Raw genomic sequence first — 113332 nt, 5'->3', positions numbered from 1 at the left:
TCCAACTTCCCGAGCAATATCCGTCATTGTCGCGCGTCGCTCGACGCCTTCTTTCAGACGGCGATTTGCGGGGGCGTTGCTCCGCTTCTTGTCGATTGAGTCCATGCAATCCGCCCAAACCAAGGTGCTAATATTCTTTAGCACCTATTAGTCAGAGTGTCTCCGGGTGAAAATGATGGCCGGACCAGTCGGTCAGGGTGTGGCGAAAAACTCCAGCGCAGGCCTCTGAATTTGTCTGAAAGTCTACGGGGCTTGAATGGTGACGGGCGTGCCATCGCCGGTCACCGATTCCTTGATCGCATCCCAAAGGCGCGCAAACCGCAGGCCGTTGGCGACTGTAGAGGGATTTTCCAACCGCCCGTCGCGAACGGCCTGGAAAGTCTGCATAGGCGTATCGCGGATCTCGTTTTCTTCCCGTGGCTCAGCGACGCCATTGATCGTTACCTCACGCCACGCGCCCCAGGCGTCGATGCGAATAATTGCCTTGGTGTAAAAGAGCGTAATGGCGGAGGCGCAGCCTGGGGGACCATCGCCGGCAGCATTGAAGGTGACAAGGGCGCCATTGCTGAGGCGCGCAGCGACAGCGGTGGCGAGATCGACGGCGAGGCCGCGATTATTGGCATAAGCGGAAAGGCGCTCGAACTCGGCATCAGCGAGCACGCAGACGGTATTCATCATGTGGGCGCCAGTATCGAACATGAAGCCGCCACCCGAGATGGCGGGGTTTTGTTTCCACTGGCCGGCATAGTTGGTCGCCCACCCCTCCCAGATCGATGCATTGACGCTGACGAGGTCGCCAAAATCGCCTCGGCGAGCGCGGTTCTTGGTATCGTGGACGAGAGGCGACAGGCCGCCTTGGAAAGCGATGACCACCGTGCGCCCAGTGCGCTTTTCGGCTTCTACCAATGCAAGGGCCTCCTCGACCGTTGTCACCATCGGCTTTTCGAGGAGAAGGTCAAAACCGGCTTCGATGACGGCCAGCGCATTGGCGCCGTGGAAAACGTGCGGGGTCGACACATAGACCGCATCCATCTTGCCCTGCATCGCGGCGAGCATGGTTTCTGCATTGGCGTACTCGGCCGGACGCAACGCGCCAGCAACTTCGCAGGTATCGGCAAACCGCTTGCGCGATAGCTCGCTGACTTCTGCGCTGGCGACAATTTTTACGTCGGGCATTGCGGCCCAACCCTTGGCATAGTCAGCCGCCTTCAGGCCCGCACCAATCACTCCCAAACGCAGAACCATGTCGCCAATCTCCCCTTTTGCACACGTCTATATGTGATAGACGTGTCACTCGCACGCCGAATGACGGGCTAATCCACCAATCGGCGAAATGGAGCGCGATTTTGGCTTCTGGGCTATGGTCTTAGTCGCGAACTGAACCGCTAATTGACGACCGAAGTTTTGCAATCGCCACACGCGTCTTCGACGACACCCGCAGTGATGAGATCACGGCCAAAGATGGAGGTGTCGCGAGGGACAAGGCGGACGACCGTATAGCCGCGGCGGGCCAGCTGATCGAGGAAGACAGGCAGCATATCCACGGTGCGCTGGTGGATATCGTGAAAGAGCACGATGCCACTGCCGCGCTGCTCGAGCCGGGAGAGAGTGCGCGCGGCGACGGTCGCGGGCGTATCCTTGTAATAGTCCTTGCTGTCGATATCGACGTCGAGAACGACGGCGCCGCTCTGAAGAAGGCCGGTGCGCAGAAAGCCTGTCTGGGACAGGTATGGGAAGCGGAAGAAGGGCGAGAGCTTTTGGCCGGCGCCAGCCAGCGCAGCCGAAACGGCGTCCTCGCCTTTGACGATTTCGACGATCGCTTCCTGCCGCGTGAGATCGGCAAGATTAACGTGCGCATAGGTGTGGCTGCCAACCGTATGACCTGCAATGGCGACCCGCTGCGCCAGGGTTGGATTGGCAGCGGCCGAAGAGCCGAGCATGAGGAAAGTTGCCTTGACGCCATAATCGGCCAAGGAGGCAAGGATGGCTTCGGTCTTGCCAGCGCGCGGGCCATCGTCAAAGGTCAGGACAACTTCGCCGGGCCTCAGAACGATGTCGGCGGTTGTGGCAACGGCAAGGGTCCTGCCCCCAATGTTGCGGGGTGAAAGGATCTCGGCGGGCATGGGCTGTTCCATCTTGAGGACAGCAGGCACGGCGATGGCGGAAGTCTTCACCTCGTCCACTTTCGGCGTCGCCGCAAACTGCATTTGCGAGCTCACCGGCTTGGCACAACCGCCCAGCATAAGGCCGGAAACCACAAGGCAAAGCAGAAGGCGGGAGGGCGACACGATAAACACTCGGCATCACATGGAACTAACGCCGACAATTTGCGATTATAGTTAATTTTTCGCTCGTGAGGCCTTAAGAAGAGCTTACCTTTCAATAAGTTAACTGCTTTTAAGACTTGCGGCGCGAGGGTTCCAAGGGCGCGAAAGGCTGGATCGCTCGCGAAAAATCGCTAGCGTGACGCGGACTTTTTCGGGGAATCGCCATGGATGCGGGCTCGCCAACCCTCGCGCCGACACGCAAAGATTTTTTGCAGCCGATCATGGCTGGCGCTCTTGCCGCAGTGGTCGGTTATGCAAGCACATTCACCGTCGTTTTGGCTGCTTTGACAGCCGGAGGAGCAACACCGCAACAAGCGGGGTCGGGATTGTTCTCGGTTTGCTTGGCGCTTGGCGTCCTCAACATGGTCGTCGCTTGGCGCGTGCGCGTTCCCGTCAGCTTTGCATGGACCACACCGGGAATGGCATTTTTGCTTACCGTTGGCGAACCTGTCGGTGGTTTTTCCGCAGTGGCGGGCGCGTTTCTCGTTGCGGCAGGCCTCATCGTTCTCACCGGCCTGGTCAAACCTTTGGCGCGATTGATCGCAGCTATCCCGGCGGCAATAGCCAATGCGATGCTGGCAGGCATGCTTCTTACGCTTTGCCTAGCGCCTGTCACTGCGCTTGCCGAGGCGCCGATACTGGCGGCGCCGATCCTCCTCGCCTGGATGTTGGGATTGCGCTTTGCGCGCCGCTATGCCGTGCCCATTGCCGTGTTGGTGACGGGGATCGTCTTGGCACTCACGACGCATCTTCCGCCCGGAGCGCTTGATGGCACTTGGCCAGCGCTCGTTTTTGTCATGCCCGAATTTAGCTGGGACGCGGTCGTGCGGATCGCTTTGCCGATTTATGTGGTGACGATGGCCTCGCAGAACCTGCCAGGAATCGCGGTGATGAAAGCCAACGGGTACACAATCGCGCCGGCACCGGTGTTCGTGATGACGGGCCTAGCGAGTGCCGGAACGGCTCTCTTCGGCGGGCATACGACCAATCTGGCCGCCATCACCGCGGCCATCTGCGCGGGACCAGAGGCGCATCCTGATCCGGAAAAACGCTGGCCGGCCCCAGTTGCGGCGGGGGCCACCTATATTCTCCTTGGGATGGCGGCGAGCTTGGCAGCAGCATTTATTGCGGCCTCACCGCCGCTGCTCATCCAGGCTGTTGCTGGATTGGCCTTGCTCTCTAGCCTTGCCTCGGCTTTGGCGGGCGCTCTCGATCTTGAGGAAGCGCGGCTGCCGGCCATCCTGACTTTTGTCGCTACCGCATCGGGAATCACCATCCTCGGGATCGGTGCGCCATTCTGGGGGCTCGTGGGCGGCATTGCCTTGCTGATCCTGCTGCGAAAGCGCGCGGCGTGACCAAGGTCTTCGGTATTATCCTTGCCGGCGGCAGCGGAACGCGGCTTGGTGGGGTGCGCAAGGCCGACATCCGGATCGGCGGCAAAAGGCTTATCGATCGCGCTACGGGGGTTTTCCGGGGCCGGGTGTCAGAGATCGCCGTTTCAGCGCCGGCAGACTTTGCGGGCGACGAACTAGGCGATGCGGTGCTTATTCGTGATGGGGAGCGGGAAAGACGTGGGCCGCTGGCGGGACTCACGGCGGCTGCACGTCATTTCGCAGATCGCGCTAGCCCAGACGATATCCTGGTCTTTCTGGCGGTCGATACACCTTTTGCGCCGGATGACTACGTTTATCGTCTCGCTCAGGAAGCAGAGGCGCGAGGATCTGCCTTGGCCACCTGGGGTAACGCGCTCTATCCGACAAACAGTGCCTTTCGGCTTTCACACCTGATCAGCGGTCTCGAATCTGTGGCACCGACGGCGGGACCGAAGGCGATTCTAAATCTGTTGGAGGCTCAGATGGTAGATTGGTCTGATCGGTGTTCGGAGGATCCGTTTGCCAATCTCAACACTCTTGCCGACCTTATTGCCCTGCAGCGCCGGGCTCTGCGGGACTTAGACGCGGTGGTACGGCAGTCTTCGTGACATATTTATGCACAGGCTCCGCAATAAGGACTTGGCAAACCAGATCGGTTTGGGTACACGGACCTCGCCTTCAACGCGAAGGCAACACCGAAGTGTTCCGCGATAGCTCAGTTGGTAGAGCGTTCGACTGTTAATCGAATGGTCGCTGGTTCGAGTCCAGCTCGCGGAGCCATTTCGGGTCTTTCCAAGATCCCCACAAATTCTCGATATTTTCTGGCTCACGCTCATGATGAGCTATGGCGTGCAATATCGTGCGCGAGAGTTGCCCTTGCCGCGCTAGCGCGCTAGGAGACCACCTCTCCTGGATTGTCCGACATGACCACCGCATCCAACACGCCCGCGTCCATGACCGGGCAGCAAACCACGCTGGCAATCATTCTTGCCGTCAGTGGCGCGCATCTGCTCAACGATCTTCTGCAGTTCCTCCTGCCAGCGCTCTATCCGCTGCTGAAGGAAAACTATGAGCTGAACTATCTGCAGATCGGGCTGTTGACGCTTGGCCAGCAGATTACGGCTTGCCTGCTGCAACCGCTTTTTGGCCTCCGCGGCGACCTCAAGCCCAAGCCTTATAGTCTGGCTGTCTCGCTGGTGATAGTTTCGGTCGGCATCGTTGGTCTGGCTTTTGCCAATCAGTTTATGTGGCTTTTCCTCGCAGCGGTCGTGATGGGTACCGGCTCCGCCATTTTCCATCCTGAAGCGTCGCGCGTGGCCCGTATGGCCTCGGGCGGCAAGCTCGGCTTTGCGCAATCGCTGTTTCAGGTTGGCGGCAATCTGGGTACGGCACTCGGACCGCTGGCCGCGGCCATGATTCTCATTCCCATGGGGCAGACGACGACTGCGTGGTTCCTGATTTTAGGGTGTGCCGGTGTGGCGCTGTTGACCTATGTCGGGCGCTGGTTTGTCGAGCATCAGCGGCAAGCGGCATCGCGTCCGGCCGCCGCGATCAAGAAGCCGGCTTTGTCGCGCAACAGGTTGATCGTTGCATTTGCCGTTATCGGGGCGCTGCTGCTCAGCAAATTTATTTATATCGAAGGCCTCAAAACCTATTACGCCTTTTTCCTCATGGAAAAGTTTGGTCTCTCGGCACCGGATGCCCAAATCTACCTCTTTCTCTTTTTGGGCTCTGTGGCGGCAGGCACGTTTATCGGCGGACCGATCGGGGACCGCTATGGGCGGCTTTCGGTGATCTGGGTTTCCATCCTGGGCGCCCTGCCCTTCACGCTTCTGATGCCCTATCTTGATCTCACCGGCACAGCAGTAATGAGCATCCTCACGGGGCTCGTTCTGTCCTCGGCATTCTCGGCCATGGTCGTCTATGCGCAGGAACTGGTCCCGGGCAAAGTTGGCATGATTGCGGGCTTTGTCTTCGGCTTTGCGTTCGGGATTGGCGCACTGGGAGCCGCGGCCATGGGCGCTGTCGCAGACTGGATCGGGATCATTCCGGTATTCCAGATTTGCGCCTTCCTACCCGCATTGGGTATCCTCACCATTCTTCTGCCCAAAACGGCAGAACTTCATCCCGAACAAAAGGAGAAGCTGGCATGAGCGACAAAATCGACCTCGACAACGAAAGCCAGATCACCCTCACCCGCAAGATCGGCGCGCATGTCAGCGACGTCTTCTCGGCTTGGACTGACCCGGCGCTGATCGAACAATGGCAGGTCGATGAGGCCGAATTCGACGCCTTCGAAGGCGGCCAGTATCGCTTCGTCACTTTTGGGGATGAGGACGAGGCCGATCATGAAGTGACGGGAGAGATCCTCCAATTCGTGGAGGACGAAAAGCTGGTCATGTCCTGGGTGCATCGTGATGCGGAAACAGAGGAAGAGCTGATCTTCGTCCTCGACATCACATTCCGCGCCATCGGCGACGACAATATGGAGCTGACGCTGGTCGAGCGGGGCCTTCCCCATGCCGATCCACAGACGCGCATCTTCTCGATGGAAGCATGGAGCGCGACGCTCGAGCAGCTTGCAGAGGTCATGGAAGAAGTTTTGGACTGAACCGCAGGGGCCATTGGCGCGTAGTTCGGTAAACGAGCGGGAGCGGCATTTTGGATCGATCGACTGGACTGGTCTGGCTGCGCAACGATCTCCGCATCAGCGACAATCCGGCACTTGCCGCAGCGTGCAAGGAGAGCGATGCAGTCATCGCTCTCTATATCCACGAAACCGACAAAGGCATCAGAGCGCCGGGTGGCGCGGCACGCTGGTGGCTGCATCATAGCCTCACGGTTCTCGCCAAGGATTTGGCAGAGCTCGGTATTTCGCTCATGGTGGAGAGCGGCAAGGCGGGCGATGTGCTGGCTGACGTTATCAAGAATCAGAGCGTCGGCAACGTCCACTGGAACCGGCGCTATGCGCCTGCCGAAGTAGCGATCGACAAAGAGATCAAGGAAAATCTCCGCAAAGACGAGCTGTCGGTCACCTCGCATCCCGGCAATGTGCTCATCGAGCCGTGGATGATCGAGACAGGGCAAGGCAAACCCTATTCGGTGTTTTCGCCGTTCTGGAAAACACTCCGCGACAAGCACATAGAGAAACCGCTGCAAAAGCCCCGCAGGTTGGGCGACGCGATCAAGGATGGGAATGTTGATCGCGAGTATAAGGCGCCAAAATGGTCGAAGAAATTCGATGGGGTGTGGGCGACTGGTGAAAAGGCGGCGCATGATGCGCTCGACCATTTTCTCGATCAGAACCTCGAGGACTATCCAGAGGGCCGCAATTTTCCGGCGCGCGATGTAACCTCTCGCCTCTCGCCGCATCTTCGCTTTGGCGAGATCAGTCCGCGCCAGGTTTGGCATACCGCTCTCGCCCGAACGCAGTCGCATCACGAGCTTCGTGCGCCGACAGACAAATTTCTCTCCGAACTTGCCTGGCGCGATTTCAGCTATCACCAGCTTTTTCACCGTCCAGATATTTCGTCTGCGCCGATGCAGCCGAAATATAGCCGGATGGAATGGCGCAATGATGCCAAGGCCCTGCACGCCTGGGAAAAGGGGATGACGGGGATTCCCATCGTCGATGCGGGCATGCGTGAGCTATGGCAGACTGGCTATATGCACAATCGCGTCCGTATGTTGGTCGCGTCGCTGCTTTCGAAAAACCTGCTGATCGACTGGCGCGATGGCGAGCGCTGGTTTTGGGATTGCCTCGTCGACAGCGACATGGCGAACAACCCGGCGAGCTGGCAATGGGTCGCTGGTAGTGGGCTCGATGCGGCGCCGTATTTTCGTATTTTCAATCCGGCGACGCAGGGCGAACGGTTCGATGCTGACGGAAAGTATGTCCGCGAATGGGTGCCCGAGATCAAGGCGATGCCAGACAAATGGATCCACAATCCGAGCGGCGCACCCAAGGACGTTTTAAAGGCGGCAGGCGTTGAATTGGGAACCACCTACCCCCGGGCAATCGTTGACCTCAAGGAATCGCGCGAGCGGGCTCTTGAGGCGCAAAAGAACCTCTAGAAAAACAAACCTCTTTGCGCGTGAGCGCAAGCCATGACGTTCGTCAGATGGCAGGACATCGAAAAGTCCTGCTACTTCTGATGTTTATGGCTTGTTGGAGCAATTTTGGGCTTCTACCATCGGAGCCATAGCAAGAGGACTTTCGCAAGATCATGGCCAAGCACGACGATCTCATCTCTGCCATCGGCAACACGCCCCTCATCCGTCTCAACCGGGTATCGGCGCTGACGGGATGCGATATCTGGGGCAAGGCGGAGTTCTTGAACCCGGGCCAATCGGTCAAGGATCGTGCGGCTCTCTTCATCATCCATGATCTCGTGAAATCAGGCGCCTTGAAGCCGGGTGGCACGATCGTTGAAGGCACTGCAGGCAATACGGGCATCGGCTTGACGCTGGTCGCCAATTCGCTGGGCTTCAAGTCGGTCATCGTCATTCCCGAGACGCAGAGCCAGGAAAAGAAGGACGCACTTCGGCTCTATGGCGCTCAGCTCATCGAAGTGCCGGCCAAACCCTACAAAGACCCCAACAACTACATCAAGATTTCCGGGCGCCTTGCCGAAAAGCTCAATCGCGAATTGCCGGAAGGCGCGGTCTGGGCCAATCAGTTCGACAATGTGTCCAACAAGCGGGCGCATATCGAAACGACGGGGCCCGAAATCTGGCAGCAGACCAATGGCCGAATTGATGGCTTTATCTGCGCCGTCGGGTCGGGCGGCACGCTCGCTGGCGTTGCCGAGGCGCTGCGGTCCCGTAGTGCGGACGTGAAAATTGGTCTCGCTGATCCCGAGGGGGCGGCGCTTTACGAATATTATGCCCATGGCGAACTAAAGTCGGCCGGCAATTCCATCACCGAAGGCATCGGTCAGGGGCGCATTACTGCCAATCTCGAAGGGCTCAAGATCGACCATCCGTATCAGATTTCGGATGCAGAGGCCCTGCCCTATATTTTCGACTTGATGCAGCACGAGGGGCTTTGCCTCGGCGGCTCCAGCGCCATCAACATCGCCGGCGCAGTGCGCATGGCTCGGGACCTTGGGCCGGGCAAGACGATCGTCACAATCCTTTGCGACTACGGCAATCGTTATGCGAGCAAGATATTCAATCCCGAATTCCTGGCATCGAAAAGCCTGCCAGTGCCGCCATGGCTGGTCGATCAGTCGCCGATCGACATTTCAGATGTGGTGGTGACGGAGCCGGTATGAGCAGAACGAGCGGGGCCACATGCAGTGGCCCCGGTATATTTAGTTCGCCAGACGAAAATCGAGATTGATCGGACCGGGTAGGAATTTGGTCTGCCTTTCGGTCATCGGCACGGTGTCGTCCACGACCTCGAGCGAGAATTTACGCGCCCAACACCTTCCGGTGCCCCTGAGGAAAAAACCGAAATGTATACTGGCGGCCTCTTCGGGCACATCGAAGACGATATCGCGCAGTGTCCAATCGCTTGTCCCGCGAATTGCGCCTTCGGCGTCAGGCCGCATCTGTAGATTGTCAAACCGTAGATTGCGCGCATTGTTGCCATCGATCCGCATCCAAATGGTACCGCCATCGACGGCGTCTTCGGTACGCAGTTCACCCGTAAAGCGGATGCGTTGCCCGATATAGGGCTTGGCACTGGCGCTCTGCATCATGGTGGCGTAGTCGTCAGCAGTCAGCCGACCATATTCGGGGAGATTTTCGATGAGCGCAGCGCCTGTTTTCCGGTCTAGACCAAGGCGATAAAACCGCGGCGAGCCACCAGCGCGCATCCACCCCTCAGGCATGAAGAGTTCGCTTTCGGCAATGGAATCGATCTTGGCGCTTAGAATGTTCCAATTCGCCAAATTGTATTGTTTTGCGACCATCTCAAGACAGTCGCTATGGGTTAGATACACTTCGCGCTCAGCCAAGGCTTGCCGCAGCAATTTGGCCATGAGTTTTGCATCCATGAACGTGTGCATGGTCTGATCCTCTCGGCGGGCGTCTACATAGTCAGTGCTCGCATTGCTGACGGTCTGCCCGCACAAATGGGTCAAACCAAAAGCGTCTTCGTGCATTCACCTTCCCTCAGCGGGGCGAGCGGCTGGCTGCACGAGCCCAGGATGATGGTAGCCCTTCGGCTCCCAGTGTCAACTTGGGATTGTCCCCCGGGCGCCTGCTGATAGATTGCGCTATCTCCTGTCGGAAAGGACAGCCGTGTTCGGCATCGACGATATCCTCAAAGCACTCATCGCGGACCTGCATATTCTGGCCGCGATCATGGGCGCGATCTACCTCCTCGCTTTCATCTGCGCTGTACGGGAAATTCTCAATTCCCGCACATCCCAAGGCTCTATCGCCTGGCTTCTCTCTCTGGCGCTGCTGCCCTTCCCCACCGCCTTCCTCTACATGATCTTCGGGTGGAAGTTTTTTGACGACTATGCCACCGACAGGATCAAGAATGGCCGCGCCGATCGCCCGCTGCGCGCCAAGGATCTGGCGCTAATCGACCGGGAAACGGACGCCAAATGGCCCGTTCAGGTGCAAGTTTCCGAGCTGCCATTCTTGAGAGGCAACGATGTCGAGCTGCTGATCGACGGCAAGGCCACCTTCGATTCCATCTTTGCCGGGATCGATGCCGCCGAGCATTATCTGCTGGTGCAATTTTATATCATTCGCGACGACAAGCTTGGTCAGCAGCTTGCCGAGCGGCTGATCGCCAAGGCGAAAGCGGGCGTCGAAGTCCGGCTTCTTTATGATGATATCGGCAGCACCGGCATGCCCAAGCGGTTTCGGACGCAGATGCGCGATGCTGGCGTTAAGGTTGCCGGCTTCAACCAACGGCACAAGTTTCTGCGCTTCTATGGTCCGACGCGGATCAACTATCGCAATCATCGCAAGATCGTCGTGGCCGATGGCAAGCATGCCTGGGTCGGTGGACACAATGTCGGCGTCGAATATCTCGGCGAGGACCCGAAGTTTGGCCGTTGGCGCGATACCCATGTGCGGGTCTCGGGACCCGCGGCGCTGGGGTGCGCCCTGCTGTTCCGCGAAGATTGGGAATGGGCGACCGGCGAGCGCCTGCCTGCCGCGCCGCCGAAGGAAGTCGACACCCCCGGCGATCAATCGGTGTTGGTCATGGGGAGCGGCCCGGCTGACCAATTGGAAGAATGCGCCATCGCTTATGTGGACCTGATCGGGCGCGCGCGGGAGCGGCTGTGGATCGTCAGCCCCTATTTCGTGCCCGATACCGATATCCGGACGGCGCTATTTGCAGCTCGGTTGCGCGGTGTCGATGTTCGGATCATGCTGCCGGACAATCCCGACCACATCATGGTTTGGCTTGCCAGCATTGCGCATGCCGACGCCATGGTGGAGCACGATATCTCGGTCTATCGCTATACCGACGGGTTTTTGCACCAGAAGGTTGTGGTGATGGACAACGAGATAACGACCGTCGGCAGCGTGAATTTCGATAACCGGTCCTTTGCCATTAATTTCGAGATCACTCTCTGGTTCACCGATCCGCAGGCTCTGGCAGCGGTCGACGCCATGTTGGCTGAGGATTTCAAATTGTGCCGGCAGGTGAGCCTTGCCGAAGTTTCCAGCCGATCAAAGCCACTCTATTTTGCGACCCAGGCCGCAAAACTCCTCTCGCCGCTGCTTTAGGACGACCCATGACCAGTCTGCTTTTTCGCGATGACGCCTATCTGCGCTCCACTTCGGCGAAGGTCATTGACGTCTTGCCGGATGGCGCAATTTTGCTCGACCAGACCGTATTCTACGCGACATCAGGCGGCCAGCCGGGAGACAGTGGTGCGCTGATCGCCAGTGATGGCAAACGCATTGTCATCGCCACGGCAATACATCCTGAGGGCGACAAAACCCGGATCGTGCATGTGCCGGCGGAGGGACAACCGACGCTTAGCGTTGGTGATGTGGTGACGGCCGAAATCGACTGGGATCGGCGCTATCGGTTGATGCGCATGCATACAGCGCTGCATCTGCTCTCGGTGGCCATTCCGCTGCCGGTGACGAGCGGGTCGATCGGCGAAGACAAGGGACGGCTTGATTTCGACATGCCGGAATCGCCCGAGGATGTCGCGGCAATAGAGGCAGCGGTCAACGCCATGGTCGAGGCAGACTATCCGGTGACATCGGAGTGGATTTCTGATGACGAAATGCTGGCGCGGCCGGATCTAATCAAGACCATGAAGGTGAAGCCACCCATGGGTCAGGGCCGCGTGCGGTTGGTGCAGATCGGGGATATCGACCTGCAGCCCTGTGGCGGGACGCATGTGGCGCGGACCAGCGAAATTGGACGTCTGACGATCGGCAAGATCGAAAAGAAGGGCAAGCAGAACCGGCGGATCCACCTGCACTTCGCCTAAGACGGTCGAGCGCTAACGGATCGGCGGCGCGTAGAGCAAGCCGCCGTTGCTCCAGAGGGCATTTTGGCCACGCAGCATCGCGGCGCCCGTCTGTGGACCGAAATTCTTGTCGTATATTTCGGCGTAATTGCCTTCTGCGCGGATCGCATCGCTCATGAAACTGGATTTGAGACCAAGCGCAGAACCGTAATCGCCTTCGACACCCAATAGGCGCCGGACATCGGCCGACCGTGACGCGAGGAGGGAGTCGACATTCAAGCGCGTTACGCCGACTTCTTCGGCCGTGATCAACGCGAAAATGGTCCAGCGGACGATTTCGAACCATTGATCGTCGCCGCCAGGCACTACGGGACCGAGAACTTCCTTAGAAATTCGTTCGGGTAGAATGCGATGCTGTGATGGATCGGTGAGTTCGCGGCGGATGGCCTGCAACTGACGGCCCGATGCGGAGATGACGTCGCACATATTGGCGCGATAGGCGACGATCAGATCGGCGATATCTTCGTAGATAACGTCTGTGTAGCTGGTCTGATTGGTGAAGAAAAATTCTTCGAGCGCCTGGACCGCGCTGCCATTGTCGACCACGCAGACCGTGACATTGTTGAGCTCATAGGCAGAAACAATGCTCATCGACTGGGGGACGAGAAACCCTTGGCCATCGAAGAAGCTCGGCGTGACGTAACGGGCGCCGTAGCGAAGGTCCCTGCCCGCGCTCCAGGCGCCATTACGCATCAGCACATCGACTGCGCCAGTCTGCAGCGGAGCGAAACGCGCTTCGCCGCGGAAGGCACGGAATTCAATGAGATCGGGATTGTTGAAGACCGCCGCAGCCAGCGCGCGGCAGAGATCGACGTCGAAGCCCGACCATCGTCCATCTGCGTCCTGCTGGGCAAAGCCGGCTAATGGATTGCTCGAGCCACAGACGAGAAAGCCACGCTCACGAATGGTTTCAAGCGTGTTGGCTTGCGCGGAAACGACGCCGCCCAAAAAGGCAACGGCCAGCGCGAGCACCAATGGCTTTATGCAGCGATTGAACATGCCGACCTTCTCTTGGAACTGCGGCATTGTGGCATTGCATATCCACGGGTCAAGTCACCGAGAGGGAGTGACCCGTGGATATCGCATGTGAAAGCACATTGCGATCCGCGATAGCCAAGCGCGCAGCCGCCGTTCCTAGTGCAAGATCTGGCTCAGGAAGAGCTTGGTGCGCTCATGCTGCGGGTTCGAGAAGAACGCTTCTGGCTCGTTCTGCTCTATGATCTGTCCCTGATCCATAAAAATGACGCGATTGGCCACCTGACGAGCAAAGCCCATTTCGTGGGTCACGCAGATCATGGTCATGCCGTCTTCGGCCAGGCTGATCATGACTTCGAGCACTTCCTTGACCATTTCCGGATCGAGCGCCGACGTTGGTTCGTCGAACAGCATGATCTTGGGCTGCATGCAGAGCGAGCGGGCAATCGCGACGCGCTGCTGCTGGCCGCCGGAGAGCTGGCCCGGAAACTTATTGGCTTGCTCGGGAATCTTGACGCGCTCAAGGTAATGCATGGCCGTCGCCTCGGCTTCCGCCTTGGGCGTCCCGCGCACCCAGATGGGGGCGAGGGTCAGGTTCTGCAGGATGGTCAAGTGCGGGAAAAGATTGAAGTGCTGGAACACCATGCCCACTTCGCGGCGCACTTCGTCAATGCGCTTGAGATCGGCCGTCAGCTCCGTGCCATTGACGATGATCTGCCCTTCCTGGTGCTCTTCGAGCCGGTTGATGCAGCGGATAAGAGTCGACTTACCGGAGCCTGAAGGTCCGGCAATGACGATGCGTTCGCCCTTCATAACCCGCAGGTTGATGTCACGCAGAACGTGGAAGTCGCCATACCACTTGTGCATGTTGATCACGTCGATGGCGACGTCGGTCTTGGAGACCTGCATGTGGCTGGTGTCGATCTGACGATCAACGGTCGTTTCGGAAACCTGAGACATGAAGCTACCTCTTGTAGCCAGTGTTGAGACGTCGCTCCATGTAGATGGAGTAGCGAGACATGCCGAAGCAGAACACCCAGAAGACCATGGCGGCGAAGATGTAGCCGGTCGTCGCGGTATTGCCCGATTGCCATTCGAGGGCGGTATCGTTCTTGGTCTTCACCGCTTCAAGAAGGTCCTTCATGCCCACGATGTAGACGAGGGACGTGTCCTTGAAGAGCGCGATGAAGTTGTTCACGATGCCAGGAATGACGTGCTTGAGCGCCTGGGGCAGGATGATGAACCACATCCGTTTCCAGTAGCCGAGCCCGAGGGCGGAAGCGGCTTCATACTGACCACGCGGAATGGCCTGCAGACCGCCGCGGACCACTTCGGCAACATAGGCCGAGGTGAAGAGCGTCACACCCACGATAGCGCGCAGAAATTTGTCGACCGTCATGCCCTGGGGCATGAAGAGCGGCAACATGATGGACGCCATGAACAGGATGGTGATCAGCGGAACAGCGCGGATGAGCTCGATAAAGCCCACGCACACCGTCTTAATGATCGGCATCGATGACTGCCGGCCAAGGGCGAGGATAACGCCCAGCGGAAAGGACAGGGTGATACCAATCACAGAGAGGATCAGCGTCACCAGGAGCCCGCCCCACTTCTCCGTTGGGATTTCCCGCAGCCCAAAGACACCGCCTGCGAGGAGGAAGTAGCTCACGATTGGGTAGACCGCGAGGAAAAGCACCGCGTTCGTCTTCTTGAAGGGGGCCTTGGGGATCAGGAGCGGCACGAGAAGCAGCGCGCCCAGAGCAAAGACGATGTTCGGACGCCATTGCTCGGGGATGTCATAGAAGCCGTAGATGAAGAACTCCATCTCGGAGGAGATGTAAGCCCAGCATGCGCCGGCGTTTTCCATACGACATTGCTCGACGGTGCCTTTTGGACCGACGGCATTGCCGAAAAAGAAGCCGTAGAGTGGCGGTACGATCCAGGCGAGGAAAAGCAAGCCGAGAATGGTGAGAACTGTATCGAGCGGGGTCGAAAACAGGTTTTTTTGCGCCCAGGCGATGGCACCTGTGGTGCGCACCGGAGCCGGGCGGGCCTCTACAAGGTCAGAGCGGACGAATCCAATATCTGTCATCAGATCCTCCTACCGCTCGACCAGCTTCACGCGGGCGTTGTACCAATTCATCAGCGCCGAGGTGAGGAGGGAGAACGTGAGATAAACGAGCATAACCATGGCGATACATTCGATCGCCCGGCCAGTTTGGTTGAGGGAGGTGCCACCAAATACGTTGAACAGCTCCTGGTAGCCGATGGCGGCACCCAAGGAGGAGTTCTTGGTGAGATTGAGATATTGGCTCGTCAGCGGCGGGACGATAACCCGCATGGCCTGCGGGATCACGATGAGCCGCAGCCGATCATTATCCTTGAGCCCTAGCGATTGGGCAGCTTCGGTCTGGCCATGGTTGACTGCCTGGATGCCACCACGGACCGTTTCGGCAATGAAGGCCGCGGTGTAGATCGTCAGGCCCAGGAGTAGCGCGGCGAATTCCGGTGGAATTTGCAATCCGCCCTTGAAGTTGAACCGCTCGAGGACCGGCAGTTCGAACGCGATGCTGGCGCCTGAGACCACAAAGACGATCGTCGGGATGACGATCAGAATAGCCAGCCCGACGAGAAAAACCGGGAAGCGCTGTCCCGTGGCTTCCAGGCGACGCTTGGCCCAAATGCGGAGGGCGATGACCGCCGCTATCGCGAGGGCAATACCGATCCAGGTAAAGCCGAACTGCTCATCCGGGATGGGTCGCGGCACCATGATGCCGCGCTGATTGATGAAGGCATCAAACGGCAGGGCGATCGAATTGCGCACCGCGGGCATCGCCTTGAGGACGGCGAAATACCAGAAAAACAGCTGCAGCAGCAGCGGGATGTTCCGTATCACCTCGATATAGATCGTGGCGAGGCTCGAAATGATGAAGTTGCCGCTAAGCCTTGCGATGCCGAGCGTAAAGCCGAGCATGGTTGCGAGGATGATGCCGATGAAGGCAACGAGCAGCGTATTGAGAATGCCGACGAGGAAGGCTTCCCAATAGAAGGATGCTCGGGACCAGGGCAGCAGAGAGAAACTGATGTCGAAACCGGCTGTCTTCCAGAGGAAGTCGAAGCCTGTCGTCTTGTTTTGAGCCGCGAGATTGGCGGCCGTGTTTTTCACGATCCAGAAAATGAAGCCGACCAAAACGGCGGCCACGATGAACTGGTAGATATACCCTCTGATCTTCGGGTCATTGTAAAAGCTGACGCGGGGGGCAGCGTCGTGCCCCAAGTCGCGAGTGGTCATGGATGCTGTCCCTTGGCCGCAGAAAGCCGCAAGGCGTCCATGGAGACGCCATAAGCGACAGAACAAACGATGCCGGCGCCCCAGAAGGGCGCCGGAACCAAAAGTTCAGATTAGCGGATCGGCGGAGCGTACTGGATGCCGCCGTCTTTCCAGAGGGCATTCAGGCCGCGCTCAAGACCAATCGGGGTGCTTGGGCCGACGTTGCGATCATAGGTTTCAGCATAGTTACCGACCAACTTGACGATCTGGTAGGCCCAATCCTTGGTGATGCCGAGCGGCGTGCCGAAATCGCCTTCAACACCGAGGAGACGCTTGATCGCCGGATTGTCGGAACCGAGCATTTCGTCGACATTGGCGGAGGTTACGCCAAGTTCTTCAGCTTCGAGCAGAGCGAAATAGGTCCAGCGAGCGAGATTGAACCACTGGGAATCGCCGGAGCGAACCACGGGGCCAAGCGGCTCCTTCGAGATGATTTCGGGCAGGATGATGTGGTCATCCGGATTGGCGAATTTGGACCGCTCGGCGGCAAGAGCCGAAGAGTCCGTGGTGTAGACGTCGCAACGGCCGTCTTCGTAGGCCTTCACCACTTCGTCCTGATCAACGAACACGACGGTGTTGAATTCCATCTTGTTGGCAGCGAAGTAGTCGGCAGCGTTGAGTTCGGTGGTGGTGCCGGACTCGATGCAGATAGCAGCGCCGCTCAGGTCGAGAGCGGATGCGATGCCGTCTTCCTTGCGGACCATGAAGCCCTGGCCGTCATAGAACATGGTGCCGACGAAGCTGATGCCCAGCTGGGTATCGCGGCTCATGGTCCAGGTCGTGGTGCGCGACAGCACGTCGACTTCGCCGGAGGAGAGCGCCGTGAAGCGTTCCTGGCTGGTCAGCGAGGTGTAGCGGACAGCATCGGCATCGTTGAAGATCGCAGCGGCCATGGCGCGGCAGAAGTCGACTTCGATACCGGTCCAGACATTGTTGGAATCGGGAGCGGAAAAGCCCGGCACACCGCCGGTTACGCCGCACTGGACATAGCCCTTGGCCTTCACGTCATCCAAAATAGCGGCCTGTGCGGAGACCGCCGTGAGACTCAGCATCGCTGATGCTGCAAGCGTTACGAGCTGCTTTTGCATATTATTGCCCTTTGTTTCCTGACCCTCGTGTCCCGGAGTTTCTTTACCCAATTTGCCTTGGGCGCCCCCGGCGGCACCACCGCCTTTGTGTCGCGGTTACGATGCTGTTAAGCATGCAAGCCTCTCTGGACGATAACGTCAAGGGTAGAAGCTGTTTTGGGACAGCAATTCTGTCTCTAATTTAGCCAGACGACGAATTTGATCCGATTTTGAGCACAGTGCCCGCATGAGCGACAGCAGACCTTCAAACAGTTCTTTCGAAACGATCGTGACGCATACCGGGCGCGACCCAGATAGCCAGTTTGGCTTCGTCAACACGCCGGTCTATCGCGGGTCGACGGTGCTTTTCAAAACCCTGGCGGACCTCGACGCCCAGCAACAGCGCTATCTCTACGGCCGCGCCGGCAATCCCACGACCGAGGGTGTCGAGGCGGTGGTAACTGCGCTCGAAGGCGCCTATCGCACCAAGCTCGTGCCATCGGGCCTTGCGGCAATCACCATCGCGATGCTCGCTTGCTTGAAAACCGGTGATGAAATTCTCATCACCGACAGTGCCTACGAGCCAGGCCGAAAATTTGCCGACGGGTTCCTTGAGCATATGGGAATCACGGCGCGATATTATGATCCGCGTATTGGCGCTGGCATTGCAGAGCTGATGGGGCCGAACACTAAGGCGGTTCTGGCTGAAAGCCCCGGGTCTTTGACCTTTGAGGTCCAGGACATTCCAGCGATCGCGCAAGCGGCGCACGCGCATGGCGCGCGGTTGATCGTCGACAATAGCTGGGCAAGCCCGCTGTATCACCAGCCTCTCGCGCTCGGCGCCGATATCGTCATTCATGCCGGGACGAAGATGTTTGTCGGTCATTCGGACGCGTTCGCCGGCACTATATCGACCACAGAAGCCGCCTGGGCCGATGTGGAGCGGGTCAGAACGCTCCTTGGCTTCTTTACCTCGGGCGATGATGCTTATCTGGTGTCGCGCGGCTTGAAGACGCTGGCGATCCGTATGGCGGAGCATCAGAAACGCGCGATCGAGATTGCCGCCTGGCTGGAGGAGCAGCCTGAAGTCAGCGCCGTGATCCACCCTGCCCTGCCAAGCCATCCCGATCACGCGCTTTGGAAGCGGGATTTTACGGGGGCAGGCAGCCTTTTCGCCATGGTTCTGAAGCCGGCGCCGCGAGCTGCGATCGCAGCCTTTGTCGACCATCTCGAAATCTTCTCGATGGGCTATTCATGGGGCGGCTATGAAAGCCTCTGCCTGCCTTCGAAAATCGACAAGGCACGCTCGGCAAAGCCATGGTCGGATCCGGGCAATCTTTTCCGCGTCCACATTGGCTTTGAGGCCATCGATGACCTCAAGGCAGACCTTGCGGCAGCGCTCGCTCGCTACGCCAAGGCCCGCTGAACAAGCCGCCTGAGGGCCGGAACGCCCTGGAAACGAATGCGCCCATCGGGAGCGGCTCGGAACAGCCACTTCCGCTGAGCAAAATAATTGCGGACCGCATACGTGCCGATGCAGCCGACCGCAAAGCCGGCGAGGACGTCGGTTGGGTAATGATCGCCCACGACGACGCGGGAAACACCCGTCACCACGGCAATGATCAGAACCAGACGGAAAAAGCGGGGGGCGAGAAAGCCGACGACGATGGCGGTAGCCATGGCTGTCGTCGAGTGGCCGGAGGGAAAGCTCTGGAAAGTCCAGTCATTGAAAATGTGCTGAAAATCGAAAGCGCCGAATTCATCGTAAACCGCGGGGCGGCCGCGGCCGAAAAGGCGCTTGAGGAGATTCGTCAGGAGGCCTGTGCCGCCGACAGCGGCGAAGATGAAGCCGGAAAGCAGCGCGAGCTCGAACGTGGCGAGGCGCCAGGGCGATATGCGGCGCACCAAGCGGTAGCCGATGAAACTTATAAGGAAAATCAAGCCGCTGGGAATCAGCACCCAATCGGACAATCCGAAATGAGTGACGAACTGGAACGGCGCGCGCCATTCTCCATCCCAGGCAATAGCGCTGCGCGAGAGCGAAACGTCGAAAAACAGCAGCACAAAAAGCATCAGAATGAAGACGCCCAGATAGTCGGGCCAGGTCTTGCGATTGAGGCCCAAGGGCCAGCGTTTGCTCAGGTCACTCATGGCGGCCTTTTTGTTCGGAGGATTTCCCCACGTCAATAGCGTGGATAACGCATCCATCGCTTGCCCTTTGTCGGCGAACGCGCTAACGGAATGGCGCGACGTCGGAGTGTAGCTCAGCCTGGTAGAGCACCGGTTTTGGGAACCGGGGGTCCAAAGTTCGAATCTTTGTACTCCGACCATTCGCGCATCGTGTTGAGGATACTGCATGACAGCCCGTATCTACCGCCCTTCCCGCAATGCCATGCAGTCGGGCAGGGGTAAGTCGAAGCAGTGGATCCTGGTGCACGAGCCCGCCCAGGCGCGCAAGATCGAGCCGCTGATGGGCTATACTAGCAGCTCCGATATGCAGCAGCAGATCAAGCTTTCCTTCTCGACGCTCGAAGAAGCTGAAGCCTATGCGCAGCGCAACGGCATCGAATATTCGGTGCAGCCCGCTCATGACGCAACGCCGAAGCGCGTGAGCTATCCTGACAATTTCCGCTCGGACCGGAAAACGCCCTGGACGCACTGAGCCAAGCTCTCCAATAGATTCCATGAAGCGCCGCAATCCATTGTGGCGCTTTTGTTTTATACTCGCGCTAATAATTTCGCGCTGCTATTGTTTAAGCGGTCACAGACAAACAAGAGCGGCGCATGTTTCCCCTCCTTCCTAGCGTAACTCTGGCAGCTATTCTTTTAACTTCTACTGGTGTTGCGGCGGCGCCCGCGTTGTGGAAGATTAGCGACGAAAACAGCTCGATTTGGATATTCGGTTCCATCCATGCACTGCCAACGGGCACTGACTGGCGAACAAAAAAATTCGACAGTTTATTTGAAGCTGCGGACAGAATCTATTTCGAAACCGATGTCAGCGCAGATGCGCTACCGAATACGTTTGTCTTGGCCATGACAAATGGCTTTGCAAATGACGGTCGCCTTTTGAGCGAACGCGTTGACGCTGAGGTTATGGCAGACCTGCGCTCATTGGCCGAACAGTATAGGCTTCCGATACCGACGCTGTTGGCTATGCGGCCATGGATGGCAGCTAATACTCTCGGGACTGCTGCGACAGAAGAGGCCGGATTCGTTCGAGAAAATGGTGTCGAAATGACGCTATTGCGCGAAATACCGCGCGAGCGGTGGAGTTTTTTAGAAACTATAGAGCAACAGATCAACGTTGTTGCCGGAGGCAGCGAAGCAGAACAGTTGAAAATGCTAACGGCAACACTTAGTGAAATTCCGACGCTAGGGTTGAAGATGGATAAGATGCTTGCCTCCTGGCTCGAGGGATCAGCAGACCAACTGGCGAGCCTCTTTCTGCCCGATGTTGAAGCCTATAGCGAAGCGTTTGTGGACAGAATGATCATTCAGCGAAATCGAAACTGGACTGTCCAAATTAAGTCCATGCTCGCAAGTGACGAAAATGCATTCTTAGTGGTCGGCGCTGGGCACATGGTGGGTGAGGACAGCGTCATCACCATGCTCGAGAACGCCGGGTTTAGCAGCGAACGCGTGCAATAGGGCCGCCCGGTTTAGCGGACGGCCCGAGGAATTTAGACCTCGGAGAGACGGGTCCAGCGACTGTCGTTCTGGGTGGATTTCACCGAAGCCGTGATGAACTGCATGCCTTCGACGCCATCGGCGAGCGAGGGCAAGAGATCTTCGTAAGCTGCGCCATCGCCACGGATAACGGCCGCGAACTGGCTATAGAGCGTGGCGAAGGCTTCCAGATACCCTTCAGGATGACCCGAGGGGATGCGGACATTCATCGAGGCTGCAGGCGGCAGCGAGATGGAACCGCCGCGCGTGAGCAACTGCTTGGGTTTGCCGAATTCGGTAAACCACATGTAGTTCGGATTGTCCTGGCGCCATTCGATGCCGCCCTTGTCACCATAAACGCGGAGCTGAAGGCCGTTTTCACAGCCGACGGCGACCTGGCTGGCCCAGAGCATGCCTTTTGCCCCTCCCTCAAAGCGCAGCATGATGTGCACATTATCATCAAGCTGACGACCGGGGACAAATGCAGTCAAGTCCGCTGAAACAGCTTCGGTTTTGAGGCCAGTGACAAAGCGGGCGAGGTTATAGGCGTGGGTGCCGATATCGCCGATGGCGCCGCCAGCGCCGGAGCGGGCGGGGTCGGTGCGCCAGGAGGCCTGCTTGTTGTCGTCGGTCGTGGCTTCGGTCAACCAATCCTGCGGGTACTCAGCCTGCACAACGCGGATCTTGCCGAGGGCGCCAGATGCGATGAGTTCGCGGGCCTGACGGATCAGAGGATAGCCGGTGTAGTTATGCGTCAGCAGGAATTTCGCGCCGTTTTTCGGCTTAATTTCCAAGAGCTTACGGGCATCTTCGATTGTGGCCGTGATCGGCTTGTCGCAAATGACGTGAATGCCGGCTTCAAGGAATGCCTTGGCGGGGCCGAAGTGCATGTGGTTGGGCGTGACGATCGAAACCGCCTCGATGCCGTCCGGGCGGGCGGCTTCGGCGCGGGCCATTTCTTCGTAAGAGGTGTAGATGCGATCTTCGGCAAGGCCGAGGTTTTTGCCGGATTCCCTGGCGACTTCGGGGCGCGAGGAGAGTGCGCCGGCGACCAGATCATAATCGCCATCGAGGCGGGCAGCGATGCGGTGGACGTAGCCGATGAAGGCTCCGGTGCCGCCGCCGACCATGCCGAGGCGGATACGTTTTGCGCCGTTTTCAGCCATTTTTCGTGTCTCTTCTGTTAGCAACAGGTTAACATTGAGGCGCCGCTAACGCGAATAGGTTAGCGGCGCGTGGTTTGGCTTAGCTCAGGCCCAGCATCTTGCGGTTTGCAGCCTTATCGGTGCCGCCCGAAGCGAAATCATCGAAGGCGTGTTCGGTGACGCGGATGATGTAGCTCTTGATGAGCTCGGCGCCTTCGCGCGCACCATCTTCGGGGTGCTTGATGGCGCATTCCCATTCGAGGACTGCCCAGCCCTGGAAATCGTTGGCGGCCATCTTGGCAAAGATCGCGGGGAAATCGACCTGGCCATCGCCGATCGAGCGGAAGCGCCCTGCCCGGTCGATCCAAGACTGGAAGCCGCCATAAACGCCCTGACGACCGGTCGGGTTAAACTCGGCGTCCTTTACGTGGAAGGCCTTGATGCGATCCTTGTAGATGTCGATGTAGTCGAGATAATCGAGCTGCTGCAGCACGAAGTGGCTCGGATCATAGAGCAGATTGGCACGCGGGTGGTTCTTCACGCGGTCGAGGAACATCTCGTAGGAAATGCCGTCGTGCAGGTCTTCGCCGGGGTGGATTTCATAGCAGACGTCAACGCCGGCATCGTCGAAGGCGTTGAGGATCGGAGTCCAGCGGCGGGCGAGTTCGTCGAAGGCTTCTTCGACGAGACCGGCGGGACGCTGCGGCCAGGGATAGATATAGGGCCAAGCGAGCGAGCCGGAGAACGTCGCGTGCGCGTTAAGCCCGAGGTTCTTCGAGGCCTTGGCGGCGTTGAGCATGGTCTTGACGGCCCATTCCTGACGGGCCTTCGGGTTGCCATGGACCGAGGCCGGCGCGAAGCCGTCGAAGGCTGCGTCATAGGCGGGGTGAACGGCGACGAGCTGGCCCTGGAGGTGGGTCGAGAGTTCGGTGATCTCGAGGCCGTGGCTGTTTACGGTGCCCTTGATCTCGTCGGCATAGGTCTTGGATTCAGCGGCCTTTTCGAGATCGATGAAGCTTGAGACCCAGGTCGGGATCTGGACGCCCTTGTAGCCGAGGTCGGCGGCCCATTTGCAGATATTGTCGAGCGTATCGAAAGGGGCCTTATCGCCAGCGAACTGGGCGAGAAAGATTGCCGGGCCCTTGATGGTGGTGGCCATGAAGTCTCTCCTCTTGTGGCCCCTTATTGTGCATCAACGGGGCTCGTTAGACGCTGCGGCAGCGGTTGCCGCATGAAATGCGGGCGGCGATTGCTCGCCGCCCTGACATGTTAGTTTGCAGTTTTGACCGGCATGTGGCGCCTGTCAATGAGGTACGCACATCAAGCCTTGAGCAGAGCCCGGGCTTCTTCGATGCCGAGGGCGCGGGGGCGTTCGCAGGTGGTTTGGAGGGTGAGGACCTGGCCGGTTTCGCCGGCCTTGAGGAGGCCTGTCATCACTTCAACCACATGGAGCGCGACGTCGAGGCCGCAGCGGGCGGTCTGGCCGGTCTCGTGCGAGATCATCATGTCGGCAAGGCCGGCACAGCGATAGTTGGCGCGCGGGATGGCCTTGTCGAGTTCCTGGTTCGGCTTGCCGAAAGGGTGATCCCAGGGCGCGACCGGGGTCCGCGTTCCGTCGATGCTGGCCGTGACCAGATCGCCGCCGAAGAAGTTCGGATCGGGCACGAAGATCGAACCTTCGGTGCCGTAGAGCTCGATATTGTGGTGGCCGTGAGCCGCCACGTCCCAGCTGGCGCCGATGGTGACGATAGCGCCGTTGTGGAACTCGAGCACGCCGTGGATCGTGGTCGGGGTACCGACCTTGACGAAGGTGCCCTTATAGGGGCCCTCGGCTGTGACTTCGCGCTCGGTGCGGGCCATGTTGGTGAAGGCGGAGAGGCGCTTCACGGGGCCGAGCAGATGGACGAGGTCGGTGATGTAGTATGGGCCGAGATCGAGGATCGGGCCGCCGCCGGGCTGGAAGAAGAAGTCCGGGTTCGGGTGCCAATGTTCCATGCCACGGCTCATGACGTGGGTGGTGCCGCTCATGATCTTGCCGAGCTTGCCACTGTCGATGATCTCGCGGGCCTGCTGATGCGCGCCACCGAGGAAGGTATCGGGGGCCGAACCAACCTTGAGACCGCGTTCGTCGGCAGCCTTCTTGAGGGCGAGGCCCTCTTCGACGCTGAGAACGAAGGGCTTTTCGGAATAGGCGTGCTTGCCGGCCGAGATGATGTCCGAAGACACCTTGTAGTGGGTCGCCGGGATCGTAAGGTTCACGATCACGTCGATTTCGCTGTTCTTCAGCAGCTCATCGGGCGTCTGGGCGGCGACGCCGAATTCATCGGCGCGCTTCTTGGCGGCTTCCGGGAGAATGTCAGCGACGGCACGCACTTCGAGGCCGTTAAAGAGCGGCGCAAGGCGCAGATAGGCGGCAGAGATGTTGCCGGCACCCATGATGCCGACGCCAAAGGTCTTTGCCATTTTAGACTCCGTAGCTCTTCAGGGCGGCAGCAGCATTGCGGGCGAAGCGGATGGCATCGCTTGGCTTGTCATGCTCGGCAACGAAGTAGCGCGCCTTGGTCTTGGCCTTGATCTGGTTGATGTAGTTCGGCCAATCAAGCGTGCCGGTGCCGACGTCGGCCCAGCCATCTTCGTCGGTCTTTTCGCCGGCTGGCGCGATGTCCTTGACGTGGACCGCAGTGATGCGGCTACCAAGCTTGTCGATCCAGAACAGTGGATCTTCATTGGCGCGGATGACCCAGGCGAGATCCATTTCCCACTGGGTGTCCGGGGAGGCATCGAGGATCAGTTCCATCGGGGTCTTGCCATTGGCGTCCTTGGCGAATTCCCAATGGTGGTTATGGTAGCCAAAGCCCTTGCCGGCAGCCTTGAAGGCGGCGGCAATCTTGGCGAGACCGTCGGCGAATTCGGCCCAATTGCCGGTGCCGTCCCGATAGGCTTCGGACGGGGGCGCGGGGCAATAAACCGTCTCGATGCCGACCTGATCGACGATCTTGAGCGCAGCATCGGTGTCTTCGAGCTGGCCATAGCCCATGTGTGCCGTCGGCATGGTGAGGCCGGCGTTTTTGAGGCTCTGCGCGAGAGCGGCAGGATCGGCAAACTGGCCGCCCCAACCTTCGACCTGGGTATAGCCAAGGCCGGCGAGGGTCTTGAGGGTTTCGTCCAGCGACGCTTCGTTGCGTGCGCTATAGAGCTGGTAGGAGAAGTCCATTATCGGCCTCGTCTTTTCGGTTGGATGCGGCTCCGCATGTCGATGGGGTACTCCCCGAAGCGGGTGCCTGTCGCACCGCTTCGTCAGATGCAGTGCCGCAAAAGTAAGGTGAGGATCGGGCAGACCCGAAGTGGCGCCCCGAAGGGCGCCACGAAAGCTTAGAGCCGGCTTTCCGACTGCGCGTCGAAGAGCGAACCGCGGGCGATGTCGAAACCGACAGTGACCTTATCGCCGGCATGGAGCGGAATATCGCTCGAGCAGCGGAAGGTGACCGGGATGCCGGCGACCTTCGTCCAGGCAAGGGTTTCCGAACCCATGGGCTCGACGATTTCGATTTCGGCCTGGGTCTGGAACGGCATGCCTTGGGCGGCATCGCCCAGAAGAATGTGTTCGGGACGCACGCCGAGAACGGCCTTGGTGGCAGCGCCACGCTGGGCAGCGAAATCATAGGCGCCGACCGGGATCTTGGTGCCATCGTCAGCGGTGAAGGTCGCACCATCGAGCGAGCCGTTGATGAAATTCATCGAGGGCGAGCCGATGAAGCCGGCGACGTAGAGATTGACCGGCTTGTTGTAGATGGTGTGCGGATCAGCCAACTGCTGGATGACGCCATTTTTCATGATGGCGATGCGATCGGCGAGCGTCAGAGCCTCGATCTGGTCGTGGGTCACGTAGATCATGGTGTTCTTCAAGCGCGCATGGAGGCGCTTGATTTCGACGCGCAGATCGCTGCGGAGCTTGGCGTCGAGGTTGGACAGCGGTTCGTCGAAGAGGAACACGTCCACGTCACGCACGAGGGCGCGGCCGATGGCGACGCGCTGGCGCTGGCCGCCCGACAGGTTTGCGGGCTTGCGGCCGAGAAGCGGCTGGATCTGCAGGATTTCTGCAGCGCGCGCGACGCGGCGGGCAATCTCGTCCTTGGCCATGCCGGAGACGCGGAGGCCGAAGGAGAGGTTCCGCTCGACGGTCATCTGCGGATAGAGCGCGTAGGACTGGAACACCATGCCGATGCCGCGGTCCTTGGGCTCTTCCCAGGTGACGTTCTTGCCATTGATGAAGATCTGCCCATCGGACACATCGAGGAGACCCGCGATGCAGTTGAGCAGGGTGGACTTGCCGCAACCCGAGGGGCCCAAGAGGACGATGAACTCGCCCTGGGCAATATCGAGATTGAGGCGTTCGAGAACCTTCACATTGCCGAAATTCAGCGAGAGGTCTTTGATGGAAACGCTTGGCTGCATTTCTTTTATCCCTTCACGGCGCCGGCGGCGACGCCGCGTACGAACAGCTTGCCGGACACAAAGTAGATGATCAGTGGCACGAGACCGGTCAGCACGGTGGCAGCCATGTTGACGTTATATTCGGGCGTGCCCTGGGCCGAGTTGACGATGTTGTTGAGCTGAACTGTCATTGGGTAATTTTGCGGACCGGCAAAGACGACGCCGAAGAGGAAGTCGTTCCAGATACCGGTGATCTGCAGGATGAGCGCGACGACGAAAATCGGCAGCGACATGGGGAGCATGATCTCGAAGAAAATGCGCCAGAACCCTGCCCCATCGACACGCGCTGCCTTGAACAGTTCCTGCGGCAGCGAGGCGAAGTAGTTGCGGAACAGGAGCGTCAGGATCGGCATGCCGAAGATGGTGTGGATGACGATAACGGCCTGGAGCGAGCCGAAAATCCCCATGCCGCGCGTCAGCATCACCAGCGGATAGAGCATCACCTGATAGGGGATGAACGAGCCGAAGATCAGGACGGCAAAGAAGATTTCCGAACCCTTGAAGCGCCAATTGACCAGGGCATAACCGTTTACCGCGGCGATGAAGATCGAGACGATGGTCGAGGGGATGGTGATCTTGACCGAGTTCCAGAAGCCGGGGGAGAGACCATTACAGGTGAGACCCGTGCAGGCACTGGTCCAGGCCTTGACCCAGGCATCGAAGCTCGGCGCAGACGGCAGCGCGAAGATATTGCCGAAGCGGATTTCGGGCATGGTCTTGAGCGAGGTCACGACCATGACATAGAGCGGAAAGAGGAAGTAGAGCGCGAAGAAGATCAGGGTCGTGTAGATCATGATCTTCTTGGGCGTGAAGAACGGCTTGGGGCGCGGACCGCGTGGGTCCGTGGCCGCGTTGCCGCTAGTTGCCGGCGCGGAGCCGGTCATAGTCGCGGTCTGGCTCATTTGCGCCCCTTTCCGCCAAATTCGAGATAGGCCCACGGAACCATGATGATCATGACCGTGAGGAGCATCATGGTCGCGGCAGCGAGGCCCTGGCCGATATTGCCGCCCGAGAACATGTAATTGTAGACGTATTTGGCGGGCACTTCGGACGAGATGCCCGGGCCGCCATTGGTGAGCGCGACCACAAGGTCATAAAGACGGACGATGCCCGAGCCGATGAGCACCACGGCGGTGACGAGCACGCCGCGCATCATGGGCAGAACCACCGAGATATAGGTGCGCCAGGTCGGGATGCCGTCGACGCGCGCGGCTTTCCAGATCTCTTCATCGACGCCGCGGAGACCGGCGAGCATGAGCACCATACAGAAGCCGACGCCCTGCCATAGACCGGCAATGAGCAGCGCGAAGAGCACCATGCGCGGATTGGCGATCCAGTCGAAGGTGAAATTGGTCCAGCCCAGGTTCCGCATCGTGCCCTGAAGGCCCAGAGTCGGGTTCATGATCCACTGCCAGACAAGGCCGGTGACGATGAACGAAAGCGCGAAGGGATAGAGCATGATGGTGCGGAAGGCGCTTTCGAAGCGGATCTTCTGGTCCATCAAAACGGCGAGCAGAAAGCCGAGCCCGAGGGTCAGCACCAGCGACATGGCGCCGTACATCAAGAGATTGATGACCGAGACATTCCAGCGCGAGGTGGCGAACAGGCGCTCGTACTGATCGAAGCCGACAAACTTGCCCGTCGGCAGGAGTTTGGAGTTCGTGAACGAGTAATAGATCGTCCAGATGGTGCAGCCGATGAAGACGACGAGCACCGTCGCGACCATCGGGATTGCCGCGACCTTGGCGGACAGGTTGTGAAGGAAGAATTTTTTAAAGGCGCTGGGCCGGCTGGATGATCCAGCCACCGGCGCGGATTGTACGGCAGTGTCCGCCATCAGTGTCTCTCCATACGACAGTGGTCGACCTTGTCGATTCAAGGCCGACCACCGCTTTTCAGTGATGAGAAGTTATTCTCACCGAAACGACCGACGCTTAGTCAGCGGACTCGATGATCGAAGCATAGCGTTCGATGTAGTCGTCGACAGTGATGCTGTCGTCATCGAGGAACTCGGTGTTGAGGTCCGTCATCTGCTGCTGGGTGTCTGCGGAGAGAGCAAAGTCACCCGACGGCAGCAGACCGTTCTTGAGAAGGCCGAGAGCCTTCTGCATGCACGGATTGGCCTGCGAGAGGTCGATATCCGTACGGATCGGCATGGAGCCCTTCTTCAGGTTGAAGGCGAGCTGAGCTTCTGGCGAGATGATCGTGCGCGCAAGCTGGGCCTGTGCTTCGATGACAGCCGGATCGGTGCCTTCTGGAAGAACGGGGAAGTAGAACGAGTCGCCGCCGCCGGTCAGCTGGGTGCCGAGGCCGAGAGCCGGGAGACATTCATAGTCCTTGCCGGGAACGGCGCCAGCAACCTGAAGGTCGCCCTGGAGCCAGTCGCCGTGGATGTTGCCAGCCGCGGTGCCTTCGATGAGCTGCGTGCCGACGTCGCCGAAGGACGGAACCATGGTCTCAGGCGAAACGACCTTGCGCAGAGCGTCGAGAGCTTCGGCAACCTTGCGGAATTCCGGGCTGCGAACAGCTTCGGCATCCTTGTCGCGGTTGATCTTGAGAACGAGATCGGAACCACCGATGCCCGACATCAGAACGCCCGGGATACCCGAGAACGGCCAGCCCGTGGCAAGACCGAATGGCAGGATGCCGGCTTCCTGCAGAGCAGGCCAGGAGGCGACGTATTCGTTCCAATCCTTGGGGACCGGCTGACCGATCTTTTCATAGGCCTTGGTCGAGAGCCACAGCCAATCCCACGAGTGGATATTGACGGGCAGGCAGTAGAGGCCGCCGTCGATCTTGCAAGGCTCGAGGAGCGACTGATCGACGTAGAACGAGTCGATGTTCATGTCGGCAACGACATCGGTCAGGTCGCGGATGAGGCCAGCCTGGATGAGTTCTTCGGCATCGCGGCCGGTGTTCATCTGGGTGGCGCCCATCGGGTCGCCGCCGATGATGCGGCTGATGATGACGGGGTTGGCACCGGTACCCGAGCCAGCGAGGGCCGAGTCGATCCACTTGTTGCCGGTTTCTTCTTCGAAGACGCGGGCAAATTCGGCCACGGCGGCCGCTTCACCAGCGGACGTCCACCAGTGGGTCACTTCGAGATCGGCTGCGTACGAAGACGTAGAGCCGAGCAGCGCGGTCGCCATCATGGCAACCACTGCAAATTTCTTCATAGGAATGTCCTCCCAACGAACACGAGGAGCTGTGTGCCCCCATTCATGCCACCGGCCGGCGGATCCCCGTTCCTCCAGACACCCGTTCGGCCGCATGTAATCGATTGCATAAACCAAGTGAAATAGGTTGTGCAATCGATTTCATTAGTTTCATACACGTCTTGCAGACCTGTCAAGATCGAATTAGACAGATTGCGACACTGACAGCGAGAGGGGGCGCTGCCAGCCGTGACAACAGATCGAAAAACGACGACGATTCAAGACGTTGCGCGTATAGCCAATGTCTCCACAGCAACTGTGAGCAGAGCTCTTTCCGCCCCTGACAAGGTGAGCGAGGGAACGCGTGCGCGCGTCTCGAAAGCGATCCGTGCAACCGGTTACACGCTCAATCAGGCAGGCCGGTCTTTACGCCAAAGGTCGGCGAAAACCATCCTTGTCGCCATCCCCGATATCAGAAATCCGTTTTTTTCGCTGATCCTCGACGCCATAGAGCGGGAGGCGGCTAGTCGGGGGTTCGGCGTCCTCGTCTTGAACCTTTATTTTGGCCACGAAACCATTCGCCGGCTGCAAGATTTTCTTCTCTCGAACCGTGCCGATGGGCTGTTGCTGCTCGATGGATCGGTCGACATGCACATGCTGCGCGAGCTTGCCGAACAAGCCGCGGAGATTCCGCTGGTGGTGGCCTGTGAAGAAATTCCCAATTCGGGATTTCACACGGTACTGACGGATAATGTCGAGGCGGCGGAGCGGGCAACGCAGCACCTGATCGACCTGGGACATCGCAAGATCGCGCATCTGGTGGGGCCGGATCATAACGTCGTGGCGCGCGAGCGGCTGGTGGGTTATCTCAAGGCGCTCAATCGCGCCGGCCTCCCTGCCCTGCCCGAATGGCAGCTGCGCGGCAATTTCGACATGGAAAGCGGCTTTGCAGCGTCGGCCCGGTTCCTGGGCGTCGCCGACCGGCCAAGTGCGGTCTTTGCCGCAAACGACGAAGCCGCCATCGGTTTTCTGTCGGGACTACGGAATCACGGCCTGATCTGTCCGCGGGACGTTTCGGTGGTAGGATTCGACGATCTCGGCGTTGCTGCACATTATGCCCCGCCACTAACCACGATGCGCCAACCGCGCGAAACGCTTGGCAGAATGGCCGCGGAAGCGCTGATCGATCTCGTCGAAAATCCCGGCGTCATCGCGGCGCCGCTCCGGATCGTGCTGCGCTCGGAATTGGTAGTTCGCGAGAGTACGAGCCGTGCCCCAATCCAAGTGACCGCGAAAGCCGCCGAGATCGTCGCTTCCTGATCGTGGGGCATTTCATTTTTCGCCAAATCCGCTAAAGGGAGGTTCGTGCGGTCCCGTAGCTCAGCTGGATAGAGCAGCAGCCTTCTAAGCTGAAGGTCACAGGTTCGAGTCCTGTCGGGATCGCCAGTCCATCCGCGCTGGCTTATGGGCCGCCTCTAGACGTTCAACACTATCGGAGGAGGCCGGTTTGGCTCTCTTTGCCATAAGCTTCATGCTCGAAGACGGTAGCGACTACAATGATCGCCTCGCGACCCTGGTCAAGGCGATCGAGGAAGCGGCCGATGGCGACGTCTGGTCGGAAACAGCCTCGTTTTTTCTCGTCACGTCGACGAAGAATTCGGCCAATCTCAAAGACGAAATCATGGCGTCCGTAGGCTTGCAGGATGGTGACGTGCTTCTCGTTATCAATCTGAGCAAGACCAAGGGTCACTCGACACACGGCCTTTCCAAAAAGACCTTGTTCAAGAAGCTCATCGATCAGCGCTAGCGGCAGCCCGGCTTCGCTCCATCAGGGCCTGCACCTTTTCTGTGTCTTCGCTCGACACGGGATTGTAGACGACCATCCCTAATTCGGGTCGGCCATCAACGGCAAAGGCGGAGAATTCGAGCTGCAACAGGCCCATATCCGGGTGGTGCAGACGCTTGACGCCTTCGTGGTGGGCCGCGATGTCATTGGCGATCCAGAGACGCTTGAAATCGGGGCTGGAGGCCGAAAGCTCGTCGACGAGCTGCTTGATCGCCTCGGTTGCGCCGGCGCGGGCAACGTCGGCGCGGAATGAGCCGACGACGTAGCGCGCGACGCTTTCCCAATCCTCCTGAATGGCGCGGAGACTGGATTGCCCGAACATCAGGCGCAGGATGTTGCGCTTTTCGACGGGCAGCTTGCCGTAGTCGGTGAGCACGGCCGCAGCGGCACGGTTCCAGGCCAGCACATCCCAGGTCGCGGACTTGATGAAGGCCGGGCTATGGGCCATGGCGTCGAGAACTTTTTGTAGCCTCGGCGTTACGCCTTCGATGGGTTTGTACTGGACCTCGGGAGGCCGACCGAGCGCGAGGATGTAGATGTGCTCGCGCTCCATCTCTGTCAGCATGAGGCCTTTGGAGAGGCGATCGAGCACATCGGCAGACGGCGCGCCACCGCGACCTTGCTCGAGCCAGGTGTACCAAGTGGGGCTGATATTGGATCGCTGTGCGACCTCTTCGCGCCGCAAACCGGCCGTCCGCCGCCGGCTACCGGTATAGCCGAAGGTTGCCGGGTCGAGACGGGTGCGACGATCGCGCAGATAATCGCCGAGAGCATTGCTCGAGCCTGAGGAGACCGACATCCGGGTACATCCTATACCATGATAAGATCACTACTTTAACAGGACTAGATCTACCGCCACCCTGTGAGCCGAACAATATGAAAGGTGTCTTCCATGCGCGTTTTTCTTACGGGGGCGACAGGGTTTATCGGGTCGAAGGTCTTGAATGAGCTGATCGCAGCCGGCCATCAGGTTATAGGGGTCGTGCGGTCCGAGAGTGGCGCTGATGCTGTGCTCGCCGCTGGCGGCGAGCCATATCAAGGCACGCTGGAAGCGCCGAACGGTTTGGCAGAGGGGGCGGCACAGGCAGACGCCGTGGTGCATACGGCCTTCGACCACGACTTCACCAAGTTCGTCGCCAACTGCGAAAAGGACACGCGGGTCATCGAAGCTATCGGTGGCGTGCTCGCCGGATCGAACAGGCCGTTTCTGATCACGTCCGGCGTGGGCATGGGCAATGGTCCCAATGGCGAGGCGGCGACGGAACAGGTCTTTGACCGCCAGAACGCCAATCCGAGGCGGATGTCGGAACTGGAGGGTGAGGCTATCGGCGCCAAGGGCGTCAGCGTTTCCTTCGTCCGACTGCCGCAGGTGCACGATACGCAGAAGCAGGGGCTGATTTCGCCGATGATCGAAATTGCCCGGCAGCGCGGCTTTGCAGCCTATGTCGGAGAAGGCGCGGGGCGCTGGTCGGCAGTCCATGTCAGCGACGCGGCGCGGCTCTATCGCCTGGCGCTCGAGCAGCATGAAAACGGCGCGCGCTATCACGCTGTCGCAGAGAGCGGCTTACCGGCTCGTCTCATCGCCGAGGCGATCGGAGAGGGACTCAGCATTCCCGTGCGGTCGCTCGCGCCAGATGAAATCGAGGCCTACTATGGCCACTTCGCGCATTTTGCGACAATGGACCTGCCAGCCACAAGCTATTGGACGCGCCAGACGCTCGGTTGGGCGCCGACTGGTCCGGGTTTGATCGAAGACCTGCAGAACATGGACTTCGGCAAGGCTCGATAGTCTGGGCATGAGGTGCCGGCAGGCTCGTCTGCCGGCACGCTTGAATTAGATTACCGCGGGTCTTGGGCGGTAGGCGCTTTCGAGATCGGCGATGTCTTCGGGGCTCAGTTTGAGATCGAGAGCGGCGACCGCATCGGTCAAGTGATGAGGCTTCGATGCGCCGATGATCGGGGCCGTAACGAGCGGATTGTGCAGGACCCAGGCGAGGGCGACCTGGGACATGGGCACGCCGAGGCGCTTGGCGACGGCCTCTACCTTATCGACGATACCGCGGTCCATCTCGGCGGTATCGCCATAGAGTTTCGGGATGACATTATCGGTGGCGGAGCGGCCGGTGGCCTGCCCCCAAGGGCGAGTGAGCAAGCCCCTGCCCTGCGGGCTCCATGGAATCAAGCCAACGCCCTGATCGGCGCAGAGCGGCAGCATTTCACGCTCTTCCTCGCGATAGAGCAGGCTGAGCTGGTTTTGCATGGAGATAAACGGCGTCCAGCCATTCATCTTGGCGACATATTGGGCCTTGGAAAATTGCCAGGCCGACATGGACGAGGCGCCGATATAGGTGGCCTTGCCTGATCGCACGACGTCGTGGAGCGCCTCCATCGTCTCTTCGATGGGGGTGTCATCGTCCCAGCGATGGATCTGGTAAAGGTCGACATAGTCGGTCTGGAGACGCGAGAGCGACGCATCGATCTCGCGCATGATGGCGCGGCGCGAGAGGCCGGTGGCGTTGGCGTCGGTGCGGCGGGTGGCGCCATTGACCTTGGTGGCGATAACGATGTCTTCGCGGCGCACGAAATCCTTGAAGGCGCGACCGACGATCTCCTCGGAACTGCCATCGGAATAGACATTGGCCGTATCGAAGAAGGTGATGCCAAGGTCGAGCGCCTGACGGATAAATGGCCGGCTTTCTTCTTCAGACAGGGTCCAGGAATGGTTGCCCTGATCGGCAGCACCATAGGTCATGCAGCCAAGGCAGAGCCGAGAGACTTTCAGGCCGCTATTGCCAAGTCGTTTATGGTCCATTCTCGCTCTCCCGATCCGATTGTTGGCCCAAAGGTAAGCCGTGGCGGCGGTAGGTGTATAGGACTAATCGGCGAGGTTAGCCGATGTTGCTCGGACCCACGCTACTTAGCGCCTCACAGATCGACCCAGGCGCGGGTGCGCGTCGATGTTTTCACCGCGTCGAGAACCTGCTGGTTTTTCAATCCATCTTCGAAGGTGGCCCCACGTTTCAGGGCCCTGCCTTCGCGGATGGCGGAGGTGAGCTCATGGAGCGCGGCAACGACGGAGACGTTCCACACGCCTTTGTTGAGACCCGGTAGCTGGGCATTGGGGTCATCGACGGTGATATCGGTAAATCTCTCGCCGGCCTTGGCGAACATCAAGCGTTCGGTGTCGTTGTCGAGCAGGATGCTGCCCTTGGAGCCGAAGACCTGGGTCAGGTTGCCGATATTGTTGGCGGCGACGCCGGACATGAAGACCTGAGCCAAAGCACCGCTGGTCATTTCCAGGGTGAAATAAGAGAGGTCGTCCGCAGTCGCCGTCCAGGCCTCGCCCGTTTTCTTGTCGATCCGGTCCGGGATGACCGTCAGCGCCTGGCCGACAACCGATCGCACGGGACCGAGCCACCAGCGCAGCATGTCGACCTGATGGCTGCCATTGGCGCCGAGGCGGCCGCCGCCCTGCTCGGCAAGGCTCCACCAATCGCCTTTCGGGCGGCTGGCGGGATTGGCCCAGGAGGCGCCGATATTGGCGATGTTGACGTGGCGAATGTCGCCCAGCTCGCCCGAAGCAATGAGCTCGGCGACGCGGGCGCGATTGGGGTTGAAGCGGAGTTCGTGGTCGATCATGTGGACGCGGCCGAGTGCCTCGGCCTTGTCGAGCATGGCCTTGGCTTCGGTTGCGTCCATAGCCGTCGGCTTTTCGCAGAGCACATGGGCGCCGCGGTCGAGGGCAGCGAGCGTGATAGGAGCGTGAAGGTCGGTGGGGGTGGCGATCAGGACAAGGTCGAGCTGGTGATTGTCGAGCATCGCCTGCCAATCGTCATAAGCTGCGCCGACGCCGAATTCGGAGGCCGCGGATTGGGCGCTTTCCAGGCGGCTCGAGGCCATGGCGACGACTTCGGTACCCTCGACGTGGCGAAGAGCGGGCAGATAGGCAGCACGGGCAAAGCTTGCCCCGACAATTCCGATTTTCATTTTTGTCTTTCCGGTTTCGGGATCAGGCCATGGTCTTGAGGCGCGGATCGAGGAAGTCGCGCAGCCAATCGCCGAGGATATTGAAGGACAGCACGGTCAGGACGATCGCCATGCCAGGGAAGAACGCCAGCCACCACTTATTGGCCATCAACTGATCGCGGCTATCGGCAAGCATAGCGCCCCAGGTCGGCACATCTGGCGGTACGCCGAGGCCGAGGAATGAAAGCGAGGCCTCCGAGAGGATCACCGAGGCAACGTTGAACGAGGCGATGACGGTGAGCGGCGCGATGATATTGGGCAGAATGGTGCGGAAGATGATGAGGAAGGTGGAATCCCCAAGGGCACGGGCGGCCTCCACATATTCCTTCTCGCGGATGGACAGGGTCTGAGCCCGGACGATGCGGGCATAGGTGACCCATTGGCCAACGCCGAGGACAATGATGATGTTCACGACGCCTGGCCCGAGGATGACGAGGAACATGATGGCGAGGAGAATGAACGGGAAGGCGAGCTGGATGTCACCGAGGCGCATGATGACGTCATCGATCCAGCCGCCGAAATAGCCGGCGAGCAGACCGGCAATAACCCCGATCGTGCCGCCAACAAGAATGGCGCAGATGCCGACGAGGAGCGAAACGCGGGCGCCATAGAGCAGCCGTGAGAACACATCACGGCCGAGCCCGTCCGTGCCGAGGAGGAAGAAGGCGTTGCGGCGGCCCTCGGTCAGCGGATCGGCAAGGCGCATCATGATGTCTTGCCGATTGGGATCGAGTGGCGAAATCCACGGGCCAAAGAGAGCGGCGATGGCGACGCAGAAGAGGATGAGCGCCGCAACGACAGGCCATTTGGCCTGGACCATGGAGCGGATGGCGCGACGGAATTCGCGCCGGCGGTGGGACATGGGGCGCGTGACGATGACGGGGCGTCCTGCAGTTTCGACCGACATTGGAGCCTCCTAAAGTTTCACGCGAGGATCGATCCGGGCATAGACCAGGTCGACGATGAGATTGAGGGCGATGAACACCAGAGCCAGCGTCACGACGGCGGCCTGAACCACGGGAATGTCGCGCTGATTGATGGCGTTGAAGACGAGCCGGCCGATGCCGGGCCAGGAAAAGACCATTTCCACGACGACCACGCCACCGATCAAGAAGCCGAATTCGAGGCCGATCATGGTGACGACGGGAAGCCAGGCATTGCGCAGGGCATGGCGGATGACCACGGCGCGCTCGCTGATACCCTTGGAGCGGGCGGTGCGGACGAAATCTTGCCCGAGCACTTCGAGCATGGACGAGCGCACGAGGCGGGCATTGCGCGAGATCGAATAAAACGCCACCGCGAAGCCGGGCATGATGAGGTAGTAGAGCGTCTGCGGCAGATTGGTGAAGGCGCGGACGAAGTCGCCCTGAATGAGCGGCATGATGAAGGGCACATGGCCCGAGATCGGCAGGATGCGCAATTGCAGGCCAAAGAACATGATCATCATAATGCCGAGCCAGAAACTCGGGATCGACTGACCCAGCATGCCCATGGTCATGATCGAGCCATCCACCGCGCTGCCGCGATTGAGCGAGGCGACGACGCCGAGCGGAATGGCGACGACAATGGCCAGGAACATGGCAAAGAGCGTCAGTTCCAGCGTCGCGGGAAGCGCCTCCATCACCGCTTCGATGGCGGGGCGTTTGTAGGACAGGGAATTACCAAAATCGCCGCGGGCGAGATTGCCGAGAAAATTGATATATTGCTCGGGCAAGGACTTGTCGAAGCCCAGGGCCTCGCGGGTGCGCTGTATTTCAGCTTCGGTCGCGCGTTCGCTGACATAGAGATAAGTGGGATCGCCGCTCATCTGCAGGGCGGTGAAGGTAATCAGCGTTACCCCGATGATGACGATGGCGCTTTGCAAAAGCCGCCTGACGATGAATGTCCACATACGCGGTCAACCGATCTTGGAGAGGCAGGGGATGCGCCGCAGGACGGCGCACCCGGTTAGTTTGAGGCTACTGCTTGAGTGCCGCGGCAAAAAGCTCGATTTCTTCATCGCGGCGGGGCGTCCAATCGATGCGATTGGAGACGCCATAGAAGTCGGGCTGGAAGTAGAGCTGGAGCCATGGGCCCTCGTCGTAGAAGAGCTTGAGCATGCGATTGATGATCGGGCGCGCCTCTTCCACCGTGTCGGCGGCAAGAGCCAGTTTCCAGTCATCGAACCAGCGTGGGTCCTTCCAGCTCTGGTAATTCGTCGCCGCGTCGGGCGTCGAAAAGAGGCTCATGTCGTAGAGCGGGTTCCAGGTGACACCACCCTGCCCGAGGAAAAAGAGCGGGCCCATTTCCTTGGTGCGGAGCAGCGGGGAATAGACCGAGGCCCATTCGAGCAGTTCGACGTCGGTTTGAACGCCGATATCGCTCAGATACTGGCCGATGGCTTGGACGACATTGGCATCGTTGAGATAGCGACCGCGCGGGCCTTGCAGGCGAATGTTGAAGCGGACGCCGTTTTCGCCACGGGGATAGCCAGCCTCATCGAGCAGCTTTTCGGCCATGTCCGGATCATAAGGGACAGGCTTCAAGTCCGGGTTGCCATTGGGCGGATTGACGAGGCTCGTCATGCGCTCGCATTCGGTGCCGAGAAGCTGGGTGCAGATGCTTGGGACATCGACGGCATATTGCAGCGCCCAGCGCACCTTGGGGTCCTGGATTTCCTTGGCGCCCGGCATGCCGGCAACGCCTTCGCCTAGGTTGAACCCGACCTGCATGCGGCGGGTACCGCTGACCTTGGCAACGGTGGCCGTGCCGGATGCATCAACGGCGGGGACCTGATCCGGCGCGACATTGGTGATGATATCGACATTGCCCGCGATCAATTCGGCCGTGCGGGTCGACGCCTCAGGAATGATGCGCCAGATGATGGTATCAAAAGTGCCGGGATCTTTGACCTTTTCGAGGACGATCTGCGAGCCGCGATCCCAGGAGGCGAGGCGATAGGACCCCGATCCGATTGGATTTGCCGCCGCTTCCTCGAGCGTCATCTTTTCGTAGCTGTCTTTGCAGTGAATATAGACCTGCGCCATCACCCCCAGAGCGAGCGTGGTCTTGGCGCTGAGGTTGATCTTGACGTCGAGATCGTCGACGACCTCGGCGGATTTGAAGCCGAGCGTCGTATAGACAAAGCCCGGCGTATTGCCGGTAAAGGCATTGGCCGGATCAGCTGCGCGATTGAACGAATAGGCGACGTCTTCCGCAGTCAGCGGTTCGCCATCGTCGCAGGTGAGGCCATCCTTGATCTTGAACGTATAGGCAAGCCCGTCGTCGCTGACCTTGGTGTCTTCGACGAGATAGGGCTCGACTTCACCCTCGAACGTCACGCGGAATAGCGTCGCGAAAATATGCTTGGAAATATTGGAATTGTCGCGGCTCGAAATCTGGGCCGGATCAAATGTGGATGCGTCGGCGCTCAAGCCCACGACGATCGTATTGTCGGGGGGAGCCGCCAAGGCTGTGGTCGAGAGCGCAGCGCCCAATAAGGCGGCGACGGCACCAAAGCGAAACAGTGTTCTCATTGTCATTCCCTCATTGACCTCCCGGATACGCATTCTCGCCGGCTATGCTGCCAGCTTGTGCCGGCACGCAGGGCTTCTCCTGACCCTGCGTGCCGAAGTGCGTCACTGTGCGGCGAGTGCGGTGTCGAACAGGTAGACCTTTTCGTCGCGGCGCGGTTCGAAGGTGACCCGCTTGGACACGCCGTAGAAATCGGGCTGGAAGTAGAGCATCAGCCAAGGCGGATCGTTGTAGAAGACATCGAGCATGCGATCGATGACGACGCGCTGCTCCTCGGGGGTCTTGGCAGCAGCGATTTCCGCCCAGCCATCGAACCAGGCAGGGTTCTTCCATTCGGTATAGTTGGTGCCTGCATCGACAGCCGAGAGGTCGGCCATGTCATAGAGGGCACTCCAGGTGCCACCACCCGAACCGAGGAGGAACATCGGCCCGACATCATGCTTCTGGATCAGCGGCACATAGACCGAGGCCCATTCCATCAGTTCGACATTGGTCTTGACGCCGATGTCGTTGAGATACTGGCCGATGGCGAGAGCAACGTTGGCATCGTTGAGGTAACGGCCACGGGGCGCCTGGAAATTGATTTCGAAGCGGGTGCCGTCTGCGCCACGCGGGTAACCGGCGGCGTCGAGCAGTTCTTCGGCCTTATCCGGATCATAAGGATAGGGCTTCAAGCTCTTGTTGTCGTTGGGTGGATTGACGAGACCAGTTGCACGCGTGCACTCGAAATTGAGCAGCTGCTTGCAGATGGCTTCGACATCGACGGCATATTGCAGCGCGACACGAACGTCGGTCTTCTGGATGGCCTCGCCGCCCGGCGTACCCGTGGCGAAAGAGTCCTTCATATTGAAGCCGACATAGATGCGGCGGGTACCCTGAACCGACTTGACCTCGGCTGTGCCGGAATTGTTGACGGCTTCGACCTGGTCGGGAGCGACATTGGTGATGATGTCAACATTGCCAGCGATCAGCTCGGCCGAACGGGTCGAGGCTTCTGGGATGATGCGCCAGACGATATTCTTGAAGCTGCCCGGATCCTTGATCTTTTCAAGGACGACCTGCGAGCCGCGGTCCCAGGAAGCGAGACGATAGGACCCCGAAGCGATCGGCTTGGCAGCCGCGTCTTCCAGGCTCATCTTTTCGTAGCTGTCCTTGCAGTGAATGAACACTTCGGCGATGAGGCCGAAGGACACCGGATTCTTCTTGTCGAGGTTGATCTTCACCTCGGTATCGCTGAGCGCTTCGGCGCCGGCAAAGCCGATCGACGAATAAACAAAGCCCGGCGTGTTGCCGGTGAAGGCATTCGCGGGATCGGCGGCGCGGTTGAACGAATAGGCGACGTCTTCCGCGGTCAGCGCTTCGCCGTCTTCGCATGTGAGGTCAGGCTTGAGCGTATAGGTATAGCTCTTGCCGTCTTCCGCCTCGACATAGGACTCCGCCATCTGCGGCACGATATTGCCTTCGGGGTCGACCTCATACAGCGTCCCAAAGATGTGCTTGGCGATGTTGGAATTGTCGCGGCTCGAAATATTGGCCGGATCAAAGGTCGAAGCATCTGCGGAGATGCCGACGACCAGGGTATCTGCAGGCGGGGCGGCTTGGGCGGAAGCAAGCGGCAGAATAAGCGCCGCCGTGCCTGCCATGAGAAGATATCTCACGGTGTTCATTGGGACGTCCTTTGCTGGAGTGCAGAGTAGTGGAGTGGTTTGCCGGTCTCTCGCTTCGCAGTTGTGTCGAGATCGGCGGGATTGATCGCTTGGCCCTGTTGAGAGGAGAGGATGCAGGCTTGAACCATGCGAAGCGAATTGAGGTGGTCGCGCCCGGTGCACGGCAGATTGGCCGTGCCGCGCATGGCGGCGACGAAAGCGGCGAGGAGGGATTTGGCGTCGTTGATCCACTGCTCGTAGGGCGGGAGCTCAACGGCGGTCAGTTCGGTATCGGCGTGGAGCGCGTAGTTGAGTTCGCCGAACTGGTCGTTCTGGACGACGACCCCGTTCTTGCATTCGCTGCGCCACTGAAACCCCGGCTTTTGCCAGTTGGACTGCCAGAGACCCTGATAGTTGACCTCGACGCCATTGGCGAAACGGATGAGCGCGCTGACATTGGCGTCGTCGCGATACATCGACCAACTCGGATTGAAGGTCGAACCGAAAACCGAGACCGGTTCGGAGCGATAGACGAAGCGCATCAGGTCGAAATGGTGGATCGACTGTTCCCAGAGCATGGGCTGGTCCATGGTCAGGGGATACTTATTGAAGTTGGGCTTCCAGCCATCGCGCCAGCGCTCATAGGTGAAGCGGCCGAATTCGGGCGCACCAACCGTCTCGTCGAAAAGGCGCAGGGTTTGCTGGGTGACGGGCAGGAAGCGGAAATTGAGGCCGACTGTGAGCGGGACGCCTGCGTCTTCAGCCATCTCGACATAACGCGCCGCGAGGTCGACGCTGTCGGCCAATGGCTTTTCCGCGAGAATGGCAATGCCGGCCTTGCACGCGAGCTCCATCTGCCTTTCGCGCCCGCCAGGCGGGGTGGCGAGGAGGACAAAATCGGCATCGAGCGTCGTGATGAGATCAAGATCGGCGCTGGCAATGGCCTCAGGCCACTGTGCCAAGGCGCGACTGCGCGCGTCATCCGAAGGATCGATGAGGCCGACAATGGTGCATTCCGGATTTTCGCGGATGACGCGCATCCAGAATTGGGCACGGGCACCAAGACCGACGAGGATGATGCGAAGGGGAATCATGCGCGGGCCTCCGCCGAGAGAATCCGGGCAAGTCCGGTGGGCAAAGTGGTCCACTCATAGAGTGCCGACAGGTCGAGACGATCGCTGGCCATGGGGAGGCGTTCGATGCGCATGGTGTCGCCGATGACGATCCGCGCCCCGGGGACGAGGTCGGCAATCATCCGGGCGAGGTCGATATTGGCGATCGACTGGCTGGAGGTCAGATGAAAGACGCCGCGAAGAGGCTGTTGCTTGTGCAGCAGCGCGTCGAGCGCCAGGGCCAGATCGGGGGCAAAGGTCCAATCGCGGCGCTCGGCAGGCATATCGACGATGATCGGTTCGCCGGAGAGCGCCATGTTAAGCCAACGCCTTATCGGCGAAACGATCGTGCGGGTGTCGCGGGGGCGTTCGTCTGGTCCATAGATCGGGCCAAGGCGAATGGAGATCGCGCGCAGTTCCGTTGCGGCTGTGGCGGCATCTTCCCCGGCGCGCTTGGCTTTTGCATAGGGCAAGTCGGCGGTTGGGGCTGTGCTTTCAAGGTGAACGCCATCCCCATCTGTCGCGCTGAAAACACCTGACGAGGAGATGAAGACGAAGTCTTTGGCACCGCTATCGATGGCGTGGCGGAAGACCCGGTTGGTCAAGGCAATATTGGCTGAAAGGAGCAAGTCCTCGGATGCCGCATTGCCCTCTGCGGGGGTAGTGATTGCCGCACCATGGATGACAATGTCCGCATGTGGCAGAGCGATTTCACCCGAAAGAAGCTCGCCCTCGATCAGGTCGACACCGGCGAGGCGCTGGCGCGTGGCGGTGTCGAACAGGCGATCAGCGGCAAATACCGCGTCGCCCAGCGCCTTGAAGCCTTGGGCAAGGTGCGAGCCGACAAAGCCGCCGCCGCCAGTGATGAGGACACGCCGCGTCATCGCGCGATCCCCAATTCTTCCGGCGTGATCTGAGAAGCCGAACGGGTGTGGTCGGAAATCAGCGAAATCGCGCGGATCATGTCGCGATTTTCGATCGCTTCGATAATAGGCGGGTGATTGCGGGCGACGGCGCGGAGATCGCGATTGGCGCTATTGCGCAGGGCCATGATCTGGCGGATGCGCATGTAAAGATTATCCCAGAAGCTGAGCATGAGCTGATGGTCGGCGAGGCGGATCAAGGTGCGGTGAAACGCTTCGTCCGCGGTATTGAGAGCTGCCAGATCGCCGCGCTCGGCAGCTTCGAACATGGCATCTGAATGACGGCGCAGCTCGGAGACATCGACCTGCCGCTCGACGACGCGGCGAATGGCAAAGGCTTCGAACTGTTCGCGCAGGCTATAGAGCTCCTCGACTTCCTTGAGCGTCAGCGGCTTCACCCGCTTGCCTTTGTAGGGCTCGCTTTCGATGAGCCCATCCGCCTCAAGGATCTGGATCGCCTCACGCACCGGCGCACGAGACACCTGCAATTGCTCGGCCAGTGCCATTTCGACGACGGGCGTGCCGGGCTTCATCGTGCCATTGAGGATGGCTTGGCGGATGATATCGGCGACCGACACGCGGAGCGGCACGTTTTCGATACGGCTGATGTCGGCATGCGTCTCTGCCATGGTCATGCCGCCTTGCCTTGCGCGATCGCCACGGCCCGCGCCAAAGCGTCATTGTGTTCCGTGCCAAGACGCACAAACGGCGGCCGTACAATCGCATAAGCCTCGTCGCCATGACGAAGCGCCGTCGCCGCCTTGATGGCCGGAATGAGCGGCAGGCTTTCAAAAATCTTGCGGACCGCAGTTACACCAGTGGCGATCTCGGCCTCATCGGGCGTTCCGAGCGCACGCATCAGCGCGACGATGTTGCGGGCGTTGACGTTGGCGGAGGCGCTGATGCAGCCGGCGCCACCGGCCGCGACGTTTTGCGGGATCAGCGCTTCGGACGCGGAATAGCTTTCAAGCTCTGGGAAAGCCTCGATCACCGACCGGGTGTTCTCCCAATTGCCCGAGGAGTCCTTCAAGCCGACAAAAATGCCGGGATGCTTCTTGAGCAGCAGCTCGATCAGGTTGAGCGTGATCGGCACGCCGGTCATCTGGGGGATGTGGTAGAGGTAGATGCGGAGCGCGCTATTCGCCACGCCGTCGATTATGGCGGAATAGCTGTCAACGAGCCCCTGGTCCGTGACGCCCTTATAATAGAACGGCGGCAGCATGAGCGTGCCAAGGCAGCCGCGATCGGTGGCGTGGCGCGTTAGCGCGATCGTATCTGTCAGAGCGGCGCAGCCGGTGCCGGGGATCAGGCGCTTGGGGTCGATGCCGCCGTCGATCAGGGCATCGAGCGCGTCGATACGCTCGGAGACACTCATGGAATTGGCTTCGCTGGTCGTACCGAACGGCGCGAGACCATCTGCCCCATCCTCCAGCAAGGCCTTTGAATTGGCGACGAAACGCGTGACATCGACGCTGAGGTCGGTAGCGAAAGGTGTGATGGCTGGGACGTAGAGTTTTGGGGTCCGGGTCATACCTGACCCTCCTCGGTCATAAGTTGAAGCGGAGAAATGTCGGTGAAGACATCATCGTCATTGGCGCCGCGCCACATCAGCACGGCAAAGGCCCCTGCCCGATCGATGACGCTGATACCGGCATGCCAGACACCGGGCGCATAAACGACGCCCAGAGTGCCGGGGACGAGAAATGTTTCGACCTGTTCGAGGTCTGGAGATCCGTCAGGACGCGATGGCGCCACGGTGATGAGGTACCGGCTGACATCGAGCGGCACGAAACACTGGGCCGCGTGGGGATGACGTTCAAGGCGGTTCACCAGCGCCGGCATCGTCGTCATCGGCACATTGTTGACGTGGAAGACGGGTTCGAGACCCTCGCCGCCAAGCCAGCGGGAATAGAAGGCGCGGTCGCCGGGTTGGGCCGGGCGATCGATAATCGCGCCATAGGGGGCGAAGCGATCGCTGGAGATACCGGACTGGATGGCGACCGATTGCATCATGCGACCATTTCCTCGGGTGGCATGACAGCACGCCAATGGGCCGCGATGTCGGAACGGCGAGCGATCCAGGCGTCAGGGCTCGCAATCACGTGGTCGAGGAATTTGATGAGACCCGCAAAGCGGCCGGGATGGCCGATGACGCGGGGATGGAGGCCAATGGACATCATACGGGGCGTTGCCTGCCCTTCCGCGCGCAGCACGTCGAATGTATCGATCAGGAACTGGGCGTAATCGCCCGCCGTCTCGATGCCGCCGCCCGCGAGAAGTTTGGCATCATTGGTGACGAGCGAATACGGCACGACCAAATGCTGCTTGCCTTCGACCGAGAGCCAATAGGGCACTTCGTCATTATAGGCGTCGCTATCGTAGCTATATCCGCCGTGTTCGACGACGAGGCGCCGTGTGTGGGCGCTGGGGCTATAGCGGCAATACCAACCATCCGGCGCGCGGCCGACCGTGTCGAGGATGCTGGCATGGGCCTTGGCGATGTGCTCGCGCTCTGTCGCTTCATCGAGATTGTAGTGCTCGATCCAGCGGTAGCCGTGGGCGACAATGTCCCAATCGGTATCGGCGATGGCCTTGGCGACAAGGCTATTGCGCTCGAGCGCCAGGGCCGCGGCGAAGATGGTCAGGGGCAGGTTGCGTTCGCGGAACAAGCGGTAAACGCGCCAGAAGCCGACGCGAGAACCGTATTCATACATGCTTTCGGAAGCGAAATCGCGGTCGCCGGTCTTGACCCGAACGGCATTGACTTCGATGAGCGCCCCTTCGGACCGCCCATCGCCTTCAACAATGGAATATTCCGACCCCTCCTCGTAATTGAGGACGAAGTTGACCGCGACACCCGCATTTCCGGGCCATCTGACGGTCGGTGGCCGATTGGCGTAGCCGACGAAATCGCGCATGTTGATGCCCCCGTGCCTGGCCTCAAGGCGTCCAGTCACGCGGTCCTTCCACCTTATTGAAGAAGCAGCACCAGTCGCCGGTGTTGACGTTTGGCAGGGCGCGAAGGCCGAAGAACATGCCGTCCGCGGGCGCAACGAGATGAGCCAGCTCATCGCCAAAGATGTTGATGATCTTGGCGAGGCTATCGCCCTTCTTCATCGGCTTGAGGAAATCGACGCCAGGGGTCGGCACGAAGATGCCCGAAGCCGGAGCGAGGAGCGCCTCCTGCTGACCGCGCGTTGCGTCCTTAGGATAGGTCGGCGTGCCGGGATACATCTTGTAGTGGCGGAGAATATTGATGATGGAGTCGGCGAGGTGCCGCGACACTTCGGCGAACTTTTCCGGCGACGTGGCGGAGCGGCCACCGAGTTCGACCGTGATCCCGGTCTTGCCGATCTCTTTCATCTGCGCCATCGGCGAACCCTTGGGCAGGAAGTTGGACATGATGCAGCCCCAGCCCTCGCCCATAGCCATCGCGAGCTCGACCGAAGCCGGCGTCTCGTCGACGAAAATGGCCTTGGCGAGGAACGAGTGCGCACCGCCCGAGTGGATGGAGATTTCAAGGTCCGCGACCTTGCTCATCCATTCCGAATGGGCCCAGGCGACGCGCTCGCTGAGATAACCATTGGCGCGTCCGGGATAGATGCGGTTCATGTCAAACGAGAACGTATCGAGCGGATTGCCGCGATTGGAATTCTCGAAGGCCATGACGTTGAGCACGGGGACCATAACCAAGGTGCCCGAGAGCTGCGCCGGGTCGACTTCCTTGAGGGCAATGCCGCAGGCCATCGGGCCCTCTGGCTCGTCGCCATGGATCGCGCCATCGACCCAGAAAACCGGGCCGGGCTTGGTGCCATTGACGATGACCAATGGGATTTCGACCTTGGTGCCGCCAGCGAGTTCCGTGACGGGGATAACGCCGCGAACGATGGTGCCCGGGGCTGCGGTGGCGGTGCCGACGGTGATGGTTTTGGCTTCAGACATCGCGCTCAGATCCCCTTGAATGCGTTATATTTTTCGAGTTCTTCAGGCGTATAGACCTGCATGAACTCGATCTCGATGCCGCCGGCATCGTTGTCGAGGAAGGCGACGAACCCTTCGGGATGGGGGTGGGAGCCATAGACGCCGCAGGCCTGGCAGATGCGGAGCTCCGCGCCCTGCGCCTTGGCATGGTCGAGCGCCTTATAGATATTGTCGACGGCGTAGCAGATGTGATGAAGACCTTCGGCCCCACCGCGCTGTTTCATCCACGCATCGAAGCGCCCGCCTTCTTCGAGAGACTGGCAGAGCTGATATTCGATGCCGCCCAACTGAAAGAGCGCGACGCGGTTCTTGGACTTGGGATAGTCGATAAGGGCCGTATCGGTCGGCACGTCGAGGAACTTCGAATAGGCATCGAGCGCCTTCTTCGCGTCCTTGACGCCGAAGGCCATGTGCTTGATCGAGAGAACGTTTGGATTGGTGGAAACGGACATAGTGACTCCTTAGGCTGCCGGCGCTTTGCGCTCGGCGCGGATGGTGTTGACGACGGTCTCTATGCGGGTCATGGCCTCGCGAATACGATCGACTGACTGGGTGAGCGACATGCGGACGAAGTCGTCCGTGTAGTCGCCGTAAATGGTGCCCGGATACATCAGCACCCGGCCTTCGGTGAGGAGACGCTCGCAGAATTCGCTGGCCGGCAGACCGGTCGCGGCGACATTGGCATAGACGTAAAAGGCGCCCTGCGGTTCGGCATAGGGAATGCCCAGCGCATCCAGCCCTTCGCAGAGGGCCTTGCGGCGCTCGTCATAGATGAGGCGCATCTCTTCGACGCAGTCCTGTGGGCCAGTGAGCGCGGCAAGCGCAGCATGCTGGCTGACGGAAGCAACCGAAATGGCGAAGGCGTGATTGATCTCGGCCATGGCGACGATCAGTTCGCGCGGGCCGGCGAAGTAGCCGATGCGCCAGCCCGTCATGGCATAGGCCTTGGAAAAGCCGGACAACGTAATGGTGCGCTCGCGCATGCCGGGCAGCGACGCCACGGGCTGGATGCGCTGGTTGCCATAGGTGAGGCGCGCGTAGATTTCGTCGGAAATGACGATCAGATCGTGCTCGATGGCGAGCTTGGCGATCTTTTCGACTTCGTCGGGCGCTGTGACCGTGCCCGTGGGATTATTGGGATTGATCAGCACCAGAACCTTGGATTTTGGGGTAATGGCGGCTTTGACCATATCGGCGGTGAGCGTGAAGTTGGTCTCCATGCTCATGCGGATATTGACGACCGAGGCATCGGCGAGTTCGGCGGCCTGGCCATAGGGATTGTAGCCCGGGCACGGCACCAGGATTTCATCGCCGGGATTGAGCAGCGCGAGGGCAATGACGAACATCGCATGCTGGCCGCCGGGGGTAACGACGATCTCGTCGATGGCGTAATCAGCACCGCCATAGGCCTTGATGTTTTCAGCGATTGCCGTGCGCAGTGCGGGGAGCCCGAGGGGGTGACCGTAATGGGTTTCGCCACGGCCGAGGGCATCCTGGCCGGCCTTGACGATATGGGCCGGGGTATCGAGGTCGGGATCGCCACGGCCGAGCTTGATGACATCCTCCAAGCCAGCGGCGATGTCGGTCATCTTGGTGATGATATGCGCGTCCTTGAGCTTGACGCGATTGGCCAGACGGTTGGCGTGCAGGTCTGATGCTTGCATGTCGCTCCCCTCCCCTAAAGGCTGTAAAGTTCGGTGTATTTGCTGGTGAGGTGCGCGATATAGGGCTCGGGGTCGAGCCTGCGACCAGTCGCCTTGATCAGCAGCTCGTCGCGCATGTAGCGGCGCCCGTGCTGGTGCACATTCTCGACCATATAGGCCCGGAGCGGCTCATAATCGCCCGTCGCGAGACCCGATGCGATGGTCGCGTCCTGCTTGGCAGTCTCGAACAACTGGCCGGCCATGACATTGCCGATCGTGTAGTTGCAGAAGGTGCCGATCTGGCCCGATGACCAGTGCACATCCTGCAGCACGCCATTGGCATCGTTGGGGACGTCGAGGCCCAGATATTCCTTGATCTTGGCGTTCCAGGCTTCCGGCAGGTCCTTGACCGCCAGCGATCCGTCGATCAGCGCGGCTTCGATATCGGTGCGCAGCATGACGTGGAAATCGTAGGTCAGTTCATCGGCTTCGACGCGGATGAAGCCGGGCTTGCAGCGGTTGACGGCGCGGAAGAATTCCTCGGCCGTCACATCGGCCAGTTGCTCGGGATAGAATTTCTGCGCCTCGGCGAAATTGACCTGCCAGAATTCGCGGCTGCGGCCGACATGGTTTTCCCAAAGGCGGGATTGCGATTCATGCGCGCCGAAGCTGACGCCGCCGACCGCATAGAGACCAACGAGGTCGGTCGCGAATGGTGTGCGGGTATAGGCGGGATCAACGCCCTGCTCGTAAAGCGCATGTCCGGCTTCGTGCAGCGCACCGAACAGGCTCGCCGCCATGTAATTGGGATTGAACCGCGTAGTGATGCGGACGTCGTTACGGGTAAACGAGACTTCGAAGGGGTGCAGGGTCGTATCGAGGCGGCCGCGATTGAGGTCGTAGCCGACCTTTTGCGCCATTTTCAGCGCAAAGGCATGCTGCTGGTCGACGGGATAATGGCGCTCAAGGAAATCGAAGCGCGGCTGCTCTTTTTCGCCGATGGCTTTCACCAAGGGGATCAGACCTTCGCGCAGACGGTCGAACAGCGGCTTGAGCGTCGCGACCGTTTCGCCCGGCTCGAAGCGGTACATCAGCGCATCGTAGGGATGTTCGCTATAGCCGATGGCCTCAGCCATTTCACGATTGAGCGCCACTGTCTGTTCGAGAATTGGCGCGAACTGGCTGAAGTCGCTCTCGGCGCGCGCCTTCGCCCAGATGGCGTGACCATTGGAGCCAAGCTCGGCGCGCTTGCGGGTCAGTTCGGCAGGAATGGCGAGGTGCCAGTCGATGGCTTCGCGCACCTGGGCGACCATGACTTTTTCCACAGATCCGTCAGCCATGCCGGCGACTTCGGCCTCGGCCTTGTCGAGCTGGGAGCGCGTATTGGCCGAAACCAGCAGGTCGCGGGTCAAAACGGATAGCGTTGCCAACTGCTTGCCGCGGGTTTCATGACCGCCGTGGGGCATCATGGTGCGCGAGTCCCAGCTCAGGATCGACTGGGCGTTGAGCAGGTCGTTCACCTGCCCCACAGTTTCCATAAGCTGCGCGTAACTCATTGGCCTGACTATCTTTCTTGTTCAGTGCGGTTGTTTTTGCCGCTTTGTTGATCAGGTGCTTGACGACGCCCGATCCGTATGCACATTTGTCGTTTATCAGATTGTCGACAATCTAACGAGCTAATGTTGGACAGGGAATCTAAAGGTTGTCAAGCGATGCAAACGAGGCGTCTGAAAATAGTGGAACCGCACAAATGAGCAGTGATCTGGGGGGCCTCACCTCCAATGCCGACACCCTCGTCGCCATAGCCGTGTGCGGCTATGTCAGCACGCCGTCGCTGCGGCCGGGGCACTACACGCACTACCCCGACGGCAAGGGCGTGATCCTGCCCGGCATGTTCGGCGTGACCTACAATGCCAGTGTCGGCGACAGGGCATTTGGCTGGGCGGGTGACCATGTCGAACCCGGCGTTTCCATTGCTCATCCCGACGAAAAATCGGACATGGCGCTGCATTATCTCAGCTGCGTGGGCAATGAAGCGACGGTCATGTCGGGCCTCGCCAAGGGCGCCAAGGGCACGGTGACCGGCGAGCATGCCCGCCTCCTCGTCGCCTTCCCGGATGAGGTGAACGACCTTCTCAACGTTGGCGATCAGATCCAGATCGAGGCCCTGGGCCGCGGCATTGCGCTCAATGAATTTCCGCAAGTCGAGTTCAAGAAAACCAGTCCCAAACTGCTCAACGCACTGCGCCTGACGCGCGCCGGCAATGGCGCCCTGAAACTCCCCGTCGCCATCGAACTCCCCATCGAAATCATGGGCTCGGGCGCCGAGCTCAATTCCGAATATGTCGACCAGGACCTGATGAGCGGGGATCGCGCGCTGATGGCGGATCTCGGGATCGACCAGATGCGGTTGGGCGACATCATCGCCATCCGCCACGCCGACCATCACTTCGGCCGCTCCTATCGCGAGGGCGCCGTGTCCATCGCCATCTGCATCCATGGCGACTCGATCATGACGGGCCACGGGCCAGGCATCATGACGCTGATGAGCTGCGCCACCGGCGGTATCGAGTTCGAGATCGACCCGACCGCGAACATTTCCAACTATTTCCGCATCGGAGCCGCCAAATGACCGTGTCCTTCAACGAAGCCGATCTCGTTGCCGTTTCGGTTGGCGGCACCATCGCCCATCCCGGTTTTCCCGGCCTCCCCGCAGAGCCTTATCGCCTCGCGGCCGATGGCACGCCCTTCCTGCTGCCGGCCTGGGGCGGCATCGTCTACAATGTCTCGGTTGGCGATCGCGCCTTTGGCTGGGCGGCGGATTGCATCCATCCCGGCGTGTCGATCCGCGGTACTGACGATCTGAAAAATCGCGGCCTCAACGTCTTTGCGTGCCTTGGCAATACCGCGACGGTGATGACCGGCCAGGCCCAAGGCGCCAAGGGCGTCGTTACCGGAAAGTCGGGCCGATTCTCCGAGCAGGTGATCGTCCACTTCCCGAAGGACGTCCGGAAGAAGATGGCGATTGGGGACCAGATCCTCGTCAAGTCCTATGGCACGGGCATCTCAATTCACGGCCACGAAGCCATCAACTGCAAGGGCCTCTCGCCCGATCTGCTGAAAGCGCTGCCGAGCAGGACCGAAGACGGGATCCTCAAGTTCGGGGTCGTCGCCACCGTACCAGCCTTTCTCGTCGGCGCGGGGGCTGGTCTCACGAGCGAAGGCGGCAGCCTTCACATGCAGTCGACCGATAAGGCAGCGCTTGCCGAAGCGGGCCTCGACCAGCTCAAGCTCGGCGATGTCGTCGCCATCGAAAACACCGACAGCCGCTACAATCATGGCTACCTCCGCGGCGCCATGAGCATCGGCATTGTTGGCCAGACTGATGGACCGCGCTCCGGCTATGGCCCCGGCATGACCGTGATCATGACCGCGCCCAAGGGCGAGCTCGGCGCCTATCAGGATGCGAGCGCCAATATCGCCTCGCTCCTCAAGCTCGAGGCGTGAACCGTGGCCATCACCTTAACCAGCGTCGATAAGCCTAGCCTCGAAAACTTCATGGCCGAAGGCTTTGAAGCCTTGGGGCTTAGGCCCGAAGACGCCCGCATCTTTGCCGATGCGCTGATCTTTTCCGAACTGCGCTTCCATCCCGGCCATGGCCAGGGCGTCCGACGCCTGCGCCGCTATCAGGAACGGATTGGCGAAAAGCTCGTCGATCCACGCGCGCCTTGGGAACTGGTCAAGGAAAGCCCGGCCCTCGCCCTCGTCGATGCCCACAACGGGATCGGCACGGTTGCAGCAGCCAAGGCGATGAAACTCGCGATCGAGAAGGCAAAGGTCTGCGGCATCGGGCAGGTCATCGTCCGCAATTCGACGCACTATGGCTCGTCCGCCGTCCATGCCTGCCAGGCCATGGAGGCGGGCTGCATCGGCATCGCCTATACCAATGCCGGCCCGGAGATGGCGCCTTGGGGTGCGCGGGAAGGCGCCGTCGGCACCAATCCCTGGGGCATCGCTGCCCCGACCAATCTCGGCTTTCCCGCCGTCATGGATTTTGCCCTGACCACGGCCGGCAAGGGCATGATGCAGTGGCATTCGCGCGAGGGCAAAAAGATGCCGCTCGACTGGGCCCTGACACCTGCGGGCGAAGTCACCGACGATCCCGATGCTGCAATGAAGGGCCCCCTCCTCGCGATCGGCGAATACAAAGGCTATGGCCTTGCTTTCATGACCGACGTTTTGACCGGCGTGATCGGCGGCGGCGGCTTTGGCCTTACGCCCTATGCCGACCCGGCCAAACTCGATGTCTCGCACAGCCTCACGGCCGTCGATATCGAATGGTTCATGCCGCTCGACGAGTTCAAGGCGCGCATGGGCGAATTCGCCCAAATGGTCAAATCACGCCAGACCCGCCCCGGCTTTTCCGAGGTCCTCATCCCGGGCGAGCAGGAAGCGCGCCGCGTCGCCAGGAAATCCCAGGCCGGTGTTCCACTCGACGATGAAGTGCTCGCCGATCTCGTCGCTCTCGGCAAGGAACTCGGCCTCAAATCCGAAATCCAGGCGATTGGCCCCTATAACGAGGCCCGGCTGTGAACCTGCAGCCCCCCCCCGTTAAACCGGTCCAGCCGCTGGGCCAGGCCTTCCGGCAGGACGTGCAGGCCCGCCTGCGCGTCGCCGCCGAATGGCGTGGCGTTGATGGGGTGCTGTTGCTCTCGCCGGCCAATGTCTTTTATGCCTGCGGCTTCAACTTCTCGGTCAACGAGCGCCCAATCGGCCTCTACGTGCCCGTCGATGGACCAGTACTTCTGTTCGTGCCCTTGCTCGAACTTGAAAATGCCGAGCCGGTCGAAGGCGTCGAACTCGCGACATACGAAGAATTCCCCGGCCTCGTTCATCCGATCGCCTGGATGCTTTGCCAATCCAAGGCCCGGCGCATCGCCATCGACACGCTCGACGCACGCCTTCTCGCAACGCTCAATACCCTCGCCGACGCGATCGTCCTCGAAGACCTCGCCGCGCCCTTGCGCTTCATCAAGACGGCCGAAGAGCTCGAACTCACGCGCATCGCCGCCAGCTACGCCGACCTCTGCCTCTTCCGCCTTGCCAGCGAAGCCGGTACCATCATCCGCAATGGCGGCAGCGAACTCGACCTCCTCGCCGACAGCACCGGTTTTGCCCTCGCGGCCTTGAAGCGCGACTACGGCGCCGCCTTTGCGGGCACCAAGCTCGGCATCTCCGCCTCGGTCCATTCGGGTCCGCGCGCTGCCCTGCCCCACGGCTCGACCAGCCATCGTGTTCCCGAATATGGCGACACGATCATCTCCGGCATCGGCGCCAGCCTCGGCGGCTATCACGCCGAAAGTGGCATCACGCTCGTCGTCGGTGAAATGAGCGACGACCAACGCCATGTCATGACCGCCATGGCCAACTGCAATGATGCCGCCGTTTCCGCGCTAAAGCCGGGTCAACGTTGCCAGGATGTTAACGAAGCCGCCCTCGATGCGCTCAAATCAGCGGGCCTCGGCGACACTATCCGCCACCGTATCGGTCACGGCATGGGGCTCGAAGGCCACGAAGCGCCCTGGCTCGCACCGGGCGATATGACCACCATCGAAGCCGGCATGGTCTTCTCCAACGAGCCCGGCGTCTACCGCCCCGGCCGCGACGGCTACCGCACCATCAACACCATGATTGTCCACGACAATTACGTCGAAATCCCCTCGCGCCTGCTCGCGACCCTTCCCATTGACCAGCGCGTCATTCCGCTTTGAGGACCTGAAATGCCCGAACCCGCCTCCTGGCATTATACCAAGATCACCAAGCCCATGTTCGACCTCAAGCCGGTCGATCAGGTCTTGAAAGGCCGCATCATTACCGCTGTCGGCGACGAGATCATCGAAGACGGTTTCGTCGAAATTCGCGGCGGCAAGATTGTTCGCGTCGGCCCGGCGTCAGAGCTCGGCAACACCGATCTCGCGGTCGTCGATACTGGCGGCAAGACCATCATGCCTGGCCTGATCCAGTCCCACGGCCACCTGTCCTGGGACGGTGTGCATGAGCTGTCCTTCCAGTCCATGTACGACTCGCCGGAAATCCGCGCTTATAAGGCCGCTGGCAACATGCTGAAATCGCTCCGCGCCGGCGTCACGCTGGTCCGCGATCTCGGCGTGCACAATGCCAATCTCTTTGCCAAGCAGGCTGTCGCCCAAGGCTTTTTCCCCGGACCGCGTCTGCTTGTCTCAGGCGAATCGATCATCCAGACCGGCGGCCATACCTATTGGGTCTGCCGCGAAGCCTCGGGCGCTGATGAAATGCGCCGCGCCGTGCGCGATCAGGTCAAGGGCGGCGCCGATCTCATCAAGATCATGGCCTGCCACGACACCCTCGAATTCACCGACGCCGAGCTTGAGGCCGTCATCGACGAAGCCCACCGCAACCGCCTGCCCGTCACGGCGCATGCCACGTACGACGCTTGTATCCGTCGCGTTGCCGAGTTCGGTGTCGATTGCGTTGAGCATGGCGGCTCGATGAGCGACGAGACAATCCAGATCCTCCTCGACAAGAAGATCCCGATCGTCACCACCTTCTCGGCCCTCGTCATGCAAGCCAAGCCCGATATCGCCAGGGCATTTGGCATTCCCGAGTGGAAAGTGCTCGAGCGTCAAAAAGCCGTGGGCGACAAGACGCGCTTTGATGGCCTCGTACGCGCGGCCAAGGCCGGCGTACCGATCGTCTTCGGCACCGACGCCGGTAGCCCGGCCGTCGAGCACGATGTCATTGCGCCCGAACTCGCCTTCATGGTCGAGGTCGGTGTCTGCCCCAACAATCTCGACGCGTTGCGCGCCATCACCATTCGCGGCGCACAGCTTTCCAAAATGGACAAGAAGATCGGCACGGTCGAGGCAGGCAAGGAAGCCGACCTCATCGTCGTCGACGGGAAACCCGACGAGGATCTCTATGCGCTCGAACGCGTCGAGATGACCTTTATCGCCGGCAAGAGGATGCACTGATGAGCTTTCTGAACGACCATATGGCCACCCGCATCACCGAGGACGACGGCTCGTTCCGGACCAAGATGCTCGCCATCGCCGCCGGCATGACCAATGTCATCGCCATGGGTCGCGGCGATCCTGATTTCCATACACCCGCTCATATCGTCGAAGCCGGCAAGAAAGCGCTCGACGACAACCAGCATCACTATACCGGTCCTCATGGCATCCCGCCGCTGCGGGCCGCCATCGCTGAGCACCTTAACAAAGAATACGGCCTCGACTACGCCGCTGACGACATTGCCGTCACCGCAGGCGTCCAGGAATCCATCACGCTGATCATGCTGGCGCTGATCCAGCCGGGGGACGAGGTACTCATCACCTCCCCGCGCTTCACCACCTATGACATGGCGGTCAACCTGGCTGGTGGCGTGCCCGTCCCGGTCCCGACGTTCCAGAAGGACGATTTCGCACTCGACCTCACCGAGATCGAAAAGCGCATCACGCCGAAAACCAAGATGTTCGTGCTGGTTTCGCCCAACAATCCGACGGGCGCGGTTACGCCTCCAGACGTCATCCGCGGCATCGCCGATCTCGCGATCAAGCACGACCTCATCATCGTCTCCGACGAAATCTACGCCAAGATCATTTATGATGGCTACGAGCACCTCTCGATCGCGACACTGCCGGGCATGAAGGATCGCACCATCACGCTCAACGGGTTCTCCAAGACGTATGCGATGACAGGCTGGCGCGTCGGCTATATGGCCGCCCCTGCCGATTTCATCTCACGCATCACCGACACCCGTCATACGCTTTCGATCAACACATCGACCATCAGCCAATATGCGGCCCTCGCTGCGCTGACCGGGCCGCAAGAGCCGATCGAGGCGATGATCGCGGAATACAAAGCACGCCGAGATTATCTGCTGCCCGCACTCGACGAAATGGGCCTGACCTACGGCAAGCCCGGCGGCGCCTTCTACGTCTATATCAACGTTGCCGGCACAGGCATGTCGACGCCCGAATTCTGCGAAAAGCTGCTGCGCGAAACAGGCGTCATGCTCTTCCCCGGCACCATGTTCGGCGATCATGACCCGAGCTATATCCGCATGTCCTTCCTGCAGCCGCTCGACAAAATTAAGGATGCGGTCGAGCGGATGAAGGGCTTCATCGCCAAGCACGCGAAAGCCGCCGCATGACCGACAAGCCCAATCCCGCCGAGAAATTTGTCGGCATCCAGGTTAGCCCGATCAACTTCATCGACGAAGGCGTCGAAAACGTCCTCGATATTCTGAAGGACCGCGTCGGTGTCAACGTGCTGATGCTCGGCACCGTCTCCTGGCTCGGCCTCAAGACCGGCCGCTCGATCTCGCATAAGCTCGACGGCTGGCCCGATCATGGCGTGCCGGAACCCTTCGCTATGAAGGGGGGCGCTTATTTCGAGCCCGATTCGGCCTATTACAACGGCACTTTTATCAAGGATTATCGGGCCAAGGACCCCGAGTTCGAAGGCAAGGACATCCTCGACATGGTCATCGCCCCCGCCCACGAGCGGGGCATGAAGGTCTTCATCGAGCTGATGGAGCCGTTCTTCAAATATACCGGTCACGGTTCGACCAACACGGTTGATATTCCCAACCTCGCCCAGGCGATGGAGGTCGACATTTTTGGCCGCCTCGGCAGCGACCCATCGACGAGCCACCCGGACTATCGCAACTGGATCCTCTCGATGATCGAGGATCAGGTCCGCAATTACGATATCGATGGCGTCATGTGGTGTAACGAGCGCAACTCGCCGCTCGACACTCTGATCCAGGGCGGTGCGCCGGGTGATTTTTCGACCCATGCCCGCAAGGAAGCCATGGAGCGCGGTATCGACGTCGAAGCCTGTCGCCGCGCACTGCTCAATCTCTACGATTTCATGCAGGAAGCCTCGTCGGGCAAGGAGTTTGCCGATGGCGCATTCATCACCTTCATCCGCACGCTGCTGGCAAATCCCGAAGCGCTGATCTGGGAAAAGTTCTGGCTTGAGCGCAACAAGGACCTCGACCGCGAGCTCTATGGTCTCGTGAAATGGTGCAAGCCGGGCCTGAGCTTCGGGCTCAATGTCTGGAACCGCAACCATTTCAATATCTTCCGCCGCGCCCAATGGCCGTGGGAAGAGCAGACCATGTATGCCGATTGGGTGAAGCCCATCACCTATCAGCATCAGGCCGGCGAGGTGTTCACCAAGGAACTGGGCTTCTTCCAGAAGACCATTTTGCGCGATTTTTCGCCCGATGAAGCGACGGCAGTGCTCTATCGCATTCTCGGCCTCAACGAGGCGCCCTATGCCAACGTCATCGCCGCGGGCATGGACCCGGACACCTATGTGTTCGGCCAATGCGCGGATGCCGTGAAGGGCGTCAACGGCAAGGCCAAGGTTTTCATGGGCCTCGGCGTCGATGCCCCGCGCACTAAGGCCGAGACAGCGAAGATGACGCCCGACATCGCTTACCGCTCCGTCATGGCGACCTATCGTGCCGGTGGTCATGGCGTGGTTCTCGCGCCCAATTATGCCAGCATGCACCTGACCAATCTCGATGGCGTGGCCAAGGCCCTGACAGAACTGGGGTTGAAGGATTGACGCATTACGACACCATCATCCGCAATGCGGACGTGCTGACCGAGACGGGGATCACGAAAATCGACGTGGCCATCTGGGGCGAAAAAATTGCCGCGCTGCTGCCAGCGGGTGCTGGAGAGGCCAGTGCGATCATCGACGGGGCTGGGCAAACCCTTTTGCCAGGCGTCATCGATATTCACTTCCATATCCGCGCTCCGGCCTATCCGGATCGGGGCACGGTCGAGAGCGAAACCAAGGCTGCGGCGGCGGGCGGCATCACCACGCTTTTCGAAATGCCGATCAGCAAGCCGTGCTGCAATTCGGCCGAACGGGTCGAGATGCGAAAGGCGCATTTCGCCGAACATGCCCGGGTCAATTTCGGCATTTTTGGCGCTCCTGGCGACCTGACACCAGAAGCAGTCAGTGCCATGGCTGATGCCGGCGCCATCGCTTTCAAGATTTTTACGACCGAAGCCCCGGCCGGTCGCGATGACGAGTTCTTTGGCCTGTCGTTTCCCGACGAGGCAGACCAGATGCGCGCGCTCAAGGCCGTTGCGGCAACGGGCATTCCGCTCGTCGTCCATGCCGAGAGCACCCAAATGATCGCGCTAAGCGAAGCTGCCGCCCGATCGCTTGATCTGGCCAATCCCGACACGCATCTCGCGGCGCGCCCAGCCATCTGCGAGGCTGTCGCGGTCGCCAAGCTCCTCACCATGAACATCGAAGCTGGGGCAAAGCTGCACATTGCCCACGTCACCAGCGCACTGACGGTGGACGTCCTGCGGCGGTTCAAGGGAACGTCGGATTTTTCGGCTGAAACCTGTCCGCACTATCTCTTCCGCACCCATGACGATGTGCGCAAGGCGGGGGTTTTTGCCAAGATCAATCCGCCAGTCCGGCTCCAGGCAGATCAGGAAGCGCTTTGGTCCGCACTGGCAGACGGCACGATCCAGCATGTCACGACCGACCACGCGGCATTTTCCCATGCCGAGAAGCTTGCAAGCGCCAAGGATTTTCTGCGCGCGCCACCAGGTTCGCCGGGATCGGAAATTCTTCTGCCGTCCATGTTAGACGCCGTCGCCAAGGGCCGTATTTCGCTCGATAGAGCCATGGCACTCTTGAGCGCCAATGCTGCGGCCCGCTTTGGGCTGACGAACAAGGGACGCATTGCCGTTGGCGCGGATGCCGATCTGATCCTCGTTGACCCCATTGGCGTAACCGAAATCACCAAGGAAAGCCTCCACACCTTCGCGCGCGATGTGGCTCACCTCTATTACGGCGCGAAATTTTCGGGCCGGGTGACGCGAACATTGGTTGGCGGCAAGACCGTTTTTGATGGCGAAGTCGTTGGACAAGCGGGAGACGGCCACTTCGTCGCTCCAGACCGGACGATCCGACCCGACACCAGATTGAGGGCCTGACCCATGACTGACGCATTCGCATCTTCGTCTACGGCACGGACCAACGAACCGCCTCTCCTCGAGGTTGAAGACCTGCAGACCTCCTTCATCGTCGGCGAAGGCCAGGATGTCCGCGCCGTCGACGGCGTCAGCTTCGTCGTCAAAGGCGGCGAAACGCTCGCCATCGTCGGAGAGTCCGGCTCGGGCAAATCCGTGACTAGCCTTTCCATCATGCGGCTTCTGCCCAAAAAGATTGGCCGCATTTCGCGAGGGACCATTCGTCTTCGCGGCAAGGATCTGGTGAGCTTGCCTGAAGGAGAAATGCGCGCCATTCGCGGCAACGATATCGGCATGATCTTCCAGGAGCCGATGACGAGCCTCAATCCAGTACACACCATCGGTACCCAGATCGCCGAAGTGGTCATGCAGCATTCCAAGCTTGGCAAGAAAGCAGCGCACCAACGGGCCATCGAAATGCTCGAACTTGTGGGCATTCCGGAGCCGGTCCGCCGCGCCAGCCAATATCCGCATGAAATGTCGGGCGGCATGCGGCAGCGTGCCATGATTGCCATGGCGCTTTCATGCGAACCGAGCGTGCTAATTGCCGACGAGCCCACGACGGCGCTCGATGTGACGATCCAGGCGCAGATCCTCGACTTGATGCGCAATCTCCAAGCCAAGATGGGCATGGCGATTGTCTTCATCACTCACGATCTCGGCGTCGTTGCTGAAATGGCCGATCGGGTAGTGGTGATGTATGCCGGACAGGTCGTCGAGACCGGTACCGTCGCCGAAATCTTCTCCAAGCCCCTGATGCCCTACACATCGGGCCTCATGCAGTCGATCCCGCGCATGGGCGAATATGAAGAAAAGACGCGGCTCCAGACCATCCCGGGCTATGTGCCGCTCTTGACCAAGCTGCCCGGCGGCTGCCGTTTCCGCACCCGTTGCGCCTTTGCCGAAGAGCGCTGCGCGGCAGCCGAACCACCGCTCGAAGTGCTCGATAGTGGCCGATCCGTCCGCTGCGTGCGCTGGCGCGAACTCGATCTCAAGACCAAGGCGACGGCATGACCGAGACATCCTTTCCAACGCCAGTCGCTCCAAGTGATGCACTGCTCGATGTGCGACACCTCAAAAAGTACTTTCCGATACGCGGCGGTGTGCTGAGCCGCGTCGTCACCAATGTGAAAGCGGTCGACGACGTATCCTTTTCGATCCGCCGGGGCGAAGTCGTCGGGCTCGTCGGAGAATCGGGATCTGGCAAGACAACCGTAGGCCGAACCATTCTGCGATTGGGGGAGCCGACATCGGGCGTCATCGACTTCGATGGCGCTGATATCAGCAAGCTCTCAAAGCCCGCGATGCGGCGCTATCGCAAGCGGATGCAGATTGTCTTTCAGGACCCCTATGCCAGTCTCAATCCGCGCGAAAAGATCCGCACCGTGCTGGGGCATGCGCTGGCCGTCCACAATATCGGCACCTCGGCCGATCGCGAAGACCGGATCGTCGCCATGCTCGAACAGGTCGGTTTGAGCGGGGACTATCTCGATCGCTTCCCGCATGAATTTTCGGGCGGTCAGCGCCAACGTATCGGCATTGCCCGCGCCCTGGCCGTCGAGCCCGATTTCATCGTCGCCGACGAGCCGGTCTCGGCTCTCGACGTGTCGATCCAGGCGCAGGTCGTCAACCTCCTTGAAGACCTCAAGGACAAGTTCAGCCTGACCATGCTGTTCATTGCCCACGACCTGGCGGTCGTCGAGCATATCAGCGACCGGGTCATCGTCATGTATCTCGGGCGGATCATGGAGATCGCGCCGACGCGCACGCTCTATCGCAATCCCAACCACCCCTACACCAAGGCCCTCCTCTCCGCAGTGCCCAATCCAGACATCACGGCGCGCAAGGATCGGATCATTCTCAAGGGCGATATTCCGAGCCCTATCAACCCGCCCTCCGGCTGCGTCTTCCGCACCCGCTGTCCCATGGCGATCGCCGACTGCGCCAAGGTCGTGCCGGTACCGGTCGAAGTGTCGCCGGGTCATTTCAGCGCCTGCATCCGCACCGCCCCACAACCCGCCTACGGCCAACTTGCCGCCCAGGATATGCCATGACCGATCTCGATGTGAAATTTGACCGCTACTACACCTATGACGAGATGACGGAGCGCCTGCGCCGGTTGGTCGCTGCTTATCCCGACCTCGCCACGATGAAATCGCTCGCCAAGAGCTTTCAAGGGCGCGACGTCTGGCTGATTGAGATCACCAACCCCAAGACCGGCCCGGCGGCCGAAAAGCCCGGTTATTACATCGACGGCCAGATCCACGCCGAGGAACATGCGACCTCGGCAGCGGCGCTTTATGCCGTCTATCACCTGCTGACCAAGTACGGCACCGACAAGGAAGCGACGCGCCTTCTCGATACGCAGGTGTTTTACATTCTGCCGCGCATCAATCCGGACGGCGCTGAGCTATCGCTTGTCCCGCCCTATTACAATTGGTGCGGCAATGGCCGCTTCATGCCCGGCGCTGATCGGCTCGAGGGCCTGATCCCCGAGGATATCGATGGTGATGGTTACATCGTCTGGATGCGCGTACCGGACCCTAAGGGCGAGTGGAAAAAGAGCGCCAGCAATCCCGACATTATGGTGCAGCGCACGCCGGGCGAGGAAGGCGGCGAATATTACCGAATGTATCCCGAGGGTACCGTCCGCAACTATGACGGGGTGAACGTCCCGGTCGAAAAGCCGTTCGACGGCAATATGAACCGCAACTTCCCGACCCATTGGTCGCCGCAGGAATATGGCGCCGGCATTCACCCGCTGTCCGAGCCGGAAGCCTTCGGCATGGCAAAGTTCATCCTCGACCATCCCAACATCTGCGGTATGTGCGCCTATCACACCCATGGCGGCATTATCCTGCGGCCATCCATGACCAAGCCCGATAGCGCCATGAGCGCGCGGGATATCAATCTCTATAAGGAAATCGGCAAGGTCGGCACGGCGCTGACTGGCTACCCGACCGTCTCGATCTACGAAGAATTCACGCCGGACAAATCCGTCGTCCGCCGCGGCGGCCTGATGGACTGGACCTATGAGGAGATGGGCATCATCTCCTTCGGCACCGAGCTCTGGGATCTCGAGCGTACGGCCGGCGTGCCCAAGGAAGGCTATTACAACCTCTATCCGCGCAATGAAGAGGTGCAGCAAAAGGTCTATGATTACGTCAAGGCCAACATGGCCGAAAAAGGTTGGCGCGACTGGAAGCCGTTCGATCATCCGCAACTGGGCAAGATCGAAATCGGCGGCATGGTCAATATCTGGAGCTACCGCAATCCGCCGGGCAATCTGCTCGAAGAAATGGTCCGCCAGAACGTCCTCTTCAATCTCAAGCATGCGGCCGCCGCGCCGCAGGTCAAGGTCGAGGATGTGAGCCTCACCGCCGTCGGCAGCGATCTCTACAAGGTGCGCGCGGTCATCAGCAATTTCGGCTATCTCCCGACCAACCTCTCGGACGTTGCCATCGCTAATAAGGTGGCCAAGCCCGTCACTGCGGCGATCAGCGTCGATGGCGGGGAGCTGGTGATGAACCCCGAAACCGCCGATCTCGGCAATCTCGCAGGCCGCAACGAACGCCTCTATCCCTGGTCGCCCTGGGGCCAGCAATGGACCGCCAATGGCCGCCCCATCGAGTGGCTTGTTCGCGCCAAGCCCGGCGCATCGGTGACCGTCACCAGCCGCTCCGAAAAGGGCGGCACGCATCGGGTCACCACGACGATCAACTGAGTTCCTGTCCCAACTGGCTCCGGTCCTTCTGGGACCGGAGTATTTTTATCGGGCAGCTATTTCCTGCACCAGATCCCAAGCCTTGATGCGCTGGTCGTGGAGACCACTGGCGTCCTGAACGGCCAGATGCACGAAAGCCGGTGCAAGTTCGATCGGGTCCTTCCAGATCTTCCGCATTTCCGGCGAATAGGTCGTTTCGCTCATCGGCGTGTGCATGGCATGGCCGGGGGTCACGATATTGACCGAGACATTGTAGGGCGCAAATTCCTTGGCCAGCGCGCGCGACAAACCCTCGACGCCAAACTTGGACGCGCAATAGGTGCTCTCATCGACATCGCCGACAATGCCGGCATTGCTGGAAACGTTGATGATAGCGCCGGCTTTTCGAGCCTTCATCCCCGGTGCGACTGCTTTGACGCAGAGGAACGCGCCCTTGAGATTGACGCCCATCAGCCGATCCCAATCGGCGATGGTGACGTCCTCTACCGGCTTGAAGAAAATGATGCCGGCATTGTTGACCAGAACGTCGATCCGACCCGCCTCGGCTTCGATGGCTTTGTGCACCGGCTCGATGCTTTCTGCGTCGGTGAGATCGAGCTTTCGCGGACGAATATCGCCCGGCAGGTCGGTAAGGCCCCGGAGCTCATCCTCCAACACATCGAGCGCATAGACCGTCGCGCCTTCGGCTGCATAAAGCTGCGCAATAGCGCGGCCGAGGCCACGCGCTGCGCCAGTAACGATGGCAATCTTGCCGTCCAGTTTGCCGCTCATGTCGCGATCCTTCCGCCGTCGATGACAAGCCCAATCCCGGTGACGAACGAGGACTGTTTTGAGGCAAGGAAGAGCACAGCCTCGCCGATTTCGTCGCCAGTGCCCATGCGCCCGAGCGGCGTGATCGAACGCCATTTTTGTTCCAGCGCATCAGGGTCTGTGGCTTTTTCCAAATTTCTCCGGTTCATGCCGGTGTCGATGACGCCCGGATTGATGGCGTTGCAGCGAATGTTGCGGGTCGCATATTCGATGGCGATGACGCGGGTCATCGACATGATGCCGCCCTTGGATGCCGCATAGCTCAGATTGCCACCGACATTGGCAAAGGCACTTACCGAAGAGTTGTTGACGATGGTACCGCCGCCATTGCGCAACAGCGCCGGGATCGCGTGTTTACAGCCGAAAAAGGTACCCTTGAGGTTGATGTCGATCACGCGCTCGAAAAGTGCTTCGGTAACATCCTCAGAGGGCGTGACCGGTTGTTCAATGCCGGCATTGTTGAAGATGGTATCGAGCTTGCCGTGATCTTTTTCCGCGCGGGCGATAAGTTCGGCGACCTGATCCTCCTGGGACACGTCTGTGTGCTGAAAGACAATCGACAGTCCCGCCGCTTTCGCCTCATCGGCCAGACGCGCGCCCTCAGCGTCATCGACATCCCCGACAACGACTTTCGCGCCTTCGCGGGCGAAAAGCATCGCAGTCGACCGCCCCATCCCGCTTGCGCCGCCGGTGATCACGGCAACCATGCCTTCTAGTCTCACATCTACCCCCAGATTTGGTTGCCAAAGCCTACAGTATTGTATGCTTGTAATACAAACTCAAAGTCGTAGATTTGGGCAAACGGAGCATGTGATGAGCCTCTCGATTACCCTATCCAGCCCTCCCGACATCTACGCCCCTGCCAGTTATGAGCACGTGGCCCAAGCTGGCGATTTTGCTTTCATAGCCGGGCAGGTCTCGCGTGACAGCGCCGGAAAACTGGTCGGGCCGGGCAACGCCGGCGAACAAGCGGCACAGGTCTATCGCAACATCGACGCTATCCTCCGCCATATCGGTGCGGAGCGCGACCAAGTGGTGAAGATCACCACCTATCTCGTGGACCCGGCCGATTCCGCGGTAGCAGCGGCAGAGCGGAAGGCGTTCTTTGGCGAACACCGTCCGCCCCATACCGGTCTGATCGTCGCGGCGCTGGGCGGACCCGAGGTCAAGCTTGAGGTTGAGCTCGTCGTCTATACCTCGCGCCAGGCTTCAACCTAGCGCAAGGGCTTCTGCGACACGGCTTGTGCCATAGTCGCGCTCGGCGGCCGCGCGGGTGATTTTTTCCTCGCGAAGGTCGGCGGCCAAGGCGGCAAGTGGACGCTCGCGGGGATCGCCAAAGCCACCGCCGCCCAACGTTTCGACGCGGATCACTTCGCCCGCCGCGAGCACCAGTCCGGACGCCTTGGAATGCAGGTTTTCTTCCTGCGCCGTGCCGGGATTGCGCCGGATGCGCGTCACATTTGACGCCTTGCCACCGGCGACGCCGGGCGCCGGAATGATGTGGGCATCCGAGCGAGCCGAGAAGGTTGTATTGTCCTCCCGAATGCGGATCTGCCTTGCCATGCCCATGCCGCCGCGATGCCGCCCTGCCCCGCCGGAATCCGGCACAAGGCAATATTCGTCGAGCAGCAGCGGATATTCGAGTTCCAGCGCTTCGGCGGGCAGATTGGTGGAATTGACCGTGTGGACATGGACCGCATCCATGCCGTCGCGATCTGCAAAGGCGCCAGCACCGCCGCCCATGCTTTCGGGATAGACATAGGTCGCATGGCGGCCTTCATGCCAGCCGGAGATGGAAACGGCCGAGGTCGAGTCATTGCACGAGGCCATGACCTTGTCTTCCGGCATGGCCTGGTAAAGCGCCCCGAACACGGCGCCGCAAAGACGGTTCGAAGTGACAGCACGACCAGCGACAGCGGCCGGCGCCTTTGGATTGACGATCGTGCCCCGCGGCGCGGAAATGCCGATGGGGTCGATAATTCCCTGATTGGGCATCAGGCCCGGATCGAGCACCGCTTTGACGCAATAGTAGATCGAGGCCTTGAGGGCACTGTCCGGCAGGTTGATCGCCCCACGCGCCTGCGGACCCGAGCCAGCAAAATCGAAAGAAAGATTGTCCCCTGCAATGGTCGCCGTGCAAACGATCGGCACCGGTTCGCCCGGAAAGCCGTCATCGTCCATGGCGCGCTCGAAGCGATAGACACCATCGGGCAAAGCCGCCACCCGGTTGCTCAGGCGACGGCGGGTATAGGTCAAAATATCCCCGATAGCCTGCGACACCGCAGGCCAGCCCATGCGATCGACCAGTTGCACCAGCATGGCGCCGCCGCGCACATTGGTGCCGATCTGCGTGCGCAGATCGAGCAACCGCTCCTCCGGATCGCGGGTGTTGTGGGCGATCAGTTCGAGCAGATCCTCATCGATCTCCCCACCGCGGGCGATGCGGATGATGGGCAGGCGGATGCCCTCCTCGAAAATCGACCGAGACGTGCCCGAGGTCGATCCCGGTGTCTTGCCGCCGACATCGGCATGATGCGCGATATTGCCGGCAAAGAACCGGACCTCGCCCTCATGATGCACCGGCGTGATGATCGAGATATCCGGCAAGTGGCTGCCACCAGCGAGGTAGGGATCATTAGCAATGAAAGCGTCGCCGGGCTTCATGGCCGACAAGGGGTAGCGCGCCAGCATAGCCTCGACAGCACCGATCATGGCGCCGAGGTGAATGGGAATGTGGTCGGCCTGGGTCACCAGGCGCCCCTGCGCATCGAAGATCGCCGTCGAACAATCGCGGCGTTCCTTCATATTGGACGAGAAAGACGAGCGGATCAGGATCGACCCCATGTCCTCGGCAATGGCGAGCAACCGGTTGGAAAACACCTCCATCTGGATGGCATCGGCGATGCGATCATTGTCTTGGGTCACAGGTTGGTCTCCACGATCAGATTGCCCCAGCGGTCGGCGACGACGGTTTGCCCCGGCAGGATCAGGCTCGTTGCGCTCATTTCGTTGATAATGGCCGGGCCGGAGATCGACGCACCGGACGGCAGGTCGCCGCGATGATAAATCGGGGTGTTGAGCCAGCCGTGAGTGGCATCATAATAGACGGGCCGGGAGCCTGTTTGAGCGGCCTCGAGACTTGATCCGCCCTGAACTTCCGCCTGTGGCGCCTTTTCGACGGCGCCGATCGCCTGCACGCGGGCCGAGACGAACTGGATCGCCCGGTGTCGGATGTCGTAGCCATATTCTTTGACGTGGGCCGCGTGGAACCGCTCTTCGAGTTCTTCGAGATCGCCGTCACTAAGGCCGCTGCAGTCGACCTTGACCTCAAAATTCTGGCCGCGATAGCGGGCGTCGAGTACGCGATTGAAACGCCGGTCGCCGGTGGCGACGCCCTCATTGTCGAGCCAGGCCGTGCCCTCGGCTTCCATGGCATCGAAGAGGCCAAGGACGTGGGTCCAGTTCTCTGCGGTGCAATCTGAAAAGAAGCTGCGCACATAGTCCGAGCTGAGATCGGTCAGCAACATGCCGCGGGCACAAAGCGTACCCGGCTCACGCGGAATGAGAATACGCGGCAGGCCGCATTCGACCGCGACTTCCGCCGCGTGGAGCGGCCCCGCGCCACCAAAAGCGCAGAGGGCAAAGTCGCCCATGTCATAGCCTTTTTCCACCGACACCGACCGGATGGCGCGGCTCATATTGGCATTGGCGATCTGGATGATGCCGTGGGCGGCCGCTTCAAGCGATATGCCAAGCGGCTCGGCGATGGCCTCGCGAATGACCCGGCGTGCCGCTTCGAGATCGATCTGCATGCGACCGCCCAAGAGGGTCGTCGCGTCGAGGCGCCCAAGGCAGAGGTTGGCATCGGTAATCGTCGGCTCCGTGCCACCGCGCCCATAAGCCACCGGCCCCGGTGCTGCGCCAGCCGATCGTGGCCCGACCTTCATCGAGCCGGCGTCATCAATCGCAGCGATCGAGCCTCCACCTGCCCCAATGACGTGAATGTCGAGCATCGGCGTCTTGACCGGATAGCCGGCGACGAGCCGCGCGCTGGTGAAAAGCGGCGTGCAATTGTCGATCAAGGAAACGTCGGTCGAGGTGCCGCCGACATCGAAGGTGATGAGATTGGGCAGTCCCGCAACGCGCCCAATCTCAGCAGCGCCCACCACACCGGCCGCTGGCCCGGACACGCAGGTGCGCACCGGACTCGCATAGACCGTGTCGATCGACATCAACCCGCCGTTGGAGTGGATCGTATAAGGCGCAGCGGGAATGCCGACATCAGCAACGCGCTTGCGGAAGCGCTGCAAATAGCTGCCCATGCGCGGCCCAACAAAGGCATTGACCGCGACAGTCGACATGCGTTCGAACTCGCGAAATTCCGGCAGAATTTCCGAGGAAAGGCTCACATAGGCATCAGGCAGAAGCTCGCGGACGACTTCCTTAGCGCGGGCTTCGTGTTCCGGCCTGCGATAGGAGTGGAGAAAACAGATGGCAACGCTTTCGACCCCGGTGGCCGCCAGTTTGGCGACTGCCTCGCGCAGCGAGTCCTCGTCGAGTGCCTGCAGCACTTCTCCATCCGGCCCGATCCGCTCAAGCACCTCGACGCGACGGTCGCGCGGGATCAGGACCGGCGGCTTTTCCACCCGGTAATCATAGATCGAGGGGCGAGCCTGCCGCCCGAGCTCGAGCACATCGCGAAATCCCTTGGTGGTCACGAGCCCGGTCCGCGCGCCGCGCCGCTCGATGACGATATTGGTCGCGACGGTCGTGCCATGCGCCAGATAGCTCACGGATGAAGGCGCAAAACCCAATTCGCCGAGCATGTCGCGCAAGCCATTCTCGATCGCTTCGGAGGGATCATGCGGTGTCGAGGATGTCTTGAAAAAGTGGACATCGCCCGAGCGGTCATCGAGCAAGGTGAAGTCCGTGAACGTGCCGCCAACGTCGACGCCAATACGATACATGTATGGGGAAACCCGGTTGAGAAGAGGCTATCTCCTCGGACCTTGTCATACAGTATACAATCGATCAACCGGCTTTTTATCGGCTCGCTGCCCTAGCGACTGATGGAAACGTCGCCGGTTTTCTTGCGCGCAATCAAGAGCATATGATCTTCAAGCGCCGCCTGGATATCCCTGAACGGCGTCGAGGGCTTGCCGACCTGCGCCACAATCCAGTCGCGGAATTGCTCGTGCTGCCGGGCGCTTGCCTCGAGGTCTTCGTCTCGGAACCGCTCGAAATTGAAGATGATGAGGACATGGCGCGCGATCGTGTCCCAGAGGGTACCCACGATAGGATTGTGCGCCGCCTGACGAATCGCGCGGTGAAATTCGAGATCGGCAATGAGCGAATTGCGCAGACTGCCACCTTTGGCCGAGGCAATCATCATTTCAATAGACGGCTGGAGGACTTTGGGGCTGCCTTGTCCCTTGCGCCAGTTCTCGATCGCATCGCGCAGCATGAAGGTCTCGAGGCTCAGGCGCACTTCCATGATCTGCTGGGTAATACCCGGCTCAAAGGCAGCAACGCGGTAGCCCTTATGCCCACCGCCGCTGATAATGCCCTGCGCGTGCAGGACCTTCAGCGCCTCGCGGATCGGCACACGGCTGACGCCCAGTTTTTCCACCAGCGTCGTTTCGACGATTCGCTCATTGGGCAAAATGATGCGGGTCGCGATGGCTTCGGCGATAGTATCGGCGACGCTTTCCGACAGCGAAATCCGCTTGGGTTGCGGGAGTTCGACGAGGTTTGCTTCGCCGTGCATGCGTGTCTCCACCTTGGGCGCCGGGGCAAGGCTTTGCCGCCAACACAAGGCCGCTTCTATCACCCGGCCTATTTCCCCACAACATTGCCTTACAATTAGACAATCAAAGGCTGGATTGATTATTCCGCGCCGAAGTCGTCAGCGTAAATGCCGACGTAGATCACACCATCGTCTGACACTTTGCCGCGATACATGCCTTCAGTATTGTGCACCAACGAAATGGCACCATGGCGGTCTATCGCTATTATCCCGGCGCCGGCACCGTCCCCTTTCAGCTCGTTGACTGCATTCTGTGTTGCATCGGCAAGAGGGGTGTCGAGGTAGAGCATGCGCGATGCAATGTCGTGGGCGGTGCATCGGCGGATAAAGTACTCGCCGAGGCCTGTGCAGGACACGGCGACGACGCCATTGCGCGCATAGGTTCCGGCACCAATGATCGGCGCGTCTCCCACACGCCCGGCTCGCTTGAATGTGTATCCGCCGGTCGACGTTGCCGCTGCAAGATTGCCGGCGTCGTCCAGCGCAACGGCTCCCACCGTGCCGTGCTTTTCCGCTTCCGTGCGGCTGCGATTGAGTTTGCCGGTACGCTCGTCTTCGGCGCGCTGCCAATGCTGCTTTCGAAGGGGCGTCGTGAAATAATCCTGCTCGACCATAGCAAGGCCCTGGCCACGCGCAAAATCGTCGGCACCCGCACCGGAAAGCAGCAGGCACGTGCCGTCTTCCATGATGAGGCGCGCAGCCTGGATCGGGTTGCGAATGTGGCGGGCTGATGCGATCGCCCCCGCGGCCAAGGTTCGCCCATCCATGATTCCGGCATCGAGTTCATGCTCTTGTCGCTCATTGAGGACTGCGCCATGACCTGCATTGAAACTGGGGTGATCTTCCAGCGCCACGACCGCAGCCTCGACCGCATCGATGGCGAGGCCACCCTCTTTCAGCACAGACCATCCGGCGGCAAGAGCGGCCCTGAGCCCCTCACGAGCTGCGCGATAACCTTCTTCTGTGATCGAGCCGCGCGGAATGGTGCCAGCGCCTCCGTGAATGGCAAGTGTCGCCAATTGATAGGTCTCCCTGAGATTGCGGCTTGATCGGCGCCGCCTTGTGGTCAACCCTGAGGCCAGTTCTGCCGCTGGTCAATCGGTGGTGCGTGGTCAGACTGGATTGGGATATCAGCCTTGAAAATTTCGGACATGAACTGGTTTGCCGTCGAGGACTATCTGCGCCGAGACGATCGCGCGATCATCCCGCTCGGCTCGACGGAGCAGCACGCCTACCTCTCCAATAGTGTCGATTCGATCCTTGCGGAAAAAGTGGCGGTCGAAGCCGCAGAGCCAACCGGCGTGCCGGTTTTTCCCGTTCTGGCCTATGGCATCACCCCCTATTTCACTGCCTATCCCGGCAGCGTTTCGCTCCGCGCCGAAACCTACGGCCGGATCATCACCGACATGCTCGATAGCCTTGCCGGCCAGGGTTTTCGGCGCTTCGTTTTCGTAAACGGACATGGCGGCAACAGCCCCGGCCAAACGACGGCTCTCGAATGGCTGAACGATCATGCCGACTGCCGGATACGCTGGCACAACTGGTGGAATGCCCCGAAAACCTTTGCCAAGGTGCAGGCCATCGACCCCGTCGCCAGCCATGCGTCGTGGATGGAGAACTTTGCATGGACGCGACTGCCCAATATCGGCATGCCCAGCAGCCAAAAGCCGATGAGCGATTTGGACAAGCTGAAAACGATGGGGAGCCAGGCGGTAAAGGACTATCTCGGCGACGGTAATTTCGGTGGCTTCTACCAGCGGCCAGACGAGGAAATGCAAGCGATCTGGGATATTGCGATCGACGAAACCAGGTCTTTGATCGAGAACGGTTGGGCTTAGGTCATGTCCATAACGTTCGACTTCAACGGAAAGTCCGTCATCGTGACCGGTGCCGCCCAAGGCATTGGCCGCGCAATTGCCATTGCTTTTGCCCAAGCCGGCGCCTCTGTCGCGGGCTTTGATATCGACGAGGCCGGGATGGCCCCGTTGGCATCGTCGGGCGTGGCGCTCACGATCCCCGTCGACCTCGCTGATCAGACCTTGGTTGCCAGGGCAGTGGAGCAGGTCGTGCGCTCGGCGGGAGGCATCGACATTTTGGTGACTGCGGCCGGAGGTGTTCGTGGGCAGGTGGGCGGCCCGTTGGAGGCCATTACGCCGGATGCGTGGCAACAGCTATTCGCGGCCAATGTCGAGAGCGCGTTATGGTGCGCTCAAGCAGTCGCGCCTCATATGAAAGAACGTGGCGCGGGGCGGATTGTGACCATTTCATCCGGGGCAGGACTTCGTCCTAGCCTCACGGGTATTCAGGCCTATTCTGCAGCAAAGCACGCACTGGTCGGGCTGACCAAACAGCTAGCCCTTGAATTGGGACCCGCTGGAATAACCGTGAATAGCGTTGCGCCGGGCTTCGTGTTGTCCAATCCCAACACCCAGCGCCAGTGGGACAGCTACACGAGTGACCAACAAGACCACCTGATCGCGTCGACGCATACACGGCGCTTGGGCACGCCCAATGACATCGCGGTGGCGGCACTGTTTTTGGCATCCGATGAAGCGTCGTGGATTTCGGGGCAGATTATCAGCGTCGATGGCGGGCGGGCTTAGGATTGCGATTGGCTGAGTGGGGCCATTGCTGACGCCAATATCCTTCGGATTTCGGGGCGGCAGGAGCCGCAATTGGTGCCGGCTTTGGTGCATTGGCCGATGGCTTCCGCGGTGTCGCAGCCTTCTTTGGCGATGGCGGCGGTGATGGTGTTGATACCGACGGAAAAGCAGGAGCAGACGGTGGCGCCCGGGTCGGGCGTGTCGGCGCCAGGACGACCGGCGAGCACGACTGAGGCGCTGAGGTTTGTTTTGGTAAGAAGCGTCGTCGCCCATTGGCGGGAGACAATGACGGGATCGGGAGAGGTGTAGAGCGCGAGGATCAGGCGTCCATCTTCGAGCACTGCGAAGTTCCGGCGGCCAGCGCGGTCGTCGCTGAAGGTTTTGATGCGGGCGTTGGAGGGGAGATGGAAATTTGCTTTGAGCCAGGCGATCCAATCTTCGGGCTCATTGAACCATGCCAGTTCGCCGCGCGTGCCGCCCTCGATGGGCGCGACAGCCCAGTAGTCGCTGGTCAATGCTGGACTTTGCGCGGCGACGAAGAAGCCAAAGAGTCGAGCGCCAGCCGGTTCGACATGGACCCGCGCCATTTTGAGAGCGGGCTGACCGGAGACCGGGTCAGTCTTGGCAGCGACAAGCGCATCGATGCGGCCATCGGAGGCGAACTGGTCGGTCCAGTGCATGGGCGCAAAGACCTGGCCCTGCGGCTGGCGGTCGGTGACGACAGCGCGCAGCGTCACGCTGGCTCGGGCATTGGACACACGGACCAGAGTGGCGCGGCGGATGTTAAGGCGCTCGGCATCGGCCGGGTGAATTTCGAGGAAAGGCTCGGCATAGTGGGCGGAAAGCCGAGCGGCTTTTCCGGTGCGGGTCATGGTGTGCCAGTGGTCCCTGACGCGGCCAGTGTTGAGCACGAATGAGCCGGGCGCCGGGCGAATTGGCGGAGGCGGCATGACCGGGATGAAGCGGGCTTTTTGATCGGGCGTGAAAAAGCGGCCATTGCCGAACATACGGGCGATGGGTTTGGTGCGCAGCGGCCATTGGGTAGGTTGGATGGCCGCGTAATCGGCGCCGCTTAGCCCAGCGAGGTCGAAGTCGCGGACTCCGTCGTTTTCAAAAGCCGACAGCGCAACGTGTTCGGCGAAAACGTCGCTGGGGGTGCGATAGGGAAAAGCTTTGGAATGTCCGAGGCGTCGCGCAACTTCGGAGATGATCCACCAATCAGGACGCGCCTCGCCTGGAAGGGCAAGAAAGGGGCGCTGGCGGGATATGCGGCGTTCCGAATTGGTGACGCTGCCTTCCTTTTCGCCCCAGCCCGCGGCCGGAAGTCTGACATGGGCATAGTGGCCAGTGTCGGTCTTCGCATTCATGTCTGAGACGACGACAAAGGGACACGCTTCGAGAGCAGCGCGGACGGCGTCGGCATCGGGCATAGAATCCACGGGGTTGGTCGCCATGATCCAGACTGCCTTGATGTCGCCTCGCGCCATGGCGCTGAAGAGATCGACAGCCTTGAGGCCCGGCTTGGTCGCGACATTGGGCGCCTGCCAGAAGCGCCCTACCCTGTCGATCGCTTCGGGCGTGAAATCCATATGGGCGGCCAGCATATTGGCGAGACCACCGACCTCGCGACCGCCCATGGCATTGGGCTGACCGGTGACGCTGAAGGGGCCCATGCCCTTGCGTCCGATGCGGCCGGTCAAGAGATGGCAGTTTATGATGGCATTGACCTTGTCCGTGCCCGAGGCGGATTGATTGACGCCCTGGGAATAGACGGTGACGGTGCGCTCGGTTTTGGCGAACCAGTCATAAAATGTTGCGATGTCGGCAGCTGCCGCGCCGGTGGCTTCGGCGACGCGGTCGAGCGGCCAATCTTCGGCGAGGAGCAATGCGGATTCGGCGCCGCTTGTGTGTTGCGCCACGAAGTCGGCATCAACGTGCCCATGGTGCGCGAGATGACCGAGGAGACCGACAAAAAGTGCGCTATCGCCGTCGGAGCGGAGCGGCAGATGAAGATCGGCAATGTCGGCGGTGGAGCTGCGGCGCGGATCGATGAGTACGACGCGCATATCGGGACGTTCGGCCTTGGCGGCGGCGAGGCGCTGGTAAAGCACGGGGTGGCACCAGGCGAGATTGGAACCGACGAGCACGACGAGATCGGCCAGTTCGAGATCTTCGTAATTGCCCGGGACGGTGTCGGAGCCGAAGGCGCGTTTGTGGCCCGCGACCGACGATGCCATGCAGAGGCGGGAATTGGTGTCAATATTGGCGCTGCCGACAAAGCCCTTCATCAGCTTATTGGCGACATAGTAATCCTCGGTGAGGAGCTGGCCCGAGCCATAAATCGCGACGGAATCTGGGCCGTATTGCTCGATGGCTTGGCGAAAACGGGTCGCGACGAGGTCGAGCGCTTCGCCCCAACTGGCGCGGCGATTGCCGATTTCGGGGTGGAGAAGCCGGCCTCCCAGCGAGAGGGTCTCGCCGAGTGCGGAGCCTTTGGAGCAAAGGCGACCGAAATTGGCGGGATGATCGGGATCGCCCGCAATCGCGACGCTGCCATCGGCTTGGGGCGTTGCAAGGACACCGCAGCCGACGCCGCAATAGGGACAGGTGGTCTTGACGGTTTTGGCGGAGCCGAGGGCGGTCATGCAGCCTAGTTTCCAAAGTCGACGGGCGAAGGAAGCGGCGCGGATCAGCCCGCAACGCTGCACCGTCCGCCATAGGGATCTATCGGGGCGCTGCCTTGAAAGGCCGCGCCGAAGATGAGCGTGCCGCGCATATCGCTCGTCGCGGCAGAATCGCGGAGCAGGTCGAAAAACCAGGGACCGTCGGTGGTTTCGCCATAGAGCACGGTACCGACGATGCGATCATCGCGAAGGATAAGGCGCTTGTAGATGCCATCTTCCTCGTCGCGAAGCACGATGTCTTCCTGCCCGTCGCGCGTTTCGAAATCGCCGGCCGAAAAAACCGAAATGCCGGTGACTTTGAGTTGGGTCGCCGTCGGCAAGGGACGAAATGCGGCAGGCTGATCTGCGAGCGTCTTGGCGAGGACAGCAGCCATATCGTAAAGCGGGGCGACGAGGCCGTAGCATATGCCATCGTGCTCTACGCATTCGCCGAGAGCGAGGATGTGCGGGTCAGACGTGCGCATCTGATCGTCGACGACGATGCCGCGCTCGACATGGATGCCCGCGTCGGTCGCGAGGCGCGTTTCGGGGCGAATGCCGACGGCCATGACGACAATATCGGCCGGGCAGAGCCGGCCATCTTCAAGCACGACAGCTTCGGCACGATCGTGGCCGATTATCGCTTGAGTTTGGGCTTTGCAGAGAACTTCGATGCCGCGGTCCTCGAAGGCCTTTTGCAGCATGGCCCCGGCAACGGGATCGAGTTGGCGGTTCATTAGATGGTCGGCGGCATGGAGCACTGTGACGCCCATGCCGCGCAAGCGGAGAGCGGCGGCGGCTTCTAAGCCGAGGAGACCGCCGCCGATGACGACGACGCGCGAGCCGGGCATGGAAGCGACCGCGATCATATTCTGCACATCGTCAAAATCGCGGAAAGCCAGCACGCCGGGGAGGTCCTTGCCGGCGACGGGCAGGACAAAAGGGGCCGAACCTGTAGCGACGACAAGCGTATCGTATGGCGTTTCGCCGCTGCGCGAAATCACCACCTTTCGGTGGCGATCTATGGCGGTGACGTGTTCGCCGATGTGGGTGGTGACGCCGTGCGAAGCGTACCAGGCGGCACTGTGGGTAATGATGTCCTCAAAGCTCTTTTCGCCGGCAAGAACAGGAGAGAGCATCAGCCGGTTGTAATTGCCGCGCGGCTCGGCGCCGAAAAGGGTGACGTCGTAGCGGCCTGGCGCCTCGGCGAAAAGATGTTCGAGGGCGCGGCCGGAGGCCATGCCGGCCCCGACCACGACGAGTTTTTGCCTACCGCTCATGCGGGCTGCCCGACCGGCTGGCGCTCAATGCGCCGGACGGTCATGTGCATCCAGAGGAATGCGACGGCGACCAGCACGAAGAGCGCAATAAAGCAGCTCGACCAGATACCAGTGACATCGTTGAGATAGCCAAAGAGCAGCGGCAGGACAAAGCCACCGAGGCCACCGATCATGCCGACGAGACCACCGACGGCGCCCACGTTCTGAGGATAATAGGCCGGGATGTGCTTATAAACTGCGGCCTTGCCGAGGCTCATGAAAAAGCCGAGGACGAAGACCAAGCCAACGAATGCCCAGGGGCTCAACTCGAAGTGCAGCGGCACGGGGCCGTTGATGCCGGCGACGACGAAATCGGATGTCGGCAGAGCCAAAATCGCGGTCATCAGCAGCGAGACGCCGAAGGTCCAATAAAGCACGGTGCGGGCGCCGATGCGGTCTGAAAGCGTGCCACCATAAGCACGGAAAACGCTGGCGGGAACCGAGTAGAAGGCGGCGATCATGCCGGCTGTCTTGATGTCAAAGCCATAGACGCCGATCAGGTAGCGCGGCAACCACAGGGTGAGCGCGACGAAGGCGCCGAAGGCGAAGAAGTAATAGAGGGCGAAGCGCCAGACCTGAAGATTGCGCAGCGGCTCGAATTCGCTAAGGAGGCTCTTGGGGGTGTAGGATTCGGTGCGGCGCTTGACTATGATCGGATCGTCTTCGGTGGTGAACCAGAAAACGACAGCGATCACCACGAGCGCAGCGGCCCAGATGAGCGCGACCGACTGCCAGCCCCAAGCAAGCATGACGAAGGGAGCGAGGAATTTGGTGACGGACGATCCGACATTGCCGACGCCAAAAATCCCGAGGGCCGTGCCCTGCTTACCGGCGGCATAGAAGCGGGACACATAGGCGACGCCGACTGCGAAGGAGCCGCCCGCGAGACCGACGCCAAGCGCGGCTATGAGGAACTGCTCATAGGTTTGGGCGAAGGTGAGTAGGAAGGTCGCCAGTGCCGCGGCGAGCATGGTGATGACATAGACGATGCGGCCGCCCATGCGATCGGTAAGCACCCCGAGGAGGACGCGGACTAGCGAGCCCGTGAGCACCGGGGTACCGATCAGGAGGCCGAACTGGGTTTCGCTGAGCCCAAGCTGGTCCTTCAACTGCACGCCGATAATGGAAAAAATCGTCCAGACGGCAAAGCACACGGTGAATGCCACCGTGGACATAGTCAGCACGCGTTTCGATTGCGCTGAGGAAGTCGACTGCATGTTTGTCATGCCTTTCACCCCTAAAACAAAAAGGCCGCCAACAGAGCCGACCGGATGTTCCGATCGCTTCTATTGGCAGCCTTGCCTGTGGCACCCATCGTTGGACACCGGTTCAATCGCTCCTGAGAGCGTTTCACCACAGGTAATGCATTTAGTGTGCCAGCCGGATTTCGCGGCAAAAGACTTTATGGCGCAACTATTTAGTTGATTCCAGATTTTATCGACTTTGGCGACCAATCGCCTAATTGGGCATCATTCGCATATTTTTTGCCCAAATTTGGAGCCTGCACATATTGAATGCGAATTGCAGGAGGCGCGGGCGGATAACGCACAGGGCCAACTCGATTTTCCCCAAGCGGGTTGCTCCGATGGTTAAAATACGGCAAACTCGGGGCAAATGGGGGATGCGACACTGGATTCAAATCAGACGCCACCGACCATTGTGCTGTTCGATCTCGACGGCACTCTGGTGAACCATATTAACCCGCGCGTCTTGCAGGCGCTCGAGTTTTTGGACGATTGCTCGCACCGTGCCGCAAGGCTTGTTGCGCGGTTCCGCCTGATGCGGCGCCAACAGACAACGCCATGCAAGATGCCAAAACTGCTCGTGCATCGTGCGATTCATCGGGTACGTCGCAAGTCTGTCGATCAGATGCTGGTGCCGTGCGAAACGATGCGGAGGGTTCTGGAACGCCTCCATGAGAATGGGGTCATTCTGGGCCTCGTGAGCAATGGGCTTGGTCGTGGCTATGGTCACGACGTGCTCGAAGCCTTTGATCTCAGGAAGTATTTTACGACCTGCGTGTTCCGCGAGGACGTGGCGCGCGGCAAGCCTTGGCCTGATTCCATTCAGGCGGCGCTCGGCAATGTCGGGCGCGGTCTGCGGGCGCGCGACGTCGTCTGGTATGTTGGCGATCAGCGCAAGGATGTGGATGCAGCGCTTTCCGCTTCTGCCAATCTGTCGCGTGCGATCGTGCCAGTGGCTCTGGGCGCGCGTGCGGCGCTGCGGGCCATGGACGGCGATTGCCCACAATTGCAGATTGCCTGGTCAGCGCATGATCTCGATCGGCTGACGTCCGACCTCTTTGATACGCATCTTTATGGACCAGTGCGGGCGCCCTACCCGCTTGCAGTGGCTACTGCGTGAGATTGGCGCTGCGGCGCCAAGTCTTTGCTTCGATGGTCTACAAAAGGCTTTTATGATGCCGACCTGTAGCTATCAGGGTACACCCACCCATTGCTGCCATCATTGCCCGGCTTGTCCGGGCAATCCATCGCACTGACGGATGGACCACCCGGACGAGCCGGGTGGTGACGATCGTGGACAGATTTAGCCTATTCGGGACAAACAGGACCGGTCCGGCAGGCGTTATCCACTCACCGCAAACTAGAAATCAAAACCCATTTGGCTGATGGAGGGTGCGGGAGCGGCTGAGGCTTCCACCTGCTTCTCATCTTTGAAGATAGGCTTGGCTTTCGCTTTACGGGTTTGGGCCGGAGTTGCCTTGGCTTTTGCCGCTTCGGCGGGCTTTGCGATGATCACTTCTACGGCTTCCGGCTCGACTTTTGGAGTTTCTGCCTCGGCGGGAGTTGCGATGAGATCCAGCCAGCCTTTTGCGGCGGTCAATTTCGCTGGCCGGAAGGCATAAACGTTTTCGCGGCCTTTTTTGACCTCGGCGACGAGACCGGCGGATTTGAGCACGCGCAGATGGCGCGAAATGGCGGGGCGACTGATCGAAAAAGCCTCGGTCAGCACATGGACCGGCGTGGGCGCGACCTTGAGAATCTCAAGAATCCGGCAGCGCGTGGTGTCGGCCAGGGCTGAATAAAGGGCGATGGGCGGCTTCGATCTTTTGCTCATGCGCCGAGCCCTATGTAACAAGGGTGTTACACGTCAAGTTATGGCACCATTTGTTCACCAGAAACGTTCAACCAGCGTTCAGCATGCCACGGGATTGCCACCCGCGTATAAGATTGTGGTCATGCCTCAAGCGTCAGTTTAGCCCAAGGAGGATCGCCACATGGTGTCGCAGGACCAGAACCCCACCTATTCCTGGTGGAGTCGCGAGCAAAGACCGTTCAGCATGGCTGAGGTGGTGGTCGATGCGGTGGTCCATGTTCTCGGGCTTGTGGGCGCGGTCGCAGCGGGTTCGATCCTGCTTACCCTTGCGCTGATGCATACGGCGCCTGAGGCGTTTCCGGCGCTGGTAGTCTACGTAGCAACGTTGGTTGCGGTGCTGGGCGTGTCGCTCGCTTACAATGTCTGGCCGGTTTCGCCGATCAAAATGCATCTGGCGCGCTTTGACCAAGCTGCGATTTTCCTTTTTATCGCTGGGACTTACACGCCGTTTCTCGCCGTGATTGGCGGAACGCGGGCGGGCGCCATCATGATGAGCCTTGTCTGGGGCGCATCGCTGATCGGGGTGGCGCTGAAGCTGATCGTACCGCAGCGTTTTGGGCGGCTGGCGATCCTGCTTTATCTTGCGATCGGGTGGAGCGGCATTCTGGTGTTTCAGCGGCTGGCCGAGGAATTGCCGCCTTCGACGCTGTGGTTGTTGCTGGCCGGAGGGGTCACCTATTCGGCCGGTATCGGCTTTCACCTGTGGGAAAAGCTGAAGTTTCAGAACGCCTTATGGCATGTATTCGTGGTGGCAGGCGCGAGCCTCCACCTTTGGGCGGTGCTCGACTGCATGGTCATCCACAGACTCTAAAACTCAGTCGATGCGGTCGTGGGTGACCTTATCGCCCGCGACGATACCGAGCTCTTTGCTGCGGCCGCCCGGGATTTCCAGAACGAACTGCACCGGACCATCCGAAGGGATGGAGGTTGGGTCCTGCGGGCGGGCATTAATGTGGATATTGCGGATCGTGCCGTCGCTCGCGATGAACAACATATCGAGCGGTATGAAGGTGTTACGCATCCAGAATGAGACCGAACGCTCTTCGAAAAAGTCGAAGAGCATGCCCGCATCATCGCCGAGTTCCTGACGATACATCAGGCCGCGGGCGCGGGTTTCGGCGGTATCGACGACCTCAACCGTAAAAGCGTGATCGCCGTTTTTGGAGTGGATAACCAATTGGCTATCGTCGGCAAAAGCGAGGGCCGGCAGGCTGACGGCGAGCATGGCAGCGGCGGCAGCAAGTGCCTTGAATTGGTGCAGCATCGAAGGTGCTTTCGTTAGCAGTCCGTTAACATTGAGACAGCCCGAACGCACTTAGTGCGACGATGGCGCGTCGCCCCAACCATCGGGGCGGATTTCGGCGACCATAAGGCCTTTTGGGCCATTGCCGTAGCGCACGAGAACATATTGGCCCGGGCGCAGTTCAGTGATGCCGAAACGGCGCAGCGTTTCCATGTGGACGAAAATATCGGGCGCGCCCTCACCCGCCGAGAGGAAGCCGAAACCGCGAATGCGGTTGAACCACTTCACCTCCAGGCGAACCATGGCCGAACTGGGTTCCACCACGACATGCGTGCGCGGGCTCGGCATCTGGGCGGGATGGCGGGCGGTCGAATCATCCATGGAGACGATGCGGAAAGCCTGAAGGCCACCTGGACGATTGAGCGCCTCGACGACGATGCGCGCGCCTTCGTAAGCTGTCTGGTAGCCATCGCGGCGGAGGCAGGTAACGTGGAGGAGAACATCGGCCTTGCCATCATCAGGGATGATAAAACCAAACCCCTTGCCGGCATCGAACCACTTGATGGTGCCAGAAATCTCGATCGTATCGAGATTTGCGTCATCTGCGTGTGTAGGCACGGTTTCGCGCTGGTCCGATCCGGACTCCTGCGATGGATCCGTGGGATTCCCACCTGCGCCGTTAAGATTGGCCCCCATGACCTACGCCTTTTCCGCAACTCCCGTGACAACGGGTACTCCGACAATAGGACCACTCTGTCCGATTCAGGCTCAAAAGTTAAGAAGGTGTTGCGAAATAGTTGTCCTCTGTTGCAACCGGCGCGGTTGCGAGGGCTTGCTTGCATTGCTAGGCCAATGACCGGACACTAAAAAGGAGGCTAGTTATGAAATATCTGCACACCATGGTGCGCGTCACCAATGTCGAGGAAAGCCTCAAATTCTACTGCGAAGGCCTGGGGCTTGAAGAGGTGCGCCGCACCGAAAACGAAAAAGGCCGCTTCACGCTGATTTTCCTTCGCGCACCGGGTGACGAAGGCGGCGAAGTGGAGCTGACCTATAACTGGGACCCGGAGGAATATACGGGAGGGCGCAATTTCGGTCACCTTGCCTATCGGGTGAAGGATATCTATGCGCTATGCCAGCATCTTTCGGACATGGGCGTCGTGATCAACCGGCCACCGCGCGATGGGCATATGGCCTTCGTGCGCTCGCCGGACGGGATTTCGGTTGAGCTGATTCAGGATGGGACGCTGCCGCCGCAGGAGCCTTGGGCTTCTATGGCGAATACAGGCAAGTGGTAGGGGGTTAGGCCCCTCACCCGCAGCTCCGCGGCGACCTCTCCCCCAGAGGGAGAGGTGTTGCTGCGCGACGGAGCGACCTTCGCGCTTTGGGAGTAGTAAGAAACTGCTAACCGTGCTGCTTAGCGGGCGGTTAGCGAAACTCTTCTAATTTTAGCGACTACACCGTCCAGCCCCTTTTCTGTGGCAGATGCGCCACACGGGCCCATCGGGAAAGTCGCTATGCCCCGTTTTCTGCGCTCCATCCTCGCTCTCATAACCATCGTATCCGCGCTTGCCGCATGCGTGCCCATGGCCATGTTCGCTTCAAGCAGCGGCTCCGGCTATTCGGGGTTGAGATCGGACTGGGGGACCTATGTCACCTCCAAGAGCGTCAATGCATTTTGCCTCAGCCCGAAACTGCGGCTGCTGATCTGGGAATTCGAGGGCCAGTTTGGCAAGAAGGTCGTGATGCAATCGGGCTATCGCGACGCCTATCACAACTCGGCTGCCGGGGGGACGGACAACTCCTTCCATATGAAATGCATGGCCGCCGACTTCTATATTCCCGGCGTCGACAAAGCCCGGCTGATCGAATTCGCCATGCGCACGAATGGCGTCGGCGGGCTCGGCTGCTATCCAGGCCGGAGCTTCATCCATGTCGATGTGCGCGACAGGCCGCGCGGCTACAATCGACCAGTCACCTTCTCAGGCTGTTGATAACTTTGTCCTTTTTGAAAAAAGTTTGAAATCTCCAACAAGGGGGTTGCGTCCGGAAAAAGCTCCCTCTATACGACACCCAGCGTTGAGCGCGCCCTTCGTCTATCGGTTAGGACGGCACCCTTTCACGGTGCAGAGAGGGGTTCGATTCCCCTAGGGCGTACCACGCTTCTCCCACTTTTGGTTGGGAAAGCAGGTTGGCTCAGGCGCTCAAACAGCTTTAGGCGCCCTTCGTCTATCGGTTAGGACGGGACCCTCTCACGGTCCAAAGAGGGGTTCGATTCCCCTAGGGCGTACCAAGCAAAATCTTTTGTATTTTTGGGTTTTGAGCCGGCGCGGCTTTTGGTGCGCGTGGTTGTGCCGTGGCGCTTACGAGGCGACGCGGTTTTTCGCGTTGTTTTGACTGAGGTTTTTGTTGGCAGCGCGCGTGCCTCGTCACGGAGGCCTTCTCGGGAAAGCTGAATCCCATGCATGGTAGGAGAGATTCCCGCTTTCGCGGGAATGACGCTGTGGGCGGGGCGGGTTGGTGAGCGTTGGTGAGCGTTGGTGAGGATAATAAAGTGGACCGCGCTTGGTCATTGTGTGGCTATTCTCATGCCCTGGACTGGGGTGCCCTCTGCCCTATGGAGCGCCTATGAAGGTTTTGGACCACGAGCCCTATGCCTGGTTTTTGCTCGAGCATGAGGGGGCGCTCTATCTCGATGCGCATTGCAGTCATAGCTTCTTTGATTATTCGGTGCTGATTAGGCTGAGTGCCGAGGAGTGCGGGCAGTTCGAGACGCTTGGGCGGGATTATATCGGGCGGCTGGCTTACGACATTCATTATAGTGCGCCCGCGGCGCTAGGGAGCACGTCGCCGTTTCGGAGCCGGAATTTGACGCGGGAGCTGGGGGATGCGGTTTCAGCGGCGGTGAAGGATTGGCGGGAGAGAGAAGCTTTAGGATCGCACACGGCCTTCCCTCGGGCTTGACCCGAGGGTCACTTGCCCATGCTGAAACATTTGTGACTCCCGCATTGGCCCTCGGGAAGCGCGGTGGGTGGGGATGGTCGTATATAGTCTCGGCGGCCGGCACACCCTCCCGCCCCCCCCTCGAGGGGAAGATGTCACCGTATTCGCAAACGTGAATTCAGTTGGGGCTGGCCGTTAGGACAGCGCCTTGCCGCTTTCCTTTATTTTCAAGCCCACTGCACATTGGCGAGTTTGGCGGACGCGTCCCAAAGTTGCTTTGAGACGGTCGTGTCGTTGGCGGCTTCGGGAACCTTGGCGGGGACGGGATAACCGCGGGTTTCGCTGAGGGCGTGGGGGCCGTAATAGGCGCCGGGTTGGGCGTTTGGATCTGTGGCAGCGTAGAGGGTGGGCAAAGCGCCTTGCCAGGCGGGTTGGAAGAGGAACCAGCCCAAGGAGCGGGCGACGCCCATGGGGCTGAAGCGGCCGGGGGCGTTGTGCAGAAGATCGGTGCGCGAGACGCCGGGATGGGCGGCAAGGCTGGTCACGTTCCAGCCATGGGCGGCACTTTGGCGTTGCAGCTCGAAAGCGAACATCAGACAGGCGAGCTTGGACTGGCTATAAGCCGTCATGGCCACGTAGTTCTCTTCCAATTGGAGATCGGTAAGGTCGATCCGGCCGGCGCGGGCAGCGACGCTCGAGAGCGAAACAACGCGCGCGCCCTGCCCGCGGCGCAGCAGCGGCAAGAGGCGGGCGGTCAGCGCGTAGTGGCCAAGATAATTGGTGCCGAACTGGAGTTCGAAGCCGTCCTTGGTGGTTTCGCGCTTGGGCGGGACCATGACGCCGGCGTTGTTGACGAGGATATCCAGGCGATCGTGTCCCTCGGCCAGGCGCTCGGCAAAGCGGGTGACGGTCGAGAGATCGGCGAGATCGAGGGCTTCGAAGTGGACTTTGGCTTTCGGGACTTCGGCGAGGATCGAATGGATCGCCTGATTGCCCTTCTCGGCATTGCGGCCGGCAACGACAACCTCGGCCCCTGCCCTTGCCAAAGCCAAGGCCGTTTCGTAGCCGAGGCCACCCGTGCCGGTGACGACGGCCAGGCGGCCGGCTTGAGAAGGAATGTCAGACGTGGTCCATTTGGACATGATGGAAAGCCCTCGCTTTAAAATTGCACTCGGTGCATAATTTATATTGCACTGAGTGCATATTTTTACAAGAGTGATCCCAGTGGAAAATTTGGACGGCAGCGACGAGACGGAAGGCGTGCGGGAGCGCAAGCGCCGGGAGACGCGGCAGCGGATCGTCGATGCGGGGCTAAAACTCTTTGCGGCCAAAGGTTATGAGGCGTCGACGCTCGACGATATTGCGGCAGAGGCCGGGATTTCGCGGCGGACGTTCTTTCACTATTTCAAATCCAAGGACGAAATTCTGCTCTCGCTGCAATCGGGGCTAGGCGAGGCGCTGTCGGATGCTGCGCGGGATTGTTCGGGCGCGGAGGAGCCGCTGGCGGCGATGAAGACGCGGATGCTGGAGATATCGCGGCGCTACCCGGCGGCGGAACTGCTGGTGATCGACCGGATGATGCGCTCGAGCGAAGTGGTGCAGGCGCGCAAACGCGCGAGCTATATTGCCGACGAAAGCGTGGTGTTCGCGGCGATGCGGGAAGTCTGGCCCGAGCGGGCGGAGATGGATTTGCGCATTCTCGCCATGCTCTGCATCAGTGTGACGCGGCTTTCGCTCGATGCGTGGAGCCGGGAGGGCGGCACGCGGGAATTGGCGGAGGTGGCGGAGGAGACGTTTGTGGCGCTGGGGGCGGTGGTTTCAGCTTGACGCCCGCCTTGCGGCACTTGGCGGGGTGCGGCTGACGCGGCTCCAGGCGCGGCGGAGTTGGCGGCTGGAGCTGAAGCCGACGCGTTCGGCGATGTTTTCCATGTCGAGGCGGGTTTCGGTGAGCAATTGCTGGGCGAGCGCGACGCGGAGCTTGTTGAGATAATCGGGCAGGCTCATGCCGGTGTGTTCGTTGAAGAGCCGGCTGAGGTGACGGGGGCTTGCTATGGCGATGGCCGCTAGGGTTTCGAGGGACCAGTCGCGCGCTGGGTCGACGGTCATGGCGTCCTGGACGCGGTGGATGGCCGGATGGATGTGATTGCGGCCTTCGAGCCAGGGGGAAAGCTGCGGATCGGTGCCGGCGCGGCGGAGATAGACGACGAGCGAGCGCGCGACGGCGGCGGCTGTTGCCGGATCGGTGATGCGGCCGATGATGTGGAGCATCAGATCGATGCCAGCGGTGATGCCAGCGCTGGAATAACGGTTGCCATCTTCGACATAGAGGCGATTTTCGAGGACGCGCGCGGCGGGTGCAGCGGCGGCGAGTTCGGCGCAATCGGAAAAATGCGTGGTGCAGGAGATGCCGTCGAGGAGCCCTGCCCGGCCCGCGAGCAAGGCGCCCGAGCAGATGGAGACGAGGCGCGTTTGCGGAGTCACGGATTTCTGGAGCCAGGCGATGATTTGCTGGGTGCCCGTATCGGTGGGCTCGGCGGGGTGGCCGGCGTCCATGGGATCCTCGGTGTGGCCCGAGAGGATGATCATGGCGTCGGGCTCGATGGTCTCTGGGAGTGGTTCGATGCCGGAGAGGCGGAGACCAATGGACGTGGTTAGCTCCGGCAAGGGTCCGATATAGCGGACATCGAACTGGATCTCTTGCTGGAATTTGTTGGCGTAACGGAGAGCCTCGAGCGGGCCGGCAACGTCGAGGAGAAGCGTCCGCGCCGGGAGAACGACATAGGTCGGGATGCGGCGCGGGCTTTTGGTCATTCGGCTGCGATCCTTGTGGGGCCATCGAGGGCTTCGGCGATGGTGTAGACGCGGGCGAAGCGGCCATCGAGAACGGCGGCGGTGCGGGCCTTGATGTCGTCGACCGTCCAGGTTTTGCCGGTGGCGTCGGTCAGGGGCATGGTGTGGGTGGCTTCGGTGACATAATCGACCTGCCAGCCGAGGTCGGAGCCGTGGCGGGTGGTGGTTTCGCAGCATTGCTCGGTGCGGATGCCGGAAATGACCAAGCGGCGGATGCCGTTTTCGGTGAGAAAGACTTCGAGCTGGGTGCCGACAAAGGCGGAATGGCGCCATTTGACGATGTCGAGGTCGGGCTTTTCGAGACGGAGAGCGCTGATCGGGGTGACGAAGCCGGAGGCGAGCGAGAAGAGGCCTTCTGGCTCGGCATGGAGGACGCGGACAATCTTCCAGCCGCGGGCGACGGCGCCGTCGATCAGGGCCTGCTGGTTTTTGAGGTAGGTTGGGCTATCGATCTCCTGCCAGCTGGGGCGCTGGCGGAAGCTTTCCTGAGCATCGATAACGAGCAAGGCGGTGTCGGTCATTTTCGGCCATCATGGTAGTTTGGGTGATGAGTCCAGTCTAGCTAAGCCAGATAGCTGCACGAGGCATGTTCCGGACTTGTTGCGGACAGAAAAAGACATCGGATTACTCAGGCGGCGCCGAGAGGTGACAAGCGGGGCTTGGCGTGGTGGAGTGTGGGCATGAGCACAGATTTCATATTCGACGGGCCTAACGATGCGCGGGTGACGGTGTTGCTGGCGCATGGGGCCGGGGCGCCCATGGATTCGGACTGGATGAACACGCTGGCCGGGCTTCTGGCGGATGAGGGGCTGCGGGTGGCGCGGTTCGAGTTTCCCTATATGGCGGCGCGGCGCACCGGCGAGGGCGCCAAACCGCCGCCGAAGGCCGAGAAGGTGATGGCAGATTATGTGGCGGCGATCGAGGATCTGGGGCCGACCAATGGCAGTTTGATCATCGGCGGGAAGTCGATGGGTGGGCGCGTGGCAAGCATGATTGCGGCGGAGGCTTTCGCGGCGGGGCGGATCGCGGGGCTGTTGTGCCTGGGGTATCCGTTTCATCCCTCGGGGAAGCCGGAGCAGTTGCGGGTGGCTCATCTCCAGGATTTGCAGGTGCCGACGCTGGTTTGTCAGGGGACGCGGGATGCGTTGGGGACGCAGGAAGAGGTCGGCGGCTATGCGCTGTCACCGGCGATCAAGGTGATGTGGCTTGAGGATGGGGATCATGATTTGAAGCCGCGGAAGTCGGTTTCCGGGTTTTCAGCGGCGGATCATATGGGGAGCGTGGCGAGGGGTGTGGCGGAGTGGGTGAAGGGGCTGAGGGAGTAGCTTCAGCCCCCCTCATCCCAACCGAATTAGCAAACGCGAATTCGGTGAGCGTTGCGCCACCTTCTCCCCGAGGGGGAGAAGAATAAGAGGGCTACTGGTTTAGCCCGTAACATCCTGGGCTGCTTCCACATGATGCCGGCCGATGGGGACGATCATGGGGGTGTTGGAAACGGGATCGAGGACGATGCGGGAGGACATGTTGAAGACGTCGTGGACGACTTTTTCGGTCATGACGTCGACGGGCTTGCCTTCGGCGATGATTTTTCCCGATTTCATGGCGACGATGTGGTCGGCGTAGCGGCAGGCGAGGTTGAGGTCGTGGAGGACGACGACAACGGTGCGGCCGCGGGATTTGACGAGATCGGTGAGGAGATCGAGGACTTCGACCTGGTGGTTGATGTCGAGAAAGGTCGTGGGTTCGTCGAGGAGGAGCAGATCGGTCTCCTGGGCGAGGGCCATGGCGATCCAGACGCGTTGGCGCTGGCCGCCTGAAAGTTCATCGACTGGGCGGGAGGCGAGATCGGCCATATCGGTCGCGCCGAGGGCTTCGGCGACGGCGGCATCGTCTTCGGGGGTCCAGCGACGGAACCAGCCCTGATGCGGATAGCGGCCGCGGCCAACGAGATCGGCGACGGTAATGGCATCGGGGGCTATGGGGGACTGGGGGAGGACGCCAAGGAGGGTGGCGACTTCGCGGGTCGGCATCTGGTGGATGGGCTTGCCATCGAGATAGACGGCGCCCTTGCTCGGCGCGAGAAGACGGGCGAGGCCGCGGAGAAGGGTGGACTTGCCGCAGGCATTGGCGCCGACGATGACGGTGAGCTTGCCGGATGGAATGGTGAGGTTGAGATCGGCGACGATCTCACGATCGGCATAGCCGAGGTGGAGACCGGCGGCCATGAGCTGGTGGTTGCGCATGTGGGACTCCATTTCAGTTGACGCGCCCTGAGCGGCCGGAGACGACCAAGAGCCAGAGGAGGAATGTGGCGCCGAAGGCACCGGTAACGACGCCTGTGGGCAATTGCGTGCTGGGGAACGCGTGCTGGGCGACGAGATCGGACATCAGCATGACGAGCGCGCCGACGAGGGCGGCTTGGGGGAAGCCGCGCCCTGCCCCACCCATGAGGCGACGGGCGATAGGGCCGGAGACGAACGCGACGAAACCGACGGGGCCGACTGCGGCGGTGGCGAAGGCGGCGAGCGCGACGGCGACCAGCATGAGGCCGAGGCGGGTGCGCTCGACATGGGTGCCGAGGGCATGGGCGGTGTCGTCGCCGAGTTCGAGGCCATCGAGACCGCGGACAAGGACGAAGAGCATGGGCAGAATGACGACCATGGTGATGGCGAGGACGATCGAGTCCGCGGGCTGGGCGGCGTTGAGGCTGCCGACGAGCCAGGCCATGGCCTGTTGCACCTCGTTGAGGCGGGCGCGGGTGAAGAGATAGGAGATGATGGCGCTGAGCATGGCGGCGGCGCCGATGCCAATGAGGACGACACGATAGGCGGTAACGCCATTGCGCCAGGCAAGGAGATAGATGGCCACGGCGGTGAGAATGGCGCCAGCAAAGGCGCCGAGCGAGACCGAAAGACCGCCCCAGCCGAGGACGATAATGCAGAAGACGGCGGCGGCGCTAGCGCCATGAGCGATGCCGATAATGTCGGGGCTGGCCAAAGGGTTACGCAAAAGCGTTTGGAAAATGATTCCGGAGAGGCCAAAGGCGGCGCCGGAAAGCAGCGCCAGGATTAGGCGCGGCAGGCGGACCTGGAGGACGATGAAATCGACGCCCTTATTGCTGATGCCGGTCAGTGGGGAGAACAGCGACTGGAGAACCGTTTCGGGCGGGACGGGGAAATCGCCGAGGAGCATGGCAGCGATGGCGGCGACGAGCAGCGCGGCGAGGAGGCCGAGGGTGACACGGGTGGCGTGGTTCTGGCGGGCGCGGCGGACGGCAGCGATGGTTGTGGCTTGGACCAGAGTCATCAGAGGGCAGCCAGTTTACGGCGGCGAACGAGCGCGATGAAGAATGGCGCGCCGATAAAGGCGGTGACGATGCCGACTTGGACTTCACCCGGTGGGGCGATGACGCGGCCAATGATGTCGGCGCCGAGCAACAGGATGGGCGCCATCAGCATGGAATAGGGCAGAATCCATCGATAACCGGGGCCGGTGATGGCGCGAGCGACGTGAGGGACTGTGAGGCCGACAAAGGCGATGGGTCCGGCGGCGGCAACAGCGGCACCGGCGAGAATAACGGCAGCAAGACCAGCAAGAGCTCGGGACAGGCCGATGCGTTGGCCAAGGGCGCGGGCGACATCATCGCCCATGCTGAGACCATCGAGAAGGCGCGCGCTCAAGAGGGCGAGGACGGCACCAATGGCGATGAAGGGACTGACCTGAAGCGCGATCTCCATGGAGCGGCCGGCGAGCGAGCCGACCTGCCAGAAGCGGACTTCATCAAGGGTGCGCGGGCTGGTGAGGAGGATAGCATTGATGACGGCGAGCATGATGGCGGTCATGGCGGCGCCAGCCAGCGCGAGCTTGATGGGCGTTGCGCCCTCGCGGCCGAGGGAGGCGACGGAATAGACCACGAGCATGGCAACGCCGGCGCCGATGAAGGCGAGCCAGACATAGAGGCTGAGTTGGGTGATGCCGAAGACGGAAACGCCGAGGACGACGAAGAGCGCGGCGCCGGAATTGATGCCGAGAATGGATGGATCGGCCAGGGGATTGCGCGTCGCGCCCTGAAGGACGGCGCCGGAGAGGCCAAGGGCGATGCCGACGAGGACGCCGACAAGGGTACGCGGGAGCCGCAAATCCCAGACGATGCGATGTTCGGTGGAATTGGGATCGAAGGCGGTCAGCGCGGACCAGACCATGTCCACCGGAATGGCGCGGGCGCCGGTGGCCATGGAGAGGAGAATGACGGCGATGAGGGCGGCGGCGAGCAGCAGGAGGCCAAGGCCGAGCGCGGCGGCCCGGCTGGCGCGTGCTTCAACGACGGATGCCGCCATCAGGGTGTCAGGTCCGGGTCGGCGGCATTGATGGCGGCGGTGAGATCGGTAAGGGCGCCGGCATAGGCCTTGTAATTGCGCAGCCAGAAGGCAGGCCACTCGGCGACCTGACCGGCTTCGGCAGCTTTCATCAGCGTCCAGGTGGGCTGGGCCAGCGCGGTGGCGAGGGTGCTTTCGGCGCGATTGTCGACGAGGATGAGATCGGCCGGGTAGCGATCGGCATTTTCCCAGCTGACTGTCTCGAAATAATTGTTGCCGGCGGCATCGACGCCTTCGGGTTTAACGATGGTGAGACCCCAGGACTGCATATCGAGCAGCTCGGCGGCGCCAGCGGGATCGGCGACATAGAGAGCGTCGTCACCGGCATAAACAGCGAGCGCGGTCAGACCGGGCTTGGCCTCGATGGCGGTTTTGAAGTCGGCGAGGGCGGTTTCGAAGGCAGCCTTGTTTTCGGCGATGGCGGGAGCGGACAGATCGGCGCCAAGACTTTGGGCCAGGGTTTCGTAGTCCTCGATCATGCCCACGATGGAATCGCCAGCCGAGACGCCGGTGATCGGGGCTAGCTGGCTCAGAGTTGCGACGACGTCTTCGCCGCCGGACCAAGTGCTGTTGCGGTCCCACCATTCGACGAGGACGAGATCGGGTTCGAGGGCGGCGGCCTTTTCGATATCCACTTCGCCCCAGGCCTGGCCGATGATTTCGATGCCCGTGAGATCAAGGCCTTCAAGCGCTTTGGCGGCGTCCACGGGGCTATCGGCGTAGATGCCGACCGGGCGGATGCCTAGCGGAATGAGGCCGGCGGCAGCGTCCTGGCTCGCGATGATGCGCTGGGGGACGGCGTCGAGCGTAACGCTCTGGCCCGTGCCATCGGTATAGGTCCAGGGCTCGGCGTGCGCGGCGCTGGAGAGCGCGAGAACCATGAGAGACGCCAGGGCGATGGGGCGAAACAGCATTGGCCTAACCTTCCTCAAAAAGTCAGGGTTTTCTGCAACGCTTAAACTGATCGGTCAAGTCAAGTTTTAAACCGCTGATCCAAGACTTTGCGCGCGGCGTAATCAAGCTGACAAGGATGGCGCGGCCGATGTATTCGATAACCATGTCCGACAGCAGAACCGGATCTCATTCCGGAATACCGCAAACCGCCGACCCTGAAACCCTGCTGCTGCGCATTGCGCAGGATCGGGACAGGGAGGCGCTGGCGCAATTGTTTTCGCTTCTCGGCACACGTGTCAAAGCCATGATGCTCAAGCTCGGCGCCAGCGACGCCATTGCCGAGGACATGGTGCAGGAGACGTTTCTCGCCGTTTGGCGGAAGGCGCATCTTTATTCGACGGACAGGGGCGCGGCCTCGACCTGGATTTTTACGATCGCGCGTAATCTGCGCATCGACCAATTCAGGCGGCAATCGAACAAGCCATACGAAGACCTTGAAACCGTTACCATCGAAAGCGCCGAGCCCAATGGCAGCGTGATGGTTGAGCAGCAGCAGGTCATCGCACGGGTGACGGATGCGCTGAAAACGCTCTCGGCTGAACAGCAGGAAGTGGTGCGGCTCAGCTTCCTCTACGACCTCCCCCACGCGCAGATTGCAGAGCGGATCGGGATCCCGCTCGGCACTGTCAAATCCAGACTTAGACTTGCTTACGAACGGCTCCGGCCCATGCTGGAGGATTTACAATGACGGTTACACACCACCCCGATATTGCAACCCTGATGGCCTTCAGTGCGGGCACGCTCGACGAGCCTTATGCCGCTGTGATCGCGACGCATCTGGCTATGTCAGAGGGCGGGCGCGAAACGGTGCGGCATATCAATGTCATTGGCGGCGCCTTGTTGGCCGATGAGCAACCGGCAGCGCTGTCGGATGGCGCGCTGACGCGGTTGATGAGCCGGTTGGGTGATGACCGGATCGAGGTTTCATCGCGGGATGACAAGGCGACGGCCGACGATGTGCCCCTGCCCTTGCGCAGGTATTTGCCGAAGGGCCTCAAGAGCGTCAAATGGCGCTGGACGGGTCCGGGTGTGGCCACGGCCGATCTTGGCTGGGGTCGGGACGGAAAATCGCGGCTGATGCTTTTGCGTGTGGCGGCGGGCCGCCCCGTGCCGGAGCACGGCCATGGCGGGCAGGAGCTGACGCTTATCTTGCAGGGCGCCTATCGGGACCGGTTCGGGGTTTTTGCTGTGGGCGATATTGCCGACCATGACGAGGACGTCGAGCACCAGCCGATTGCAGAGCCGGGCGAAGATTGCATCTGCCTCGTTGCGGTCGATGCCAAGCTGACTTTCCAGGGGCGGATCATGCGCGCCCTGCAACCACTGTTCGGGATCTGACCATGCAGCCGGGTGTCGCTTGGATTATCGGTGGTGGATCGGGCATTGGCGCTGCGGTGACCAAGAAACTTGCCGCCGAGGGTTGGACCGTGGCCATTTCGGGCCGTCGCGAGGACAAACTGGCGGCGGTGGCTGGCGGCAATCCCAAGATTAGGCCTTATCCGCTCGATGTGACGGATAAGGATGCGGTCGAGGCGATGGTGCACCGGGTCGCCAGCGAACTGGGGCGGATCGACCTGTTTCTCTTCGGCGCGGCGGCATGGCAGCCGATGGATGCCGGCAATTATGGGTTCGACGAGTTTTTAAAGACCGTCGATACCAACTATCTCGGGGTGTTGCGCATTGCGCAGCCGATGATCGAGCAGATGCGCAAACAGGGTGGTGGGCATTTTGCCGTGATCGCTTCTGTCGCGGGCTATTTCGGCCTACCGCGCTCGGCAGCTTATTCGTCGACGAAGGCGGGGCTTATCAATCTGCTCGAGACCATGCGGACCGAACTTGCCCCGGACAATATCAAGGTGCGGATGGTAGCGCCGGGCTTCGTCAAATCGGAACTGACGGACAAGAACGATTTCCCGATGCCGTTCCTGATGGAAACCGACGATGCGGCGAAGCGGATCGTTGATGGACTGACGAAGTCGGACCGGTTCGAGATTGCGTTTCCCAAGCGCATGGTTTGGCTGATGAAGACCATCCGCTTCCTGCCCTATCCGATTTTCTTCTCGCTGATGAAGAACCTGCTGCCCAAGTGATTGCGCGCTGGCGATTGTCAGCGCTTTGATCCTCCGCGTAGAAGACTGAGGTCTTTGAGGAGGAAACCATGACCCCAGTAATCCGCCCTGCCCGCCCTGACGATCGCGCGGCGCTGTCTGAGATTTGTCTGCTGACGGCGGATACGGGCCAGGATGCCTCGGCGCTTTATTCCGATCCGGACTATCCGGGGCTCGTGTGGTCCGTGCCCTATCTTCTCTTTGCGCCTGAGCATGCGTTCGTTTTGGAGAACGAGGGCAAGGTCGTGGGTTATGTCGTCGGGGCGGCTGATACGCATGCGTTTGAGGCGCAGCTCGATCGGGATTGGTGGCCGAAGTTGGCGGAGCAGTATGCGGGGCGGCAGCCGAGGGGGAAGCTCGATAGCAATGTGCTCGATAAGTTGACGGCGCCGCCGAAGAGCGACCCGGCAATCGTGGCGGATTATCCGGCGCATATGCACATCAACCTGCTGCCAGAGGTGCAGTCGGGTGGATGGGGCCGGAAGATGATCGAAACGGAGATGGATTCGCTGCGGGCCGCGGGTGTGCGGGGGATGCATCTTGGACTGGGGCTGCGGAACGAGCGGGCGTTCGGGTTTTACCAGCGCGTTGGGCTCAAGGAGCTTCGGCGGGATGATGCGATCTGGATGGGAATACTGTTTTAGGGATCCGTTTCAGGCATTGTGGCTCTCGGCATCCCCTCCCGGCCTCCCTTGGAAGGGGAGGTGCAGGGCGGTGGGTGGATATGTAGTGCCGCGCCCGTCCTTTGAGGCTCGCCTTTGGCGAGCGTCTCGGGATGTGGGATACGTCTCAGTGGCGCCTACGCGGGGCGGCGGTATTGGTAGATGCCGACGTCGATGGAGCCTTCGGTGAAACCGGCTTCGCAATAGCTGAGGTAGTAGACCCACTTGCGCTTGAAGACTTCGTCATAGCCAAGCGGCGCGATCATGGGCCAGCGTTCGAGGAAGCGCTCGCGCCAGAGTTTTAGGGTCTTGGCATAGGACAGGCGGAAGTTTTCAACGTCTTCGAGGACGAGGCCATATTTTTCGCCGAATTCGCGCATGACCGTCTTGGTCAGCAACATGCCGCCGGGGAAGATATAGCGCTGAATGAAATCGGGCCCACTGCGATAGGCGTCGAAATCGGCCTCGCTGATGGTGATGGCCTGGATAGCCGCCGTGCCGCCCGGTTTCAGGCGATCGTGAATGGCCTGGAAGTAGCTCGGCCAGTTGTCCTCGCCGACGGCTTCGATCATTTCGATGGAGCCGATGTGGTCGAATTGGCCTTCGGTGTGACGATAATCTTCGAAAACGAGCGTCGCGAACTGGTCGAGGCCCTGGCGCGAGAGGCGCTCCTGACCGTATTTGAGCTGCTCGGCGGAGAGGGTAATGCCGCGCAGGTTGGCCTGGTAATCGCGGGCGACCGTCTCGGCAAAGCCGCCCCAGCCGCAGCCGATTTCGAGGACGGACGAACCGGGCGTGATGCCGGCCATATCGGCGACGCGGCGATATTTGACGCGCTGCGCTTCTTCGAGACTTTGATCGCCGGATTGGAAGATGGCCGAGGAATAGGTCATCGAGGGGTCGAGCCATTGGCCATAGAAATCGTTGCCGAGATCATAGTGTTCGGCAATGTTCTTCTTCGAGCCTTCAAGCGTGTTGCGGCGCGACATATGATAGTGAAGATCGGTCGCGGCGCGTCGGAAGAAGCCGCTGCCGGCGCTTTCGAACATATCGCGGTTCTGCAGGAAGAAGCGGAAGAGCGCGGTGAGATCATCGACCTCGATATCGCCATTCATATAGGCAGCAGCAAAGCCAACGGTGCCGCGCCGCATGGCTTCGGTGATGACCTTGAAATTATTAACGCGCAGGACCGCGTGTTCGCCCGTCTTGGTATTGCCGATGGTGCGCGTGCGGCCATTGGGCAGAATAACCGTGACGGCGCCAAATTTCGGATTGCCGATCAGGGCGACGCCGATGCGCTCGACGATGCGCGAAGCAAAGCGCGTCCACAGGGTTACGCCGGTACGCGATTGTTCTACTACAGATTTACTCATTGCGCCGCTCTATCCAACTATCGCGATGCCGACCGACGCGGCGCATGCAATTTGCGCAATTTCAACGTCGGAGGCACGCCTTTGAGCCAGAGCAGAAGCGCTTCCCAATGGATGCCTAGCAATATTTTAACGGTCATTAACGGATATGCAAGCAGCAGTTTGAAGAGTTCCCTGTCGGTAATCTCCCGCCGCTCGCCACCAAAATAGGCCGACAATAACGGACCTTCGTCCGTCGTCAGCGTGATGCCCACAAAGACGTCCTGCTCGGGCGGACGAATGGCAAAACGGTAATTGCCCTCAAGCGTATTGAAGGGCGAAACGTAGAAGGCCTTGGCGTTTTCGTGGCGGATCTTGCCATGGGCCTCCGTCACCGGCGCGCTGTAAAAATGATGCTCGCCGAACGTATTGGATACTTCGTGCAGCATGAAGACGGTTTTGCCCGCTTCATTCTCGCAGAAGTAGACCGTGATCGGGTTAAACGCGTAACCAAAGATGCGCGGATAAGCGAGCATGCGGATGCGCACGATGCCTTCGACGCCCGCAGCCTGCGCCTTGCGACGGACGAAATCGCCGATATCGGCGCCATCGCGAGGGCCAAAATCTGACGAAAACAGCGAAACAGCGTTGAAGCGATTAAACGAGAAGAGGCGCAGCTTGCGGTCCATTGCCTCGATCTGATCGAGATCGACCAGAAGCGAGAAAACGCGATAGCGGAGACTATGGCGCTTGGGCCTGACGCGTTTATGGACGACGTCTCCCACATAGATTGCGCTGCCGGTGTCCACCGCCCTACTCCGCAGCCAGGAGCTGCTCGCCCTGAGCCCAATTGTGAGCAATGCGGTAGCGCTGATTGGCAAGGTTCCACGGGCGAAGAAGACCGCCGATGCGCTCGGCGACTTCGAGGCCGGCCTGCAGACCATCTTCATGGAAGCCATAGCCCATCCAGGCGCCCGCAAACCAGGTGCTGTTGACGCCCTGGACCTGCCAGAGATCGTTCTGCGCTTCGACGGCCGTGGTGTCGAACAGAGGATGTTCGTAATCGACTTCGTACTGGATCGAACCCGGCGCAAAATCCATATGCGGATTGAGCGTCACGAAGAGGTTCGTAGTCGTTGGCAGCGGCTGGAGCTTGTTCATCCAATAGGTGAGGCTGAGATTATCCTCGCCACGGCTGGACCGAAGGTAATTCCAGGCCGACCAGAGATGGCGGCGCTTGGGCATGAAGCGCGCATCGGTATGGAGCACGGCCTTATTCTTGGTGAACTGGAAGCACGAGAGCACGCGCTGTTCGGCTTCGGTGGGGTCGGCAAGCAGCGCTAGCGCCTGATCTGCATGGCAGGCAAAGACCACCTGATCGAAATGGCGATGACTGCCATCTTCGAAATAGATCTCGGCGCCCTGCGCATGGCGGCGCACCGAGACGATCTTGGCGCTGGTGACAACCTCGGTCTTCTGATCGGCGAGAATGCGCGAGACATATTCGCGCGAACCACCCTTGACGGTGCGCCAAGTTGGGCGGCCGAGAACCTGAAGCAGGGAATGATTGGCGAAAAAGCCGATAAAGGTCTTGGCCGGAAAATCGAGCATGCCGCGCGACGGCGTCGACCAGATGGCGGCCGAAATCGGCAGGATGTGATCGTCGATAAAAGCTTGGGAATAACCGAAGCGCTTGAGGAAATCGCCGATCGAAAGATCATCGTCGCACGTTGCGATCTGCTTTTCCGCATCGCGGAAGAAGCGCATGATATCGGCAACCAGCTTCCAGTGGCGCGGGCTGATGATATTGCGGCGCTGACCGAAAAGACCCCAGAGATATTCGCCGGAATATTCCATCTCGCCCTGCCCGACCGAGACGGCAAAGGTCATGTAGGACCGGGCGGTTTCGACCTTAAGATGATCAAAAAGCGCGGTGAGGTTGGGATAGTTGCGTTCGTTATAGACGATGAAGCCAGTATCGACCGCAACATCGCCCTGAGCGGTGCGAGCGACGATGGTATTGGCGTGTCCGCCGGGGCGTTCGTCTTTCTCGAAAAGGGTGACGTTTTGAGTCCGCGAAAGCAGCCAAGCGGCTGATAATCCAGATATCCCCGATCCAATAACAGCGATCGATGAGTTCGTCATAGGCGGGGATCTCCGGGCGTTCGTCTATTCAACTACGTGTCCAGCAACGTATTGGATCAGCAGCAAGTTTCGCCTTGGAGCCGATTTCACCGGGCGGGCCGCGCAATGTCGGAGAGGCGAAACTGCGGCTGCTCGCGGCCTTGATAGTGGTCGATATTGAGCGTGCCTGCAAAGTGAAGCGGCTGCTCATTATCGCGCATCAGAATATCACCAAGAGGGGTATTGGCAGCGCGGAAGGCAATGGCCTTGAGGCGGGCGCCGTCTTCGGAGGTCAGCGTGAAGCTGACATGGCCGCCCTTGCCGACGATCTGCGGGAAGCGCGCGCGATGGGCGGGGAAAGCAAAGACCGGGTTGGGATTGCCGGAGCCGAAGGGGCCGGCTTTCTCGATCTTGTGCAAGAGATCGATGGTCGCGCCACGTGCGGTTAGGGCGGCATCCACCTTGAGAGCTGAAGCGGCGCGGGCCGTGGCGACGCTTTTGCCCAACTGATCGGCGATGAAGGAGCGGAAGGGACCGAGATCGCCGGGGCGCAGCGTGACGCCCGCCGCCATGGCGTGACCGCCGCCCTTGGGGATGAGGCCGGTTTCCACTGCCTCGATGACGGCGCGGCCGAGATCGACGCCGGGCATGGAGCGGCCGGAGCCGGTGCCGGTGCCATCGGGATGAAGCGCGATCGCAAAGGCGGGGCGATCGAAGCGCTCCTTGAGGCGCGCGGCAATGAGGCCGACGACGCCGGGATGCCAATTGGCCGAGGCAAGGACGAGGACCGGAGGCCCCTCCCCGCTGCCTATTTCGGCGGCGGCGACGGCGGTGGCTTCTTCGACGGCTTCGACTTCGATGCGCTGGCGCTCGGTATTGAGTTCATCGAGCTTGGCAGCGATCACCAGCGCTTGGTGTTCGTCATCGAGCGAGAGAAGCTGTGTGCCGAGAGCTGCGTTGCCGATGCGGCCGCCGGCATTAATGCGCGGGCCGATGAGAAAGCCGAGGTGATAGGGATTGAGCGGCCCACTAACGCGAGAGGCGAGCGCGAGGGCCGACATACCGCGGTTGTCGCCGCGGCGGGCGACTTCGAGGCCGCGGATGACAAAGGCGCGGTTGAGCCCGACGAGCGGGACGACGTCGCAGACGGTGCCGAGGGCGACGATGTCGAGAAAGCGCAGGAGATCGGGAAGCCCGGTATCGCCGCGCTGGCGGAGGGCACGATTGACGGCGACGAGGACCATGAAAGTGACGCCGGCAGCGCAGAGATAGCCGAGGCCGGAAATGTCATCCGGGCGGTTGGGATTGACCAAGGCCGTTGCCGGCGGGAGATCGTGATCGGAAAGGTGATGGTCGATGACGAGAACATCGACGCCGCGATTGCGGGCGTGAGCGATGGGGCCATCACTGGTGGTGCCGCAATCGAGGGTGATGATCAGTGTGGCACCGGCATCGATCAGTTTGTCCATGGCCGCAATATTGGGGCCGTAGCCTTCAAAGATGCGATCGGGAATATGGACCTGCGGGGTCAGACCGAAATGGGCGAGATAGCGGACCATGAGGGCGCAGGAGCTCGCGCCATCGACGTCGTAATCGCCGAAAAGAGCGATGGATTCGTTGTCGGCGACGGCCTGGGCCAGGCGGCTGGCGAGGTCATCCATGGCGGTGAGAGTCGACGGGTCCGGCATGAGATTGCGGATCGTCGGCTCGAGATAGGCCTCGGCGGAGTCAAGTTCGACGCCGCGGCCGGCAAGAATGCGCGCGACGATGTCGGAAATGCCGGTGCGCTGAGCGATGGCGGTGGCGAGGCGGCTTCCCGCGATATCGAGACGATCGACCCAGGCGCGGCCGAGGACCGACTGGCTGACATCGAGAAAATTGCGGCGCGGTTCCAGCATGGGCTGGTGTTAGGCGATTTGAGGCGGAGGTGGAAGGGGTTGCGGGAGGTTGTGTGCGCGTGCTTGGTGCGCGGCGACCGGAGGAGCTGACATGACGAGCAAAACCAGCATCATTTTTCTTCATGGCGCTTCGAGCAGCGGAAAATCCACGCTGGCGCGAGAGATACAGGCCAAGATCGAGAGACCTTTCTGGCATATCTCCATCGACCATCTCCGGGACTCCGGGGTCTTGCCGCTTGGCCGCGTCAAGGCAGGAGATTTCAAATGGAGAGACATGCGCGCGCCGTTCTTTGCCGGCTACCACGCCTCGCTCGCAGCCTATGCCGAAGCGGGAAACAATCTCATCATCGAACATATACTCGATACGCAAGGTTGGCAGCTCGAGCTTGCTGAACTCTTTGCACCGTTCGATGTGCTTTTCGTGGCGCTACATTGCGAGATCGAAGAACTTCGGCGGCGGGAGCAGGCACGAGGGGACCGCCCGGTCGGCAGCGCGGAACAGGATGCGCTGACGATCCACGAGGGGCGTCGGTATGATCTCGAACTGGAGACGGCGGACGGCGTGGACACGAATGCCGCGCGAGTAATGACGGCTTGGCGAGAGCCACGAGCACAGTCGCGGTTTTTCGAGGTGACCGAAGGCAGGTGAGCTGCGGTCCTTCTGACGCGCCAGCTTATTTGGTCGGGCGGGTGCGGGCGCAGAGTTTGTTGCCGTCGGGGTCGCGGAGATAGGCGACGAAGACGCCGTTGGGGCGCAGATTGGGTGGGGATTCGGCGGAGGTGCCGCCGTTTTCGGTGCCGGCGGTGTGCCAGGCGCGGACTTGGTCAGCGGATTCGGCGAAGATGCCGATGGTGCCGCCATTGGCGGCGGTGGCCGGCTGGCCGTTGATGGGCGTCGTGATCATGAGGCGGCTGCCGTCGCGGGTGTAGACCAATCGGCCGCCAGCATCCATTTCGCCGGGATTGCCGCCGAGGGCTGCGAAAGTGGCGTCATAAAAGGTCTTGGATCGGGCGAGGTCGTTGCTGCCGATCATGACGTGGGAAAACATGGTTTACTCCAGAAGAGAGCGCGGCTCGCTAGCGCGCATGGCGCGCCTTGATCCAGCGGGTGGTCTGGCTCCAGGAGCGCATGACGACGGTATTGGTTTCGACCCAATGGCGGCGCAGTTTTACGCCTTCGACGAGGGAGCCGTCGGTGATGCCGGTGGCCGAGAAGAGGACGTCGCCGGCCGCGAGTTCGCTGACATCATAGATGCGGTTGGGATCGGTGATGCCCATTTCGCGGGCGCGGGCGCGCTTATCGGGTGTGTCGAGGATCAATTTGCCCTGCATCTGGCCGCCGATGCAGCGGAGAGCGGCGGCGGCGAGGACGCCTTCGGGGGCGCCGCCGGAGCCGAGATAGATATCGACGCCGGTATCTTCCGTGTTTACGGCATGGATGACGCCGGCAATGTCGCCATCGCTGAGGAGTTTTACCGATACACCGGCTGTGCGCAGTTCTTCGAGGAGGCCGGCGTGGCGGGGCCGATCAAGGACGATGGCGGTGATTTCGGAGACCGGAACGCCCTTGGCCTTGGCGAGCGCCTTGACGTTTTCGGTGGCGGACCATTCGATATGCACGGTTTCGGGCGCATATTCGGCGCCGATGGCAATCTTGTGCATGTAGACGTTGCGGGCAACGTTGAGGAGGCCACCGCGCTCGGCCATGGCCAAAACCACCAGGGAATCGGGCTGGTTCTTGGCGCAGAGGGTGACGCCTTCGAGGGGATCGACGGCGATATCGACTTCGGGACCTTCATCGGCGCCGACGGTTTCGCCGACATAGAGATGGTCGCATTCGTATTGTTCGCCCTCGCCGATGACGATGCGACCAGCGACGGAGACGCGCTCCAATTCCTTGGACATGGCGGCGACGGAGGCATCGTCGGCCGCCTTCTCATCGCCCTTGCCGCGCCATTCGGCGGCGGCGACGGCGGCGCGCTCGGTGACGCGGACCATTTCGAGCGTCAGGGTGCGATGAAGATTGGCCGGGCTGCGGGCGTCGTCGGCCTTGCTGAGCTTCATTTTTTACTTTCCCCTGACGCCCTCAGCGCTCAGAGCGTCTCGATGCGGATCAATTGCGGTTCGCCCACGATAAAGCCGTCTGCGGCGATTTGCGCAAGCGCATCGCGCACCGACGATTCCACGGTCTGCTGGGTAATCATTACGACGGTCCGGGCCGGCGTGCCATCGGGCGCTGTGGCTTTAGCCGTCAAGTCTGACCGCTGGATGACGGAATCAATCGAGATCGCCTTTTCGCCCATGCGGGTGGTGATGGCGGCAAGGGCGCCGGGGACATCCTTCGCGCTGAGGCGAATATAGAAGCCGCCTTCATGGGCGCGGGATGGCGCTTCGCGATAGGGGAGCAGTTCGTCGCTCGGGACGCCGAGAGGTGGCACGCGGGTGCCGCGGGCGATGTCGAGGATATCGGAAAGGACCGACGAGGCCGTTGGCGGACCACCGGCGCCAGGGCCGGCGAGAAGGAGTTCGTGGACGTGGTCGGTTTCGAGCGCCACCGCGTTCATGACGCCATCGACGCCGGCAATGGCCGACCCCTTGGGCACGAAGGTTGGGTGGACGCGCTGCTCGATGCCATCGGCGGTGCGCTCGGCAATGCCGAGAAGTTTGATCTTATAGCCGAGGTCGGCGGCGACCTGGATATCGTGCTGGGTGATACGGGAGATGCCTTCGACGCGCATCTTATCGGGGGCGATTTCGTAGCCGAAGCAGAGCGTAGCGAGGATCGAAAGCTTGTGGGCGGTGTCGAACCCTTCGACATCGAAGGTCGGATCTGACTCGGCATAGCCGAGCGCCTGCGCATCCTTGAGGCAATCGGCGAAGGAGATGCCTTCATTGCCCATGCGGGTGAGGATGTAATTGCAGGTGCCGTTCATAATGCCAAAAACCTTGGCGATGCGGGCAGAGCCGAGGCCTTCGCGGAGGGTTTTTATGACCGGGATGCCGCCAGCGACGGCGGCTTCGAAGCCGAGCTGGGCGCCGGATTCTTCGGCCAACTTGGCAAGCGTCACGCCGTGTTTGGCGAGGAGCGCCTTGTTGGCGGTGACGACGGGGCGGCCGATTTCGAGAGCGGATTTGACGGCGGCAAAAGCCGGACCATCTTCGCCGCCGATCAGTTCGACGAAGAGATCGATGCTGTCGGATTTGGCGAGGGCAACCGGATCATCGAACCACTCGATGCCCGAGATATCAATGCCGCGATCGCGAGAGCGGGAGCGCGCGGCGACGGCTGTCACCTGAAGCTGGCGGCCGAGCTTTTTGTTGAGTTCGGCGCCGTCTTTTTGAAGGATGCGGACCAGCGTAGCGCCGACATTGCCGAGACCGGCAACGCCGATGCGGAGGGGCGAGAGCGTTTCGGTTTCGCCGAATTCAGCCATGGCTTTGAGGATGCGCGAGCGCGTTTCGCTGCGCGGTTCGCGGCCATCGCGGAGATCGAAGACGAAGAGCGGATCGCCCGCGACGATGCGGCCGAAACGCGTGGGAGTCCAACCGCGCGCGGAAATGAAAGACTCAACGGATTGGCGGAAAGACTGGATATCGCTCATGGGGCGAGCATGTGCATAGGAAGTCGCCTAGTCGTCAATAGGATAATTGGCGACTAGGCGCTCCAAGCACTTATTGCGCTTTGGCGGCTGTTGCGGCTCGACCGACTTCCTTGGCGACCTCGGGAAAACCCCAGCGTAGCGAGACGGGTGTCACGGCGCCGCTGACAGCCATGGTGATCTCTTCACCGACGAGCTTGGTATAGGCCTCCTTGGCGACGAGCGGCGAGAGCTTTATCAGGTCCATCGCGAAAAATGCATCGGCAGACTGCTGATCGTTGAAGAAGCTGAGGAGCATGTCAGCGGGGATGGTGTCGAAGTTCTCGTAGCTGACGGTATAGGCGATGCCAGTTGGGACGAGATCGGCGTTATTCGGCGCCCTGGAGGGCACGAGGCCGATATCGGCGAAGAGTTGGACGCGGGGATCGCCTTCGAGGCGGACCGAGACTTGGCCGTCATTGCGATTGACGACATTGGCGAACACGGTGCCGGCGGCATCGGGATATTTGTCGAGTTCCGTTTTGAGGAAGGTTTCGGTATCGGCGACGAGTTTTTCGGCGTCGGCGGGACGGCCGAGGGCCTTGCCGGTCATGGTGACAACCTGTTGCCAGCTCGCAAACCAGGGCTTGTCGGGATAGGCGACGACGGGCGCGATGTTGCTCAGAAGCGCGTATTCGTCGGGGGTCAGGCCGGAATAGGGTGCGAGGATCAGGTCGGGCGCCAGGGCAGCGATGGCTTCGATGGGTGGTTCGGTAACGTTGGGCAGGACTGTGGGCATGGCCATGCCATGTTCGGCGAGTGCGGCCTCGGTCCAGGGGAGGAGGCCATCTTCGCCGCCACCATAGGCGAAAAAGGGCATGCCGACCGGCTCAATGCCGAGATCGATGACGACATCCTGCGCGGACCAGCCCCAGGTGACCACGCGCTGTGGCTGGGCTTCGATAGTGGTGGAGCCGAGGGCGTGTTCGATGGTGACGGGGAACGGGTCCTGCGCGAAGGCAGGTGCGGCGAAAAGGGATGCCGCGAGGACGGCGAGGCCAAGCTTGGTCAGCATGGTGGCTCCAGAAATTGGGGTTAGTTCTTGGTGACGGCGTCGGCGGCAGTGCCGAGGATTTCGAGATAGCGTGGCAGTCCCCAGCGGAGGGACAGGATGCTCGGCGGGGAAACGGCCGCGACATTTTCCGTGCCGACGAGAGCGGCGAGGCCACCATTGACGATGGGCGGATAATTGCGCGCCTGGGGCGTTGCAAGCCAGGTGTCGAGGGCGGATTGCTCTTCGAAATAGGTGACAAAGATATCGGCTTCGAGTTGATCGAAGAGTTCGTAGCTGAGGGAAAAGTAGAAGGCGTCATCGCCGGGGGAGAGCGCGGCGACGCTGGGATTGAAGGTCATGCCGAAATCGGTGAGGAATTTCATGCGCGCGTCGAGCGGCGCGTAGACCGCCATCGAGCCGTCGTAGTCATTGGCGCTGGCGAAGGTGACCTCTTTTAGAGCCGGGTATTTGGCGAATTCGGCTTTCACCCAATTGGTGGTTTCGGCGACGAGGGTTGTGGCCTCGTCTTCCTTGCCGAGGGCTTTGCCGACGATCAGTGTCAAGTCCTGCCAGGAGGTGGACCAGGGCGCGCCCGAAAAGGCGATGGTGGGGGCGATGCCGGAGAGGACGGCATATTGCTCTTTGGTGATGCCGGAATAAGCGGCGATGATGAGATCAGGATTGAGGGCGGCGATCTGTTCGATTGGCGGTTCGCTGCCGGCATCAAGGACGGTCGGGGTTTCGGCGCCGGCTTTCGTAAGGGCCTCTTCGACCCATTCGTGGATGCCGTTATCGCCGCCGCCGTAGGACTGGAAGGGCATGCCGACAGGAATTTTGCCGAGCGCGATGACCGCATCTTCATTGCTCCAGCCCCAGGTGACGATGCGCTGGGGTTCGGCTGTGACGGTGGTTTTGCCATAGGCGTGCTCGAGCGTGACCGGGAAAGCCTGGGCGTGAGCGGCGCCGACGGTGGCTAATGCAATGCTGGCCGCGAGCAGGATCGAACGGAAGGACATGGGTCACCCTTTTCGTGGAGGTCACACTCCATACGAAAGGTGATTATCGTTGTCATGTAATTTCTGGACGCTATGCGTCGGTGCGACGGGTCAGGAGCACCATGACTTCGTAGTGGTCGGTTTGGGGGAACATGTCGAAGAGGCGGATGGCAGTGGGCGTGTACGCCGGCATGGCGGCGAGGTCCTTGGCGAGGGTGACCGCGTTGCAGCTTGAATAGATGATGGTTTGGGCGCCGGAGGCTTGCAGGGTTTGGCAGAGTTGATCGCCGAGGCCGCGGCGGGGCGGATTGACGATGATGGCGTCGGGGAGTTCGGCGGCGACGAGGGCGGTGGCGTCGCCGACTGAAAAGGTGACATCGGTGAGGCCGGCTTCGGCGGCGCTGAGGCGGGCAGATTCGACGGCTGGGGCGCTGAGTTCGATGCCGTGGACGCGGCGGCCGGGTGCGGCGATGTGAAGGGCGAAGCCCCCTACCCCGCAATAAAGATCGAGAATGGCGTTGGCGCCGGCTTGGTCGATCCAGTCTCTGGCCTGGAGATAGAGCCCTCTAGCGATTTCGGTATTGGTCTGGAAGAAGCTGGCGGGGCGGAGATGGACGACGGTTGCGCCCAGACGCATGGCGAGCGTTCCGCTGCCGCTCAGCCATATTTCTTCTTCGCCTTCGAGGACAGCCTTGTGTTCGGGGAGAAGGTTGGCGGTGACGACGGCGAGTTGGGGAAGCGCTGTGAGCAGGCTCGGCAGGTGCTTTTGCATGCGGCCGAGCGCTTCGGTCGAGCGCAGCACGAAGCGGAGCATCAGTTCGCCATCGGCGGATTCGGTCAGGAGGACGTGCTTCAACTCGCCGCGGCGGGTGGGGATGTCATAGGGGGTGATGCGGGCGAGGGTGATGAAGGATTTGATGGTGTAGAAGGCGCTACGGAGACCGGGGGTGAGGATGCCGCAGCCGGTGAGATCGACGCCGTGCTGAGTGGCATCGAGAATGCCGAGGGTGGGCGCATCGGCGGTGCCGCCAACGACCATTTTGGCTTTGTTGCGGAAGGCTTCGGGACGGCTGACCATGGGCGGCAGCCATTCGGCTTCGGGCCAGGCGGCGAGAAGGTCGCGAGCGTGGGTGAGTTTGGCGTCGAGTTGGGTGCCGTAGGGCTCGCCCATGCGGGTGCAGGAGCGGCAGACGCCGTGGTCGAAATAGCCGCAGTGCATGATGGCGTTCAGATTTGCCTCCACGCGGCTAGATTTGGAAATGGAGGGACGAATCCACGTCCCTCCAAAACTGCGATACGAGCATTCTATCACCGCGTCATTCCCGCGAACGCGGGAATCTCACTTCCGGTGAAGGGATTCCCGCTTTCGCGGGAATGACGTCGTTATAGGGCCGAGGCCCAGGCCCTAGGTGAAGTCGAGCCTAACTCACTTCGTCGCAGAAGCCATCGGCACGATGTTGCTCTGCTCGCCCTTGCTCCCGAGGAGCTTTTTGATGTTGCGGGCGGCCTGGCGAATGCGCTGTTCGTTTTCGACGAAGGCGAGGCGAATGTATTGATCGCCGTATTCGCCGAAGCCGACGCCGGGAGCGACGCCGACGCCGGTTTCCTGGATGAGGAGCTTGGCGAATTCGAGCGAGCCGAGATGAGCGAACTGGGGCGGGATGGGCGCCCAGGCGAACATCGTTGCCTTCGGCACGGGGATATCCCAGCCGGAGCGACCAAAGCTTTCGACCATGACGTCGCGGCGATGCTTATAGACCTTGCGGACCTCTTCGATGACGTCGTCGGAGCCATTGAGCGCGGCGACAGCGGCGACCTGGATCGGCGTGAAGGCACCATAATCGAGATAGGATTTGACGCGGGCGAGCGCGGCAATCAGGCGTTCGTTGCCGACGGCGAAGCCCACGCGCCAGCCGGGCATGGAATAGGTCTTGGACATTGAGGTGAATTCGACGGTGATGTCGATCGCGCCGGGCACCTGAAGGACCGACGGCGGCGGATTGTCTTCGTCGAAATAGATCTCGGAATAGGCGAGATCGGAGAGGATGAAGATGTCGTGCTGCTTACAATATTTTACGACCTCGGCGTAAAAATCGAGATCGGCGGTGTAAGCGGTCGGGTTGGCCGGGTAGTTGAGAACCAGCGCGATGGGCTTTGGAATCGAGTGGCGGACGCCGCGATCGAGCGCGCGCATGAAATCCTCGCCCGGCTCGGCGGGCATAGAGCGGACGACGCCGCCCGACATGATGAAGCCGAACGAATGGATCGGATAGGTCGGGTTCGGCACCAGCACCACATCGCCCGGGGCGGTGATGGCCGACGCCATATTGGCAAAGCCTTCCTTGGACCCAAGGGTCGCGACGACCTGGGTATCGGGATTGAGTTTTACGCCAAAGCGGCGGCCATAGTAGCTCGCCTGAGCCTTGCGGAGGCCGGGAATGCCGCGGGAGGTGGAGTAGCGGTGCGTGCGCGGGTCCTTCACCGTTTCCTGGAGCTTGGCGACGATATGCTCGGGCGTCGGCATATCTGGATTGCCCATGCCGAGATCGATGACATCGACGCCTTCTGCGCGCGCCTTGGCCTTGATCGGATCGATATGCGCAAAAACGTAGGGCGGCAGGCGGCGGATGCGATGGAAGACTTCGCTCATTTGATTCCTCGGAAGGTCCCTTCAAGGACCTTGGACTGATCGCGACGCGCTGTGCGCTTGACGCTCAAGAGAGGCGCCGATTATCGCGGAATTATGGTTTTGGATGGGTTAAAGCGGCCCTTGCGGGACCAAACGATCTATTCGGCTCCTCCCGGCCACCAGGTGGCCACGCGGGAAGAGCTATCGGGCGCTTGCCGCCGCGGCGACGGGAGTGGCAGCGGCAATAGCAGTCACCTTGCCGGCGAGCGGAGCTCCAACCCATGCAACAGTGAATGGAGACAGCATGTCTCTTGCCCTTCGAAGGTCGTTTTTGTAAAGAATGCAACAATCGACAGGCCGTTCATAATTGCTCCACATGGTCTTGTAAATGCCCGGGGGCACGACAACGTACGGCCTGACGGCGTATGATGAGGTTGAAACTTGAAGCGCATTGCCCTGGTGACGATTGGCACGCAAGGCGACGTACAACCTTACATCGCGCTCTCGCTGGCGCTGCAGGAACGTGGCTATAGCGTCGTCATCGGCGCCAACGAGGACTTTGAAGGCCTCGTGACGGGATATGGAATCGAATTCCATTCGCTGGGCCCTTCGATTCAGGCATTCCTCAAGGAAACCCGCTTCGAAAATGCGATGAACAGCTCGATGCTGATCAATGGCCCATGGTTTCTCAAACAGGGCCAGCAGATCATCGACACGGCGGCGCGGGCTGCCTGGCGCATGTGCCAGGGCACCGATGCGATCATCGTCAATATGAATACGAGCTTCGGCATCGACATTGCCGAGGCGCTGAAAATTCCGGCAATCATGACGGCGCTGCAGCCGCTCAACTCGACGAGCGAATTCCCGCTCTCTATGTACTATGTCGCCGACGATCTCGGCCCGACGCTGAACAAGCTTTCCTACACCGCTGCCACCATGCAGCAGGCCTATATGAACCTGCCGCGCAATCGCCTGCGCCGGGAACTGATGGGGCTTGAGGCGCGCAATATGGGCGGGGTCTTCACCAATACGGACGGCTCTTACCTGACGACTCTTTACGCCTATTCGGCCGCCGTCAGTCCGCGCCCGCGGGATTGGCCGAAGACGGCTTTGGTGACCGGCTACTGGAACCTGCGCGATCGTAGCAATTGGGAGCCGACGCCGGAATTCGAGGCCTTTCTTTCGGCAGGCGAAGCACCGGTCTATATCGGCTTTGGCTCGATGCCGTTTGGGGCTGAGCGCAATACACGCATTCTGAAAGAAGCGGTGGCGCTTTGGGGTGGCCGCGCCGTCGTGGCGCGCGGTTGGGGCGGCATCGATCCGCGCGATCTGCCCGATACGATCTTTCCGATCGAAAAAGCGCCGCACGATCGTCTTTTCCGCTATGTCAGCGCCGTGGTGCATCATGGTGGCGCAGGCACGACTTCGGCGGGCCTGCACCTTGGGCGACCTACGTTCATTGTCCCCCAGGCTATCGACCAACCCTATTGGGGCCGCCGGGTTTATGAACTGGGATGCGGGCCAAAGCCGATCCGGCTGCGCAAACTGACGGCGGAATCGCTGGCCGAGGCGCTCGCTGATCTCAACAGCAACGATTCCTATCGCCGCAATGCAGCTCTCGTGGCGGAGCAATTGCGCAGCGAGGATGGCACCGACAAGGCCATCAAGGTCATCGAGCGGGTGATGGGCAATTTCGTGCCGCGCGCAGCCAAGCTTGCGCGTAAATCGAAGACGAAGGCCAAGAAGCTATCGCTGAAAAAGGCTGTCTGAGCCGAAACCGGCTCAGCTTCCGACGCGGATGTTGCTGACTTCGGCCTCGAGCTTGTCGAGGCGCTCGACCATGGCTTTCTGGCGCGAATTCAGGCGCCCTTCGAAGGCGCGCAGCGAGTGCTGCATATCGGCATCAGTTTCCCGCGGCATATAGGGACGGCTTTCGGCGATGCCGAGAATAATCGTGCCCTTGACGACGAAGACGCCACCGATTCCGGCGAGAACCAGCGTCCACTGTGTCAAATCCGTCTGCCAATGCGTGCTGAGCCAGGCAGTGACTGCGGCACCGGCGGCTGCGGCCGCGCCGATGATGTTGGAAATCATGCCCAGGGTAACGGCGCGACGCCGTCCGTCCCACAAACCAGGTCTTTGAGCCATCATGCAAATCTTCCCATATGCACAGTCGGGTTCAATACCGGCTTGAACGGGCAAGTTGAAGGCTAAATGTGACTGGTTGGTAAAATGAGTGAGAATAGCTGACAACAAAAAGGGGAGGCAGCGCCTCCCCTTTCATATGGTTTATTGCGTCGCTTACTCGGCAGGAACTGCGTCAGCGCCGAGGGCGTCGATGCTTTTGCCGCGGTCGTAGGTCGCCTGATCGAGAATACCCTGGCGCTTGGCAACAATGGTCGGCACAAGGGCCTGGCCAGCGACATTGACCGCAGTGCGGCCCATATCGAGGATCGGGTCGACGGCAAGCAGCAGGCCGACGCCTTCGAGCGGCAGACCGAGGGTCGAAAGGGTCAGGGTCAGCATGACCGTTGCGCCTGTGAGACCAGCCGTGGCTGCGGAGCCGATGACCGAAACGAAGACGATCAGCAGATAATGCTCGATCCCTAGCGAAATGCCGAAGAACTGGGCGACGAAAATGGCCGAGATCGCAGGATAGATGGCGGCGCATCCGTCCATCTTGGTGGTGGCGCCGAGAGGCACGGCGAAGGCGGCGTATTCACGCGGCACGCCGAGATTTTCTTCGGTGATGCGTTCGGTGACTGGCAGGGTGCCGATGGATGAACGCGAGACGAATGCAAGCTGGATGGCCGGCCAGGCGCTCTGGAAATAGCGGATGGGGTTGAGGCCATTGAACTGCAGCAGCACCGGATAGACGACGAACAGAACGAGGGCGAGACCGATATAAATGGCGGCCGAATACCAGCCAAGCTGGGCCAGCGCATCCCAGCCATAGACGGCAACAGCATTGCCGAGGAGGCCGATCGTGCCGATCGGGGTCAGCCGAATGACCCACCACAGGACCTTATGAATCACCTTAAGGAACGAGCGGGTGAAGGCGATGAAGGGATCGGCGGCCGGGCCGACGCGGAGAGCCGCGATGCCGACGACTATCGAGATCACGAGGATCTGCAGCACGTTGAAGCTGAGGCTCGTCGACGCGCTACCATCGGTGACGCGGGTCGAGGCCTGAAGGCCGAGGATATTGGACGGGATCAGGCCCTTGAGGAAATCGAGCCAGGAGCCGGTCGAGGACGGCGCCTTGGCAAGATCGGCGGCGACGCTGGAATTGAGGCCCGGCTGGATAATGAGGCCGAGGGCGATGCCGATGGCGACGGCGATCAGCGCCGTGATGGCGAACCAAAGGAGGGTCTGCCAGACGAGCTTGGCAGCGTTGTTGAGTTCGCGGAGATTGGCGATTGAGGCGACAATCGCGGTGAAAACAAGAACCGGAACCAGCGCACGCAGCAGCGACACGAAGGACGAGCCGATGGTCGCGAGCGTCTGGGTGAGCCAATTGGCATTGCCGGCGGCATCCGGGCCCATGGAGCGAGCGACGAAACCGAGGGCGAGGCCGATGACCATGGCGGCCAGAACCTGGAAGCCGAAATTGGCGTAAAGCGGCTTGGGCGCCTTGGGCGTGCGCGCAGCGGATACGGTGGTGGGAGACATTTTACGACCTTTGCACTGGCAAGGGCCGCTCAAAAAACGGGCGCCCTGCCTATATCTTGCCCACAACTTACGCCCGCGCATGCGCTTACGCAGCGCATGGCGTTCCATTTCCGCCCGCTAGAGAAGAATTTTCTCATTCTGTACAGGGAATTAGGGAATATAAGTTGTCAGACCCGGCGGACAGCCAGACTCACGACGGCTGCGATGATGGGAAGCGCCATGAGTGCGGCCGCGTAAGACAGGGCCAGGATCGCCGGACCGGGATCGGTCCAGGCAATCCAGATGACGACCAGACCGACCAGCGATGTCGCGAGGCCAGTGAGGCGGTGCGCGAGGAGCCAGGCGCGATCAGAGCGGATCGGCCATGGCAGGCTCAGGCCACCGTAGCTGTGGCGCTCGGCGTAAAAGAGGACAAGCCCGATGAAGGTCAGTGCGGCGCCGAGGAGATAGCCTTCGCCGCGGATGATATCGAGATCAGAGCCGATGCCGATGAAGAGAAGGCCGAGCTGGTACACGGCGGGGACGGCGAGGAAAAAGCTGAGGGCGGGATCGAGAATGTGCTGGGTCTTGGCGAAGTGATTTTTAGTGAGCGCGCGACCGAGCAGGAAAAACGCAATGAGGAGCGCGGCCTGTATAGCGGGGGCGACCGACAGCGCGATGCCGCGGGGCCAAAGCCAATCGGCGTTGGAGGCGTGCCAATGGGCCTGGAACAGGAAGTCGGCGGGGATGCGGAACAGGGCGACGGCAGTGATGGAGAGCGTCACCGAGAAGATCAGGAGATGGAAGCGGGTGACGAGGGGCATCGGCGTGGGGTGGTCAGTGGGCTGGAGGATAGATGGGGTGTCGGAGATGGATTGGAATGCATTTGCCTCTGTGTGAGGCGGTATTTTTTGAGCGACATGCTTTGAGCTTGGAGTTGGTGGCGGCGTCACCCCCTCCCATCCTCCCCCATCAAGGGGGAGGTGCGCATCGAGTTTGGGATACGGTCGGCTGGCAATCGCTGAACCACACCTCCCCCTTGATGTGGGAGGATGGGAGGGGGTGATGCATAATCCGACGCCCGCGCAAAAAGAAAGGGCCGGTTTCCCGGCCCTTGCACAAATCGAAAAGTGA

108 protein-coding genes, 5 tRNA genes and 1 pseudogene (1 of these 114 running past the window's edge) are annotated in these 113332 nt (G+C 60.7%); 46 read left to right on the top strand and 68 right to left on the bottom strand.

All coding sequences use genetic code 11. The features are described from left to right. From ASE94_RS15960 to ASE94_RS15950, 3 genes are all read right to left on the bottom strand, one after another. Window positions 1-105, bottom strand: partial view of a LacI family DNA-binding transcriptional regulator gene (locus tag ASE94_RS15960; protein ID WP_061906888.1) — the 5' end (the start) only. 984 nt of this gene lie to the left of the window's left edge; 105 of the gene's 1089 nt are visible here — the first part of the coding sequence; the start codon lies at window positions 103-105; its stop codon lies off the left edge, out of view. Window positions 106-243: 138 nt separating this feature from the next. Next, window positions 244-1245: a Gfo/Idh/MocA family oxidoreductase gene (locus tag ASE94_RS15955; RefSeq protein WP_061906889.1), complete on the bottom strand. Its 1002-nt coding sequence runs from the start codon at window positions 1243-1245 to the stop codon at window positions 244-246. Between the two features lie 140 nt (window positions 1246-1385). Further along, a complete protein-coding gene (locus ASE94_RS15950; RefSeq protein ID WP_200913667.1) occupies window positions 1386-2288 on the bottom strand; it encodes a polysaccharide deacetylase family protein in 903 nt (300 codons plus the stop codon). A gap of 203 nt (window positions 2289-2491) precedes the next feature. Between ASE94_RS15950 and ASE94_RS15945 the strand changes: the two genes are divergently transcribed. The 7 genes from ASE94_RS15945 (at window position 2492) to ASE94_RS15915 (ending at window position 8976) form a co-directional block, all read left to right on the top strand. Beyond that, the gene (locus ASE94_RS15945; RefSeq protein WP_200913665.1) at window positions 2492-3682 is read left to right on the top strand and encodes a benzoate/H(+) symporter BenE family transporter; all 1191 of its coding nucleotides are present in this window, start codon (window positions 2492-2494) and stop codon (window positions 3680-3682) included. Further along, complete coding sequence (locus tag ASE94_RS15940; RefSeq protein WP_062631210.1) at window positions 3679-4308, top strand: molybdenum cofactor guanylyltransferase; 630 nt, start codon at window positions 3679-3681, stop codon at window positions 4306-4308. Before ASE94_RS15945 ends, ASE94_RS15940 begins: the two co-directional genes overlap by 4 nt. 96 nt (window positions 4309-4404) lie before the next feature. Next, window positions 4405-4480: transfer RNA gene (locus tag ASE94_RS15935), tRNA-Asn, on the top strand. A gap of 143 nt (window positions 4481-4623) precedes the next feature. Next, complete coding sequence (locus tag ASE94_RS15930) at window positions 4624-5853, top strand: MFS transporter (protein WP_200913663.1); 1230 nt, start codon at window positions 4624-4626, stop codon at window positions 5851-5853. Beyond that, entirely contained in the window at window positions 5850-6311 is a 462-nt protein-coding gene (locus tag ASE94_RS15925) for an SRPBCC domain-containing protein (protein WP_062631209.1), read from the top strand. The genes ASE94_RS15930 and ASE94_RS15925 overlap by 4 nt, the downstream gene beginning before the upstream one ends. Before the next feature lie 50 nt (window positions 6312-6361). After that, entirely contained in the window at window positions 6362-7774 is a 1413-nt protein-coding gene (locus tag ASE94_RS15920) for a deoxyribodipyrimidine photo-lyase (protein ID WP_062631208.1), read from the top strand. Window positions 7775-7926: 152 nt separating this feature from the next. Continuing rightward, window positions 7927-8976, top strand: a complete 1050-nt coding sequence (locus tag ASE94_RS15915; protein WP_061906894.1) for a cysteine synthase A — start codon at window positions 7927-7929, stop codon at window positions 8974-8976. Window positions 8977-9558: 582 nt separating this feature from the next. Here ASE94_RS15915 and ASE94_RS21525 read toward each other — a convergent pair. After that, window positions 9559-9714 (bottom strand): annotated as a pseudogene (locus ASE94_RS21525) (glyoxalase superfamily protein); the annotation flags it as partial. Between the two features lie 235 nt (window positions 9715-9949). On the opposite strand from ASE94_RS21525, the gene cls reads away from it, so the two are divergent. Both cls and ASE94_RS15900 read left to right on the top strand, forming a co-directional pair. Next, window positions 9950-11401 carry a cardiolipin synthase gene (cls, locus tag ASE94_RS15905; RefSeq protein WP_244484067.1) on the top strand — a complete coding sequence of 484 codons (1452 nt, stop codon included), beginning with the start codon at window positions 9950-9952 and terminating at the stop codon, window positions 11399-11401. A gap of 8 nt (window positions 11402-11409) precedes the next feature. Then, the gene (locus tag ASE94_RS15900) at window positions 11410-12123 is read left to right on the top strand and encodes an alanyl-tRNA editing protein (RefSeq protein ID WP_062631206.1); all 714 of its coding nucleotides are present in this window, start codon (window positions 11410-11412) and stop codon (window positions 12121-12123) included. 12 nt (window positions 12124-12135) lie between these two features. Here the strand turns inward: ASE94_RS15900 and ASE94_RS15895 are convergent, their stop codons facing one another. From ASE94_RS15895 to ASE94_RS15875, 5 genes are all read right to left on the bottom strand, one after another. Continuing rightward, window positions 12136-13188, bottom strand: a complete 1053-nt coding sequence (locus ASE94_RS15895; RefSeq protein ID WP_062631205.1) for an amino acid ABC transporter substrate-binding protein — start codon at window positions 13186-13188, stop codon at window positions 12136-12138. Window positions 13189-13296: 108 nt separating this feature from the next. After that, the gene (locus tag ASE94_RS15890; protein ID WP_061906898.1) at window positions 13297-14097 is read right to left on the bottom strand and encodes an amino acid ABC transporter ATP-binding protein; all 801 of its coding nucleotides are present in this window, start codon (window positions 14095-14097) and stop codon (window positions 13297-13299) included. Window positions 14098-14101: 4 nt separating this feature from the next. After that, entirely contained in the window at window positions 14102-15229 is a 1128-nt protein-coding gene (locus ASE94_RS15885; RefSeq protein ID WP_062631204.1) for an amino acid ABC transporter permease, read from the bottom strand. Window positions 15230-15238: 9 nt separating this feature from the next. Continuing rightward, window positions 15239-16429, bottom strand: coding sequence for an amino acid ABC transporter permease (locus ASE94_RS15880; protein WP_062631203.1), 1191 nt, complete (start codon window positions 16427-16429; stop codon window positions 15239-15241). 110 nt (window positions 16430-16539) lie between these two features. Beyond that, window positions 16540-17556 carry an amino acid ABC transporter substrate-binding protein gene (locus ASE94_RS15875; protein ID WP_061906901.1) on the bottom strand — a complete coding sequence of 339 codons (1017 nt, stop codon included), beginning with the start codon at window positions 17554-17556 and terminating at the stop codon, window positions 16540-16542. A 226-nt stretch (window positions 17557-17782) separates the two neighbouring features. Here ASE94_RS15875 and metC point away from each other — a divergent pair, with 226 nt between their 5' ends. Beyond that, the gene (gene metC / locus ASE94_RS15870; RefSeq protein ID WP_062631202.1) at window positions 17783-18961 is read left to right on the top strand and encodes a cystathionine beta-lyase; all 1179 of its coding nucleotides are present in this window, start codon (window positions 17783-17785) and stop codon (window positions 18959-18961) included. Here the strand turns inward: metC and ASE94_RS15865 are convergent. Next, window positions 18943-19686 (bottom strand): phosphatase PAP2 family protein, encoded by a 744-nt coding sequence (locus tag ASE94_RS15865; protein WP_062631201.1) that lies wholly within the window; start codon window positions 19684-19686, stop codon window positions 18943-18945. The genes metC and ASE94_RS15865 overlap by 19 nt on opposite strands. 102 nt (window positions 19687-19788) lie before the next feature. Between ASE94_RS15865 and ASE94_RS15860 the strand changes: the two genes are divergently transcribed. The 3 genes from ASE94_RS15860 to ASE94_RS15850 all read left to right on the top strand — a co-directional run bounded on the left by ASE94_RS15860 (window position 19789) and on the right by ASE94_RS15850 (window position 21186). Next, window positions 19789-19865, top strand: a tRNA-Pro gene (locus ASE94_RS15860). 26 nt (window positions 19866-19891) lie between these two features. Beyond that, window positions 19892-20197 (top strand): ETC complex I subunit, encoded by a 306-nt coding sequence (locus ASE94_RS15855; RefSeq protein WP_062631200.1) that lies wholly within the window; start codon window positions 19892-19894, stop codon window positions 20195-20197. A 122-nt stretch (window positions 20198-20319) separates the two neighbouring features. Next, window positions 20320-21186: a TraB/GumN family protein gene (locus ASE94_RS15850; protein ID WP_062631199.1), complete on the top strand. Its 867-nt coding sequence runs from the start codon at window positions 20320-20322 to the stop codon at window positions 21184-21186. Between the two features lie 32 nt (window positions 21187-21218). On the opposite strand, the gene ASE94_RS15845 is transcribed toward ASE94_RS15850, so the two are convergent. From ASE94_RS15845 to ASE94_RS15810, 8 genes are all read right to left on the bottom strand, one after another. Next, window positions 21219-22370: a Gfo/Idh/MocA family oxidoreductase gene (locus tag ASE94_RS15845; RefSeq protein ID WP_062631198.1), complete on the bottom strand. Its 1152-nt coding sequence runs from the start codon at window positions 22368-22370 to the stop codon at window positions 21219-21221. A gap of 79 nt (window positions 22371-22449) precedes the next feature. Continuing rightward, window positions 22450-23508 (bottom strand): sugar phosphate isomerase/epimerase, encoded by a 1059-nt coding sequence (locus tag ASE94_RS15840; RefSeq protein ID WP_062631197.1) that lies wholly within the window; start codon window positions 23506-23508, stop codon window positions 22450-22452. Window positions 23509-23669: 161 nt separating this feature from the next. After that, complete coding sequence (locus ASE94_RS15835) at window positions 23670-24812, bottom strand: Gfo/Idh/MocA family oxidoreductase (RefSeq protein ID WP_062631196.1); 1143 nt, start codon at window positions 24810-24812, stop codon at window positions 23670-23672. 1 nt (window position 24813) lies between these two features. Then, complete coding sequence (locus tag ASE94_RS15830) at window positions 24814-25563, bottom strand: sugar phosphate isomerase/epimerase (RefSeq protein WP_062631195.1); 750 nt, start codon at window positions 25561-25563, stop codon at window positions 24814-24816. Between the two features lie 158 nt (window positions 25564-25721). Continuing rightward, the gene (ugpC, locus tag ASE94_RS15825) at window positions 25722-26804 is read right to left on the bottom strand and encodes a sn-glycerol-3-phosphate ABC transporter ATP-binding protein UgpC (RefSeq protein ID WP_061906910.1); all 1083 of its coding nucleotides are present in this window, start codon (window positions 26802-26804) and stop codon (window positions 25722-25724) included. 5 nt (window positions 26805-26809) lie between these two features. Then, entirely contained in the window at window positions 26810-27727 is a 918-nt protein-coding gene (locus ASE94_RS15820) for a carbohydrate ABC transporter permease (RefSeq protein WP_244484122.1), read from the bottom strand. A gap of 14 nt (window positions 27728-27741) precedes the next feature. Then, window positions 27742-28680, bottom strand: a complete 939-nt coding sequence (locus ASE94_RS15815) for a sugar ABC transporter permease (RefSeq protein ID WP_082461248.1) — start codon at window positions 28678-28680, stop codon at window positions 27742-27744. A 97-nt stretch (window positions 28681-28777) separates the two neighbouring features. Further along, window positions 28778-30019 carry an ABC transporter substrate-binding protein gene (locus ASE94_RS15810; RefSeq protein WP_061906912.1) on the bottom strand — a complete coding sequence of 414 codons (1242 nt, stop codon included), beginning with the start codon at window positions 30017-30019 and terminating at the stop codon, window positions 28778-28780. A gap of 228 nt (window positions 30020-30247) precedes the next feature. Here ASE94_RS15810 and ASE94_RS15805 point away from each other — a divergent pair, with 228 nt between their 5' ends. The 3 genes from ASE94_RS15805 to ASE94_RS15795 all read left to right on the top strand — a co-directional run bounded on the left by ASE94_RS15805 (window position 30248) and on the right by ASE94_RS15795 (window position 31805). After that, window positions 30248-31318, top strand: a complete 1071-nt coding sequence (locus ASE94_RS15805) for a LacI family DNA-binding transcriptional regulator (RefSeq protein ID WP_082461247.1) — start codon at window positions 30248-30250, stop codon at window positions 31316-31318. Window positions 31319-31367: 49 nt separating this feature from the next. Then, window positions 31368-31444: transfer RNA gene (locus tag ASE94_RS15800), tRNA-Arg, on the top strand. Window positions 31445-31505: 61 nt separating this feature from the next. Beyond that, a complete protein-coding gene (locus tag ASE94_RS15795) occupies window positions 31506-31805 on the top strand; it encodes a hypothetical protein (RefSeq protein WP_061906914.1) in 300 nt (99 codons plus the stop codon). On the opposite strand, the gene ASE94_RS15790 is transcribed toward ASE94_RS15795, so the two are convergent. Beyond that, window positions 31789-32643: a helix-turn-helix transcriptional regulator gene (locus ASE94_RS15790; protein ID WP_062631192.1), complete on the bottom strand. Its 855-nt coding sequence runs from the start codon at window positions 32641-32643 to the stop codon at window positions 31789-31791. The genes ASE94_RS15795 and ASE94_RS15790 overlap by 17 nt on opposite strands. A 93-nt stretch (window positions 32644-32736) precedes the next feature. On the opposite strand from ASE94_RS15790, the gene ASE94_RS15785 reads away from it, so the two are divergent. After that, on the top strand, window positions 32737-33633 hold the full coding sequence (locus ASE94_RS15785; RefSeq protein WP_062631191.1) for an SDR family oxidoreductase: 897 nt from the start codon (window positions 32737-32739) through the stop codon (window positions 33631-33633). Window positions 33634-33678: 45 nt separating this feature from the next. Here the strand turns inward: ASE94_RS15785 and ASE94_RS15780 are convergent, their stop codons facing one another. The 16 genes from ASE94_RS15780 to ASE94_RS15705 all read right to left on the bottom strand — a co-directional run bounded on the left by ASE94_RS15780 (window position 33679) and on the right by ASE94_RS15705 (window position 50244). Next, window positions 33679-34656 carry an aldo/keto reductase gene (locus ASE94_RS15780; protein ID WP_062631190.1) on the bottom strand — a complete coding sequence of 326 codons (978 nt, stop codon included), beginning with the start codon at window positions 34654-34656 and terminating at the stop codon, window positions 33679-33681. Between the two features lie 113 nt (window positions 34657-34769). Then, the gene (locus ASE94_RS15775; RefSeq protein WP_062631189.1) at window positions 34770-35831 is read right to left on the bottom strand and encodes a Gfo/Idh/MocA family oxidoreductase; all 1062 of its coding nucleotides are present in this window, start codon (window positions 35829-35831) and stop codon (window positions 34770-34772) included. Between the two features lie 22 nt (window positions 35832-35853). Next, on the bottom strand, window positions 35854-36777 hold the full coding sequence (locus ASE94_RS15770) for an ABC transporter permease (protein WP_082461246.1): 924 nt from the start codon (window positions 36775-36777) through the stop codon (window positions 35854-35856). Between the two features lie 9 nt (window positions 36778-36786). After that, entirely contained in the window at window positions 36787-37761 is a 975-nt protein-coding gene (locus ASE94_RS15765; RefSeq protein ID WP_061906919.1) for an ABC transporter permease, read from the bottom strand. A gap of 67 nt (window positions 37762-37828) precedes the next feature. Then, window positions 37829-39385, bottom strand: coding sequence for an ABC transporter substrate-binding protein (locus ASE94_RS15760; protein WP_062631188.1), 1557 nt, complete (start codon window positions 39383-39385; stop codon window positions 37829-37831). A gap of 102 nt (window positions 39386-39487) precedes the next feature. Further along, entirely contained in the window at window positions 39488-41050 is a 1563-nt protein-coding gene (locus ASE94_RS15755) for an ABC transporter substrate-binding protein (protein ID WP_062631187.1), read from the bottom strand. Beyond that, complete coding sequence (locus ASE94_RS15750) at window positions 41047-42123, bottom strand: Gfo/Idh/MocA family oxidoreductase (protein ID WP_062631186.1); 1077 nt, start codon at window positions 42121-42123, stop codon at window positions 41047-41049. The genes ASE94_RS15755 and ASE94_RS15750 overlap by 4 nt, the downstream gene beginning before the upstream one ends. After that, window positions 42120-43025, bottom strand: a complete 906-nt coding sequence (locus ASE94_RS15745) for an NAD(P)-dependent oxidoreductase (RefSeq protein ID WP_062631185.1) — start codon at window positions 43023-43025, stop codon at window positions 42120-42122. Before ASE94_RS15745 ends, ASE94_RS15750 begins: the two co-directional genes overlap by 4 nt. Beyond that, a complete protein-coding gene (locus ASE94_RS15740) occupies window positions 43022-43699 on the bottom strand; it encodes a GntR family transcriptional regulator (protein WP_061906924.1) in 678 nt (225 codons plus the stop codon). Before ASE94_RS15740 ends, ASE94_RS15745 begins: the two co-directional genes overlap by 4 nt. Continuing rightward, the gene (locus tag ASE94_RS15735; protein WP_062631184.1) at window positions 43696-44595 is read right to left on the bottom strand and encodes a dihydrodipicolinate synthase family protein; all 900 of its coding nucleotides are present in this window, start codon (window positions 44593-44595) and stop codon (window positions 43696-43698) included. Before ASE94_RS15735 ends, ASE94_RS15740 begins: the two co-directional genes overlap by 4 nt. Beyond that, window positions 44592-45077: an ureidoglycolate lyase gene (locus ASE94_RS15730; RefSeq protein ID WP_062631183.1), complete on the bottom strand. Its 486-nt coding sequence runs from the start codon at window positions 45075-45077 to the stop codon at window positions 44592-44594. Before ASE94_RS15730 ends, ASE94_RS15735 begins: the two co-directional genes overlap by 4 nt. Next, window positions 45074-45982 (bottom strand): polysaccharide deacetylase family protein, encoded by a 909-nt coding sequence (locus ASE94_RS15725; RefSeq protein ID WP_062631182.1) that lies wholly within the window; start codon window positions 45980-45982, stop codon window positions 45074-45076. Before ASE94_RS15725 ends, ASE94_RS15730 begins: the two co-directional genes overlap by 4 nt. Before the next feature lie 22 nt (window positions 45983-46004). Continuing rightward, window positions 46005-47006 carry a M14 family metallopeptidase gene (locus ASE94_RS15720; RefSeq protein ID WP_062631181.1) on the bottom strand — a complete coding sequence of 334 codons (1002 nt, stop codon included), beginning with the start codon at window positions 47004-47006 and terminating at the stop codon, window positions 46005-46007. A 5-nt stretch (window positions 47007-47011) separates the two neighbouring features. After that, window positions 47012-47497 carry a VOC family protein gene (locus ASE94_RS15715; RefSeq protein WP_062631180.1) on the bottom strand — a complete coding sequence of 162 codons (486 nt, stop codon included), beginning with the start codon at window positions 47495-47497 and terminating at the stop codon, window positions 47012-47014. Window positions 47498-47506: 9 nt separating this feature from the next. Beyond that, window positions 47507-48709, bottom strand: a complete 1203-nt coding sequence (locus ASE94_RS15710) for a pyridoxal phosphate-dependent aminotransferase (RefSeq protein ID WP_062631179.1) — start codon at window positions 48707-48709, stop codon at window positions 47507-47509. 14 nt (window positions 48710-48723) lie between these two features. Further along, window positions 48724-50244 carry a carboxypeptidase M32 gene (locus ASE94_RS15705; protein WP_062631178.1) on the bottom strand — a complete coding sequence of 507 codons (1521 nt, stop codon included), beginning with the start codon at window positions 50242-50244 and terminating at the stop codon, window positions 48724-48726. Window positions 50245-50438: 194 nt separating this feature from the next. Here ASE94_RS15705 and ASE94_RS15700 point away from each other — a divergent pair, with 194 nt between their 5' ends. The 11 genes from ASE94_RS15700 to ASE94_RS15650 are packed head-to-tail and all read left to right on the top strand — an operon-like array spanning window position 50439 to window position 63466. Then, the gene (locus ASE94_RS15700) at window positions 50439-51320 is read left to right on the top strand and encodes a DUF4438 domain-containing protein (RefSeq protein WP_062631177.1); all 882 of its coding nucleotides are present in this window, start codon (window positions 50439-50441) and stop codon (window positions 51318-51320) included. Next, window positions 51317-52195 (top strand): DUF4438 domain-containing protein, encoded by an 879-nt coding sequence (locus tag ASE94_RS15695; RefSeq protein ID WP_062631176.1) that lies wholly within the window; start codon window positions 51317-51319, stop codon window positions 52193-52195. The genes ASE94_RS15700 and ASE94_RS15695 overlap by 4 nt, the downstream gene beginning before the upstream one ends. Before the next feature lie 3 nt (window positions 52196-52198). After that, the gene (locus ASE94_RS15690) at window positions 52199-53281 is read left to right on the top strand and encodes an Ldh family oxidoreductase (protein WP_062631175.1); all 1083 of its coding nucleotides are present in this window, start codon (window positions 52199-52201) and stop codon (window positions 53279-53281) included. Further along, window positions 53278-54459, top strand: a complete 1182-nt coding sequence (locus ASE94_RS15685; protein ID WP_062631174.1) for a Xaa-Pro peptidase family protein — start codon at window positions 53278-53280, stop codon at window positions 54457-54459. Before ASE94_RS15690 ends, ASE94_RS15685 begins: the two co-directional genes overlap by 4 nt. 9 nt (window positions 54460-54468) lie before the next feature. After that, on the top strand, window positions 54469-55698 hold the full coding sequence (locus tag ASE94_RS15680) for an amidohydrolase family protein (protein WP_062631173.1): 1230 nt from the start codon (window positions 54469-54471) through the stop codon (window positions 55696-55698). Next, window positions 55698-56879, top strand: coding sequence for a pyridoxal phosphate-dependent aminotransferase (locus tag ASE94_RS15675; RefSeq protein WP_062631172.1), 1182 nt, complete (start codon window positions 55698-55700; stop codon window positions 56877-56879). Before ASE94_RS15680 ends, ASE94_RS15675 begins: the two co-directional genes overlap by 1 nt. Then, on the top strand, window positions 56876-58306 hold the full coding sequence (locus ASE94_RS15670) for a hypothetical protein (protein WP_062631171.1): 1431 nt from the start codon (window positions 56876-56878) through the stop codon (window positions 58304-58306). The genes ASE94_RS15675 and ASE94_RS15670 overlap by 4 nt, the downstream gene beginning before the upstream one ends. After that, window positions 58303-59706: a dihydroorotase family protein gene (locus tag ASE94_RS15665; protein ID WP_062631170.1), complete on the top strand. Its 1404-nt coding sequence runs from the start codon at window positions 58303-58305 to the stop codon at window positions 59704-59706. Before ASE94_RS15670 ends, ASE94_RS15665 begins: the two co-directional genes overlap by 4 nt. Window positions 59707-59709: 3 nt before the next feature. Continuing rightward, window positions 59710-60756, top strand: coding sequence for an ABC transporter ATP-binding protein (locus ASE94_RS15660; RefSeq protein ID WP_062631169.1), 1047 nt, complete (start codon window positions 59710-59712; stop codon window positions 60754-60756). After that, on the top strand, window positions 60753-61796 hold the full coding sequence (locus ASE94_RS15655) for an ABC transporter ATP-binding protein (RefSeq protein ID WP_062631168.1): 1044 nt from the start codon (window positions 60753-60755) through the stop codon (window positions 61794-61796). Before ASE94_RS15660 ends, ASE94_RS15655 begins: the two co-directional genes overlap by 4 nt. Continuing rightward, the gene (locus ASE94_RS15650) at window positions 61793-63466 is read left to right on the top strand and encodes a M14 family metallopeptidase (protein WP_062631167.1); all 1674 of its coding nucleotides are present in this window, start codon (window positions 61793-61795) and stop codon (window positions 63464-63466) included. Before ASE94_RS15655 ends, ASE94_RS15650 begins: the two co-directional genes overlap by 4 nt. A 45-nt stretch (window positions 63467-63511) precedes the next feature. On the opposite strand, the gene ASE94_RS15645 is transcribed toward ASE94_RS15650, so the two are convergent. Both ASE94_RS15645 and ASE94_RS15640 read right to left on the bottom strand, forming a co-directional pair. After that, a complete protein-coding gene (locus ASE94_RS15645; protein ID WP_062631166.1) occupies window positions 63512-64237 on the bottom strand; it encodes an SDR family oxidoreductase in 726 nt (241 codons plus the stop codon). Continuing rightward, the gene (locus tag ASE94_RS15640) at window positions 64234-64983 is read right to left on the bottom strand and encodes an SDR family NAD(P)-dependent oxidoreductase (protein WP_062631165.1); all 750 of its coding nucleotides are present in this window, start codon (window positions 64981-64983) and stop codon (window positions 64234-64236) included. The genes ASE94_RS15645 and ASE94_RS15640 overlap by 4 nt, the downstream gene beginning before the upstream one ends. A 106-nt stretch (window positions 64984-65089) precedes the next feature. On the opposite strand from ASE94_RS15640, the gene ASE94_RS15635 reads away from it, so the two are divergent. After that, a complete protein-coding gene (locus ASE94_RS15635; protein ID WP_062631164.1) occupies window positions 65090-65494 on the top strand; it encodes a RidA family protein in 405 nt (134 codons plus the stop codon). On the opposite strand, the gene ASE94_RS15630 is transcribed toward ASE94_RS15635, so the two are convergent. The 4 genes from ASE94_RS15630 to ASE94_RS15615 all read right to left on the bottom strand — a co-directional run bounded on the left by ASE94_RS15630 (window position 65486) and on the right by ASE94_RS15615 (window position 71101). Next, window positions 65486-67201, bottom strand: a complete 1716-nt coding sequence (locus ASE94_RS15630; RefSeq protein ID WP_244484061.1) for a hydantoinase B/oxoprolinase family protein — start codon at window positions 67199-67201, stop codon at window positions 65486-65488. The genes ASE94_RS15635 and ASE94_RS15630 overlap by 9 nt on opposite strands. Continuing rightward, complete coding sequence (locus tag ASE94_RS15625; protein ID WP_062631163.1) at window positions 67198-69243, bottom strand: hydantoinase/oxoprolinase family protein; 2046 nt, start codon at window positions 69241-69243, stop codon at window positions 67198-67200. Before ASE94_RS15625 ends, ASE94_RS15630 begins: the two co-directional genes overlap by 4 nt. Window positions 69244-69335: 92 nt before the next feature. Next, window positions 69336-70043 (bottom strand): GntR family transcriptional regulator, encoded by a 708-nt coding sequence (locus ASE94_RS15620; protein WP_062631162.1) that lies wholly within the window; start codon window positions 70041-70043, stop codon window positions 69336-69338. A 119-nt stretch (window positions 70044-70162) separates the two neighbouring features. After that, window positions 70163-71101, bottom strand: a complete 939-nt coding sequence (locus tag ASE94_RS15615) for an isoaspartyl peptidase/L-asparaginase (RefSeq protein WP_062631161.1) — start codon at window positions 71099-71101, stop codon at window positions 70163-70165. 117 nt (window positions 71102-71218) lie between these two features. Here ASE94_RS15615 and ASE94_RS15610 point away from each other — a divergent pair, with 117 nt between their 5' ends. Continuing rightward, window positions 71219-71920, top strand: a complete 702-nt coding sequence (locus tag ASE94_RS15610) for a creatininase family protein (RefSeq protein WP_062631160.1) — start codon at window positions 71219-71221, stop codon at window positions 71918-71920. A 3-nt stretch (window positions 71921-71923) separates the two neighbouring features. Beyond that, window positions 71924-72685, top strand: a complete 762-nt coding sequence (locus ASE94_RS15605) for an SDR family NAD(P)-dependent oxidoreductase (protein ID WP_062631159.1) — start codon at window positions 71924-71926, stop codon at window positions 72683-72685. On the opposite strand, the gene ASE94_RS15600 is transcribed toward ASE94_RS15605, so the two are convergent. The 3 genes from ASE94_RS15600 to ASE94_RS15590 are packed head-to-tail and all read right to left on the bottom strand — an operon-like array spanning window position 72682 to window position 77893. After that, on the bottom strand, window positions 72682-75330 hold the full coding sequence (locus ASE94_RS15600; RefSeq protein WP_062631158.1) for a nitrate reductase: 2649 nt from the start codon (window positions 75328-75330) through the stop codon (window positions 72682-72684). The genes ASE94_RS15605 and ASE94_RS15600 overlap by 4 nt on opposite strands. Window positions 75331-75374: 44 nt before the next feature. After that, complete coding sequence (locus tag ASE94_RS15595) at window positions 75375-76628, bottom strand: FAD-dependent oxidoreductase (protein ID WP_082461243.1); 1254 nt, start codon at window positions 76626-76628, stop codon at window positions 75375-75377. Further along, window positions 76625-77893 (bottom strand): nitrate/nitrite transporter, encoded by a 1269-nt coding sequence (locus tag ASE94_RS15590; RefSeq protein WP_062631157.1) that lies wholly within the window; start codon window positions 77891-77893, stop codon window positions 76625-76627. The genes ASE94_RS15595 and ASE94_RS15590 overlap by 4 nt, the downstream gene beginning before the upstream one ends. A 388-nt stretch (window positions 77894-78281) precedes the next feature. Between ASE94_RS15590 and ASE94_RS15585 the strand changes: the two genes are divergently transcribed. Continuing rightward, window positions 78282-79031 carry an HAD hydrolase-like protein gene (locus ASE94_RS15585; protein ID WP_062631156.1) on the top strand — a complete coding sequence of 250 codons (750 nt, stop codon included), beginning with the start codon at window positions 78282-78284 and terminating at the stop codon, window positions 79029-79031. 240 nt (window positions 79032-79271) lie between these two features. On the opposite strand, the gene ASE94_RS15580 is transcribed toward ASE94_RS15585, so the two are convergent. Beyond that, window positions 79272-79745: a metalloregulator ArsR/SmtB family transcription factor gene (locus ASE94_RS15580; protein WP_062631155.1), complete on the bottom strand. Its 474-nt coding sequence runs from the start codon at window positions 79743-79745 to the stop codon at window positions 79272-79274. A gap of 160 nt (window positions 79746-79905) precedes the next feature. Here ASE94_RS15580 and ASE94_RS15575 point away from each other — a divergent pair, with 160 nt between their 5' ends. Next, a complete protein-coding gene (locus ASE94_RS15575; protein WP_062631154.1) occupies window positions 79906-80595 on the top strand; it encodes a hemolysin III family protein in 690 nt (229 codons plus the stop codon). A gap of 3 nt (window positions 80596-80598) precedes the next feature. Here ASE94_RS15575 and ASE94_RS15570 read toward each other — a convergent pair whose 3' ends face one another. Both ASE94_RS15570 and ASE94_RS15565 read right to left on the bottom strand, forming a co-directional pair. Further along, entirely contained in the window at window positions 80599-81048 is a 450-nt protein-coding gene (locus tag ASE94_RS15570; RefSeq protein ID WP_062631153.1) for a DUF192 domain-containing protein, read from the bottom strand. 51 nt (window positions 81049-81099) lie between these two features. Beyond that, complete coding sequence (locus tag ASE94_RS15565; protein WP_082461242.1) at window positions 81100-81723, bottom strand: cold-shock protein; 624 nt, start codon at window positions 81721-81723, stop codon at window positions 81100-81102. Window positions 81724-81908: 185 nt separating this feature from the next. Here ASE94_RS15565 and ASE94_RS15560 point away from each other — a divergent pair, with 185 nt between their 5' ends. The 5 genes from ASE94_RS15560 (at window position 81909) to ASE94_RS15540 (ending at window position 83991) form a co-directional block, all read left to right on the top strand. Continuing rightward, the gene (locus ASE94_RS15560; protein WP_061906957.1) at window positions 81909-82325 is read left to right on the top strand and encodes a VOC family protein; all 417 of its coding nucleotides are present in this window, start codon (window positions 81909-81911) and stop codon (window positions 82323-82325) included. 219 nt (window positions 82326-82544) lie between these two features. Next, entirely contained in the window at window positions 82545-83021 is a 477-nt protein-coding gene (locus ASE94_RS15555; protein ID WP_062631152.1) for a D-Ala-D-Ala carboxypeptidase family metallohydrolase, read from the top strand. Window positions 83022-83112: 91 nt separating this feature from the next. Beyond that, window positions 83113-83187: transfer RNA gene (locus tag ASE94_RS15550), tRNA-Glu, on the top strand. Window positions 83188-83245: 58 nt separating this feature from the next. Continuing rightward, window positions 83246-83320 (top strand) — tRNA-Glu (locus ASE94_RS15545). Between the two features lie 335 nt (window positions 83321-83655). Next, window positions 83656-83991: a hypothetical protein gene (locus ASE94_RS15540; RefSeq protein ID WP_062631151.1), complete on the top strand. Its 336-nt coding sequence runs from the start codon at window positions 83656-83658 to the stop codon at window positions 83989-83991. A gap of 206 nt (window positions 83992-84197) precedes the next feature. Here the strand turns inward: ASE94_RS15540 and ASE94_RS15535 are convergent, their stop codons facing one another. Continuing rightward, on the bottom strand, window positions 84198-85112 hold the full coding sequence (locus ASE94_RS15535; RefSeq protein ID WP_062631150.1) for an oxidoreductase: 915 nt from the start codon (window positions 85110-85112) through the stop codon (window positions 84198-84200). An 82-nt stretch (window positions 85113-85194) separates the two neighbouring features. Here ASE94_RS15535 and ASE94_RS15530 point away from each other — a divergent pair, with 82 nt between their 5' ends. Beyond that, window positions 85195-85797, top strand: coding sequence for a TetR/AcrR family transcriptional regulator (locus ASE94_RS15530; RefSeq protein ID WP_062631149.1), 603 nt, complete (start codon window positions 85195-85197; stop codon window positions 85795-85797). On the opposite strand, the gene ASE94_RS15525 is transcribed toward ASE94_RS15530, so the two are convergent. Beyond that, window positions 85789-86781 carry a helix-turn-helix domain-containing protein gene (locus ASE94_RS15525; protein WP_062631148.1) on the bottom strand — a complete coding sequence of 331 codons (993 nt, stop codon included), beginning with the start codon at window positions 86779-86781 and terminating at the stop codon, window positions 85789-85791. The two genes, ASE94_RS15530 and ASE94_RS15525, sit on opposite strands and share 9 nt — an antisense overlap. Then, complete coding sequence (locus ASE94_RS15520) at window positions 86778-87341, bottom strand: isochorismatase family protein (RefSeq protein WP_062631147.1); 564 nt, start codon at window positions 87339-87341, stop codon at window positions 86778-86780. The genes ASE94_RS15525 and ASE94_RS15520 overlap by 4 nt, the downstream gene beginning before the upstream one ends. A gap of 159 nt (window positions 87342-87500) precedes the next feature. Between ASE94_RS15520 and ASE94_RS15515 the strand changes: the two genes are divergently transcribed. Next, the gene (locus ASE94_RS15515) at window positions 87501-88145 is read left to right on the top strand and encodes an alpha/beta fold hydrolase (protein WP_062631146.1); all 645 of its coding nucleotides are present in this window, start codon (window positions 87501-87503) and stop codon (window positions 88143-88145) included. Between the two features lie 99 nt (window positions 88146-88244). Here ASE94_RS15515 and ASE94_RS15510 read toward each other — a convergent pair whose 3' ends face one another. From ASE94_RS15510 to ASE94_RS15495, 4 genes are read right to left on the bottom strand one after another with little or no spacing between them, the layout of a single operon-like run. After that, window positions 88245-89063: an ABC transporter ATP-binding protein gene (locus ASE94_RS15510; protein ID WP_062631371.1), complete on the bottom strand. Its 819-nt coding sequence runs from the start codon at window positions 89061-89063 to the stop codon at window positions 88245-88247. 13 nt (window positions 89064-89076) lie between these two features. Further along, a complete protein-coding gene (locus tag ASE94_RS15505; protein ID WP_062631145.1) occupies window positions 89077-90126 on the bottom strand; it encodes an iron chelate uptake ABC transporter family permease subunit in 1050 nt (349 codons plus the stop codon). After that, complete coding sequence (locus ASE94_RS15500; protein WP_062631144.1) at window positions 90126-91157, bottom strand: iron chelate uptake ABC transporter family permease subunit; 1032 nt, start codon at window positions 91155-91157, stop codon at window positions 90126-90128. The genes ASE94_RS15505 and ASE94_RS15500 overlap by 1 nt, the downstream gene beginning before the upstream one ends. Beyond that, window positions 91157-92110 (bottom strand): ABC transporter substrate-binding protein, encoded by a 954-nt coding sequence (locus tag ASE94_RS15495; protein WP_062631143.1) that lies wholly within the window; start codon window positions 92108-92110, stop codon window positions 91157-91159. The genes ASE94_RS15500 and ASE94_RS15495 overlap by 1 nt, the downstream gene beginning before the upstream one ends. Before the next feature lie 128 nt (window positions 92111-92238). Here ASE94_RS15495 and ASE94_RS15490 point away from each other — a divergent pair, with 128 nt between their 5' ends. From ASE94_RS15490 to ASE94_RS15475, 4 genes are all read left to right on the top strand, one after another. Beyond that, window positions 92239-92838, top strand: a complete 600-nt coding sequence (locus ASE94_RS15490; protein WP_244484059.1) for a sigma-70 family RNA polymerase sigma factor — start codon at window positions 92239-92241, stop codon at window positions 92836-92838. Then, the gene (locus ASE94_RS15485) at window positions 92835-93488 is read left to right on the top strand and encodes a ChrR family anti-sigma-E factor (protein ID WP_061906968.1); all 654 of its coding nucleotides are present in this window, start codon (window positions 92835-92837) and stop codon (window positions 93486-93488) included. The genes ASE94_RS15490 and ASE94_RS15485 overlap by 4 nt, the downstream gene beginning before the upstream one ends. A 2-nt stretch (window positions 93489-93490) precedes the next feature. Beyond that, complete coding sequence (locus ASE94_RS15480) at window positions 93491-94240, top strand: SDR family NAD(P)-dependent oxidoreductase (protein WP_062631141.1); 750 nt, start codon at window positions 93491-93493, stop codon at window positions 94238-94240. 68 nt (window positions 94241-94308) lie between these two features. After that, entirely contained in the window at window positions 94309-94902 is a 594-nt protein-coding gene (locus ASE94_RS15475; RefSeq protein WP_062631140.1) for an N-acetyltransferase, read from the top strand. 155 nt (window positions 94903-95057) lie between these two features. On the opposite strand, the gene ASE94_RS15470 is transcribed toward ASE94_RS15475, so the two are convergent. The 4 genes from ASE94_RS15470 to recJ all read right to left on the bottom strand — a co-directional run bounded on the left by ASE94_RS15470 (window position 95058) and on the right by recJ (window position 100291). Beyond that, on the bottom strand, window positions 95058-96293 hold the full coding sequence (locus tag ASE94_RS15470) for a cyclopropane-fatty-acyl-phospholipid synthase family protein (RefSeq protein ID WP_082461240.1): 1236 nt from the start codon (window positions 96291-96293) through the stop codon (window positions 95058-95060). Window positions 96294-96310: 17 nt separating this feature from the next. After that, complete coding sequence (locus ASE94_RS15465) at window positions 96311-97078, bottom strand: DUF1365 family protein (protein WP_062631139.1); 768 nt, start codon at window positions 97076-97078, stop codon at window positions 96311-96313. Window positions 97079-97082: 4 nt separating this feature from the next. Beyond that, a complete protein-coding gene (locus ASE94_RS15460; protein ID WP_062631138.1) occupies window positions 97083-98414 on the bottom strand; it encodes an FAD-dependent oxidoreductase in 1332 nt (443 codons plus the stop codon). A gap of 86 nt (window positions 98415-98500) precedes the next feature. After that, window positions 98501-100291, bottom strand: a complete 1791-nt coding sequence (gene recJ, locus ASE94_RS15455; protein ID WP_062631137.1) for a single-stranded-DNA-specific exonuclease RecJ — start codon at window positions 100289-100291, stop codon at window positions 98501-98503. A 91-nt stretch (window positions 100292-100382) separates the two neighbouring features. Between recJ and ASE94_RS15450 the strand changes: the two genes are divergently transcribed. After that, window positions 100383-100940, top strand: coding sequence for an AAA family ATPase (locus ASE94_RS15450; protein WP_062631136.1), 558 nt, complete (start codon window positions 100383-100385; stop codon window positions 100938-100940). A 25-nt stretch (window positions 100941-100965) separates the two neighbouring features. On the opposite strand, the gene ASE94_RS15445 is transcribed toward ASE94_RS15450, so the two are convergent. The 7 genes from ASE94_RS15445 to ASE94_RS15415 form a co-directional block, all read right to left on the bottom strand. Continuing rightward, window positions 100966-101340, bottom strand: coding sequence for a VOC family protein (locus tag ASE94_RS15445; protein ID WP_062631135.1), 375 nt, complete (start codon window positions 101338-101340; stop codon window positions 100966-100968). A gap of 28 nt (window positions 101341-101368) precedes the next feature. Next, entirely contained in the window at window positions 101369-102355 is a 987-nt protein-coding gene (gene glpX / locus ASE94_RS15440) for a class II fructose-bisphosphatase (RefSeq protein WP_046141331.1), read from the bottom strand. Window positions 102356-102384: 29 nt separating this feature from the next. Continuing rightward, window positions 102385-103725 carry a homoserine dehydrogenase gene (locus tag ASE94_RS15435; RefSeq protein WP_062631369.1) on the bottom strand — a complete coding sequence of 447 codons (1341 nt, stop codon included), beginning with the start codon at window positions 103723-103725 and terminating at the stop codon, window positions 102385-102387. A 238-nt stretch (window positions 103726-103963) separates the two neighbouring features. Further along, on the bottom strand, window positions 103964-104944 hold the full coding sequence (locus tag ASE94_RS15430) for an ABC transporter substrate-binding protein (RefSeq protein ID WP_062631134.1): 981 nt from the start codon (window positions 104942-104944) through the stop codon (window positions 103964-103966). A gap of 20 nt (window positions 104945-104964) precedes the next feature. Beyond that, window positions 104965-105939: an iron-siderophore ABC transporter substrate-binding protein gene (locus ASE94_RS15425; RefSeq protein WP_062631133.1), complete on the bottom strand. Its 975-nt coding sequence runs from the start codon at window positions 105937-105939 to the stop codon at window positions 104965-104967. Window positions 105940-106009: 70 nt separating this feature from the next. Further along, window positions 106010-107161 (bottom strand): methyltransferase domain-containing protein, encoded by a 1152-nt coding sequence (locus tag ASE94_RS15420; protein WP_200913661.1) that lies wholly within the window; start codon window positions 107159-107161, stop codon window positions 106010-106012. 183 nt (window positions 107162-107344) lie between these two features. Continuing rightward, window positions 107345-108568, bottom strand: coding sequence for an LL-diaminopimelate aminotransferase (locus ASE94_RS15415; RefSeq protein ID WP_062631132.1), 1224 nt, complete (start codon window positions 108566-108568; stop codon window positions 107345-107347). Between the two features lie 420 nt (window positions 108569-108988). On the opposite strand from ASE94_RS15415, the gene ASE94_RS15410 reads away from it, so the two are divergent. After that, window positions 108989-110317 carry a glycosyltransferase gene (locus ASE94_RS15410; protein WP_062631131.1) on the top strand — a complete coding sequence of 443 codons (1329 nt, stop codon included), beginning with the start codon at window positions 108989-108991 and terminating at the stop codon, window positions 110315-110317. A gap of 12 nt (window positions 110318-110329) precedes the next feature. Here ASE94_RS15410 and ASE94_RS15405 read toward each other — a convergent pair whose 3' ends face one another. From ASE94_RS15405 to ASE94_RS15395, 3 genes are all read right to left on the bottom strand, one after another. Further along, window positions 110330-110698, bottom strand: a complete 369-nt coding sequence (locus tag ASE94_RS15405) for a hypothetical protein (RefSeq protein ID WP_156352174.1) — start codon at window positions 110696-110698, stop codon at window positions 110330-110332. A gap of 150 nt (window positions 110699-110848) precedes the next feature. Beyond that, the gene (locus ASE94_RS15400) at window positions 110849-112219 is read right to left on the bottom strand and encodes a dicarboxylate/amino acid:cation symporter (RefSeq protein ID WP_062631129.1); all 1371 of its coding nucleotides are present in this window, start codon (window positions 112217-112219) and stop codon (window positions 110849-110851) included. 167 nt (window positions 112220-112386) lie between these two features. After that, window positions 112387-113022 carry a hypothetical protein gene (locus tag ASE94_RS15395; RefSeq protein WP_062631128.1) on the bottom strand — a complete coding sequence of 212 codons (636 nt, stop codon included), beginning with the start codon at window positions 113020-113022 and terminating at the stop codon, window positions 112387-112389. Window positions 113023-113332 lie beyond the last annotated feature (310 nt).

Origin of the sequence: Devosia sp. Leaf64, assembly GCF_001421945.1 — a bacterium.
Taxonomy (GTDB): domain Bacteria; phylum Pseudomonadota; class Alphaproteobacteria; order Rhizobiales; family Devosiaceae; genus Devosia.
This window is presented reverse-complemented; position numbering and strand designations above follow the sequence as displayed.

What these genes read in the sequence shown, in the direction of transcription:
- ASE94_RS15955 (WP_061906889.1), bottom strand. Translation starts at nt 1,245, where the DNA reads ATGGTTCTGCGTTTGGGAGTGATTGGTGCGGGCCTGAAGGCGGCTGAC.
- ASE94_RS15945 (WP_200913665.1), top strand. Translation starts at nt 2,492, where the DNA reads ATGGATGCGGGCTCGCCAACCCTCGCGCCGACACGCAAAGATTTTTTG.
- ASE94_RS15930 (WP_200913663.1), top strand. Translation starts at nt 4,624, where the DNA reads ATGACCACCGCATCCAACACGCCCGCGTCCATGACCGGGCAGCAAACC.
- ASE94_RS15925 (WP_062631209.1), top strand. Translation starts at nt 5,850, where the DNA reads ATGAGCGACAAAATCGACCTCGACAACGAAAGCCAGATCACCCTCACC.
- ASE94_RS15915 (WP_061906894.1), top strand. Translation starts at nt 7,927, where the DNA reads ATGGCCAAGCACGACGATCTCATCTCTGCCATCGGCAACACGCCCCTC.
- ASE94_RS15900 (WP_062631206.1), top strand. Translation starts at nt 11,410, where the DNA reads ATGACCAGTCTGCTTTTTCGCGATGACGCCTATCTGCGCTCCACTTCG.
- ASE94_RS15895 (WP_062631205.1), bottom strand. Translation starts at nt 13,188, where the DNA reads ATGCCGCAGTTCCAAGAGAAGGTCGGCATGTTCAATCGCTGCATAAAG.
- ASE94_RS15890 (WP_061906898.1), bottom strand. Translation starts at nt 14,097, where the DNA reads ATGTCTCAGGTTTCCGAAACGACCGTTGATCGTCAGATCGACACCAGC.
- ASE94_RS15885 (WP_062631204.1), bottom strand. Translation starts at nt 15,229, where the DNA reads ATGACAGATATTGGATTCGTCCGCTCTGACCTTGTAGAGGCCCGCCCG.
- ASE94_RS15880 (WP_062631203.1), bottom strand. Translation starts at nt 16,429, where the DNA reads ATGACCACTCGCGACTTGGGGCACGACGCTGCCCCCCGCGTCAGCTTT.
- ASE94_RS15875 (WP_061906901.1), bottom strand. Translation starts at nt 17,556, where the DNA reads ATGCAAAAGCAGCTCGTAACGCTTGCAGCATCAGCGATGCTGAGTCTC.
- metC (WP_062631202.1), top strand. Translation starts at nt 17,783, where the DNA reads ATGAGCGACAGCAGACCTTCAAACAGTTCTTTCGAAACGATCGTGACG.
- ASE94_RS15865 (WP_062631201.1), bottom strand. Translation starts at nt 19,686, where the DNA reads ATGAGTGACCTGAGCAAACGCTGGCCCTTGGGCCTCAATCGCAAGACC.
- ASE94_RS15855 (WP_062631200.1), top strand. Translation starts at nt 19,892, where the DNA reads ATGACAGCCCGTATCTACCGCCCTTCCCGCAATGCCATGCAGTCGGGC.
- ASE94_RS15850 (WP_062631199.1), top strand. Translation starts at nt 20,320, where the DNA reads ATGTTTCCCCTCCTTCCTAGCGTAACTCTGGCAGCTATTCTTTTAACT.
- ASE94_RS15845 (WP_062631198.1), bottom strand. Translation starts at nt 22,370, where the DNA reads ATGGCTGAAAACGGCGCAAAACGTATCCGCCTCGGCATGGTCGGCGGC.
- ASE94_RS15840 (WP_062631197.1), bottom strand. Translation starts at nt 23,508, where the DNA reads ATGGCCACCACCATCAAGGGCCCGGCAATCTTTCTCGCCCAGTTCGCT.
- ASE94_RS15835 (WP_062631196.1), bottom strand. Translation starts at nt 24,812, where the DNA reads ATGGCAAAGACCTTTGGCGTCGGCATCATGGGTGCCGGCAACATCTCT.
- ASE94_RS15830 (WP_062631195.1), bottom strand. Translation starts at nt 25,563, where the DNA reads ATGGACTTCTCCTACCAGCTCTATAGCGCACGCAACGAAGCGTCGCTG.
- ugpC (WP_061906910.1), bottom strand. Translation starts at nt 26,804, where the DNA reads ATGCAGCCAAGCGTTTCCATCAAAGACCTCTCGCTGAATTTCGGCAAT.
- ASE94_RS15820 (WP_244484122.1), bottom strand. Translation starts at nt 27,727, where the DNA reads ATGACCGGCTCCGCGCCGGCAACTAGCGGCAACGCGGCCACGGACCCA.
- ASE94_RS15815 (WP_082461248.1), bottom strand. Translation starts at nt 28,680, where the DNA reads ATGGCGGACACTGCCGTACAATCCGCGCCGGTGGCTGGATCATCCAGC.
- ASE94_RS15810 (WP_061906912.1), bottom strand. Translation starts at nt 30,019, where the DNA reads ATGAAGAAATTTGCAGTGGTTGCCATGATGGCGACCGCGCTGCTCGGC.
- ASE94_RS15790 (WP_062631192.1), bottom strand. Translation starts at nt 32,643, where the DNA reads ATGTCGGTCTCCTCAGGCTCGAGCAATGCTCTCGGCGATTATCTGCGC.
- ASE94_RS15785 (WP_062631191.1), top strand. Translation starts at nt 32,737, where the DNA reads ATGCGCGTTTTTCTTACGGGGGCGACAGGGTTTATCGGGTCGAAGGTC.
- ASE94_RS15780 (WP_062631190.1), bottom strand. Translation starts at nt 34,656, where the DNA reads ATGGACCATAAACGACTTGGCAATAGCGGCCTGAAAGTCTCTCGGCTC.
- ASE94_RS15775 (WP_062631189.1), bottom strand. Translation starts at nt 35,831, where the DNA reads ATGAAAATCGGAATTGTCGGGGCAAGCTTTGCCCGTGCTGCCTATCTG.
- ASE94_RS15770 (WP_082461246.1), bottom strand. Translation starts at nt 36,777, where the DNA reads ATGTCGGTCGAAACTGCAGGACGCCCCGTCATCGTCACGCGCCCCATG.
- ASE94_RS15765 (WP_061906919.1), bottom strand. Translation starts at nt 37,761, where the DNA reads ATGTGGACATTCATCGTCAGGCGGCTTTTGCAAAGCGCCATCGTCATC.
- ASE94_RS15760 (WP_062631188.1), bottom strand. Translation starts at nt 39,385, where the DNA reads ATGAGAACACTGTTTCGCTTTGGTGCCGTCGCCGCCTTATTGGGCGCT.
- ASE94_RS15755 (WP_062631187.1), bottom strand. Translation starts at nt 41,050, where the DNA reads ATGAACACCGTGAGATATCTTCTCATGGCAGGCACGGCGGCGCTTATT.
- ASE94_RS15750 (WP_062631186.1), bottom strand. Translation starts at nt 42,123, where the DNA reads ATGATTCCCCTTCGCATCATCCTCGTCGGTCTTGGTGCCCGTGCCCAA.
- ASE94_RS15745 (WP_062631185.1), bottom strand. Translation starts at nt 43,025, where the DNA reads ATGACGCGGCGTGTCCTCATCACTGGCGGCGGCGGCTTTGTCGGCTCG.
- ASE94_RS15740 (WP_061906924.1), bottom strand. Translation starts at nt 43,699, where the DNA reads ATGACCATGGCAGAGACGCATGCCGACATCAGCCGTATCGAAAACGTG.
- ASE94_RS15735 (WP_062631184.1), bottom strand. Translation starts at nt 44,595, where the DNA reads ATGACCCGGACCCCAAAACTCTACGTCCCAGCCATCACACCTTTCGCT.
- ASE94_RS15730 (WP_062631183.1), bottom strand. Translation starts at nt 45,077, where the DNA reads ATGATGCAATCGGTCGCCATCCAGTCCGGTATCTCCAGCGATCGCTTC.
- ASE94_RS15725 (WP_062631182.1), bottom strand. Translation starts at nt 45,982, where the DNA reads ATGCGCGATTTCGTCGGCTACGCCAATCGGCCACCGACCGTCAGATGG.
- ASE94_RS15720 (WP_062631181.1), bottom strand. Translation starts at nt 47,006, where the DNA reads ATGTCTGAAGCCAAAACCATCACCGTCGGCACCGCCACCGCAGCCCCG.
- ASE94_RS15715 (WP_062631180.1), bottom strand. Translation starts at nt 47,497, where the DNA reads ATGTCCGTTTCCACCAATCCAAACGTTCTCTCGATCAAGCACATGGCC.
- ASE94_RS15710 (WP_062631179.1), bottom strand. Translation starts at nt 48,709, where the DNA reads ATGCAAGCATCAGACCTGCACGCCAACCGTCTGGCCAATCGCGTCAAG.
- ASE94_RS15705 (WP_062631178.1), bottom strand. Translation starts at nt 50,244, where the DNA reads ATGAGTTACGCGCAGCTTATGGAAACTGTGGGGCAGGTGAACGACCTG.
- ASE94_RS15700 (WP_062631177.1), top strand. Translation starts at nt 50,439, where the DNA reads ATGAGCAGTGATCTGGGGGGCCTCACCTCCAATGCCGACACCCTCGTC.
- ASE94_RS15695 (WP_062631176.1), top strand. Translation starts at nt 51,317, where the DNA reads ATGACCGTGTCCTTCAACGAAGCCGATCTCGTTGCCGTTTCGGTTGGC.
- ASE94_RS15680 (WP_062631173.1), top strand. Translation starts at nt 54,469, where the DNA reads ATGCCCGAACCCGCCTCCTGGCATTATACCAAGATCACCAAGCCCATG.
- ASE94_RS15675 (WP_062631172.1), top strand. Translation starts at nt 55,698, where the DNA reads ATGAGCTTTCTGAACGACCATATGGCCACCCGCATCACCGAGGACGAC.
- ASE94_RS15670 (WP_062631171.1), top strand. Translation starts at nt 56,876, where the DNA reads ATGACCGACAAGCCCAATCCCGCCGAGAAATTTGTCGGCATCCAGGTT.
- ASE94_RS15660 (WP_062631169.1), top strand. Translation starts at nt 59,710, where the DNA reads ATGACTGACGCATTCGCATCTTCGTCTACGGCACGGACCAACGAACCG.
- ASE94_RS15655 (WP_062631168.1), top strand. Translation starts at nt 60,753, where the DNA reads ATGACCGAGACATCCTTTCCAACGCCAGTCGCTCCAAGTGATGCACTG.
- ASE94_RS15650 (WP_062631167.1), top strand. Translation starts at nt 61,793, where the DNA reads ATGACCGATCTCGATGTGAAATTTGACCGCTACTACACCTATGACGAG.
- ASE94_RS15645 (WP_062631166.1), bottom strand. Translation starts at nt 64,237, where the DNA reads ATGAGCGGCAAACTGGACGGCAAGATTGCCATCGTTACTGGCGCAGCG.
- ASE94_RS15640 (WP_062631165.1), bottom strand. Translation starts at nt 64,983, where the DNA reads ATGGTTGCCGTGATCACCGGCGGCGCAAGCGGGATGGGGCGGTCGACT.
- ASE94_RS15635 (WP_062631164.1), top strand. Translation starts at nt 65,090, where the DNA reads ATGAGCCTCTCGATTACCCTATCCAGCCCTCCCGACATCTACGCCCCT.
- ASE94_RS15625 (WP_062631163.1), bottom strand. Translation starts at nt 69,243, where the DNA reads ATGTATCGTATTGGCGTCGACGTTGGCGGCACGTTCACGGACTTCACC.
- ASE94_RS15620 (WP_062631162.1), bottom strand. Translation starts at nt 70,043, where the DNA reads ATGCACGGCGAAGCAAACCTCGTCGAACTCCCGCAACCCAAGCGGATT.
- ASE94_RS15605 (WP_062631159.1), top strand. Translation starts at nt 71,924, where the DNA reads ATGTCCATAACGTTCGACTTCAACGGAAAGTCCGTCATCGTGACCGGT.
- ASE94_RS15600 (WP_062631158.1), bottom strand. Translation starts at nt 75,330, where the DNA reads ATGACCGCCCTCGGCTCCGCCAAAACCGTCAAGACCACCTGTCCCTAT.
- ASE94_RS15595 (WP_082461243.1), bottom strand. Translation starts at nt 76,628, where the DNA reads ATGAGCGGTAGGCAAAAACTCGTCGTGGTCGGGGCCGGCATGGCCTCC.
- ASE94_RS15590 (WP_062631157.1), bottom strand. Translation starts at nt 77,893, where the DNA reads ATGACAAACATGCAGTCGACTTCCTCAGCGCAATCGAAACGCGTGCTG.
- ASE94_RS15585 (WP_062631156.1), top strand. Translation starts at nt 78,282, where the DNA reads ATGGGGGATGCGACACTGGATTCAAATCAGACGCCACCGACCATTGTG.
- ASE94_RS15580 (WP_062631155.1), bottom strand. Translation starts at nt 79,745, where the DNA reads ATGAGCAAAAGATCGAAGCCGCCCATCGCCCTTTATTCAGCCCTGGCC.
- ASE94_RS15575 (WP_062631154.1), top strand. Translation starts at nt 79,906, where the DNA reads ATGGTGTCGCAGGACCAGAACCCCACCTATTCCTGGTGGAGTCGCGAG.
- ASE94_RS15570 (WP_062631153.1), bottom strand. Translation starts at nt 81,048, where the DNA reads ATGCTGCACCAATTCAAGGCACTTGCTGCCGCCGCTGCCATGCTCGCC.
- ASE94_RS15565 (WP_082461242.1), bottom strand. Translation starts at nt 81,723, where the DNA reads ATGGGGGCCAATCTTAACGGCGCAGGTGGGAATCCCACGGATCCATCG.
- ASE94_RS15560 (WP_061906957.1), top strand. Translation starts at nt 81,909, where the DNA reads ATGAAATATCTGCACACCATGGTGCGCGTCACCAATGTCGAGGAAAGC.
- ASE94_RS15555 (WP_062631152.1), top strand. Translation starts at nt 82,545, where the DNA reads ATGCCCCGTTTTCTGCGCTCCATCCTCGCTCTCATAACCATCGTATCC.
- ASE94_RS15540 (WP_062631151.1), top strand. Translation starts at nt 83,656, where the DNA reads ATGAAGGTTTTGGACCACGAGCCCTATGCCTGGTTTTTGCTCGAGCAT.
- ASE94_RS15535 (WP_062631150.1), bottom strand. Translation starts at nt 85,112, where the DNA reads ATGTCCAAATGGACCACGTCTGACATTCCTTCTCAAGCCGGCCGCCTG.
- ASE94_RS15525 (WP_062631148.1), bottom strand. Translation starts at nt 86,781, where the DNA reads ATGACCAAAAGCCCGCGCCGCATCCCGACCTATGTCGTTCTCCCGGCG.
- ASE94_RS15520 (WP_062631147.1), bottom strand. Translation starts at nt 87,341, where the DNA reads ATGACCGACACCGCCTTGCTCGTTATCGATGCTCAGGAAAGCTTCCGC.
- ASE94_RS15515 (WP_062631146.1), top strand. Translation starts at nt 87,501, where the DNA reads ATGAGCACAGATTTCATATTCGACGGGCCTAACGATGCGCGGGTGACG.
- ASE94_RS15510 (WP_062631371.1), bottom strand. Translation starts at nt 89,063, where the DNA reads ATGCGCAACCACCAGCTCATGGCCGCCGGTCTCCACCTCGGCTATGCC.
- ASE94_RS15505 (WP_062631145.1), bottom strand. Translation starts at nt 90,126, where the DNA reads ATGACTCTGGTCCAAGCCACAACCATCGCTGCCGTCCGCCGCGCCCGC.
- ASE94_RS15500 (WP_062631144.1), bottom strand. Translation starts at nt 91,157, where the DNA reads ATGGCGGCATCCGTCGTTGAAGCACGCGCCAGCCGGGCCGCCGCGCTC.
- ASE94_RS15495 (WP_062631143.1), bottom strand. Translation starts at nt 92,110, where the DNA reads ATGCTGTTTCGCCCCATCGCCCTGGCGTCTCTCATGGTTCTCGCGCTC.
- ASE94_RS15490 (WP_244484059.1), top strand. Translation starts at nt 92,239, where the DNA reads ATGTATTCGATAACCATGTCCGACAGCAGAACCGGATCTCATTCCGGA.
- ASE94_RS15485 (WP_061906968.1), top strand. Translation starts at nt 92,835, where the DNA reads ATGACGGTTACACACCACCCCGATATTGCAACCCTGATGGCCTTCAGT.
- ASE94_RS15480 (WP_062631141.1), top strand. Translation starts at nt 93,491, where the DNA reads ATGCAGCCGGGTGTCGCTTGGATTATCGGTGGTGGATCGGGCATTGGC.
- ASE94_RS15475 (WP_062631140.1), top strand. Translation starts at nt 94,309, where the DNA reads ATGACCCCAGTAATCCGCCCTGCCCGCCCTGACGATCGCGCGGCGCTG.
- ASE94_RS15470 (WP_082461240.1), bottom strand. Translation starts at nt 96,293, where the DNA reads ATGAGTAAATCTGTAGTAGAACAATCGCGTACCGGCGTAACCCTGTGG.
- ASE94_RS15460 (WP_062631138.1), bottom strand. Translation starts at nt 98,414, where the DNA reads ATGACGAACTCATCGATCGCTGTTATTGGATCGGGGATATCTGGATTA.
- recJ (WP_062631137.1), bottom strand. Translation starts at nt 100,291, where the DNA reads ATGCTGGAACCGCGCCGCAATTTTCTCGATGTCAGCCAGTCGGTCCTC.
- ASE94_RS15450 (WP_062631136.1), top strand. Translation starts at nt 100,383, where the DNA reads ATGACGAGCAAAACCAGCATCATTTTTCTTCATGGCGCTTCGAGCAGC.
- ASE94_RS15445 (WP_062631135.1), bottom strand. Translation starts at nt 101,340, where the DNA reads ATGTTTTCCCACGTCATGATCGGCAGCAACGACCTCGCCCGATCCAAG.
- glpX (WP_046141331.1), bottom strand. Translation starts at nt 102,355, where the DNA reads ATGAAGCTCAGCAAGGCCGACGACGCCCGCAGCCCGGCCAATCTTCAT.
- ASE94_RS15435 (WP_062631369.1), bottom strand. Translation starts at nt 103,725, where the DNA reads ATGGCTGAATTCGGCGAAACCGAAACGCTCTCGCCCCTCCGCATCGGC.
- ASE94_RS15430 (WP_062631134.1), bottom strand. Translation starts at nt 104,944, where the DNA reads ATGCTGACCAAGCTTGGCCTCGCCGTCCTCGCGGCATCCCTTTTCGCC.
- ASE94_RS15425 (WP_062631133.1), bottom strand. Translation starts at nt 105,939, where the DNA reads ATGTCCTTCCGTTCGATCCTGCTCGCGGCCAGCATTGCATTAGCCACC.
- ASE94_RS15415 (WP_062631132.1), bottom strand. Translation starts at nt 108,568, where the DNA reads ATGAGCGAAGTCTTCCATCGCATCCGCCGCCTGCCGCCCTACGTTTTT.
- ASE94_RS15405 (WP_156352174.1), bottom strand. Translation starts at nt 110,698, where the DNA reads ATGATGGCTCAAAGACCTGGTTTGTGGGACGGACGGCGTCGCGCCGTT.
- ASE94_RS15400 (WP_062631129.1), bottom strand. Translation starts at nt 112,219, where the DNA reads ATGTCTCCCACCACCGTATCCGCTGCGCGCACGCCCAAGGCGCCCAAG.
- ASE94_RS15395 (WP_062631128.1), bottom strand. Translation starts at nt 113,022, where the DNA reads ATGCCCCTCGTCACCCGCTTCCATCTCCTGATCTTCTCGGTGACGCTC.